Source organism: Candidatus Borreliella tachyglossi (assembly GCF_003076595.1).
GTDB classification, from domain to species: domain Bacteria; phylum Spirochaetota; class Spirochaetia; order Borreliales; family Borreliaceae; genus Borrelia; species Borrelia tachyglossi.
Window position 1 is genome coordinate 748,425 of the sequence record NZ_CP025785.1, and the last position, 115,343, is coordinate 863,767.

The 115,343-nt window shown below is 30.8% G+C and carries 111 protein-coding genes, 7 tRNA genes, 1 other RNA gene and 2 pseudogenes (2 of these 121 cut by a window edge); 77 read left to right on the top strand and 44 right to left on the bottom strand.

Features of this window, described 5'->3' with window-relative positions:
* The 4 genes in view from mvaD to CR532_RS03600 are tightly spaced (at most 23 nt apart) and all read left to right on the top strand, a layout consistent with a single transcriptional unit that may run on beyond the window.
* Window positions 1-372: the 3' end of a diphosphomevalonate decarboxylase gene (mvaD, locus tag CR532_RS03585; RefSeq protein WP_108729436.1), read on the top strand. It extends 567 nt beyond the left edge of the window; the window shows 372 of its 939 coding nt (coding positions 568-939); the start codon falls outside the window, past its left edge; the stop codon is at window positions 370-372.
* A complete protein-coding gene (locus CR532_RS03590) occupies window positions 363-1,301 on the top strand; it encodes a phosphomevalonate kinase (protein ID WP_108729437.1) in 939 nt (312 codons plus the stop codon). The genes mvaD and CR532_RS03590 overlap by 10 nt, the downstream gene beginning before the upstream one ends.
* A 6-nt stretch (window positions 1,302-1,307) precedes the next feature.
* A complete protein-coding gene (gene mvk / locus CR532_RS03595; protein WP_108729438.1) occupies window positions 1,308-2,201 on the top strand; it encodes a mevalonate kinase in 894 nt (297 codons plus the stop codon).
* A gap of 23 nt (window positions 2,202-2,224) precedes the next feature.
* Window positions 2,225-2,884 (top strand): MBL fold metallo-hydrolase, encoded by a 660-nt coding sequence (locus CR532_RS03600; RefSeq protein WP_108729439.1) that lies wholly within the window; start codon window positions 2,225-2,227, stop codon window positions 2,882-2,884.
* 2 nt (window positions 2,885-2,886) lie between these two features.
* Here the strand turns inward: CR532_RS03600 and CR532_RS03605 are convergent.
* Together CR532_RS03605 and CR532_RS03610 are read right to left on the bottom strand one after the other, a co-directional pair.
* Window positions 2,887-2,960, bottom strand: a tRNA-Val gene (locus tag CR532_RS03605).
* 52 nt (window positions 2,961-3,012) lie between these two features.
* Entirely contained in the window at window positions 3,013-3,456 is a 444-nt protein-coding gene (locus tag CR532_RS03610; RefSeq protein ID WP_108729440.1) for a CAP domain-containing protein, read from the bottom strand.
* Between the two features lie 70 nt (window positions 3,457-3,526).
* Here CR532_RS03610 and CR532_RS03615 point away from each other — a divergent pair, with 70 nt between their 5' ends.
* The 17 genes from CR532_RS03615 (at window position 3,527) to rnc (ending at window position 15,317) form a co-directional block, all read left to right on the top strand.
* A complete protein-coding gene (locus tag CR532_RS03615; RefSeq protein WP_108729441.1) occupies window positions 3,527-4,108 on the top strand; it encodes a Dps family protein in 582 nt (193 codons plus the stop codon).
* A 115-nt stretch (window positions 4,109-4,223) separates the two neighbouring features.
* Entirely contained in the window at window positions 4,224-6,233 is a 2,010-nt protein-coding gene (fusA, locus tag CR532_RS03620) for an elongation factor G (RefSeq protein ID WP_199911308.1), read from the top strand.
* Window positions 6,234-6,320: 87 nt separating this feature from the next.
* Window positions 6,321-6,629 carry a YjgN family protein gene (locus tag CR532_RS03625; protein WP_108729443.1) on the top strand — a complete coding sequence of 103 codons (309 nt, stop codon included), beginning with the start codon at window positions 6,321-6,323 and terminating at the stop codon, window positions 6,627-6,629.
* 301 nt (window positions 6,630-6,930) lie between these two features.
* Window positions 6,931-8,139: a host adaptation transcriptional regulator BadR gene (badR, locus tag CR532_RS03630; RefSeq protein ID WP_108729444.1), complete on the top strand. Its 1,209-nt coding sequence runs from the start codon at window positions 6,931-6,933 to the stop codon at window positions 8,137-8,139.
* Window positions 8,140-8,199: 60 nt separating this feature from the next.
* Window positions 8,200-9,552: a signal recognition particle protein gene (gene ffh, locus CR532_RS03635; protein ID WP_108729445.1), complete on the top strand. Its 1,353-nt coding sequence runs from the start codon at window positions 8,200-8,202 to the stop codon at window positions 9,550-9,552.
* Complete coding sequence (gene rpsP / locus CR532_RS03640) at window positions 9,549-9,800, top strand: 30S ribosomal protein S16 (protein WP_108729446.1); 252 nt, start codon at window positions 9,549-9,551, stop codon at window positions 9,798-9,800. Before ffh ends, rpsP begins: the two co-directional genes overlap by 4 nt.
* Before the next feature lie 9 nt (window positions 9,801-9,809).
* Window positions 9,810-10,058 carry a KH domain-containing protein gene (locus CR532_RS03645; protein WP_108729447.1) on the top strand — a complete coding sequence of 83 codons (249 nt, stop codon included), beginning with the start codon at window positions 9,810-9,812 and terminating at the stop codon, window positions 10,056-10,058.
* A 3-nt stretch (window positions 10,059-10,061) separates the two neighbouring features.
* Window positions 10,062-10,562, top strand: coding sequence for a ribosome maturation factor RimM (gene rimM, locus CR532_RS03650; protein ID WP_108729448.1), 501 nt, complete (start codon window positions 10,062-10,064; stop codon window positions 10,560-10,562).
* Entirely contained in the window at window positions 10,559-11,278 is a 720-nt protein-coding gene (gene trmD, locus CR532_RS03655; protein WP_108729449.1) for a tRNA (guanosine(37)-N1)-methyltransferase TrmD, read from the top strand. Before rimM ends, trmD begins: the two co-directional genes overlap by 4 nt.
* Window positions 11,256-11,618, top strand: a complete 363-nt coding sequence (rplS, locus tag CR532_RS03660) for a 50S ribosomal protein L19 (RefSeq protein ID WP_108729450.1) — start codon at window positions 11,256-11,258, stop codon at window positions 11,616-11,618. Before trmD ends, rplS begins: the two co-directional genes overlap by 23 nt.
* A complete protein-coding gene (locus CR532_RS03665; protein WP_108729451.1) occupies window positions 11,596-12,423 on the top strand; it encodes a hypothetical protein in 828 nt (275 codons plus the stop codon). Before rplS ends, CR532_RS03665 begins: the two co-directional genes overlap by 23 nt.
* Complete coding sequence (locus CR532_RS03670; RefSeq protein WP_108729452.1) at window positions 12,420-12,680, top strand: EscU/YscU/HrcU family type III secretion system export apparatus switch protein; 261 nt, start codon at window positions 12,420-12,422, stop codon at window positions 12,678-12,680. Before CR532_RS03665 ends, CR532_RS03670 begins: the two co-directional genes overlap by 4 nt.
* A 343-nt stretch (window positions 12,681-13,023) precedes the next feature.
* Window positions 13,024-13,581: a hypothetical protein gene (locus CR532_RS03675; RefSeq protein ID WP_234416422.1), complete on the top strand. Its 558-nt coding sequence runs from the start codon at window positions 13,024-13,026 to the stop codon at window positions 13,579-13,581.
* 2 nt (window positions 13,582-13,583) lie between these two features.
* Window positions 13,584-14,081: a pantetheine-phosphate adenylyltransferase gene (coaD, locus tag CR532_RS03680; protein WP_108729454.1), complete on the top strand. Its 498-nt coding sequence runs from the start codon at window positions 13,584-13,586 to the stop codon at window positions 14,079-14,081.
* A 50-nt stretch (window positions 14,082-14,131) separates the two neighbouring features.
* On the top strand, window positions 14,132-14,314 hold the full coding sequence (gene rpmF / locus CR532_RS03685) for a 50S ribosomal protein L32 (RefSeq protein ID WP_108729455.1): 183 nt from the start codon (window positions 14,132-14,134) through the stop codon (window positions 14,312-14,314).
* 22 nt (window positions 14,315-14,336) lie between these two features.
* Window positions 14,337-14,579, top strand: a complete 243-nt coding sequence (gene acpP, locus CR532_RS03690; RefSeq protein WP_108729456.1) for an acyl carrier protein — start codon at window positions 14,337-14,339, stop codon at window positions 14,577-14,579.
* The gene (rnc, locus tag CR532_RS03695) at window positions 14,580-15,317 is read left to right on the top strand and encodes a ribonuclease III (protein ID WP_108729457.1); all 738 of its coding nucleotides are present in this window, start codon (window positions 14,580-14,582) and stop codon (window positions 15,315-15,317) included.
* Here the strand turns inward: rnc and CR532_RS03700 are convergent.
* On the bottom strand, window positions 15,289-16,521 hold the full coding sequence (locus CR532_RS03700; protein WP_108729458.1) for a CCA tRNA nucleotidyltransferase: 1,233 nt from the start codon (window positions 16,519-16,521) through the stop codon (window positions 15,289-15,291). The two genes, rnc and CR532_RS03700, sit on opposite strands and share 29 nt — an antisense overlap.
* Window positions 16,522-16,644: 123 nt before the next feature.
* On the opposite strand from CR532_RS03700, the gene CR532_RS03705 reads away from it, so the two are divergent.
* The 18 genes from CR532_RS03705 to CR532_RS03790 all read left to right on the top strand — a co-directional run bounded on the left by CR532_RS03705 (window position 16,645) and on the right by CR532_RS03790 (window position 35,429).
* Entirely contained in the window at window positions 16,645-18,411 is a 1,767-nt protein-coding gene (locus tag CR532_RS03705) for a DUF5312 family protein (RefSeq protein WP_108729459.1), read from the top strand.
* Between the two features lie 6 nt (window positions 18,412-18,417).
* Complete coding sequence (locus CR532_RS03710) at window positions 18,418-18,741, top strand: hypothetical protein (protein ID WP_108729460.1); 324 nt, start codon at window positions 18,418-18,420, stop codon at window positions 18,739-18,741.
* A 68-nt stretch (window positions 18,742-18,809) separates the two neighbouring features.
* Window positions 18,810-18,883: transfer RNA gene (locus tag CR532_RS03715), tRNA-Thr, on the top strand.
* Window positions 18,884-18,887: 4 nt separating this feature from the next.
* Window positions 18,888-18,969, top strand: a tRNA-Tyr gene (locus tag CR532_RS03720).
* 171 nt (window positions 18,970-19,140) lie between these two features.
* Complete coding sequence (mltG, locus tag CR532_RS03725) at window positions 19,141-20,175, top strand: endolytic transglycosylase MltG (protein WP_108729461.1); 1,035 nt, start codon at window positions 19,141-19,143, stop codon at window positions 20,173-20,175.
* A gap of 5 nt (window positions 20,176-20,180) precedes the next feature.
* Window positions 20,181-21,953 carry a DNA primase gene (gene dnaG, locus CR532_RS03730; RefSeq protein WP_108729462.1) on the top strand — a complete coding sequence of 591 codons (1,773 nt, stop codon included), beginning with the start codon at window positions 20,181-20,183 and terminating at the stop codon, window positions 21,951-21,953.
* On the top strand, window positions 21,946-23,865 hold the full coding sequence (gene rpoD, locus CR532_RS03735) for an RNA polymerase sigma factor RpoD (RefSeq protein ID WP_108729463.1): 1,920 nt from the start codon (window positions 21,946-21,948) through the stop codon (window positions 23,863-23,865). Before dnaG ends, rpoD begins: the two co-directional genes overlap by 8 nt.
* A 9-nt stretch (window positions 23,866-23,874) precedes the next feature.
* Window positions 23,875-24,633: a zinc ribbon domain-containing protein gene (locus CR532_RS03740; protein ID WP_108729464.1), complete on the top strand. Its 759-nt coding sequence runs from the start codon at window positions 23,875-23,877 to the stop codon at window positions 24,631-24,633.
* Between the two features lie 22 nt (window positions 24,634-24,655).
* Window positions 24,656-25,001: RNase P RNA component class A (gene rnpB / locus CR532_RS03745), an RNA gene on the top strand.
* Window positions 25,002-25,018: 17 nt separating this feature from the next.
* A complete protein-coding gene (locus tag CR532_RS03750; protein ID WP_108729465.1) occupies window positions 25,019-25,984 on the top strand; it encodes a tetratricopeptide repeat protein in 966 nt (321 codons plus the stop codon).
* A gap of 12 nt (window positions 25,985-25,996) precedes the next feature.
* A complete protein-coding gene (locus CR532_RS03755) occupies window positions 25,997-27,046 on the top strand; it encodes a rod shape-determining protein (protein WP_108729466.1) in 1,050 nt (349 codons plus the stop codon).
* 2 nt (window positions 27,047-27,048) lie between these two features.
* Window positions 27,049-27,894 (top strand): rod shape-determining protein MreC, encoded by an 846-nt coding sequence (gene mreC / locus CR532_RS03760; protein ID WP_108729467.1) that lies wholly within the window; start codon window positions 27,049-27,051, stop codon window positions 27,892-27,894.
* Complete coding sequence (locus CR532_RS03765; protein ID WP_108729468.1) at window positions 27,891-28,373, top strand: rod shape-determining protein MreD; 483 nt, start codon at window positions 27,891-27,893, stop codon at window positions 28,371-28,373. The genes mreC and CR532_RS03765 overlap by 4 nt, the downstream gene beginning before the upstream one ends.
* Window position 28,374: 1 nt before the next feature.
* Window positions 28,375-30,174 (top strand): penicillin-binding protein 2, encoded by a 1,800-nt coding sequence (gene mrdA, locus CR532_RS03770; protein ID WP_108729469.1) that lies wholly within the window; start codon window positions 28,375-28,377, stop codon window positions 30,172-30,174.
* Window positions 30,175-30,178: 4 nt separating this feature from the next.
* Window positions 30,179-31,498 carry a rod shape-determining protein RodA gene (rodA, locus tag CR532_RS03775; RefSeq protein WP_108729470.1) on the top strand — a complete coding sequence of 440 codons (1,320 nt, stop codon included), beginning with the start codon at window positions 30,179-30,181 and terminating at the stop codon, window positions 31,496-31,498.
* A gap of 134 nt (window positions 31,499-31,632) precedes the next feature.
* Window positions 31,633-33,381 (top strand): threonine--tRNA ligase, encoded by a 1,749-nt coding sequence (gene thrS / locus CR532_RS03780; RefSeq protein ID WP_108729471.1) that lies wholly within the window; start codon window positions 31,633-31,635, stop codon window positions 33,379-33,381.
* Between the two features lies 1 nt (window position 33,382).
* Window positions 33,383-34,006, top strand: a complete 624-nt coding sequence (pgsA, locus tag CR532_RS03785) for a CDP-diacylglycerol--glycerol-3-phosphate 3-phosphatidyltransferase (RefSeq protein ID WP_108729472.1) — start codon at window positions 33,383-33,385, stop codon at window positions 34,004-34,006.
* On the top strand, window positions 33,996-35,429 hold the full coding sequence (locus CR532_RS03790) for a hypothetical protein (RefSeq protein ID WP_108729473.1): 1,434 nt from the start codon (window positions 33,996-33,998) through the stop codon (window positions 35,427-35,429). The genes pgsA and CR532_RS03790 overlap by 11 nt, the downstream gene beginning before the upstream one ends.
* Here the strand turns inward: CR532_RS03790 and cyaB are convergent.
* Window positions 35,406-35,930, bottom strand: a complete 525-nt coding sequence (gene cyaB / locus CR532_RS03795) for a class IV adenylate cyclase (protein WP_108729474.1) — start codon at window positions 35,928-35,930, stop codon at window positions 35,406-35,408. The genes CR532_RS03790 and cyaB overlap by 24 nt on opposite strands.
* A gap of 88 nt (window positions 35,931-36,018) precedes the next feature.
* Between cyaB and CR532_RS03800 the strand changes: the two genes are divergently transcribed.
* The 4 genes from CR532_RS03800 to CR532_RS03815 are packed head-to-tail and all read left to right on the top strand — an operon-like array spanning window position 36,019 to window position 40,503.
* Entirely contained in the window at window positions 36,019-37,338 is a 1,320-nt protein-coding gene (locus CR532_RS03800) for a TrkH family potassium uptake protein (protein ID WP_108729475.1), read from the top strand.
* 8 nt (window positions 37,339-37,346) lie between these two features.
* Entirely contained in the window at window positions 37,347-38,129 is a 783-nt protein-coding gene (locus CR532_RS03805) for a potassium channel family protein (RefSeq protein ID WP_108729476.1), read from the top strand.
* Between the two features lie 12 nt (window positions 38,130-38,141).
* Window positions 38,142-39,113: a nucleotide-binding protein gene (locus CR532_RS03810; protein ID WP_108729477.1), complete on the top strand. Its 972-nt coding sequence runs from the start codon at window positions 38,142-38,144 to the stop codon at window positions 39,111-39,113.
* Between the two features lie 46 nt (window positions 39,114-39,159).
* Window positions 39,160-40,503: an ATP-dependent 6-phosphofructokinase gene (locus tag CR532_RS03815; protein WP_108729478.1), complete on the top strand. Its 1,344-nt coding sequence runs from the start codon at window positions 39,160-39,162 to the stop codon at window positions 40,501-40,503.
* An 18-nt stretch (window positions 40,504-40,521) separates the two neighbouring features.
* Here the strand turns inward: CR532_RS03815 and CR532_RS03820 are convergent, their stop codons facing one another.
* From CR532_RS03820 to CR532_RS03840, 5 genes are all read right to left on the bottom strand, one after another.
* The gene (locus CR532_RS03820) at window positions 40,522-41,853 is read right to left on the bottom strand and encodes a CoA-disulfide reductase (RefSeq protein ID WP_108729479.1); all 1,332 of its coding nucleotides are present in this window, start codon (window positions 41,851-41,853) and stop codon (window positions 40,522-40,524) included.
* Between the two features lie 14 nt (window positions 41,854-41,867).
* On the bottom strand, window positions 41,868-43,250 hold the full coding sequence (locus CR532_RS03825) for an L-cystine transporter (protein WP_108729480.1): 1,383 nt from the start codon (window positions 43,248-43,250) through the stop codon (window positions 41,868-41,870).
* 86 nt (window positions 43,251-43,336) lie between these two features.
* A complete protein-coding gene (locus tag CR532_RS03830) occupies window positions 43,337-44,914 on the bottom strand; it encodes a glucose-6-phosphate isomerase (RefSeq protein ID WP_108729481.1) in 1,578 nt (525 codons plus the stop codon).
* A 27-nt stretch (window positions 44,915-44,941) separates the two neighbouring features.
* Window positions 44,942-45,346, bottom strand: coding sequence for a ParB N-terminal domain-containing protein (locus tag CR532_RS03835; RefSeq protein ID WP_108729482.1), 405 nt, complete (start codon window positions 45,344-45,346; stop codon window positions 44,942-44,944).
* Between the two features lie 5 nt (window positions 45,347-45,351).
* Window positions 45,352-48,087, bottom strand: a complete 2,736-nt coding sequence (locus CR532_RS03840; RefSeq protein ID WP_108729483.1) for a penicillin-binding protein 1A — start codon at window positions 48,085-48,087, stop codon at window positions 45,352-45,354.
* 519 nt (window positions 48,088-48,606) lie between these two features.
* Between CR532_RS03840 and plzA the strand changes: the two genes are divergently transcribed.
* Both plzA and CR532_RS03850 read left to right on the top strand, forming a co-directional pair.
* Window positions 48,607-49,392: a c-di-GMP-binding receptor PlzA gene (gene plzA / locus CR532_RS03845; RefSeq protein WP_108729484.1), complete on the top strand. Its 786-nt coding sequence runs from the start codon at window positions 48,607-48,609 to the stop codon at window positions 49,390-49,392.
* 7 nt (window positions 49,393-49,399) lie between these two features.
* A complete protein-coding gene (locus tag CR532_RS03850) occupies window positions 49,400-50,488 on the top strand; it encodes a tetratricopeptide repeat protein (protein ID WP_234416423.1) in 1,089 nt (362 codons plus the stop codon).
* Here CR532_RS03850 and CR532_RS03855 read toward each other — a convergent pair.
* Window positions 50,487-50,786, bottom strand: a pseudogene (locus CR532_RS03855) (L-threonylcarbamoyladenylate synthase); the annotation flags it as partial. The gene CR532_RS03850 and the pseudogene CR532_RS03855 sit on opposite strands and share 2 nt — an antisense overlap.
* A gap of 129 nt (window positions 50,787-50,915) precedes the next feature.
* Between CR532_RS03855 and CR532_RS03860 the strand changes: the two are divergent.
* A complete protein-coding gene (locus tag CR532_RS03860) occupies window positions 50,916-51,698 on the top strand; it encodes a septal ring lytic transglycosylase RlpA family protein (protein ID WP_108729486.1) in 783 nt (260 codons plus the stop codon).
* Here CR532_RS03860 and CR532_RS03865 read toward each other — a convergent pair.
* The gene (locus CR532_RS03865) at window positions 51,688-53,760 is read right to left on the bottom strand and encodes an ATP-dependent DNA helicase (protein WP_234416424.1); all 2,073 of its coding nucleotides are present in this window, start codon (window positions 53,758-53,760) and stop codon (window positions 51,688-51,690) included. The two genes, CR532_RS03860 and CR532_RS03865, sit on opposite strands and share 11 nt — an antisense overlap.
* Window positions 53,738-54,571, bottom strand: a complete 834-nt coding sequence (locus CR532_RS03870; RefSeq protein WP_108729487.1) for a purine-nucleoside phosphorylase — start codon at window positions 54,569-54,571, stop codon at window positions 53,738-53,740. The genes CR532_RS03865 and CR532_RS03870 overlap by 23 nt, the downstream gene beginning before the upstream one ends.
* A 45-nt stretch (window positions 54,572-54,616) precedes the next feature.
* Between CR532_RS03870 and CR532_RS03875 the strand changes: the two genes are divergently transcribed.
* Together CR532_RS03875 and valS are read left to right on the top strand one after the other, a co-directional pair.
* Window positions 54,617-55,603, top strand: coding sequence for a tRNA dihydrouridine synthase (locus CR532_RS03875; RefSeq protein WP_108729488.1), 987 nt, complete (start codon window positions 54,617-54,619; stop codon window positions 55,601-55,603).
* Window positions 55,604-55,611: 8 nt separating this feature from the next.
* On the top strand, window positions 55,612-58,239 hold the full coding sequence (valS, locus tag CR532_RS03880) for a valine--tRNA ligase (RefSeq protein WP_108729489.1): 2,628 nt from the start codon (window positions 55,612-55,614) through the stop codon (window positions 58,237-58,239).
* Window positions 58,240-58,832: 593 nt separating this feature from the next.
* On the opposite strand, the gene mnmC2 is transcribed toward valS, so the two are convergent.
* Both mnmC2 and groES read right to left on the bottom strand, forming a co-directional pair.
* Entirely contained in the window at window positions 58,833-59,507 is a 675-nt protein-coding gene (mnmC2, locus tag CR532_RS03885) for a tRNA (5-methylaminomethyl-2-thiouridine)(34)-methyltransferase MnmC2 (protein ID WP_108729490.1), read from the bottom strand.
* Window positions 59,508-59,706: 199 nt separating this feature from the next.
* Window positions 59,707-59,979: a co-chaperone GroES gene (gene groES / locus CR532_RS03890; protein WP_108729491.1), complete on the bottom strand. Its 273-nt coding sequence runs from the start codon at window positions 59,977-59,979 to the stop codon at window positions 59,707-59,709.
* 141 nt (window positions 59,980-60,120) lie between these two features.
* Between groES and CR532_RS03895 the strand changes: the two genes are divergently transcribed.
* From CR532_RS03895 to CR532_RS03905, 3 genes are all read left to right on the top strand, one after another.
* Window positions 60,121-61,752 (top strand): ABC-F family ATP-binding cassette domain-containing protein, encoded by a 1,632-nt coding sequence (locus tag CR532_RS03895; RefSeq protein ID WP_108729492.1) that lies wholly within the window; start codon window positions 60,121-60,123, stop codon window positions 61,750-61,752.
* Between the two features lie 34 nt (window positions 61,753-61,786).
* Window positions 61,787-63,460 carry an outer membrane protein assembly factor BamB family protein gene (locus CR532_RS03900; RefSeq protein WP_375537732.1) on the top strand — a complete coding sequence of 558 codons (1,674 nt, stop codon included), beginning with the start codon at window positions 61,787-61,789 and terminating at the stop codon, window positions 63,458-63,460.
* Window positions 63,461-63,576: 116 nt separating this feature from the next.
* Complete coding sequence (locus CR532_RS03905; protein ID WP_108729494.1) at window positions 63,577-65,535, top strand: P83/100 family protein; 1,959 nt, start codon at window positions 63,577-63,579, stop codon at window positions 65,533-65,535.
* Between the two features lie 71 nt (window positions 65,536-65,606).
* Here CR532_RS03905 and CR532_RS03910 read toward each other — a convergent pair.
* Window positions 65,607-65,679 (bottom strand) — tRNA-Pro (locus CR532_RS03910).
* A 6-nt stretch (window positions 65,680-65,685) separates the two neighbouring features.
* Window positions 65,686-65,759, bottom strand: a tRNA-Arg gene (locus CR532_RS03915).
* Window positions 65,760-65,842: 83 nt separating this feature from the next.
* Here CR532_RS03915 and CR532_RS03920 point away from each other — a divergent pair.
* Window positions 65,843-66,478, top strand: a complete 636-nt coding sequence (locus tag CR532_RS03920) for an endonuclease III domain-containing protein (protein ID WP_199911309.1) — start codon at window positions 65,843-65,845, stop codon at window positions 66,476-66,478.
* 7 nt (window positions 66,479-66,485) lie between these two features.
* Here the strand turns inward: CR532_RS03920 and CR532_RS03925 are convergent, their stop codons facing one another.
* From CR532_RS03925 to CR532_RS03935, 3 genes are read right to left on the bottom strand one after another with little or no spacing between them, the layout of a single operon-like run.
* The gene (locus CR532_RS03925) at window positions 66,486-67,337 is read right to left on the bottom strand and encodes an ABC transporter permease subunit (RefSeq protein WP_108729496.1); all 852 of its coding nucleotides are present in this window, start codon (window positions 67,335-67,337) and stop codon (window positions 66,486-66,488) included.
* Window positions 67,337-68,317: an ABC transporter permease subunit gene (locus CR532_RS03930; RefSeq protein WP_199911328.1), complete on the bottom strand. Its 981-nt coding sequence runs from the start codon at window positions 68,315-68,317 to the stop codon at window positions 67,337-67,339. Before CR532_RS03930 ends, CR532_RS03925 begins: the two co-directional genes overlap by 1 nt.
* A gap of 3 nt (window positions 68,318-68,320) precedes the next feature.
* Window positions 68,321-68,761, bottom strand: coding sequence for a septum formation initiator family protein (locus CR532_RS03935; protein ID WP_108729498.1), 441 nt, complete (start codon window positions 68,759-68,761; stop codon window positions 68,321-68,323).
* Between the two features lie 100 nt (window positions 68,762-68,861).
* Here CR532_RS03935 and CR532_RS03940 point away from each other — a divergent pair, with 100 nt between their 5' ends.
* Together CR532_RS03940 and CR532_RS03945 are read left to right on the top strand one after the other, a co-directional pair.
* Window positions 68,862-70,427 carry a hypothetical protein gene (locus CR532_RS03940; protein ID WP_108729499.1) on the top strand — a complete coding sequence of 522 codons (1,566 nt, stop codon included), beginning with the start codon at window positions 68,862-68,864 and terminating at the stop codon, window positions 70,425-70,427.
* Window positions 70,428-70,548: 121 nt separating this feature from the next.
* Window positions 70,549-71,022 (top strand): hypothetical protein, encoded by a 474-nt coding sequence (locus CR532_RS03945; protein WP_108729500.1) that lies wholly within the window; start codon window positions 70,549-70,551, stop codon window positions 71,020-71,022.
* Here CR532_RS03945 and CR532_RS03950 read toward each other — a convergent pair.
* The 7 genes from CR532_RS03950 to CR532_RS03980 all read right to left on the bottom strand — a co-directional run bounded on the left by CR532_RS03950 (window position 70,937) and on the right by CR532_RS03980 (window position 78,237).
* Window positions 70,937-71,980, bottom strand: a complete 1,044-nt coding sequence (locus tag CR532_RS03950) for a DUF4340 domain-containing protein (protein WP_108729501.1) — start codon at window positions 71,978-71,980, stop codon at window positions 70,937-70,939. The two genes, CR532_RS03945 and CR532_RS03950, sit on opposite strands and share 86 nt — an antisense overlap.
* A gap of 13 nt (window positions 71,981-71,993) precedes the next feature.
* Window positions 71,994-73,493, bottom strand: a complete 1,500-nt coding sequence (locus CR532_RS03955; protein ID WP_108729502.1) for a GldG family protein — start codon at window positions 73,491-73,493, stop codon at window positions 71,994-71,996.
* A gap of 7 nt (window positions 73,494-73,500) precedes the next feature.
* Entirely contained in the window at window positions 73,501-74,235 is a 735-nt protein-coding gene (locus tag CR532_RS03960; RefSeq protein WP_108729503.1) for an ABC transporter permease, read from the bottom strand.
* Window positions 74,232-75,158, bottom strand: coding sequence for an ABC transporter ATP-binding protein (locus tag CR532_RS03965; RefSeq protein WP_108729504.1), 927 nt, complete (start codon window positions 75,156-75,158; stop codon window positions 74,232-74,234). The genes CR532_RS03960 and CR532_RS03965 overlap by 4 nt, the downstream gene beginning before the upstream one ends.
* 17 nt (window positions 75,159-75,175) lie before the next feature.
* A complete protein-coding gene (locus tag CR532_RS03970; RefSeq protein WP_108729505.1) occupies window positions 75,176-76,138 on the bottom strand; it encodes a ribonuclease Z in 963 nt (320 codons plus the stop codon).
* A gap of 316 nt (window positions 76,139-76,454) precedes the next feature.
* On the bottom strand, window positions 76,455-77,510 hold the full coding sequence (locus tag CR532_RS03975) for an NAD(P)/FAD-dependent oxidoreductase (RefSeq protein WP_108729506.1): 1,056 nt from the start codon (window positions 77,508-77,510) through the stop codon (window positions 76,455-76,457).
* Window positions 77,500-78,237, bottom strand: a complete 738-nt coding sequence (locus CR532_RS03980; protein ID WP_108729507.1) for an SDR family oxidoreductase — start codon at window positions 78,235-78,237, stop codon at window positions 77,500-77,502. The genes CR532_RS03975 and CR532_RS03980 overlap by 11 nt, the downstream gene beginning before the upstream one ends.
* A gap of 62 nt (window positions 78,238-78,299) precedes the next feature.
* On the opposite strand from CR532_RS03980, the gene CR532_RS03985 reads away from it, so the two are divergent.
* The 3 genes from CR532_RS03985 to CR532_RS03995 all read left to right on the top strand — a co-directional run bounded on the left by CR532_RS03985 (window position 78,300) and on the right by CR532_RS03995 (window position 79,737).
* On the top strand, window positions 78,300-78,887 hold the full coding sequence (locus CR532_RS03985) for an ATP-dependent Clp protease proteolytic subunit (RefSeq protein WP_108729508.1): 588 nt from the start codon (window positions 78,300-78,302) through the stop codon (window positions 78,885-78,887).
* The gene (locus tag CR532_RS03990) at window positions 78,862-79,593 is read left to right on the top strand and encodes a hypothetical protein (protein WP_234416425.1); all 732 of its coding nucleotides are present in this window, start codon (window positions 78,862-78,864) and stop codon (window positions 79,591-79,593) included. The genes CR532_RS03985 and CR532_RS03990 overlap by 26 nt, the downstream gene beginning before the upstream one ends.
* A gap of 60 nt (window positions 79,594-79,653) precedes the next feature.
* Window positions 79,654-79,737, top strand: a tRNA-Leu gene (locus CR532_RS03995).
* A gap of 1 nt (window position 79,738) precedes the next feature.
* On the opposite strand, the gene CR532_RS04000 is transcribed toward CR532_RS03995, so the two are convergent.
* On the bottom strand, window positions 79,739-80,614 hold the full coding sequence (locus CR532_RS04000; RefSeq protein WP_234416426.1) for a DUF368 domain-containing protein: 876 nt from the start codon (window positions 80,612-80,614) through the stop codon (window positions 79,739-79,741).
* 49 nt (window positions 80,615-80,663) lie between these two features.
* Window positions 80,664-80,993: a nucleoside triphosphate pyrophosphohydrolase family protein gene (locus tag CR532_RS04005; RefSeq protein WP_108729510.1), complete on the bottom strand. Its 330-nt coding sequence runs from the start codon at window positions 80,991-80,993 to the stop codon at window positions 80,664-80,666.
* Between the two features lie 112 nt (window positions 80,994-81,105).
* Between CR532_RS04005 and CR532_RS04010 the strand changes: the two genes are divergently transcribed.
* Window positions 81,106-81,993 carry a LysM peptidoglycan-binding domain-containing M23 family metallopeptidase gene (locus tag CR532_RS04010; RefSeq protein ID WP_108729511.1) on the top strand — a complete coding sequence of 296 codons (888 nt, stop codon included), beginning with the start codon at window positions 81,106-81,108 and terminating at the stop codon, window positions 81,991-81,993.
* Between the two features lie 270 nt (window positions 81,994-82,263).
* Here CR532_RS04010 and CR532_RS04015 read toward each other — a convergent pair whose 3' ends face one another.
* The 14 genes from CR532_RS04015 to CR532_RS04080 all read right to left on the bottom strand — a co-directional run bounded on the left by CR532_RS04015 (window position 82,264) and on the right by CR532_RS04080 (window position 95,087).
* Window positions 82,264-83,619, bottom strand: coding sequence for a sigma-54-dependent transcriptional regulator (locus tag CR532_RS04015; RefSeq protein WP_108729512.1), 1,356 nt, complete (start codon window positions 83,617-83,619; stop codon window positions 82,264-82,266).
* Window positions 83,612-84,772, bottom strand: coding sequence for a two-component system sensor histidine kinase NtrB (locus CR532_RS04020; RefSeq protein WP_108729513.1), 1,161 nt, complete (start codon window positions 84,770-84,772; stop codon window positions 83,612-83,614). Before CR532_RS04020 ends, CR532_RS04015 begins: the two co-directional genes overlap by 8 nt.
* Window positions 84,772-85,815: a DNA polymerase III delta subunit-related protein gene (locus CR532_RS04025; protein WP_108729514.1), complete on the bottom strand. Its 1,044-nt coding sequence runs from the start codon at window positions 85,813-85,815 to the stop codon at window positions 84,772-84,774. Before CR532_RS04025 ends, CR532_RS04020 begins: the two co-directional genes overlap by 1 nt.
* Window positions 85,816-85,828: 13 nt before the next feature.
* Window positions 85,829-86,317, bottom strand: a complete 489-nt coding sequence (locus CR532_RS04030; protein WP_108729515.1) for a CvpA family protein — start codon at window positions 86,315-86,317, stop codon at window positions 85,829-85,831.
* A complete protein-coding gene (gene murG, locus CR532_RS04035; RefSeq protein ID WP_108729516.1) occupies window positions 86,311-87,396 on the bottom strand; it encodes an undecaprenyldiphospho-muramoylpentapeptide beta-N-acetylglucosaminyltransferase in 1,086 nt (361 codons plus the stop codon). The genes CR532_RS04030 and murG overlap by 7 nt, the downstream gene beginning before the upstream one ends.
* Window positions 87,397-87,581: 185 nt before the next feature.
* Window positions 87,582-88,376, bottom strand: coding sequence for a pyridoxamine kinase (locus tag CR532_RS04040; RefSeq protein ID WP_108729517.1), 795 nt, complete (start codon window positions 88,374-88,376; stop codon window positions 87,582-87,584).
* A complete protein-coding gene (tsaD, locus tag CR532_RS04045) occupies window positions 88,373-89,389 on the bottom strand; it encodes a tRNA (adenosine(37)-N6)-threonylcarbamoyltransferase complex transferase subunit TsaD (protein ID WP_108729518.1) in 1,017 nt (338 codons plus the stop codon). Before tsaD ends, CR532_RS04040 begins: the two co-directional genes overlap by 4 nt.
* Window positions 89,355-90,281, bottom strand: coding sequence for a divergent polysaccharide deacetylase family protein (locus tag CR532_RS04050; protein WP_108729519.1), 927 nt, complete (start codon window positions 90,279-90,281; stop codon window positions 89,355-89,357). The genes tsaD and CR532_RS04050 overlap by 35 nt, the downstream gene beginning before the upstream one ends.
* A 47-nt stretch (window positions 90,282-90,328) precedes the next feature.
* Window positions 90,329-91,132 (bottom strand): sigma-70 family RNA polymerase sigma factor, encoded by an 804-nt coding sequence (locus CR532_RS04055; protein WP_108729520.1) that lies wholly within the window; start codon window positions 91,130-91,132, stop codon window positions 90,329-90,331.
* 98 nt (window positions 91,133-91,230) lie between these two features.
* Window positions 91,231-91,551, bottom strand: a complete 321-nt coding sequence (locus CR532_RS04060; protein ID WP_108729521.1) for a rod-binding protein — start codon at window positions 91,549-91,551, stop codon at window positions 91,231-91,233.
* Complete coding sequence (locus tag CR532_RS04065) at window positions 91,548-92,549, bottom strand: flagellar basal body P-ring protein FlgI (protein WP_108729522.1); 1,002 nt, start codon at window positions 92,547-92,549, stop codon at window positions 91,548-91,550. The genes CR532_RS04060 and CR532_RS04065 overlap by 4 nt, the downstream gene beginning before the upstream one ends.
* Before the next feature lie 235 nt (window positions 92,550-92,784).
* Complete coding sequence (locus CR532_RS04070) at window positions 92,785-93,294, bottom strand: hypothetical protein (protein ID WP_234416427.1); 510 nt, start codon at window positions 93,292-93,294, stop codon at window positions 92,785-92,787.
* Window positions 93,295-93,431: 137 nt separating this feature from the next.
* Entirely contained in the window at window positions 93,432-94,226 is a 795-nt protein-coding gene (flgG, locus tag CR532_RS04075) for a flagellar basal-body rod protein FlgG (RefSeq protein ID WP_108729524.1), read from the bottom strand.
* 12 nt (window positions 94,227-94,238) lie between these two features.
* On the bottom strand, window positions 94,239-95,087 hold the full coding sequence (locus tag CR532_RS04080) for a flagellar hook-basal body protein (protein WP_108729639.1): 849 nt from the start codon (window positions 95,085-95,087) through the stop codon (window positions 94,239-94,241).
* A gap of 211 nt (window positions 95,088-95,298) precedes the next feature.
* Between CR532_RS04080 and CR532_RS04085 the strand changes: the two genes are divergently transcribed.
* From CR532_RS04085 to CR532_RS04170, 18 genes and pseudogenes are all read left to right on the top strand, one after another.
* On the top strand, window positions 95,299-95,835 hold the full coding sequence (locus CR532_RS04085) for a DUF2147 domain-containing protein (protein ID WP_108729525.1): 537 nt from the start codon (window positions 95,299-95,301) through the stop codon (window positions 95,833-95,835).
* A gap of 46 nt (window positions 95,836-95,881) precedes the next feature.
* On the top strand, window positions 95,882-96,412 hold the full coding sequence (locus CR532_RS04090; RefSeq protein ID WP_108729526.1) for an adenine phosphoribosyltransferase: 531 nt from the start codon (window positions 95,882-95,884) through the stop codon (window positions 96,410-96,412).
* A gap of 93 nt (window positions 96,413-96,505) precedes the next feature.
* Window positions 96,506-96,814: a 50S ribosomal protein L21 gene (gene rplU, locus CR532_RS04095; protein WP_108729527.1), complete on the top strand. Its 309-nt coding sequence runs from the start codon at window positions 96,506-96,508 to the stop codon at window positions 96,812-96,814.
* Between the two features lie 3 nt (window positions 96,815-96,817).
* Window positions 96,818-97,150 carry a ribosomal-processing cysteine protease Prp gene (locus CR532_RS04100; RefSeq protein WP_108729640.1) on the top strand — a complete coding sequence of 111 codons (333 nt, stop codon included), beginning with the start codon at window positions 96,818-96,820 and terminating at the stop codon, window positions 97,148-97,150.
* The gene (gene rpmA / locus CR532_RS04105) at window positions 97,137-97,382 is read left to right on the top strand and encodes a 50S ribosomal protein L27 (protein WP_108729528.1); all 246 of its coding nucleotides are present in this window, start codon (window positions 97,137-97,139) and stop codon (window positions 97,380-97,382) included. Before CR532_RS04100 ends, rpmA begins: the two co-directional genes overlap by 14 nt.
* Before the next feature lie 21 nt (window positions 97,383-97,403).
* On the top strand, window positions 97,404-98,396 hold the full coding sequence (gene obgE, locus CR532_RS04110; protein ID WP_108729641.1) for a GTPase ObgE: 993 nt from the start codon (window positions 97,404-97,406) through the stop codon (window positions 98,394-98,396).
* 62 nt (window positions 98,397-98,458) lie between these two features.
* Window positions 98,459-99,034, top strand: a complete 576-nt coding sequence (nadD, locus tag CR532_RS04115) for a nicotinate (nicotinamide) nucleotide adenylyltransferase (protein WP_108729529.1) — start codon at window positions 98,459-98,461, stop codon at window positions 99,032-99,034.
* The gene (locus tag CR532_RS04120) at window positions 99,035-100,222 is read left to right on the top strand and encodes an LCP family protein (RefSeq protein ID WP_108729530.1); all 1,188 of its coding nucleotides are present in this window, start codon (window positions 99,035-99,037) and stop codon (window positions 100,220-100,222) included.
* Window positions 100,197-100,547 carry a ribosome silencing factor gene (rsfS, locus tag CR532_RS04125; RefSeq protein WP_199911310.1) on the top strand — a complete coding sequence of 117 codons (351 nt, stop codon included), beginning with the start codon at window positions 100,197-100,199 and terminating at the stop codon, window positions 100,545-100,547. Before CR532_RS04120 ends, rsfS begins: the two co-directional genes overlap by 26 nt.
* A 100-nt stretch (window positions 100,548-100,647) precedes the next feature.
* Window positions 100,648-100,938, top strand: a complete 291-nt coding sequence (spoVG, locus tag CR532_RS04130; protein WP_108729532.1) for a septation regulator SpoVG — start codon at window positions 100,648-100,650, stop codon at window positions 100,936-100,938.
* Window positions 100,939-101,002: 64 nt separating this feature from the next.
* Window positions 101,003-101,074 (top strand) — tRNA-Gln (locus tag CR532_RS04135).
* Between the two features lie 24 nt (window positions 101,075-101,098).
* Window positions 101,099-101,647 (top strand): 50S ribosomal protein L25/general stress protein Ctc, encoded by a 549-nt coding sequence (locus CR532_RS04140; RefSeq protein WP_108729533.1) that lies wholly within the window; start codon window positions 101,099-101,101, stop codon window positions 101,645-101,647.
* Between the two features lie 6 nt (window positions 101,648-101,653).
* The gene (pth, locus tag CR532_RS04145) at window positions 101,654-102,226 is read left to right on the top strand and encodes an aminoacyl-tRNA hydrolase (RefSeq protein WP_108729534.1); all 573 of its coding nucleotides are present in this window, start codon (window positions 101,654-101,656) and stop codon (window positions 102,224-102,226) included.
* Window positions 102,226-103,541: pseudogene (gene tilS / locus CR532_RS04150) on the top strand (tRNA lysidine(34) synthetase TilS). The gene pth and the pseudogene tilS overlap by 1 nt, the downstream one beginning before the upstream one ends.
* Window positions 103,538-105,445 (top strand): ATP-dependent zinc metalloprotease FtsH, encoded by a 1,908-nt coding sequence (gene ftsH / locus CR532_RS04155; protein ID WP_108729535.1) that lies wholly within the window; start codon window positions 103,538-103,540, stop codon window positions 105,443-105,445. The pseudogene tilS and the gene ftsH overlap by 4 nt, the downstream one beginning before the upstream one ends.
* 21 nt (window positions 105,446-105,466) lie before the next feature.
* Entirely contained in the window at window positions 105,467-106,948 is a 1,482-nt protein-coding gene (locus tag CR532_RS04160) for a hypothetical protein (protein WP_108729536.1), read from the top strand.
* A 16-nt stretch (window positions 106,949-106,964) separates the two neighbouring features.
* Complete coding sequence (locus tag CR532_RS04165; protein ID WP_234416428.1) at window positions 106,965-108,602, top strand: S1C family serine protease; 1,638 nt, start codon at window positions 106,965-106,967, stop codon at window positions 108,600-108,602.
* A 29-nt stretch (window positions 108,603-108,631) separates the two neighbouring features.
* A complete protein-coding gene (locus CR532_RS04170; RefSeq protein ID WP_108729538.1) occupies window positions 108,632-109,774 on the top strand; it encodes a thymidine kinase in 1,143 nt (380 codons plus the stop codon).
* Here CR532_RS04170 and CR532_RS04175 read toward each other — a convergent pair.
* Entirely contained in the window at window positions 109,749-110,366 is a 618-nt protein-coding gene (locus CR532_RS04175) for a DUF8513 domain-containing protein (RefSeq protein ID WP_108729539.1), read from the bottom strand. The two genes, CR532_RS04170 and CR532_RS04175, sit on opposite strands and share 26 nt — an antisense overlap.
* Window positions 110,367-110,397: 31 nt before the next feature.
* Window positions 110,398-111,015, bottom strand: coding sequence for a dTMP kinase (gene tmk / locus CR532_RS04180; protein WP_108729540.1), 618 nt, complete (start codon window positions 111,013-111,015; stop codon window positions 110,398-110,400).
* Window positions 111,016-111,089: 74 nt separating this feature from the next.
* On the opposite strand from tmk, the gene CR532_RS04185 reads away from it, so the two are divergent.
* Window positions 111,090-115,343: the 5' portion of a translocation/assembly module TamB domain-containing protein gene (locus tag CR532_RS04185; RefSeq protein WP_108729541.1), read on the top strand. Its footprint extends 141 nt past the window's final position; only the first 4,254 of its 4,395 coding nucleotides appear in the window; it begins with the start codon at window positions 111,090-111,092; its stop codon lies beyond the right edge, outside the window.

A 115,343-nucleotide genomic window follows, 5' to 3' on the forward strand; every position in this document is an offset into this window, starting at 1 on the left:
CAAAATGAATTTTATTGGAATGCTTGGATTAGTTCTAGTCGAAAAATATTTAAGGATGCTTTATATTGTTTTTTAAAAGGTGATTTTGAAAGGCTTGGTTTCAGTATTGTAAAAAGTTACCAGCACATGTTTGCCTTAATGCTATCATCTTCCATTATTTATTTTAAAAGTAGTACTATAGAATTGATAAAATATATTGCCGATCTTAGGAGTAGGGGTATTTCTGTTTTTGAAACGATGGATGCTGGACCTCAAGTGAAGATATTTTGTTTGAGAAAGGATTTAGAATTAATTTTAGATGGACTTAATAAAAGTTTTAAAGATGTTAATTTTATTGTTTCAGGAATTGGAAGTGGTTTAGAATGGATGTAATTAATTTTTCTGTGCCTGGTAATTTACTTTTAATGGGTGAATATTCTATTTTAGAGGAAGATGGCCTTGGGATATCGGTTGCAATCAAAGAGCGAGCTTATTTTACTTTCAAGCAAGGTTATACTTGGCGGTTTTTTAGTAAAAAAACTAAGATTGATAAGTTTACTTTAATAGAGGATCATGATGATTTTGTTTTTAGGATATTTAGATATTTAAAGAATAAGTATTTTGCTAACTTGGAAGATTTTCCTTGTGATGTTTATGTTGATACAAGTAATTTTTTTTCAAATAGTGGTGTGAAAAAAGGATTTGGTTCTAGTGCCGTTGTTGCTGTTGGAGTTGTCTGTGGGATTTTTTTGATTTCTAATCATACTACTTATGTTGCTAAAGACAAAATTTTTATATATTGCCTAGAAGCTTACAGATATGCCCAAGGAGGTATGGGTAGTGGGTATGATATTACTACAAGCATTTTTGGTGGTGTTATTCAGTTTAGAGGCGGAGATTTGCCTACATATAAACTTTTAGAAGCAGTAGATTTTAGTGATTTTTATTTAATGCAAGGTTCTGTATCAGTTAAGACCACTAGTTCTATTGTTAAATATAAAGAACATAGAGCTTCTTTAATAAGTTTTATAGAAGATATTAATAGTTCAATGAGAGATGTTATACTTAGTGCCAGCAATTCTTCTGTCTATTTTTTGTCTAGTTTGAGAGAAGCAAAAAGAGTGGGATTGGAAATTGGAAAGAGAATAGGAATTTCTGCTGATTTGCCATTAAATCTTTCTTATCTTGAGAGTGAATGTGCTTTAATTAAGGCTTTGGGGGCTGGAAATGAAACTTTTTTAGTTTATAGACCCAATTTGGAAGTTTTTAGACAATTTAATATCGATCCAATAAATTTAGATACGGATGGTATAATATTGTAAAAATTGATGTTCATAATCAAAAAACCTTCTAAAATATTATTCTTAGGTGAGCATAGTGCTGTGTATGGGTTTCCAGTTATTGGTGCAACAATACCTCTTTATATGCATCTGGTATATACTTTTGCTGGTTCTTGGAGATATTTAGGGAGCCCTTCTTTAAAGATAGATGCGATAATGCACTTTATTAATAAAAAATTTAATAAAGTTAGACCCATTGAGTTTTTAATATTTTCCCAGATTCCAGTTGGAGTAGGACTTGGTTCTTCTGCTAGCCTTAGTTTATGTTTTGCTGAATATATTGTAACTCATGATGAATATAAAGATTGCGATAAAATTTTATTGGCAAGGGAAATTGAAAATATTTTTCATGGAAAGTCTTCTGGAATGGATATTTTGCTAGTTGAGCTAAATGGAAATTATTATTTGGAAAATAATAATGGTGTTTTTGATTTTAAAAAAATACAGACTTGCGATTTTTATCTTTTGATTGGAGCAGTAAAAAGGGAAATTGAGACGAGTAGGATAATATCTGATTTAAATTACAGGATTGCTTCTGATAATAGTTTATTTGAGATTATTTCAAAACTTGGTTGTCTCGTTAAAGATGCATATTCTGCTTTTGATAAGCAAGATATTTCTTCTTTAGCAAATGATATGAGTATTGCAAATGGGTACTTAAGGTATTTGGGCTTATCTTCAGGCGCTCTTGATTATATAATAAAAAGAGGTATGGGGCTTAAGGCTCTCTCTGGCAAGTTGAGTGGTGCTGGCAAGGGTGGTGCTTTTATCTTGCTTTTTAAAGATAAAGACGAAGCCTGGTTAGCTTTAAGAGAATTAAGTAAAGATTTAGATAGGAATAACATTAGCTTAGTTTTAAAACTTATGATGTTTAAAGTGTAGTGGCATTAAAGGAAAATATTTGCATGAAGCTAAAGAATTTTATATTAGGTGATATAAGAACTAATTCTTATGTTATTTATAGCGAAGATCTCCTTATAAGAGATGCTATTATTATTGATATTGGACAACATCCTATTAAGTTAATTGATTTTTTAGAAAACGAAAATTTGCTTCCTAAGAAGTTATTTTTAACTCATACACATTTTGATCATATTGCAGGGTTGCCTTTGCTCTTAAAGAGGTATAAGGATATTAAGGTTTATGTTCACAAAGAGGAGTTTAAGGGATTTTTTTCATCTAAGCATAATCTTTCTTATTTAATAGGAGATGATGGTTTTTGTCTTAAAGAAGATATTGGTTTTGATTATGAGTTTGTTTGTGATGGCGATTTAGTTGAATTTTTAGATACTAAAATTGAGATTTTTTTTGTTCCAGGGCATTCGCCAGGAAGTATATCTTATAGAGTTGAAGATATGTTTTTTTCAGGAGATGTTCTTTTTAAAGGTTCTATTGGTAGAACAGATTTTTTTCATTCAGATTATGATGTTTTATGTAGTAGTTTGAAAAAGATTGACAGAGTCATCAAAAATGGTTATAAAATATATCCCGGTCATGGATTTCCTACTAACATAGAAAAAGAAAGAAATTTAAACTTAAGCTTTATTAAGGCTATAAGTCAATAACATGGGTCCAGAGGGAGTCGAACCCCCGACATCCTGCTTGTAAGGCAGGCGCTCTGACCAGCTGAGCTATGAACCCTTTCAACACTAAGGACTATTATATAAAATAAATTTTACTTATGTCAATTTGATCAGAATTTTTCTCCAAAAATGACTATGAATATGTTTTCCTTTTTTGGTGTTTGTAATATATAACCGCCCATTTTACTTGTGTCTTTATTTAGGAGAGCTTCTTTGTGAGATGGACTGTTAAGCCAAGCGCCCGTTACATCTCGAACTTCCATTCCGTATGCTAGAATTTCTCTTACCCTGCAAAAATATTTATCGTGTTTTTTAACTCTTTGTATCGGAGTTGTACCAAAGAGAGTATGAGTTAAGACTTTATTTTCGTTAAGACTTATTGCATATTCTTTTGCTACCATCTCAAGAGTTTTGTCTATTTCTAATTTTTCTAACCTTAGATTATCTCTTAATTGATGAATTGATGAGTAAAGAAATGTGAGGTCTTCATTTGCGCTTATGAGGATAGCTTGATTTATAAAAGTCACAATAATAAGAATAAATTTTTTTTGCATAAATTACCCTACCTGTAATAAAATGATAATATCACATCATACATCTAATTAGTTTAAATAGGGGGATAATATGACAAATCATTTAGACTATTTAAAAAAAGATGACCTAGATAAGGTGAACTTAAAGCTTCAAGAATTGCTGGCAGGATTTCATGTTTTTTATTCTAATTTAAGAGGCATTCACTGGAATATAAAGGATGTTAATTTTTTTGTGATTCATAAAAAAACGCAACGTCTTTATGAATATGTTGGGGAAGTTATTGATATTTTAGCTGAGCGATCTAGGGCGCTTGGGTATGATTCTGAGTTTAGGTATTCCGAATTTACTAAAAAATCTTTTATTGAGGAGATTAGTTTACAGACAACTTCAAGTTTTAACTCCTCGATTCAAAGTATTATTCGCAATCTCAGTGACATTCTTAAAAATATTTTTGAAACAAGATGCGTGGTTGATAGTGCATGTGATTATGGGACAGCTAATGTCTTAGATGATATCATTACCGCTTTTGAAAAATATTTATGGATGTATAAATCTTTGTTGTGTGAGTGTGAATGCCCATGTCACGATCAGGAATGTAGCAATACATCTGAGGATAAGGATTCATGTGATGATAAGGAATGTTGTAAAGATAAGCATGAATCTGTGGTATGATGTAAGGATAATTTGAAAAACTTATTTTATATGTGTTGATTAATAATGTAATTGTATTTGATTTAGAAAAAGCTATAGTGAAATCTATAGCTTTAATCTTATGCTTGAGGGCTTTATGGAAATTAGGAATATTGGAATTATGGCGCATATTGATGCTGGTAAGACTACTACTACAGAGAGAATTATATACTATACAGGCAAAACTCATAAGATAGGTGATGTTGATTCTGGAAATACAGTCACTGATTGGATGGCCCAAGAGCAAGATAGGGGCATTACAATTAGTTCGGCTGCTATTACTTGCTATTGGCGAGAACATCAGATCAATATTATCGATACCCCTGGACATGTTGATTTTACAGCTGAAGTTGAGAGGTCTCTGCGAGTTCTTGATGGAGGAGTTGTTATTTTTAGTGCTGTTGATGGAGTACAGTCACAAACTGAAACAGTTTGGAGGCAAGCATCAAAGTATGGCATTCCTAGGCTTGCTTATATTAACAAAATGGACAGGGTGGGAGCTAATTTTTTCAAGGTAGTTGAGGATATACAAAATAAATTTGGTATAGTTCCAATAATTTTGCAAATTCCAATTGGGAGCGAGAATAGTTTTGAAGGAATGATAGATATTATTCGTAATGAGGAATTGCATTTTGAGGTTAGGGATGGTAAACCTATTGTGATTAAGAGAAAAGTTAGCGAGGAATTTGTTCAGGATGTTAAAATTTTTAGGGAGAAGTTAATAGATTCCCTTAGCAATTTCAGTGAAAGAATTACGGAACTTTTTCTGGAAAATGCTGCGATTGATGATTCTCTTATCATAGGAGAAATTAGACAAAATACTATTAATGGCTTTATTATCCCTGTTTTAATGGGAACTAGTCTTAAAAATATTGGTATAGAGCCTTTAATAGACGCAGTTGTGGATTATCTTCCAGGTCCTTTTGATAAAAATTTTAATGCTTATTCTTTAAAGACAGATAAAAATGTGTTGATTAATCCTAGAAATGAGAAAAAGTTATCAGCACTTGTTTTTAAGGTGCAATATTTTAGTGCAATTGCTGCACATCTTTATTTTATTAGAGTTTATTCAGGGAAACTTAATTCATCCAAAAAGGTTATAAATATTGGTAATAATAAGCGTGAGAAATTGACAAGAATCTTTCGGGTTTTTTCTAATAAAAATGAACAGATCGATGAAGTGCAAGCAGGAGATATTGGAGCAGTGATTGGGCTTAAATATTCTATAACAGGGGATACTCTTGTTGAAGAGGGGAATGAAATTTTGCTTGAGTCTTTGGTATTCCCAGAACCGGTTGTCTTAATATCTGTTGAAGCAGAGAGAGCATCTGATGATGCTAGGCTTAGGGAAGTTTTTGAGATTATAGCTAAAGAAGATCCTACTTTTAGCTATAAGGAGAGTAAAGAGACGGGGCAGTTATTGGTGTCTGGGATGGGAGAGCTGCATCTTGATATTATTATTACAAGAATTAGAGATGAGTTTAAACTTAATGTTTATACAGGAAAGCCCCAGGTAAGTTATAGAGAGAGTTTAAGTTCTACAGTTAATGATATATTTGAGTTTATTAATGTTTTTGCAGGTAAAGAACTCAATTTAAAAATTGGTATGATTGTTACTCCTTTAGCGAGAGGTGAAGGGAATAAAGTTGAGTTTGAGTGCGATGTTGAGCCTTTGTTTAGAGCTGCAATATTAAGGGGGGTTACTTCTGCCTTCTCAAGTGGGATTATTGGATATCCTATTATTGACGTAGGAGTTAAGATTACTTCTTTAGGTTATGACAAAGGCAAAGTTAGTGAATTTGCCATCGAGTCAATAGGCGGACTTGCTTTCCATCGGGTTTTTAGGCAAGCAAATCCTATCAAGCTGGAGCCGGTAATGATTTTAGAGATTAGGACTCCCATTGAATACACTGGAGAAGTGATTTCTACATTAAATCTTATTGGTGGAATTGTTCATTCTATTAGTAATACTGAGGATTGCGAAATAATCAAGGCTGAGGCAGCTTTTGAAAAACTTTTCGGGTATACTTCTGTTTTAAGGAGTGCTACTAAGGGCAGGGGAATTTTTACTATGGAATTTTCTTACTTTAAAGAAAAGTGGGATTAGTTATTAATTTTTAATTAATGTTATATATTTCAACGTTAAGCAATTTATTAACTTTTGCTTTATGAATTAAATTAAGGAGGATTTTCTATGTCAAATAAATCGTATTTTGATGGAGATCTTTTTGAGTCAATTTGTATATACATTGGATCAGCCTGTATTGTTTTGTTTACTTTGGGAATTTGTTTCCCTTGGGCTTATTGTCTTTACTGTAAATATAGGATTTCTCATACTGTGATTGATGGGCATCGTTTGAAATTTGAAGGTAATGGGGTAAGCTTTCTAAGGAATTGGATTGTTTGGTGGTTTCTATGTTTTGTTACTTTTGGAGCTTATTCTTTGTGTTTGATGAATAAAGTTGAGCAATGGAAAATTAAGCATACACATTTTGCCGATTAATCTTAGTCGGTAAAATGTGTGCTTAAGCTTTTTATTGTGATTTTAGGTTTATTTAAAAAATATTTTAGATTTTCATTTTGTAATATCTGGGCTCAGTTTAATTCTTTTGATTAGTTAGTGTTAGGATTTACGTTTTAATAATTTGTTAGAGTATTTTAATATTGGTAAATTATGAGATATTTTTTGTTATTAAAAAAGATTTTTTTTGTCTTTTAAGTACCACTAGAATATTAGGGTCATTTTTTGATATTATGTCTTATTATTAATATTTTTTTATTTTAAAAATAAAGGAGGTAGTGCTATGCAAGGTGAGAATATGGTTTCAATAAGAGGTGGTAATAGAAAAAAAATACTCCTTAGCTTAAAGAATATGCAGTATTCAAGAACAGATTTAGCTCGCAAATTATTGTTAACAAATGCTGCTGTTACGATTCTTACCAATCAGATGATCAAGGAAAATATTTTAGTTGAAGTTGGATCAAAAGAATCAGATATTAAGAAACATGGACGAAAAGAAATACTTCTTGATATTAATAAAGATTTTGCATATTCAATGGGAGTAATTATTTCAAGTAATTATTTTCAAATAGGAATCGCAAATCTTAAATGCGAGGTTTTAATAAGTGAAACTTATTCTTTTGAACCTCCAGTTAGTGCTTATGACATTTTAGAAAAAATTAAAGATCATATGATAGAGATTATTTGGAAACATAATTTTTCAAGAGACAAATTTATTGGATTAGGATTTAGTATTACTGGAATAATTAAGGATAAGGAATCAGGTATTGTCAATGACAGTCATGGAGCATGGATTGAAAAAAATGTACCTGTCAAGGCCATACTTGAAGAATATTTTTCACTTACAGTATATCTTGAAAGTTACGTGAAAAACCTTTCTCTTGCCGAATTTATGGGAAAAAATGTAGATAATATTATGTTTTTTGACTATACAGATACTGCTGAACTCTCTATTTGGTCTGATGGTAATGTTTATGCGGGATTTAATAACAGATCTGGAATGGTTAGTCATATGATAATTGACTATGGGGGTGAAAAAAATTGTCCTACTTGTGGAAATAAGGGGTGTGTTAATATGTTGATATCTAACTTTGCGCTTCAACGTTTGGTATCAAAAGAGTTTATGAATGGGGAGATTCCGGAACTTTATGACAAGTATGAAGGTAAGCTTAAAAAGGTAACTATATATGATATTTTTTCTCTTCACGAGAAGTATGGCTTTATACAGAAAATAATGGCGGATACAGTGAAGTATTTAGCAATAGTTATTATTAATATTCAAAGGGTTCTTGATTTTAATTATTTAGTGCTTTATGGACAAAGCTTTAAACTTAAAAGTTTTTTTGATTTATTGAAAGAGGAGATAAAGCGATTAAATAAAGAAAGCATAGTATTAAAGCTTAGTTCTCTAGATACGGAAGTATCTGTTGTAGGACCCGCCTCTAGTGTTATTTTTAATAAATTCTATTTAACTGGAGGAGATATTGATTAATATTTTCTTTTTTTGTATTGTATATTTTGTAGGATTTTTTGCAAATGAAGGTGATTTGTAGTGTTTGATAATTTAAGTGCAGGTTTTAGAGACTTTATAAGATATGTCTCTGGAAAGTCTGTAATAAATGAAAAAAATATTGCAGAAGCCATTGATACTGTTAGGAATGCCTTAATTGAGGCTGATGTTAACTTAAGGGTTGTAAGACGTTTTATAAATTCTATTGTCGAAGAGGCAAAGGGAATTAAAGTTTTAAGGAATGTTGATCCTAGGTCTCAGTTTATTAAGATTGTCAATGATAAGCTTGTTAATTTTCTAGGGAATAAGCATTCTGAACTTGTTTTAAGTCCTGTTAATAAGCAGTCGTATATACTTATGGTTGGTCTTCAAGGTTCGGGAAAAACTACAACATGTGCAAAACTTGCACTTCGACTTAAATTGGCGAATAGAAAAGTTCTTCTTGTTGCTGCAGATACTTTTAGAGTGGCCGCAGTTGAGCAATTGGGGATTTTAGGCGAGCAAATTGGTATTCCTGTGTTTTTTATTGAGGGTGAGGAAGATCCTGCTAAGGTTGTGAAGGAAGCTGTTAGGTATGCTAGAGCAGAGCTTTTTGATACTGTGATAGTGGATACTAGGGGACGTCTTGAGGTTGAAGATTTATTACTCAAAGAGGTAAGGAAACTTAAAGATATTTTGAGCCCTATGGAAACAATACTGGTTGCAGACGCGATGACGGGTCAGATTGCTGTAAATATTGCAAAGGAATTTAATGATCATGTTGGAATTACGGGGGTCATTTTTACCAAGTTTGATTCTGATGCTAGAGGTGGGGCAATTCTTTCGCTTAAGACTATTTGCGGAGCTCCTATTAAATTTGTGGGAGTTGGCGAGAAACTTGAGGATCTTGATATTTTTTATCCAGAAAGAGTTGCTTCGCGAATTCTTGGTATGGGTGATGTTGTTAGTCTTGTTGAGAAGGCTCAGTCTGTTATAGGCAAGCAAGAAGCTTTAAAACTTGAAGAAAAAATTAAAAAGGCTGGCTTTAATTTTGAAGATTATTTAAATCAATTTAAGTACATGCGAGGTATGGGGGGAGTATCTGGTTTAGTGGGGATGCTTCCGGGTGTTTCATTGGAAATATTGGGAGGACGCAATATCGATGAGAAGGAGCTTAAAAGAGAGGAAGCAATTATTCTTTCTATGACTTTAAAGGAGAGATTAAATCCTGTTGTTTTAAGTAGTCCTTCAAGGAAGAAAAGAATAGCTTTAGGGAGTGGGACAACGATTTTTGAGGTAAATAAACTTATGAAAAAATTTAGTCAGACGACTTTAATGATGAGAAAGATGAAAAATAAAAGCTTTCAGAATAAGATGGCATCTCTTTTGGAAGGTAAAGGAGGAATAGTAAATTGAGTGTTAGGATAAGATTGAAAAGGATGGGTGCAAAGAAAAGACCTTATTATCGGATTGTGGTTATGGATTCTGCTTCGCCTAGAGATGGACGAGCTATTGAAGAGCTTGGATATTATCATCCTGTTGAAAAACAAAATCAAATCAAAATAAATGAAGAAAAGGTCAAGGATTGGATAAGTAAAGGTGCTATTCCGAGTGATACGGTGAAAAGACTTTTAAATAAAAATAGTGTTAGAGTTGATAGTTAGGAGGACTTAATGAAGGAATACGGCAATGAAATTGAGCTTATAGAGTTTGTAGTAAAATCTCTTGTGGATAAACGAGATGAGGTTAAATTAAATGTAGTTGAGGGTGAGAAGTCAACCATTTTGGAATTAAGAGTTTCCACAAATGATGTTGGAAAGATAATTGGGAGGAGGGGACGCATTGCAAGGGCTATTAGAACACTGCTTAGTGCTTGTGCTGCAAAAACAAATAGGAGAGTTCAGTTAGAAATTTTGGACTAATTTATGTTTGTAAAAGGCATAATATTGTCATCTTATGGAATTCATGGATATGCTAAGATTAAGAGCATATCCAATGGTTTTGATAGTTTTTTTGCTTTAAAGGGAAGTAAATTAATTTTAAAAAAGAAACGTTATTCTTCGATTGAGGTGAGGGTTGAGGATATCTCTTTAATCAATAATTCATTGTTATTAAAGTTTGAAGAATTCAGTGCTCCTGAGTGTATTAAGAGATTAATTGGTTTTGAATTGTGGATAGATGATGAGTTTGCATCTAAATTGGAAGAAGGTGAATATTACTTTGGAGAACTTATTGGCTATAGGCTTGTTAATAACGAGAAAGAATTGGGAGTTGTTGTCTCTTTTTTAGAATGTGGGGAGTCAGTTATTCTTGAAATTAAGGCTGGAAACAAGTTATTTTTTGTTCCCTTTTTGGATGTTTATCTTGGAGAGATTGATAGAAGACTTAAAACTATTGAACTTAGGATATTAGAACTTTTAAAATGAAAATTACAATACTCTCTTTATTTCCTTCAATAATTGTTCCATTTTTTGAAAATTCAATAATGAAAAAAGTTGTGGATAGGGGCATTATAAGTTATGAGATTGTTTCTATTCGTGATTTTTCTGACGATAAACACAAGAGGTGTGATGATATTCCTTATGGGGGGGGTGCAGGGATGGTTTTGAAAGCCCAACCCTTGTTCGATGCTCTTGATTATGTAAATTCAAAAGAAAAAACTACAATATTCTTAAGTCCATCTGGATTGAGGTATACTCAGAGACTAGCTTATGACTTGTCAAAGGAAGAAGAACTTGTTATAATCTGTGGAAGATATGAGGGGCTTGATCAGCGTGTAATTGATTTATATGTTGACTTTGAAATTTCTATTGGAGACTATGTACTTTCTTCAGGTGAGGTTGCTGCTCTTGTTTTGATAGATAGCGTATATAGGTTATTGGATGGTGTAATAAATCCAAAGTCTTTGCTTGAAGAGTCATTTAATGTTGAGAGTGGCTTGCTTGAATATCCTCATTATACTCGGCCTTATGAATTTAGGGGATTGGAAGTCCCTAGGGTGCTTATCTCGGGGCATCATGAGGAGATAAAGAGATGGAGGGTTATTCAATCTATTGAGAAAACAAAGAGAAATAGATATGATTTGTACCTTAAATATTTAGAAATGATAGGAGAAGATAATGGATCTAATAAGGCAAATTGAGGCTAGCGGTAAAAGATTGGAGGCTTTAAATTTTAGGGTAGGAGATACTGTACGTGTTAGTTATAGGATAATTGAAGGTAGCAATGAGAGAACACAAAATTTCGAAGGTCTTGTTATCTCTGTGCAAAACAAAGGTATTGGACAGAGTTTTTTAGTTAGAAAGATTTCCTCAGGGATTGGAGTTGAGAAAATTTTTCCAATGCATTCTCCTATTGTAGAAAATGTTCAGGTTTTAAAGCGAGGAAAGGTGAGGAGAGCTAAGCTTTACTATATGAGAGATCGAATTGGTAAGGCTGCTATGAAGGTAAAGGAGCGCCTTGATACTAAGAAACTTAAGTAATATTTCAATACCTAAGATTAATTTAAATAAAAGTTTGCCTTTGAGTGGAAAAATGGAAATTATTAAGTCTATTGGTGTTAATAAATGGCTTGTTTCTTTTTTAGGTAATTATTTTGAAGTAAAGAGTAGTTTACCTTTAAGAGTTGGGGTTAGGTATTTGGCTAAGATGGTTAATAATTCAGGTAAGTTTTCGATTCAGGTTAATTATACAGCTCTATTTGAAGATTTAGATTTACTTGAAAGTAGCAATAAATTTATAGTTAAACAAAATGGTAATTTTGATCAAAGTATTAGCGGGATATTTAAAGGTGTGTTTGATAGCGTAGAGGATGAATTTATTTTAAAATTTCTTTTGACTTTGCAGGGTCAAGATATAAAAGCTCAAGATTTTATAAAAATTTATGATTATTTTAGTAATAAGATAGAGCAAAAAGAGCAGAGTAATAAGTTGCCGATTTTTATTGAAAACGATAATAATTTTATTATTTCTATCCCATTTAGGTTCATGGAAGGATCAGGTTTATTGTTCTTATTTTCTTGTAAAGATTTGAAGATGCTTTATAGATGGAGTTTCGTTTATTTTTTTAGTAAACAAGAAAAAATTATTTGCGAGTTTGATAAAGCTAGCTCCGATTCTAAAGTAAGAATATATTCAGATTTTAGTCTGGATGATGTTCTTGGAGAACTAAGCAGTGTTCTTTGTTCTTATAGAATAACTGATATAAAAGTATTAGATTCAATCAAAGAGTTTGAAGATTTTGATTGCGAGTTAATAGTAGTTAAGAGTATTAATTTTAAGGTATGAGAAGAGAAAAATTAGCTTTATTAATTAAGTATGATATTAAATTTCCAGCTCCTTTTGTTCTAGCTAAGGCTCGAGGAGAGAAGGCTTTGCTGATAAAGGAGCTTGCTGAACGAGAGAATATTCCTATTGTGGAGGATAGATATTTGTCTGAGAGTTTATTTTCAATTAATGAGGGGGATTTTATTGATTTTAAGTATTTTAAAGTGATTGCACACATTTTGTCTGTTGTATATAAATTTAAGAATAATAAATTATGAATAGGAGATAAATTGGAAATCTAGGCGAGACTTTTGCTTTTAAACATTTGTTTGACAATGCTTATGAAATAGTAGATGGAAATTATTATGGTTCATCTGGGAAGCTTTGATATTGTTACTAAAAAGAATGATATCTTGAATTTTATAGATAAAATTTTAGAATGTTTATTCATTTGAGAACTTAGAATGCTCAATCAATAGAAGAAAATGATCAATATGGTAAAAACAACGTTAGAGTATATCATGTTTAATGGTTTAAGTCATATGGAGTATTCTCTTGATCTTATTTTTAATTTTAAGAGAAAAATTACATATTTGCTTGACATACTTGAAGGAGATCGCATTGAAATTTAATCAAGGCCAAGCTGGTGCCAATAATTTTTCAAAGGGAAATAAGGCTTCTTATTGGAAGAGAAAAAAAGTAAGTCCCGATATAAAAAACCAACCCGATACTAACAAACAAAATATTGTCCCTGTTGGCCTTAGGCATAATAAATCTGTAGGCATGAATTCTAGCAGGCAGGGGAATTATAAGGTGAATAGGCCAAAGGGTTACAGAAAAGAGTACAGGTCGCGAATAATTTTTAAAGAGCTGTGTCCTGTTTGTGAAAAGCTGATTAAAGAGGTTGCTTCTTGTATGTCTATGAAGTTTAGTAATGAAGATAAACCTATACATTTTGATTGTGCTATTAATAAACTAAAATCTGAAAATGAAATTTTAAAGAATGAGGATTTGATATACAGGGGTATTGGCAAATTTTTTGTTGTTGATAAATCTAGTAGAGGAAATAATTTGACTTTCAAGATCGTAAGAGAGATTGATTTTGAAAATTTAGAAGGGCGACCTAGCTGGCGTAAAAAAATCCTTAAAGATATGAATAAGGGATTTAAATTTGATTGACTATGAGAATAGCAGTTTTTCCTGGATCATTTGATCCTATTACTTGGGGGCATATTGAGGTAGTAGAGAGAGCCTCATTGATTTTTGATAAGGTTATTGTTCTTGTTGCTAAGAATAGTGTTAAGAGTTATTTACTTAGTGATATTGAAAGGTATGAACTTACTTGTGAAGTTATTGCGTCTTTAGGGTTTTCAAAGGTATTTGTAGATAAGTATGATGGACTCATTGTAAATTATGCTTTGGCGAATGATATTGGTTTTATCGTTAGAGGGATTAGGGTTTTTCATGATTTTGAATTTGAGTTTGAAAGGTATATCATTAACAAGGAGCTTAGTTCTGCCATAGATACGGTATTTTTACCGAGTAGTGCTAGATGTTTGTTTGTAAGGTCAGATTTTGTTAAGGAATTGATAAAGAATAAAAATTTTGACCTCTGTAAGTTTATTCCTGAGTTAGTTCAAAAGAAGTTAAAAGCTAAGTTTATTGACAAAGGGTCTTAATAATATATATATTATTAAGATAAATTTATTTATTTTAAGGAGACAAGTAAATGGCTGTTCCAAAATTTAAACCTTCAAAGTCTAGAAGCAGGACAAGGCGTAGTATCAATATGAGAAAAAAAATACCGCAACTTCAAGAATGTTTAAGCTGTGGTAATCTTGGGGTAAGGCACAGGATATGTCTAAAGTGTGGGTATTATAGAAATAATCAGTATTTGGAATTAGAATTGTAGTTTTAACGAGGAATATGTGTTTATGGAACAAAGTGAAATTTTTAAAAAGGTTAGGTCTATTATATCTGAACAGCTTGATAAAAAGGAAGATGAAATTACAATGGAATCTAGGTTTGTTGAGGATCTTGGTGCTGACAGTCTTGATATTTATGAACTTTTATATTTATTGGAAGAAGCATTTGATGATAAAATTCCAGAAAATGAGGCTAGTGAATTTGAAACAGTAGGTGATGTTGTTACATTCATTGATAAGAGAAAGAATTAGATGGTAGGGAATTCTGTTACAGTGAAGGTTGATGGAGATCGAAAAAGGCAATTAGATGAGTTTTTAATGAATTTGCATATCGATTTTGATGACACTGATTTGCTGAATACAGCTTTAAGTCATTCATCATATGCGAATGAACTGGAACAAAAATCTACCAATAATGAGAGATTGGAATTCTTAGGGGATTCTGTTCTTAATCTTATTATTACAGACTATTTATATAAGTTTTATCCTGACAAGAGCGAGGGGGAGCTTAGTAAAGCTAGGTCTTATATTGTTAGTGAAGATTCTCTTTCTAGTATTGCGAGAGAACTTGAGCTTGGTAGCTATCTTTTGCTTGGTAGGGGGGAAGAGAGTAATGATGGACGCAATAAGAAAGGCATCTTAGCGGATGCTATTGAGGCTTTTGTTGGTGCGATTTATCTTGATGGTGGATTTTTAAAAGCTTCGGCTTTTGTGGTAGAACTTTTTGATGTTCACATAAGGTTGATGTTTAATCGTGGCGACTTTAAGGACTATAAGAGTCTTCTTCAGGAATATGTTCAGAAGAAATATAAGATTTCACCAAGTTATAAATTAGCTAAAGAATCAGGTCCGGATCATAATAAGGTTTTTTGTGTAGAACTTTATGTAAATGAGAAATTTGTCTCAAATGGCAGAGGTAAGTCTAAGAAAGAAGCCGAAATGAGAGCAGCTGAGATGGCACTTAAGAATATTGAGAATATTGATCTTTAATATTTTTTACGCTTTGTATGAGAATTGATTTTTTGTTTAATTTGGGATTATTTAATACCTTTTTTAGTAAATCATTTAAGATTTGTCCGATATTTTTGGTTTCTGTTACTGTAAGATTTTTGATGTCATTTCCATTTATTTCTAATTCTTTCAAAGATAATGGATTGTTTAGTAGCTTTTTACTTTTTATCTTATTTATTATGAATTTAAATTTATGATCTTTGCCTTTAAGGGATCTATATATATCAAATATTTCCTTGTAATTTTCTTTGGTGGCTTTGCTAAGTAGGATCCTAGCATCGCTTAAATTTTTAATTTTTAGAGTGTTGATTTCATCAATGATGGATCGGTAAAATAATATTAATTTTATGTCTTTGTTTGAAAACCTGAGTAATTTCAATTTTTCGTTTAAAGATGATATGTCTTTTTTTATTGTGAGCATAACTATTGCCTTTAAATGAAATTTTTTTCTTTCGAGAAGAATAATTCTATTTTTTATCTTTTTATTTATTTCTATATTAAAAAAGTATTTGAAGAAATTTATTTTTTGTAGATAATAGATCCCTTTTATTGGGTTTTTTCCTTCTAAAAGTTTAATAAATTCATTGTTTATTCTCTCTTTAGATAAAGCCAAAATATTTTCTTTTTTGTATTTCATAGAAATTAAGGTTTTCTTGTCAATTATAAAGTCAAGAGTAGATGCAAATCTTGCTGCTCTTAAGATTCTAAGAGCATCTTCCTCTAACCTTTTGTTCGGATCACCTATACATTTTATTAGCCTTTTATTAAGGTCTCTTATTCCGTAATAGTAGTCTAGTATTTTGCAGTTGAGTATGTCCATTGCAATAGAATTTATTGTAAAATCTCTTCTTTGCAGATCTTCATTTAAGGTTTTTGTAAATTCTATTTTCTTAGGAGACCTTTTGTTTTCATAATCTTGGTCTATTCTATAAGTAGTGATTTCAAAAATTTTCTTATTAAAAATTATGCTTATTGTTCCATGTTTTATACCCGTTTGTATGTTATTTGGAAATAATCGTATTATTTCTTCTGGAGTTGCATTTGTTGTAAAGTCAAAATCATAAGGCGTTTTCTTAAGTAGTAAGTCTCTTAAGGCACCTCCGACTAGGAAAAACTCATAGTTATTACTATTGAAGATTTTACCAATTTTCATTATATCTTGACTATTAGTTCCTAAATTCATATAGAAATATATTATAGTTGAAATATTATTTTTTAAAAGAACTAGTTTATAATTTTAGGTTGTTCTTAAATTTTTAAGGAATGTTTATTATATTTTGATTTGATAATTTATAAATGAGGTTTTATGAACAAGAATGATATTAGTATCTATGCTTCTATTGATAGGCTTCCAAAAGATTCAAGGGATAGATTGATAAGAGAAATTAAAAAAAATTTAAGTTTAAATTCTTCAGGACTGTTTACAAATAATTCTAATCGTCTAGATTCAGATTCTGCAGCTCAGGTTGAGGATTATCTCTCAGAACATTTCATGGGGGAATCATTCTTGGTAAGGGTATGGATATGTATTTTAAATTTTTTTCAAAGAGAAAGGCGCAAAGAAGATATTTATAAGATCTACATTCTAAAAAGATTGGAAAATAGCGTTAATTATGTTTACAAAAATCCCGTAATAGATTTTAGGAAGGGATATCTACATATGGGTTTTGTAGAGATGTTTTTTGCCCTTTATCGTCATTCAGTGAAGCTTAAAGAATTTTTTAGGATGTTAGAGAACGGAAATGTTGTTGAGCAAACAATGCTTGAAGTTATTCAGAGCAAGATACCCAATTTTAAGCATAAAATGGAAGATTTTTTAGAATCTGGAGAATATGAGAAATTCTTAAAAAAAGAAAAAAGTCAGAATGATTTAGAAGAAGCTATTAAAGCAAAAATTAGTAATTATATTAATTCAATTTCTTTACAAACTTATAAAATGGTAGAAGATATATTTGAATTTTTTTATGTTCTAAATAGTTTTGCATTTTTTCCTTACAAGTCTTTTTTTTCCTTTTTCAATATAGAGTTTTTAGATGACATTGAAAATTTGGATGCTGTCAATCTTGATAATGCAATTAGTGCTAGTTTTGAGAGTGTTGACAAGTATTTCAGTGGTTTATTTGATCTTTTGCATACATTACGAAGTATTGAAGTAAATGAAGACATCCTAAGAATTATTATTAAAAATTATTTTTTCATAATGGAATCAGATGAAGATGGAATTTTGAGTGAGGAGAGTCTTTTAAAGGTTGATTCTGCATTTAAAAGTATTGTAAGCATTATGTCAAAAATTATTAGCTTGGCAAAAACTTTGCCTTATTTGGATGTTTTTAAAATTTATTATAAAAATCCAGTATTGAAACCTAAGAAGTATATTCCTTACCTAGATATAAGAAGCTTTTATGAAAATATTTTGTTTTTAAATGTTAATGGTCAAATTGTGAAGAAGCACAGTTCGACTTTAAAAGCTCTTATGAATAGGGAAATTAAAAGTTTAATTAAAAATTATAGTGTTATTTTAGATGTAAATAATTTAATATTTAAAGGAATTGATCTTGAATATTCTAATTTTAAAAAGCTTTACTTTCTTAATGAATTCTTTAAAACTATTTATGATATAACAATGATGGAGGTATTAAAGATCGTAAACAATGTAGTTCTTGTAAATAATGTTGACTTAAGGAATTCATTTATTAGTCTTGAGAAAAATATTAATACTTTAAGAAAGGAAATTTATGATGTTTGTTTTGAGCTTCATTATAGAAATGAGGAATATGAAAAATATAAAAGAGATGATAAAGATGATGATTCTTATAGGGAGAAAATTTTGGAGAGATGTTTAAACGAAATTAATACTATTGAAAGTCTAGTGATTAATTTCACAGATTATTTTATTGATCTTAAGAAAAAATATGTTGCTCTTTTGGAAAATAATAATGCCCTTATACAAAGTGCTTTAAATATCTCTTATAAATTATCTGCAGTAGATAATGAAAAAATTAGTTTAGCCTTTGTTATTGGAAATGTGCTATCTATAGTGAGTCAAGCGCTTTTTATAGTTGAGAATTTATAGATTATTGTGAAAACTTTGAAAACAGATAATCTAAAGTTATTATCAATTTTTATTAGAGGTTTAGTAGTTATATTATTTCTCAATTCTTTGCTTAGCCTATTTATGTTTTTGGCTGGTGCTTATAATATTTTCATGTATCCTTTTCAAAAGTTTTCTCTTGAATTCGCAATTGTATTGAGTTCTGTTTCCTTTGCGCTTGAGGCTACTAGATTAATATTTTTTTATCTGCTTATAAGGAAAAAAAATAGAAGTTACGGAATTTTGATTTTTAGTTTTCTCGTTTGTTTTTGTGCTTTTTTTATAAAAAGTGTTCTTTCTGTTGGTATGTAAGTGATTTATTTTTGAAGACCACTATTGACTAATAAATTTTATTTTTATAGACTAACTATTAGTGTTATGCCGACTTAGCTCAGCTGGCCAGAGCAGCGGTCTTGTAAACCGCAGGTCGTCGGTTCGAATCCGACAGTCGGCTTTTTGGGGCGGTACCGAAGTGGTTAACCGGGGCAGACTGTAAATCTGTTGGCATTGCCTACGTGGGTTCGAATCCCACCCTCCCCAATTTAACTGCGATCGATCTCGAGGGTTTGACTTATTGAGTGGGCTTTAAGTATATTTACTTTGTAAGGTATATTTTGAAGTTCATTCTAGTAGAACTTTTAATTAATATTTATAATTTGCCTGAAATCATGGAAGGGTGATTCTCTTTTAAAAAAGAGATTTTAAATTCTTATGGTAATGAAAAATTTTTTTATTTCCTTTTTTACGTTGCTTATTGTTATTTTGGTCTTTGTATGTTTTTTATATTTCTTAAATTCTTCTCCGTTTAAATCTGAGTTGGTATATGAATTTGAGGTTCAAAAAGGTTGGGGGGTGAAGAAAATTGCTGGGGAGCTTAAAAGACAAGGATTAATTAGGTCTGAGAAATTATTAATAGCTATTTCCTATCTTTTTGGTAGTGATAAAAACTTTAAAGAAGGAAAGTATTTAATTAGTAGCAATTGTTCAACTTTTGATGTATATAAAGAGATTTTGAAGGGAAGTCCTGTGCTGGACATTGGGATTACAATACCTGAGGGATATACCAGTAGAAGGATAGCTTTAAAGCTCAATAAATTTGGTATTATTGAGGATATTCAGAATTTTGTTGATTTGATAAATGATATCAGATTTATTAGCGAGTTTGGACTTAGTTATGAATCTCTTGAAGGGTTTTTATTTCCGGATACTTATAAATTTTATAGGGGTATGGATATGAAAGAAATAATTCGAGTTTTTGTTGGCAATTTTTTTAGCAAACTTGTTTCTATTGGAATAGATTATAGGTCTTATTCTAGTGAAGAGCTTTATAACAGAGTAATCATTGCTTCTATTGTTGAGCGTGAGTATAGGGTTAAGACTGAGGCAGCAGTCATGGCATCTGTTTTTTATAATAGAATTAGCTCTAATATGCCACTGCAGTCTTGTGCTACAATTGAATATATTATCACTGAAGAGCTTAAAAAACCTCACCCTAAAAGGATTTATTTTGCAGATTTAGAAATCAAATCTGATTATAATACTTATGTGAATAAAGGTTATCCACCAAGTCCGATCTCTAATGCTGGGAGTGTATCTCTGCGGGCAGCCTTTTTCCCAGATAGTACAAATTATTTATTTTTTGTTGTAAAAGACCCTAAGGCTGGAACTCATAAATTTTCTTCACATTATAGGGATCATCTTTTAGCTACAAATAGCTATATTCATAATTTTGTTACTAAGGATTAAAGGGTATGGAGTTTGCTAAAGTTATAGATTTAATTAAGGATAGAGTAGATATCGTAGAATTTATAGGTGAACGTGTTAAATTGGTTAAATCGGGATCATCTTATAAGGGGCTTTGCCCTTTTCATGCTGAAAGGACACCTTCTTTTTCTGTATCCCCTGATCAAAGGTTTTTTTATTGTTTTGGATGTAAGAAGGGTGGGGATGTCATAAGGTTTTTAATGGATATTGAAAAACTTAATTATAGTGATGCTGTTAAGTCTTTATGCAGTAGGATAGGAATACCATATGACAGCACCAAGAAAGACAGAGGAACTGAAAATGGAAGACAGAGTAAGGAAATAATTTCAAAAATATATGAATTAAACTCTAAGCTGGTTAGGTTCTTTTTGTTTTTATTTCGCAATAATCAAGAAGTTTTGAATTATATTTCTAAAGAGAGAAGAATATCTGAGGAAGTTATTAATCTATTTAATATTGGTTATTTGCAATTTGATGCTAAGGATGGGGCTAATTTTTATGATTTTTTGATTTCAAGGGGATATTCTACTGATATATTAAGCAAAAGTGGGTTGTTTTCAGCGAGAAACCAAAAGTTTTCAATTTTATCTGGCAGATTGATTTTTCCAATCAGAGATTTTAAAGGTAATGTGGTAGGATTTGGAGGTCGAAATTTAGTAGGAGGTAAGGGGTCTAAATATATTAATTTAAGCGAAACAGAAGCTTTTAAAAAAAAAGAATTACTTTATGGGTTCTATGAAGGCTTTTCTGCAATTAAGGGAAGTAGATCTGTAATATTAACAGAAGGCTATATGGATGTTCTCTCTTTTTTTACAGCTGGTGTAAAAATTGCGGTTTCTACACTTGGCACGGCCTTTTCAAAGGAGCATCTTGCTTTGATTAGAAGATATGCGGATAAAATAGTAATGTGTTTTGATGGTGATTCTGCGGGACTTTTAGCAACCTTTAAGGCTTATCAAGTTTGTTTGCCATTTGATATGCATATAAGTGTAATTAATATGAAGGATGGAGTAGATCCTGCGGATGTTTTGAAGAATGAGGGAGGGCATTATTTAAAAGAGATGCTTAAGGATACTTGCGAGGCATTTGATTATCTTTTGGATAAATATTCTGTTAAATATGATTTAAGTAAAATAGCAGATCTAAATGAAATGGTTGGTTTGTTTATAAAGTTAATAAGTTTATCAAATACTAATACGCAAAGAGATATGCTTTTGGCAAAGCTTGAGAGTAGGGTTGGTATTAAATTAGAAACTTTAAGAGAAGACTACTATAATATGCGAGAAAGGAATGCAATTGATAGTTTGAAGAGGAAATCATATTCTTATAATACAAATACCTATGAGAGATATTTGGTGATTGGCTTATTGAAAGACTTTAATTATTTTAATATAATAAGGCGTAATATTAGTGATAGTGACTTACACGATATTGATGTAAGAAAAGTTTTTATGTGCTTTGAAGACTTGTTTGATACTAATGAAGCCTTTTCATTACTTAATTTAAAAGAGTTTTTAAGAGATAAATATGGCGTTAGTGAAGGGTTTTTTCAAGATATGTTAAGCGTAGAGTTTGAAGTAGATAAGGAGATGGTTATACAGATTTTAGTTGCAATTAAAAAAAGGAGTTTAGAGGATCGTATTTTGGTTTTTAGGGAAATGAGCAGAAATAATTCTTTAATAGATGCTAAGACTCAAATAAGAGAATTGATGTTTTTGAATATGCAAATAAAAGACTTGAGGATATATTTAGATGAATAGTGTAGAGAATAAAGATTTGCAATATTTTCGAAAGAAGAATTCAAAATTAATAAGAGCTATCTTAAGTTATGTAGATGGCAGGAAAGTGATTACATTTGGAGATTTGTCTACTTTGCTCTCAGGAGATATGCTGGAACCTGAAAATATTGATTGTATTTATGGAATTCTTGAAGATGAGGGGATAAGCTTGATTAATAAAAAGATGGTAGTAGAAGACTGTGATGGTGATTTTGATATTCATGATGAATTAGGCGAGACAAATAGAGTTGATAGCCAGGGTATGATTTTAAATCATAATGTTTCAGGTGACGATGAAATTGACGATGATGATAAATTGGATGAATTTGAGGATGAGGCTGAGGCTTTAGAAAAGGAAGATTTTAATTCCGGGTATGTTAAGAGTGGGTTACTAAAAGATAATAATTCTGAAGATCCAATAAGACTTTATTTAAAAGAAATAGGAAAGGAATTTTTGCTGACTGGAAATCAGGAGGTTGAACTTGCAAAACAAATGGATTCTGGTGAGAGTATCATTGAGAACATTCTTAAGAATGAAGGGCTTGTTATAGAGAATTATTATAATTTGGTTAATGCTATTTATTCGAGAGTAGAAAGGGAAGAGTTTTTTAAGAAGGAGAAAGATAGGGAAAAGGATAATAATGCGGATTACTATAACAAAAAAAAAAGAATCACTTCTTTTTACAAGGTTTCACTAAAGCCATTTCAGGAACGTTTGATAGGTTATATTGAAAATAAGCATAGATTATATGAGCTTGGGGAAGATATTTTTGAAGAAAGTATCACTAATGAGAGGCTTGCTATAAAAGAAATGCTTAAGTCTGTTCCTTTGTATCAGGAAGAGTTACGAATTTTCTCAGATGATTATATTGACTCTGCTAGCAAGATAAAAGATTTAAAGAGGCAACAAAAATCCATATTGGATAGATTGAAGATAGATAAAATAAGGAATCTTAGAATTCTTGGGAGAGATTTAGCTATTCCTGAAAAACGGGAGAAAATAGAAAAATCTTTAAATATGCGTGAAGACTTAGTTAAGGAACAGATTACAGAGGCACAGCTTGCTCAAAAGGAACTTGAGAGAATTGAGATGTATTATGAATATCCAATGGATAAGATAATAAGCATGTCTGAGGAAATTCTTAAGGGTAAGCAGATGATGCAACATGCAAAAGATCAGCTTATTAAGGCTAATTTAAGGCTTGTGGTAAGCATTGCTAAGAAGTATGCTAACAGGGGTTTGCATTTCTTTGATCTTGTGCAAGAGGGCAATATTGGTTTAATTAAGGCAGTCGAAAAATTTGAGTACAAGAGAGGATTTAAGTTTTCTACTTATGCTACATGGTGGATTCGTCAGGCAATAACAAGATCAATCTCAGACCAGGCACGTACAATCCGTGTCCCTGTTCATATGATTGAGCAAATAAATAGGTTAAATAGAGAAACAAGGTATTTAGTTCAAGTGTTGGGTAAAGATCCAACAGATGAGGAGCTCTCAACTAGACTTGGGTGGGATCTTAAAAAGGTAAAGACTGTAAAAAATGTTTCAAGAGAGCCTGTGTCACTTGAAACTCCAATTGGGGAAGAAGAGGATTCTGTGCTTAGTGATTTCATTGAGGATAAGGCAATCAAAAATCCAGCAAATCACACATCTTTTGTTGTTTTGCAGGATCAAATAAGATCAATTCTTGGTACTCTTCCAGAGAGAGAGCAAGAAGTTGTCAAGATGAGGTTTGGTCTTGAGGATGGATATTCTTTAACACTTGAAGAAGTTGGACTTCATTTTAATGTTACAAGAGAAAGAATTAGGCAGATTGAATCTAAGGCTTTAAGGCGACTTAAGAACCCTAAGAAGACTCAAAAGCTTAAAGATTATTTGGAAGATTTAAATTAAGGAGGATTCATGAAAAGTAATATTGAGATATTGAAAAACCTTGAAGGCATATATAAAGTTAAGTTCAAGCTTGAGGAAAGACAAAAGGTTATACCCAAATATTTGCAAGTCAAGAAAACTCAAATTGATGAACTTATTGAGGCTTTTGCTGAATTACAGCTCAAATTTAAAGACTATCAAAAAGATGACGCGTCTTTAAAATTAGATATTCAAGACATTAATGCGAGAAAGAGTAAAGCAGAAGAAAAAATTGATAGCATTAAAACTCAAAGGGAATATGAGGCCCTTGAGAAAGAATTACAGACTATCATTGATGATGAGGTGATTATTAGAAAGAAAATGACGCATGTTACTGGACTTAAGACAAAGGTAGATAAAGAAATAACAGAGGTTAGAAATAAGCTTGAGGGTGAACAAGATATTTATGCTACCGAGAGTACTGATCTTGAAGTTGAGCTTTTAGAGATTGAACAAAAGCTTTCTGATATAAAGAGCGAGGAACAAAAATATGCTTCTCGAATGGACGAAGATTTTTTGTTTAAATTTCAAAGAATTATTAGAAATAAATCAAATGGGGTAGTTCCTTTGGTTGAAAATGTTTGTAAGGGTTGTCATATGATACTTCCTGTTGAATTCGCAAACAAGGTAAGGCGTGAGCCAGATGATATTAAGTTCTGCCCTTATTGTAGTAGAATACTTTATTATCAGGAGAGATTTGAAGTTGGTTTGGGAATGATTCCTGGAAGTTTGGCAGATCTTATTGAATAATATTTTATTTTGTATTTTTTTGAGTTGATACCCAGTCATCGCTTAAACTACTTGAGTATTTTAAGAGGAAAGTCCGAGCTCCAATAAGAGCATGATGCTAGGTAATGCCTAGGAGTTTTAAACTTAAGAGAGTGTCACAGAAAATTACCGCCTTTTAGGGTAAGGGTGAAAAGGTGAGGTAAGAGCTCACCGCTTATTTAGTGATAAGTAAGGCCAAGACAAACCTCATTGGGAGCAAAATCAAGTATGCAAGTTTCCTTAGCTCTTGAGGATACGCTTGTGGGTGGATTGCATGATTTTTTCAGTGATGAAAAAGCAAGATAGATGATGACGTAATACAGAACTCGGCTTATGGGTGTTAACTTAAATTTTATAGAGAGTCTTTATGGGAATAAAGTATGTCAGATATGTTTTTTATTTGTTTATGGTTTTGGTACTTTGTTTCTTTATTTTTTATGTTCTATCTTATTTTAAAGCCTTTTCTAATTCTTATTTAAGAGCAGGACCTACTGAGGTAAATTTGCTTGTTCTTTGGGAGAATAAAGAATATAAGGAAATAATAGATTATGCTGAAAATGATCTTAAGGGGAACAAATTTGATTTTAATCTAAATTTACTTCTTGGGTATTCATATTTTTATTATTCCTTAATGTTAAATGATACTTACTTAAAAAGTCAATTTTTAGATAGTGCGATAGAAAGGTTAAGATTTTTAATGTCCATAAATGATGATATTCCTATGGGTTCGCTTTATTATATATTAGGGAAGGCTTATTCTCATAAGGGTGAATACTATAGTGAACTTTCTGTCAAATATTTAAATAAAGCCTTATCCTCAAGTAGTTTTGACTTTATGAGCATGAAAGAGGATATTTTTGAATATTTAGGATATTCTTATCAACTTTTAAGAGACTATAGGGCTAGTTTAAAGTTTTTTGAAAAAGCTTACAGGGAAAATAGGTCTGATCTTGTTCTTTGGAGTTTGGCATATGTTAATTATAAGATGGGAAATATTGATAAGAGTATTGAGTATATAAATCACTTTATGAAAGAAGAGAATAAATCATTTAGGAATGAAAAAAGTGATGATAATTTAATGCAAAAGGTATATTTACTGTATGGAGATATCTTTTTAGAGAAGGGTGCTTATGAAGATGCTTTTAGCTATTACAATAAAGCCTTAAAAATTAATAGTTCAAATCCTAATGTTTATGTTAAAATAGGAGATATATATAGAAAAAGAGACAAAGATTACCCTAAAGCTCGAAAATATTGGAGGGAGGCATTAAGCATTAATCCTTATTTAGAAGAAGCAAGGGAGAGACTTAAGATTGGCTTGGAAGATTTTTAAGGGAGGCTTGATTTGAATTTATTTAAATCGTTTTTGATAGATATTGGCATTGATCTTGGCACATGCAATACTCTAGTTTATATTAAAGATTATGGTGTGGTGATGAGCGAGCCTTCAGTTGTTGCTGTTGATGTTACTAAGAATAATAGAGTAGTTGCTGTTGGGCGTAATGCAAAGAAGATGCTTTGGAAAACTCCAGAGAACATTAAGGCTGTAAGACCACTCCGTGACGGTGTTATTGCTGACATTGAGAATACAGAGAAAATGATTAAATATTTCATAAGTCAGATTTTTTCTAGAAAAAAATTATTCTTTAAACCAAGAATGGTAATAGGAGTCCCGACTTGCATTACGGAAGTTGAGAGGAGAGCTGTTAAAGAGAGTGCTATGAATGCTGGTGCGCGTGAGGTTAAGGTTATTGAGGAATCTCTTGCAGCTGCTATTGGATCTGACATTCCCATTTTTGAGCCAACAGGCCATATGGTATGTGATATTGGAGGGGGCACTACTGAGATATCTGTTATTTCTCTTGGTGGCATGGTGGTAAGTAGAGCTATTCGGACGGGTGGGGATGAGTTTGATGAGAGTATCATAAAGTATATGCGGAATGCTCATAACATCATTATTGGACAGCAAACGGCAGAAAAATTAAAAATCAAGATAGGCAATGTTTATCCAGATATTCATAATTTGAAGGTAGAGACAATAGATATTAAGGGGACAGATGCTGTTACGGGTCTTCCTAGAAAGCAAATTATTGATTCTATGGAAGTAAGGGAGTCTTTGCAAGAACCTATTAGTACTGTTGTTGATGAAGTTAAGAGAACTCTTGGGGCAACTCCTCCAGAGCTTGCGACAGATATTGTTGAGCGAGGGATCATATTAACAGGAGGTGGAGCACTTCTTAAGGGGCTTAATAGATTGTTATCAAAAGAGACAGGAGTGCCGGTTTATGTTGCAGATAATCCTCTTTTATCTGTGGCTGTTGGAGCGGGTTTGTTTTATGATTATGCCAATAGGATAGATATTAGTAAGAGTATATATAGCTTTATTAATGAATAGATATGAAGTTTCTTGTTGATTTCAAGAATTTTATTAAAGTATTAGCTGTATTAATATTTGCCAGTATCCTTATGATTTATGATTCAAGCGATGCTAAGAAAGGCAAGAAAGATGATTTTTTTGTTTTTAGTTTGAATTCATATGTTCAAGATAGCATGCATGGATTTCTTAATTTTGTTTCTAGTATTTTTAAAGCAATAAATGAATATAAGGATCATGGTGAAATAATAGAAGCATATAAGAAGAGAATACAGCAACTTGAGATAGTTACTCAAAATGTGCAAGTGCTAAGACAGGAAAATTCTAGACTTAAGGAACAGCTTGGGTTTTATTTATCAGACTATAATGGCTTTATTGCAGCTGAAATAATTTATTTAAATTATTCAAACATTTCATCTTTAATGGCAATTAATAAGGGCTATAATGATGGTGTTCAAAAAGATATGATCGCTGTTGCTTATCAGGATGGATTTAGTGGCCTTGTTGGAAAAATTGTTAGAGTTTATGCAGATACTTCGAGAATTTTACCTTTAACTAGTTATGAGAATTTTGTTTCTGCAAGAATTCAAAATAGCAAATTCATTGGTCTTGTTGAGGGTAAGGGATATGGGAAGGCTCTTGAGATGAATTATGTTAATAGGTTGGCTGAAAATGATTTAAGGGTGGGTGAACCTGTTGTTACTTCTGGGTTTAGCGATTATCCAAGTGGAATTTATATAGGTACAATTACTCATTTCAATGTTCTTGAATATAATTCACTTTTAAATATTAAAATAGAACCTGTAATAGTGCTGGATAAGTTAGAATATGTTTTTTTGATTAAAGATAACAAGAGGATAAAAGAGTGATATCTTTTGTATTATACTATATTAGTAGTGTAATTTTGGGACAAATTTTTCAGTATTATTTCGCTGTTAATTTTTCTTTTTCGGTAGACATATTTTTAATTCTTTTAATTTTTAATTCTCTAAACTGCGTTTTCAATGTAGGTTTGATCTCAAGCATTTTACATGGGTTTATTATGGACTATTTTACTGGATTGCCACTTGGATTTTTTGTTTTTAGTTATGTTTTGATATTTTATGTATTTGGAAAAATTAAGTTTATCTTGCCTAAGAGGATGCTTAGTATGACAATGTTTTTTATTTTATCAAAATTTATAATTTGGTTTGTAGCGATGTCTTTTGCGGATTTTGTTGATCTTAAAGGATTTAATTATACGATATTTAATCTTAATCTTATTGTAAATATAATATTTATAAATTTTTTATATCCAATTTTAAGTTATTTTACGAGAAATCTTTATGCTTTTAGAGAGGAATATTAGAATGAAAGTTATTTTTAAGGAACGCTATAGATTTGGGTTACTTCTTTTAAGCTTTGTGTTTTTTATTTATCTTTTTACCTTATTTAAGATGCAGATTGGGAAGCACTTATTTTACGATAGAGAAGCAACAGTTCTTTTATCTAGAGTGGAGAAAATGAATGCTTCAAGAGGTGAAATTTTGGACTCAAACTTTAATGTTATTGCAAATAATCTTACAGCATTTGTTTTAAAAATTAGTTTAGAACAATATTATGGAATGTCTCTTGAGGATAGAGATGAAATGTTAGATTTTCTGTCCATTACTCTAGGTATTGGAAGGGCGTTTATTCTCTCTAAAATTGAGGCTCCTAGAGGGTATTTAAGAGATGTTGAAATAGTTGAACTTAGTCCAGAAATGTTATTTAGAATATCTGAGAGAAGAAATTATTATCCTGCACTTTTATGGACATATTCTTTTAAAAGAAATTATTCAGTGGATGATTCTTATTCTCATCCTATTGGGTATGTTGGCAAGATTAATCAACGAGAACTTCGTTCTTTTTATAATGTTAAAGGATATGATAATAATTCTACAATAGGCAAACTGGGCGTTGAACAAATTTATGATAGCTATATTAGAGGCAAGGAAGGTTTAATAAAATATAAGGTAGATTCTCGAGAGAGGAAAATTGACAGTGGCTCTATTATAGAGGATATGACCCCTGGCAATAATATTGTTTTAAATATTAACCAGGATATTCAAATGCTTGCCAAGAATACTTTAGGTGAGAGATATGGATCTGTAGTGATACTAAAGCCTTCAACAGGGGGTGTTCTGGCGCTTCATAATTATCCTTATTATTCAATGAATGATATTTACAATAAGCATTCTAAAAAAGATTATTCTTTCCTTAACAGAGCAATACAGTCGGTTTATCCTCCTGCGTCTGTTTTTAAATTGATTATGACTACTGCAATATTGGAAGAAAAAGTCCTCGATAAAGATAGAAAAATACATTGCCCAGGATATTTTAAGGTAGGTAATAGAGTTTTTCATTGTTGGAATCGTTCTGGTCATGGTTATGTCAATTTGGAAGAGGCTGTTGCACATTCGTGTAATGTTTATTTTTATACATTGGGGCTTAAATACCTTGGCGTTGAAAAAATACTTAAGTATGCAAGAGAGTATGGTCTTGGGGAGAAAACTGGCATTGATTTGCCAAATGAGGTATCCGGTCTTCTTCCGAGTCCAGAATGGAAGGAAAAGACTTTTAAGCAACCTTGGGTAGGTGGTGATACTGTAAATTTTTCAATAGGTCAAGGATTTTTAAGTGCGACTCCTATTCAGATTGCTAATATGGTAGCTATGATTGCAAATGAGGGGGTTGTTTACAAACCAAGAGTTGTGAATAGAATTTTGAATGGGAATACTAATGAAATTATTCTTGAAAATTCTCCTGAAATTCTAAGAAAAACAGATATTATTAGCAAGAATACTTTTAAGCTTGTAAAGAAGTATATGCGAAGTGTTATAACTTATGGCACGGCAAGAAATTCAGTCCTTACAAAAGCTGTAGAGGTTGGAGGAAAGACAGGTACGGGTCAAACTGGTATTACGGGACTTGAAAATAGTTCTTTTGTTGGTCTTGCTCCTTATGATGGTCCATCTGATGAACAAGTTGTTATTTTTAGTTTGGTTGAAGGACAAAGTAATGCAGATATGTGGCCTGCCAAATCTGTAGATTTGATGATGCAAGGTATCTTTGCTAAGCAAAGTTATAAGGATATCCTTAGAGAATATAGACCATGGTACATTAGATAAGTAGATGGCCGTTTTTAGAAAAAATTATGATTGCTTGACATTATTTAGTTTGGCGATGATATCTTGTGTTGGAGTTTTGCTTATATATTCTAGTGATTATACTTCTAGTGGTTCTTTAATAAAAGTTGAATATATTAAGCAAAGCATATGGATACTTGTTGGATTTTTTTTAATTTTTATAATAGGAAGATACAATCTTAAGATTCTTTATGGGATAACTTATCCTTTATATTTTTTATTGGTAGCTTCTTTGATTTTTACTGCCCTTTTTGGCGTTACTGTTAATGGAGCGAGATCTTGGATTGGCATTTGGAAATTAGGGGGGCAGCCTTCAGAATTTGGCAAAATTATTAGTATTTTGGCTCTTGCTAGGTTTTACAGTAGTCGGAGAGATTCTAACGATCTTTTTGTTTTTATTTTTGCTTTTATTTTAATTTCTCCTGTTATTTTGCTTGTATTTTTGCAGCCTGACTTTGGTACCGCTGTAGTTTACTTGATTGTATTTATATTTATTTCTTTTTTTGCTGGTATAGATTTATACTATATATTGTATTTTACTTTAACAGGCTTTTTTTCATTTTTTTTTGTAGTACTACCAGTTTGGTATGAATATAAGTCGGATATGGGCAATATATTATATTTAATTTTTTCAAATAATTTTTATTTTCAAATAGCTTTATTGGTATTAATTTTGGTATTTTTATCTTCCACTGTAGGTTTTTTCGTTTCAAAATACAATTTAAGTATTAGACTTGCTTATTTTTATATATTTTTTGTAAGTTCAATTTTACTAAGTTCGGCTTTTTTATCTAAATTGCTTTTAAAAGTAATGAAACCTTATCAAGTTAAAAGATTTTTAGTGTTTTTAGATCCAAATATCGATCTTAAAGGAGCTGGCTGGAATTTAAATCAAGTCAAAATTGCAATTGGCTCTGGTGGTGTTTTTGGCAAAGGCTTTTTAAAGGGTCCTTATACTCATGCAAATTATGTACCATCTCAGAGTACAGATTTTATTTTTTCAATCCTTGCCGAAGAATTTGGCTTTATAGGAGTTAGTACAGTTTTGATATTATTTTTCTTTATTTTCTTCAGGATCTTAATAATAATGAATAAAAGCAAAGATAGATATTTGTCCTTGATTTTATCTGGTATATTGGGTCTTTTATTTTTTCATACTTCTTTTAATATTGGGATGTCTTTGGGACTCTTGCCAATTACAGGAATACCTTTACCTTTCCTCTCTTACGGTGGGTCGTCTACTATTACTTTCTTTGTAGCTATGGCTCTTTATTTTAATATTGAGTCTATAGTAACCATGGATTAGGCAACTTTATTTATTAGTTCTTGTTATTTTATCTAATTTTTTTGTATATTTTAGTCAGGTATTTTATTGTTTATTTGTGAGCATTGTTAAAGTTTAAATGTATCTTGTGTATGTAAAGCTTAAAAGGTGTTATTATGAGTGAAGAGTTAGACAAAGATGGTATCCTTTATAGGAAGAGACATTCAGTTGCTCATGTTATGGCAGAAGCTGTACTTGAGTTATTTCCCAATACTAAGATTGCGATAGGTCCTCCAATTAAAGATGGGTTTTATTATGATTTTGACTTCGAAAAACATATTACGGAGGATGATCTTTTATCAATAGAGAAAAAGATGAAAGAGATTTTAAAGACTGGGAGTTCTTTTATAAGGGAAATGGTAACTAAAGAGCATGCCTTAACTCTTTTCAAAAATGAGCCTTACAAAATAGATTTAATTAAAGATCTTATTGAAGGTGAAATTTCAATATATAAAAGCCATAATTTTGTTGACCTTTGTAAGGGGCCGCATATTGATAATATGCGTAAAATTGATCCGAAGGCATTTAAGCTGACTAGTATTGCTGGTGCTTACTGGCGTGGCGATGAGAAGAATAAAATGCTTACCCGTATTTATGGAACTTTGTGGAACAATGAAAAAGAATTAAAGGAATATCTTAACTTACGAGAAGAGATAAAAAAGAGAGATCACAGAAAACTTGGGCGAGAGCTTGATTTGTTTTCTGTACATGAAGAGATAGGGCCTGGGCTCATATTTTTTCACCCTAATGGTGCTAGGATAAGAGCTTTGATAGAAGATTTTTGGAGAGAGGAACATTTTAAGAATGGCTATGATATTCTCTTCACACCTCATATTGGTAAATCTTGGCTTTGGGAAACCTCTGGGCACTTAGATTTTTATAAAGAAAGTATGTTTGAGAAAATAGGGATGGATAGGAGTAACTATTATATTAAGCCTATGAATTGTCCGTTTCATATTGCGATTTATAATTCTGGAAAGCATTCTTATAGAGATTTACCGTTTAGGTGGGCTGAACTTGGTACTGTGTATCGTTATGAGAAGATAGGTGTTCTTCATGGAACTATGCGTGTTAGAGGATTTACTCAGGATGATGCTCATATTATATGTACTTATGAGCAAGTTAAGGCTGAGATTGAAGAGGTTTTAAGATTTGCACTTTATATGTGGGATAAATTTGGATTTACTAATTTGAAAGCATATCTTTCTACAAAACCAGAAAAGTCTGTAGGGGATGATGATGATTGGGAGATGTCTGTACGAGTTTTAGAGGAAGCTTTAAGCGATCTTAATATTTCTTATGATATTGATGAGGGAGGCGGAGCTTTTTATGGGCCTAAGATTGATCTTAAAATAATTGATTCTCTGCATCGAGAGTGGCAAATGAGTACAATTCAGTTTGATTTTAATCTTCCTGAAAGATTTAAAATGACTTATACAGCAGAAGATGGTAAGGAAAAGCGACCTTTTATGATTCATCGAGCTCTTCTTGGATCTATTGAAAGATTTTTTGGAATTTTGGTAGAACATTATGGTGGGGCATTTCCTGTGTGGCTAGCACCTCTTCAAGTTGTAATTATTCCTGTAAATAATATTGTAGAAAAATATACATTAGAGATATTGTCTAGATTTAAGGATGAGGGTATTAGGATAAAACTTGATAGTGACTCTAATACAAGGATGAATGCAAAAATTAGGGAGTATCAAGTCAAAAAAATACCTTATATGTTTATAATCGGAGAGAAAGAGATGGTAGAGGGAAAAATTTCTATTAGAACTAGAACAAATGAACAGATTAATGGACTTGAATTAAAAGAGGCTCTTGAATTTGTGAAATTAAAGTTAAATAATAAGGAGATTTTATAAATTGAATATCAAGAATATTATTAGTCCTAATAGAATAACTTTTTTTAGGATTATACTGTCTTTTATTATATTGTTTATATTATTTCTTGAAGATTTTTGGAATCCTTATTTATTTTTAAGTTTGATTTGGTTTTTAATTATTTTTAATGAATTGACAGATATTCTTGATGGATATATTGCTAGGAAATATGGTTTGATTAGTAGTATAGGAAAGGTTTTAGATCCTTATGCAGATGTGTTGCAGCATTTAACGTATTTTGTTTTTTTCTTTGCTAAAGGTATTACTCCGTATTATTTTTTTGTGATATTTGTATACCGTGAAATTTCTATTGGATTTCTTAGAAATTTAATTATGCAGTTTAATGTAGTTCAGCCGGCTAAGTTTTCAGGCAAATTAAAATCATTATTTTACGCTATTGCAACATTTGCTAGTCTTTTTCTGTATACCCTAGACAAATTAAAAGTTACGCTGTTGCTTGATAGGTTTATGAGTTCAATTTTAAATCTAAATTTTACTTTTTCTTTTGTTGTTGGCATGATATATGCTATATCTGCCTCTCTAACCATTATATCTTTTATTGATTATATTGTGATATTTTTGGATCTTAAAAAATATGAGAAATAATATATTGATATTTTTCTTGTTAGTAACTTTTTATTCTTATGCTCAGGTGAATCAAGTATTAACGGAAATTAGTCCTTTAAGTATCTCAAGTAAAAGTGGGAAGGGGAGTATTTATTTAAGGGTTAGTAAGTCTTCTAACTATATCTTAACTTTTGATAGTTTAATGGACTCGGATTTTGTTTATATGATTTATGATATTGTGGATAAGAGGTACATAACAGATAAGGTAAAAAAAAGAGATGCCAAAATTAAATTGGATAAAGAACGCCTCTATGCGGTAATCTATATTACCTCTGAGGATGCCAGCATTAATGTATCTATTACTGATTTAGATTTATCAATTATAAGTGACAATATTCTAAAGGCGAAAGCATCTAATATAAAAAAAGAAGATAAGATTTTTTTATTAAAGGATTTGCCAAGCTTACGGCTAGACTTTAAACTTAAAAAGTATATCTTAAGAATCCACAAGCGCAATATCTATCTTGCTTATCAGATGGAAGGTAGTGATAATATTAAGGTTTCTGCATTTATTGAGAATATTGGTTGGTTTGATATTAACTCTGCTGTTAATGAAAATGTTACTGATGTTGTGTACTTTGATTTTGCAATTAATTCTAAAGGAGAATTATATGTTGCATTTGCTACTAAGAGTACTAATAACTTTTTTAGCGAACTTCTAGTTAAGAAATTTAATAGTCGAAAGTGGATTGATATTAGTCCTAAGCTTAGAGACAATATTGGGGGTTTAGTAAATATTAGCATTGATAAAAGAGATAATTTGTATTTAGCCTATTTAAGAGAAGCTGGGAGTGAATATAAGATAAATTTTATTATAAATAAAGGATACGGCAATGCTTGGAGTAGTGCTATAGGTTCTTATATATCTAAAGGTAATGCTAATATTGATGCTTCCAATATTGGCATTATTTCCGACCCTTTTTTGGGAATTTTCTATAATTATAAAATAGACAATTATGTTAAGTCTGAGTTTGTTATTGATAAGGGTAAAATTTGGTCAAATACAAATACACAGTCTGCAAATATGGCAAATTCTGTAAAAATTCTTGCTAGTTCTAAATCTAACCAGGTTATTTTAAGCTATATAACAAAGGATAGACCTGTCATAAGTATATCTACCTTGAAATGTGATGAATGGCGAAATATAAGTCCAAATATTAGCATTAATGGTATAAATAGTGATATTGTAAGTTATAGGGGTACCTTGTTCTTAACCTTTGAAGATGGCAATGATATTAGACTTATTTATTTTGATAATAATGATTGGTATTTCTTAAATGGATCTGAAATTTTTGGAGAGTCTGTTTGTAAGCCTCAGTTTGGGAATTATCAAAACGAGGGATTTGTATTATCATATTTTAGATTGGACTTAAAAGTTTTATTTCTTAGACTTGTTAGCTGATATTAATTCGTAGTAAGATTTTTTTTCAATATTGTTGTTTAGTTGAAATTCTTTCATTATTTCGTAGATTTCTGTTTTAGCCAGATTTAATTCACTCTGATCATAAATTATTTTTTCTACTTCTAAGAAAAAGCCAAGATTATCAATTTCATTGATTTCTATATTTAGGGTATCTTTTTTATAAATTAGACTTTTTTTAAGTTTTTTGTATAGTATTTTGAAATTGATTTCCTCTAGGAACAATATAAAATTATTTATGTCGTCTACTCTAAATTCAATTTCCTTATTGACTTCTATATCACCATCTAAAGATTTGACCTTAAATGTTACAATCTCTCCTGAGGTATTAAACTTTCTTATTCTAATTGTTTTTTTTGTGTCGCAGTAGTAGGTATCATTTTTAACTTCTTCTTTAATAAATCGGAACTTTTTATTGGCTAATTTTAGAATTCTCCTAAGTTCATTTTTTGGAATGAACGCCTTAGATTCAATTTCTAGCATGTATTAAAAATAGTAAAATTATGGTAATATTTCAATATTCTATAATGAAACTTTTTTAAACAGTATCTAATGTATCTTTTTATATGTTATGTTGAAATTTGAGTTTAGTGATAGGTTTTTTCTTTTTAGTTATTTTATCTTGATTATGTTTTTGGGATCTCTTTTGTTGTCATTACCTATTGCTTGGAATGGTGAGGAAAAATTAGAGTACATAGATGCTCTCTTTACATCCGTATCTGCTGTTAGCATTACGGGTCTTGTTACTGTTAAAATGGAGAATTTTTCTACCTTTGGATTTATAGTTATAATGATGTTGATACAATTTGGAGGACTTGGGTTTATAACTATGACCACTTTTTATTTGCTTATTCCTAAGCGCAAGTTGAAGTTGGCAGATGCTAGAATAATAAAGCAATACTCTCTTTCAAATATTGAGTACAATCCCATTAAGATTTTAAAAAGTATACTTTTGGTAACTTTTTTAATTGAACTAATTGGACTAATATTAATATTAGTATGTTTTAAACTTAGGGGTGTTAGTATTTCATTTCTTGAGGCCTTGTTTACGGCAATTTCAGCATTTTGTAATGCAGGATTTTCTATGCATTCTGAAAGTATTTATGCTTGGCGTGATGTCCCTGAGGCTATAGTTGTCATTGCTATTTTGATTATTTGTGGAGGGCTTGGGTTTATGGTATATCGTGATGTTACTAATACTATTAAATATCGAAAAAAACTTTCTCTTCATGCTAAAATTGTTTTTTTACTTAGTTTTTTTTTGGTTGTTTTTGGGGCAATTATATTCTTTTTCTCAGAAATTCATAAACTTAAGGAGGGTTATTCTTGCGGAACTCTTATATTGAATTCAATATTTTATTCAATAAGTACAAGAACGGCTGGTTTTAATTATCTTGAAAATTCTACAATTACAGGTAGAACCCAGATGCTTTCCTTACCATTTATGTTCATTGGTGGTGCACCTGGATCAACAGCTGGAGGAATCAAGATTACTACCTTTTTTTTAATTGTGCTTGCGGCAATAAAAGCTCAGGATGGTAATGGTTATATTATTGGTTCATATAAAGTTTCGATTGATAGCATAAGATTTGCTCTTTTGTTTTTTGTAAGAGCTGTTTTTATTCTATGTTTTTCATTTTTTATGATTCTTGCTACTGAGGGCGGAGGTAATTGGAGAGTGATTGATTTAGGATATGAGGTTTTTTCTGCTTTTGGGACTGTTGGGTTTTCAGTTGGTGTTACCCAGGATTTGTCATTTTTGGGTAAAATAATTATAATTTTTACTATGTTTGCAGGTCGGATAGGTCTTTTTTCTATGACGATTTTTGTTTCTCGGAGATCTCGTTTTGAAGAATTTACAAGACCAAGACAAGATATTCTGGTAGGTTAGGCAGGGGTGTGAAGACATTTGTTATTATTGGCCTTAGCAACTTAGGAATTCATCTTCTTGAAGATTTGAGTAAACTTGATTGTCAAATTATTATTGTTGACACGTCAAAGGAGTTAGTTGAAGGATATGATGTTATTGCTACAGAAAGTTTTATTCTTGATCAATTTACTAAAAATGCTTTAAAAAAAATAATTCCTGTAGATACTGATGCTGTTATTATTGATTTTGATGATGACCTTGGAAAGAGTGCTCTTGTTACTCATTATTGTAATCTTTTAGGTGTAAGGGAGATATATGTTAAAACTGAAGATAGGGATGATGCTGAGATATTAAAGACTCTTGGAGCTACAAAAATTATATTCCCAAGTAAGGATGCTGCAAGAAGATTGACTCCGCTATTAGTTTCGCCTAATCTTTCAACATACAATATAATTGGCTATGATATTATTGTTGCTGAGACTGTTATTCCTAAGGAATATGTTGGCAAAACCCTTCTTGAAGCTGATCTGAGAAGAGAGAAGGGTATTACTGTTATTGCAGTTAGAAATTTAAGTAATTCTAGGTATGAATTTGTAGATGGGGATTATTTTTTTTTAAAAGATGATAAAATTGTGATTTGTGGTAAACCTGACAGCATTGAGAATTTTACAAATAATAAGGATTTAATCAAGGATTTAATTGCGGCTTCTAAAGCAGAAGAGACTTCTTACAAGTCGGAATCTAAAAGATTGGGATTCTTAAGGTTTTTTGATTTCATGAAAAAGTTTAATAAGGATAAGAAAAACGATTAATAGGATTTTAAGATGACTAAGATTATTCCTGTTGCAAGTGGGAAAGGAGGTGTTGGAAAGACATCTTTTGTTGCTAATATTGGCTATAAACTTTCGAGTTTAGGAAAGACTGTAATACTTATTGATCTTGATCTTGGTGGTTCTAACCTACATACATGCTTAGGAGTTAAGAATACCGGTACTGGAATAGGTTCTTTTATCAATAAGCGTGAAAAGGACTTCTCGAATTTAATTGTTGAAACTCCTTATGATAGGCTTTATCTAATACCAGGAGATGCTCTTTATGCGGGAACGGCCAATCTCCCTTTTCCTATCAAAAAGAAGATAATAGACTCGATTCAAAGAGATCTTGTTGCAGATTTTATTTTCATAGATTTAGGTTCAGGCACATCTTACAACACAGTAGATTTTTATTTGGCAGCTTATAGTGGTATAATTGTAACTGTTCCAGAAACCCCTTCAATACTTAATGCTTATTCGTTTTTAAAGAATGCACTTTATCGACTTTTATATTTAGGATTTCCTGCTAAGAGCCCTGAGCGTGAATATATTAGTAATTTTTTTAAAGATAAAATAGAGGGTACAAATGTTAAATTTAAAGATTTAGTTACAGGAATTGAGCTTATATCTTTAAGTTCGTCGCTTAAGATAAAAAAGATGATGAATAATTTTTATCCCAGAGTTGTACTTAATAGAATAGAAGCTAGTGAAGAAATAGCTATGTGTGAGAATTTAATGAATGTTGTTAAGAATAATATTAATATACCAATAGAATTTATTGGTTTTGTTCCATTTGCAAAAAGTTTTAGGAAGTCTGTTAACAATAGAATTCCTTTTGTTGATTTTGATAAAAATTCAAAACTCAATAAGTACTTTGAGTTTATTTCGGGTAATTTAATTAAATCTCCTGTTGAAGGTTCTCCGTATATTTACGATGATATATACGATATGATTAAAGATCAAAGTAAATTTATTAGGAAGTAATTGAATTATAATGATACCTAGGAAGTAATAGAGGAGGCATAATTTAATGTATAGGCTTAGGGATAAGGATTTGGATTTTAGAATAGAAAGTTTAGGAGAGTGCAAACAAGATAATCCTTTAATTGATTTTTATGCTAGCGAGAGTCATATTCACTTTGCTGATAAGACTAATAAGATTAGATTTAGTATTTATAAGAATGAAGAGGGTTGTGATAAATATGAGGATATTCTTTTAGAGAAAGCTGGGCCTAGGGATAAAATTTATTTTATCCCTAGGCATGTTAAGGCAGCTATTACTACTTGTGGAGGCCTTTGTCCTGGTTTTAATGATGTTATTCGCGCAATTGTTAGGACATTATGGAAAATATATGGAGTTCGTAATATTTATGGAGTTAAATTTGGATATCAAGGACTCTTGCCAGATTCTAGCTCACCTTTTGTTGAACTTAATCCTGATGTAGTGGATGATATTAACCAGTTTGGAGGTACAATACTTGGCTCATCAAGAGGTGGAATTAAACCTGTTGAAATAGTTGATACTTTAGAGAGAATGAATATTAACATGCTCTTTAATATTGGTGGAGATGGAACACAGAAGGGATCTATTTTAATTGCTGAGGAAATAGATAGGAGAAATTTAAAGATTGCTGTTGTCGGAATCCCAAAGACGGTTGATAATGATTTTATGTTTGTGCAAAAATCTTTTGGATTTGAAACAGCTGTAGAGCAAGCAGTTGCTGCTGTTGCTGGTGCACACTTTGAGGCTAATAGTGCTTATAATGGGATTGGACTTGTTAAGGTTATGGGTAGAGATTCTGGATTTATTGCTGCTTATACTGCCTTGTCTTCTAATGATGTTAATTTTTGCTTAATACCAGAATTGGACTTTGATATTGAGGGTTCTAATGGCCTTCTTGCGCATCTTGAGAAGAGACTTTTAGCAAAAGAGAGTTTGGATGAAATTCCTCATGCAGTAATATTAATAGCAGAGGGAGCAGGACAAAAATATTTTGATCATGATAGTCGTAGAAAAGATGATTCTGGTAATTTGCTTTATGAGGATATTGGACTTTATATTAAAGATAAGATTAAGGAGTATTTTAAGGCTAAAAATATTCCAATTACTCTTAAGTACATTGATCCTAGTTATATTATTAGAAGTTCTCCAGCTAATGCTAGTGATTCTCTTTATTGCGCTCGTCTTGGTTCAAATGCTGTTCATGCTGCTATGGCGGGTAAGACTAAGTTGTTGATTAGTTTGTGGAGTACAAAATTTGTACATATTCCAATACAGATGGCAGTAATTGACAGAAATAAAGTGAATATAAATGGTTCTTTCTGGAGAGATGTTCTTGCAAGTACTGGTCAGCCATTTAGTATGAAGAATTAAATACAGCTCCTCTTTTATTTATTTTGCTGCGTTGCCTGCAACATTTAGTGCATCCCAAGCTTTTGAGAAGGGTGGAGAATATGCAAAATCCATCATTCCAAGTTCATTTGTTGTAAGATTTGAATAAATTGCAAGAGATAATGCATGTAATCTTATTGCAGCTCCATTTTTACCAATTATTTGTGCTCCGATAATTTCTTTTGTTTCTTCATTATAGATTATCTTAATATATAAATCTTCTTGATTTGGATAATAGCTTGTGTGATTTTTATCTTTAATGAATACTGTTCTGCATTTTATTCCAAGTCTTAAGGCGGCTTCTTCTGTAAGACCAGTTCTTGCTGCTTCAAGAGATAAAACCTTAATAGATGCAGACCCAAGCGTTCCTTTAAAAGAGACGCGTTGATCTGTTAAATTTTCACCAATTATTTTCCCTAGCTTGTTAGCCGTTGTTGCAAGAGGAATATAATCATCCTGCTTGCTTACCATATTATATATTGTAGCACAATCCCCTGCAGAAAAAATATTTTTTACACTAGTTTCGCCATATTCGTTGACAATGATTGCACCGTTTTTTAAAGTTTCAAGTTGACCTTCTAAGAATTCAGTGGCAGGACGTATTCCAGTAGAAAGAATTATAAGATCTGCCTTATATTCAGATTTGTTTGTAATGACTCCTTCAACTCTTTCTGTCCCTATTAAGCTTTTTACAAACTCATCTGTGTGAACTAAAACATTGTTTTTGCTTAGTTCTTCTTCCATGATATTAGTAATTTCTTTATCAAACGATTCAGTTAATATTCGCTTATCTAGTTGGATAATTCTTACGTTTTTTCCTCGATTTTTAGCGGCTTCTACCATTTCAATTCCGATATATCCAGCCCCAATGATTACTATTTCATTTATTTCTTTTTTTTCAAACTGTTCTCTTATTTCTTTCCCGTCTTGCATGGTTCTTAAAGTATAAAAATTATTTAATTTAATATTGCTAATTGGAGGAATAATAGGATTCCCGCCTGTTGCAATCATGAGCTTATCGTAAGTATCATTAAATATTGTACCTGTTTTTAGATTTTTGATTGTAAGAGTGTTATTTTTTATATCTACTGCCAAGACTTCATGTTCAGTGTATACTGATATTCCATTGTTTTCAAATTCAACAGGTGTTCTAGCTATCATGTTTTTTGGTTCATCAAAGAAGCCGCCAATGAAATAAGGTAATCCACAAGCGCCAAAGGATGTAGTAGTAGTTTTTTCATAAATAGTGATATTTAACTCTTTATTGATTCTTTTTGCTTTTGCAGCAGCGCTAGTGCCTGCGGCAGTTCCACCAATAATTATTATCTTCATGTAAATTCCTTATTTTATACTTCATTTTTACTGTTATAAATATTGATATCTAATTGATTAAGTTTTTTGGCTGTAATTACGCCTGCTACCATTGAATCACTTACATTAGCAGATGTTCTTCCCATGTCAATTAAAGGTTCAATAGATATTAAAAGTCCAACGAGTTCGACGGGTAAGTTCATTGATGAGAGAACCATTAAAGATGCCATAGTTGCACCACCACCAGCGCCAGCTACGCCGAATGAGGTTATTATTATTATCCCTAGAAGTTGAAGTATGAATGAAGGATCCATTGGATTTATTCCTTGAGTGGGAGCGATCATTATAGCGAGCATAGCCGGATGGAGCGCTGCACAACCATTTTGACCGATTGATGCGCCAAATGAGCTTGAAAGATTCGCAATACCCTCACTAACCCCTAACTGTTCAGTTTGTATTTCTACATTAACAGGTATTGTTGCTGAGCTAGAGCGAGATATAAATGCAAATGTTAGCACTGGGAATGCTTTTTTGATGAAAATAATTGGATTTAGTCTGTTAAATGCAATTAATGTCATGTGCATTAAAATAGTAATACCAATAGCGAAGTAAGAAGCAAGTACAAATTTTCCAAGTTTTATGATGCTTGAAGCATCACTTGTTGCCAAGATTTTTGTAATCATAGTTAATATTGCATAGGGCGTTAACTTTAAGATTAAAATTAGTACTCCTGAAATTAAATCTTGCCCTGTTGATACTATTTGTTTGAAAAATTCTATTGATTCTGGCTTTTTTCTAGCAACCCTAAGAGCGGCAATGCCTATTAGGGCAGAAAATATTACTACTCCAATTGTTGAGCTTGGTCGCATTCCTGCCATGTCTTCAAATATATTCTCAGGGATAAGTTCTGAAAGTTTTTGTGCAATTGAAGTTTGATTGAGACGTTCAAGACTTTGACTTAATTTTGTGCCATGTGCAATTTCATCTGTACTAGATTGAAGTCCTTCTGCTGTTAGGTTGAATAGAAGAGATGTGTAAATCCCAATTATTGCGGCAATACCCGCTGTAAATACAAGTACTAATATTACAGTTGAGCTCATTTTCCAAACATCTTTACTGTTTGTTAATTTTACTATTGCAGATATTATTGAGACAGTTATGAGTGGTATTACAATCATTTTAAGAAGTCTAATGTAGCCAGTGCCTAAAATATTAGTCCACTTAATAGTTTCTTTTACTATTGTTGGCTCTGAGGCATAAAAATATTTAAGAGATATACCAAAGGCTATTCCTAAACCTAGTGCTATAAATACTCTTTTTGTAAATGAGATATGGTTTTTGTGCAGAAAGAATAGCATTCCTATTAGAGAAAGCATGATTGTGATATTTAATAATATGTAGATTACTGTCATATCCATTTTTACCTCTTATTTTAAACTTAAATAATTAGATTTAAACATATGCTTTTGTCATATTCTTTAAATCTTTCTAAATTTATTTTTTGTCATTGAAGCAATATATCATAAGATTTTATTATTCCACTCTTTAAGTCAGATTTATTTAATATTTGAGTTGAGATTACTTTCCCAAGTTGAACACCTTCTTGGTCGAATGAGTTTATGTTAAGTAAAAACCCTTCAAACATTACCTTGTTTTCATAGTGAGATAGTATTGCACCTAATGCATAAGGTGTAAGTTCTTTTGAATATATTAAAGATGAAGGTCTCTCACCGTTAAAGTTTTTGTTTTTATTTGCGTCTTCTTTACCTTCAGAGAATGCAATTATTTGGGCTATTAGATTTGCTTTTAACTTATCATTGTTTGATGTTCCCTCTACAATTATGTCTTTCTTGAGTTGAGATTCACTAAATCCTATTAAATCCATTGGTACTTTCTCTGTTCCTTGGTGAAGCATTTGAAAGAATGAATGTTGAACATCTGTTCCAATTCCGCCCCAAATTATTCTTACTGTTTTGTAATCGATTGTCTCGCCAAATCGGTTTACACTTTTTCCATTACTTTCCATTTCAAGTTGTTGTAAGTGAAGATAAAAGTTTTCCATTGCTTTTGAATATGCAATAATGCAATTACTAGAATATCCCAGTATATTGCCTTCGTATATACTAATTAGTGCTGCTAGAAGAGGAGCATTCTCTCTTACATTTTTGTTTAATGCTCTTTTATCAACTTCATGAGCTCCTTTTAATATTTCTTTTGTAACATGCTCTGTAAAGCAAAGAGTAATGAGTGCAAGCCCAACAGCTGATGTAGGTGAGAATCGTCCACCGATTGAATCGTGCATAAAAAAGTATTCAAGATATCCCTTTTCAAGTTCTAGCATACTCCCCTTTGAGGTAATTATTATAATTTGTTTTTGATATTCTTTAATGCTGCTCTCTTTTAATTTTTGAATTAAAAATTGCATATTAGAGGCGGTCTCAAGAGTGGTTCCACTCTTTGATACAATGATAAATAAAGTTTCCTGAAGGTCTATTTCACTTAAAACTTCTTCTGCTTCATCTGGATCAACATTGGCAATAAAATAAGCTTTCATTAGATGTAGGTTTTTCTGCCTAGCATAATTTTTGATGGAAGTATATAATGCTTTTGGACCAAGACTTGAACCGCCAATTCCAATTTGTACCACATTTTTGAATGGTTTCCCGTTTGTGTTCTTAATTGATCCGTTTTGAACTTGTTTTGCGAAATCAAAAATTCGTTCAAGTTCTCTTGCAAAAAATTCTCGCATATTTTCATTATTCTCTGTTACGTCTATTCCAAGTTGACCTCTTGTCAAGTGGTGTAGAACTTTTCTATTTTCACTGATGTTAATATTATTTCCATCAATCAGTTCTCTATATTTTTCAGTTAAGCTTGCCTCATCGCTTAAATTTTGAAATATTCTTAGGTGATCTTCATTAATTTGTTTTGTAGCATAATTATAGTGTACATGACTACCTTCTATTATAATGTCGTATTCCTTTATTCTATATTCATTTAAAGTCTTCCTTAGTATTTCAGGATTAGTTTTTTTTAACTCTTCGAAACTTTTAAGTTTATTGAGATTTGTATAATTGAGCATAAATTTCCTCCAGTAATTCTTATATAATTAAAATTTATTGTATTTTCTTATTTTAAAGAATTTTTTTATTTTATATATAATAAATTTAAGGAACCTTATTATTATGTTTTTTTCGGAGTGAATTTTGAGTTGTTCTTCGCCTGAGTTTGCTTCACTTCTTGTAAATGATTTTCTAACATTATTCTCATCAAGTTCAATTTCAAGTAGAGTTTTTTTATTTTCTATGGGAATTACCTTGACTTCAACTTCTTTATAGCCAAGTTCTTTCAAAACTTGGTATCTTCTAAATCCTGCTACTAAATTTTTGTTTTTGTCTATTATTATGGGATAAATTAGGCCATGTTTTTTTATACTTTCTTTAAGAGAGTCTGTGTCTCCTAAGTGGTGTCTGATTCTTTTTTTTATTTTTATTTGCTCTAGATCTATTAACATTGTTATTAATCCAATTGAATATTTTCTCCATTTACATCTTGATGTTCATTGTCATCTGCGGGAGAGTTTTCTTTATTCTCTTTATTGCCTTGAGGCTCGTTTTCTTCAATTGCTGTATTATTTTCTTCTCTTATATTCTCTGTATGGGTTTCCTCATCTATTTTGTCTACGTTAGCATTATCATTTATTGTTATATCTGGGGCATTATTAATAGGCTCTACTTTATTATAATCGTTTTCTACATTATTATTGTTATTTTCATTGAAGTTATTTTCAGATTCTATTTTATTTTCTGTTTCCAATTTGTCAAAATCATACTTTAGATACTCAAATGTATCTGTTTCAAGATTTAGTACATCATTGTTGTTAATATTATCAATTCCATACACATTAAATTCCATTTTGTTTAAAAATTCAGATTTATTTTCATAATATTTTGACTTTTCAAATGGTTGAGTTCCTGAGATGAATATCTCGTTTATTATTTTTTCGTTTGGTATTCCTTCTGGTAATAGCCCTGTTTCTGCTTGTACCGCTACATTAATTATTCCTGTAGGTCTTATAAAAACTTTTTTAGGCAGATTCTTATGATATTCTGCCATAAATCTGCCCCAGCTAGGACCAGCAAGACCCGTACCTGTCCCAGCGGTTCCTAATGAGTATCCTTTTTTATCAAAACCAACCCAAAGAGCTGTTGTTATGTAGGGTGAGTATCCAATAGCCCAGCCGTCGGCCCAGTTTTGAGTAGTTCCTGATTTACCAGCAATATCTGATTTGAATTCTTTAAGGTTTGTATATCTTTGATTTGCTAAAGTTCCATATTGAATTGTTGATTTCATCATGTCTGTCATAATATATGCAGTCTGAGGAGATATTATCTGTGCGTTAGCTCCCTTGTTTTTTATTACTGCTAGGGCAGTAGTTTCTACATTTGCTACTATTTTGCCATTTCTATCTTCAATATACCTTATTCCATATGGTTCTACTTCCCTACCATTGTTTCCCAAAATCGCGAATGCTCTTGCCATTTGCATTGGGGATGTTGATATGACTCCAAGTGCAAGAGGATATACCCTGGGGAATGTCTTATGTATTTCATTTTGATCTTTTATTCCTAATAATTTAGCAGAGTAGTTAATCGCATCATCAAATCCCAATGTATCCAGTACCCTAAGAGATGGGATGTTTAAAGATAAAGCCAGTACCTTACGTGTTAATACATTTCCTCGCCATTTACCCCCATAGTTTTCAGGAGCATAAACTTCTCCTGTTTGATTAAAAAAAGCTACTGGAGAGTCTGAGAACATTGTTGCAGCTGTAATTTTTTTAAGGTCAATAGCAGCTGAAAAATATAATGATTTAAATGCACTTCCAGGTTGTATTTTAGCTTGAGTTGCTCTATTAAATTCATTTCCCTTCCTATATCCGCTTCCGCCAACCATTGCTTTTATTGCCCCTGTTGTAGTGTCTATTGCAATAAATGCACCTTCTGGTTGTACAATTGAATTTGGATTTGTTTTGTTCTTTATTGTATATTCTTTTGTTGCCTTGTCTATTGTATTAATGCCTAGTATTGCCGCAAAGCTTGCAATTAAATCGATATTATCTTCATAAAACTTTCTTGTTCTCAGTTTTTTGTATTGTCTACCGTTGATTCTAGTGCTTGATATGCTGAATAAATCAGAAATTGTGTCAATTACGGGAACGATTTCTGAATTAATTACGAATGTCTCAGATGATTTAGTAGAGTTATACATTCTGCGAGCTTGTAAGATCATGTCGTGTGTAACCTTATCAGCATGCTTTTGTGCATCAAGGTCAAGCGTTGTGTATATTGAATATCCATCTTTATATATGTTCGCCCCAGCTGGAAGATGTCTAACTATTCTCTGTCTTATGTACTCTGAAAAATAAGGAGCATTATCTTCTTTCTCAGAAATGGCAGATGTATCTGCCATGCGAGTCCAATCGTAATTTTCCCAATACTCGCTGAACTCTATCTCAGCTAATTCAGGACTTATGATCTTATTAGCTACGACTTGATTTAATACTGTCTTTTGTATTTTTTTAGAAAATTCTGGATTATAAAATGGTGAATAGAGTTTTGCGTTTGGTAATTGTATAATCATTAAAACGGCTTCCGCGGTATTAATATCTTTAACGCTTTTATTGAAAAAGAATTTAGATGCTGCTACTACTCCGTAATTTCCATTTCCAAAGTAGACTTTATTTAAATACTTCTCAAGTATTTCATATTTTGATAGTTTCTTTTCAAGCTGTATAGCCCACCAAATTTCATTGAGTTTTCTTACAATAGATCTTCTTGCTTGATTAGTATAAAGGAGTTTTGCTAGCTGCTGTGTTAAGGTACTTCCCCCTGAAAAATATCTTCCAAGAGCAATATTAAGAGCAGCTCTAAGGATTCCCATGAGTGAGAAACCTCTATGTGAGTAAAAGCCAGTGTCTTCGCGTATTAAAAGCGTGCTTATTAAATTGTTAGGCATTTCTGTTAAAGAAAGTAGTTCTCTATTTTCATCAGATATAAACTGTGTTATTACCCTGCCGTGAATGTCAAAAAGTTTTGAAGGTATTGCAGGGTTTAACTCCCCAAAATTTTTGTCTCCTTGGATGTTGATAGTCTCAACTAGCGCAATTGAGAGTAAGATAATAGAAAAGCTGATAGCAAAATACGCCAAATAAATGAGTATATTGCCTTTTTTATTAAAGTTAAAACTCTTCAAATTATAGCTCCGTACCCTATTATACTATAAGTATAATAGTAATTAATATTTTTCCTTGAGTTGTTATAATATAAAAATGCTGTTATAATTTCTATGCATATATGATATATGGATTTTATAATGAAAATTAACAAGAAGATAAGATATGGGTTTTTAAAGTATTAATTTATTATTTGCTATTTTTATTGGGATTAATAATAAGTCTATTTCTATGGATATTCCTTTGTACTGGTTAGTGATCATTTGCATTTAGCTAGGAGTTTAATAGGAATTTCTATCGGGTTAGTATTTTATTTGATATTATTGATTTTATGTTTTGCATTGATTTCGAAGTCTAGATTTGATTCTTATATCTATTTAAGTAAGCTGTAGATGATTGGTTGCATCTAGTATTTGGGGTAGAATTATTTTGAAGGTTATTAATGACTTAAAAGTTTTTAATTTTATCGATATAAGATACCTGAATGTCAGTTTTAAATTATTCTATGTTTTTATCGTTTATCAGAAAAGGGGAGGTTTATGCTTTTGTCTAGAAAAATAAAAGATTATGAGACTAAATATAGATGTAAAGAAATTAAAATGAGTACTGAGATAAACAGTTTCCTTAATATTAAAAATACTGTTGAGATGAAAGTTGGTACTTATGTAGTATTTGGAATAATTTATTCTATTTCCATGAATACTATTAAGATTATTTTTCAGGAAGACACAATTTTGCCAATTTTAGCGCAAAATAGAAACTTAGGGAATATTCAAATTAGAAGATTGGATGATTTGACACATAATTCTTTTATTATACCGTCTTTAGCTGTTAGATTAGCAAATACATCTACTTATTCTGGCCAAGACAAGGAGTATAATTTGCTAACGCTGGATTTTTTATCGCCTGTTCCAGAAGAGTTTGCTATGAAGATTGGCAAACTTCTTGATTTAAAGCTTGGGCAGAATCAAAGAATTCATGAGCGTATTATTGTTGATAAGGATTCACTTAGAAAGCTTAAGCTCAGTTCTGATAAAGCTTTTATTGAATTTAACGGAATTAAGCATAAGTGTTTAATTAAAGACTTATCCTATGGTGGTGCACTTTTAATTTCTTATTTTGATTATGAGGAAATGGATGAAAGTGACATTGACTTAACTCTAAATTTTAATATTGCAGGTAATGAAGTTTCTATTCTGGGCAAGACAAGAAATTTAAGTGTTATTCAGACTCCCAATGGTAAGGTTTTAGCTTTAGGTATTGCATTTTATGAGGAAAAAATTCCTCTTGATTATACTATGCTAATTCATGATTATTTTAATTAGAGGATTTATGCTTAAGAATATTGTCTATATTTCTCTTCCAGAGAATTTTACAAGGCGGATTAAAGATTTCGTGTTCGATCCTACAATACTTTTGCCTGTTGAGGTCAATAATGTTTTAAATTTTTCTCAAATTGAACTTAATTTTGAGGCTATTATGTCTGCTATTCTCAAAATTTCTGCTTATGAGAGGGATAATGTTAATTTTCCTTATTATAAAAAGCTTCTCTTAGCTTTAAATCCTAATATTTTTGCTGAACTTATTAATGCTGGATTGATTAAGGTTGATGAAGGAGATTATAGCTTGGCTCTTGAGATTTTTTTGGCATTAAAAGGTATTGATGATAAAAATGAGATTCTTCTTCTTAATTTGGCATTGTTGTATGAGCGGATGGCTGAAAACTTCCTGAAGGCTGAGCAAGGTACGGATGCTCTTCATAGTGATCAAAATGCTTTAAAAATTTATGAGAAACTTTTGGGATTTAAAAGTCCAAATGAAAATGTGTTTGCAAATGCTGGATTTTTTTTTGTTAGACAGTACAAATTAGATAAAGCTCAACAGTTGCTTAAACATTATTTAAAAATTTCTGACAACTCAAGGTTAAAGGGTAAAGTAAGTGAGATTTTAAATGCTATAGGGAATCATGAGAGTTTGGACTTAGGTCTTGAGAGGATATATGATCTTATTATTTTGTCAAGAGAGGATGAAGCTATTTCTGAACTAATTAGACTTTTAAAGTATAATGAGGGATTGTGGAATGCTTGGTTTTTGCTTGGGTGGGGATATAGAAGGAAGGGGTTTTATTCTGAAGCGAAGGACGCTTTTCTTAAGGTATTATTTCTTGACTCTAAGAATGTTGATGCTATGAACGAGCTTTCAATCTGCTTTATGGAACTTTTGGAGCTTGATGATAGTCTTAAGTATTTACTTAGAGCTTTAAAGCTTGAACCTGATAATGTCAAGATTATTTCAAATCTTGGAATTCTTTATTTAAAGATGGAGCACAAGAAAGAGGCTTTAAAATATTTCAAAATAGTGCTTGAATATGACCCTAAGGATTCCCTTGCGCTTAAATATTTGGAACTTTTAGATAAATAATTTTAGTTTGTGCTTTGTAGGTTATAGGACCCGGAGTAAATTTTTGCAGTAGGATTAACGCACTACTGGGGATATACTCTACAAGTTCTCTTATTCTTTCTATAGAATCGACATGCACTATTAAAGGATTTGTAATAGGTCTTTTCTTTACTAAAAAAAGCATCCTTACCGCAGAATCACTGTATGCATCAGCTCCAATGCCATATACTGTTTCTGTAGGGAATATCACTAGCTCTCCCTCTCTTATAAACTGTGCGGCTTTTTCTATCTCTGAGGATTCTATTATTACTGTCTTCATTTGTTATTCATTTATTTTCACAATTCTTATTATTAATTAAAGCAACAAATTTGTAAATAAATAATTTAGAGAAATATAGAGGTTTTGCTTTCTGTTGAAAATCTTGGGTTTTATATTATAATATGAAATATGGTAAGTTTGATTAATCTTATGAGTGGTAGCTCTAGATTTATTTTTTTGTTCTTAATTTTTATTGTTGCTAAGCTGGATAGTGCTACTGTAGGGCTTGCCTCATGGTATGGGGAGGCTTTTCATGGTAAGGCTACTGCTAATGGTGAAAAATTTGATATGACAGCACTTACTGCTGCTCACAAGGAACTTCCATTTAATACTGTTGTAAGAGTGACTAATTTACTAAATAATAGAACAGTTGTTGTAAGGATTAATGATAGAGGTCCTTTTAGAAAAGATAGGGTAATTGATTTATCAAAATCTGCTGCTGAAAAGCTGGACTTTCTAGGCATAGGCGTTGCGCCTGTAAAAATTGAAATATTGGAAAAATCGGATGAAAGGAAAGTTGTAGCGCACGAACCCAAAAAGGCTTCAAATACAGTAAATTCATCTAAAGTTGATTCTTTATTGGAAAGTTCAAAACTAGACAAAGATGCTACTTTAGATAAGGGTGGCTCTGATGTTGCGGAATCGGCCTTACATGATCTTATTAAAGAGCCTGATTTCTATATACAAGTTGGTTCTTATAAAATGAGAGATTATGCTGAGAGAGCTTATAGAGCATTACAGAAGGTTGGACTGAGTGTTTTAGTACATGCGCATGGATCTTTTTTTACAGTTTTCGTTCCGACTCATGCTGATGATGTACATCAAAATGTTGAGCTTATTAAATCTACAGGATATAAGGATATTTTGGTAAGAAAGACTAAGATCCCAGGGGATAATCTTGCTATAGATTAGTATTTTGTTCTTGTTTTTTAAAGAATATATCTATTATTTGTTTTATATTTTCAAAATTTGAATAATGAGTTTCGATGTCAGGTAAGGATTCGAGGAAAAGCTTACCATAGGTTTTCTCAAAAATTCTTTTGTCAAAACATACTATAATTCCATAATCTTTTGAATCCCTAATCAATCTTCCAAATCCTTGTTTAAATTTTATTATTGCTTGTGGTAATGTTTCTTTTGTAAAAAAGTTTTCTCCCACTCTTATAGCTAATTCGTTTTTTGCTATTAAAATCGGATCTGAGGGGGTTTGAAATGGAAGTTTTGGCATTATTACCATTGTTAGTTTGTCTCCTTTAATGTCAATTCCTTCCCAGAAATTTTTTATGCCTATGAGTACGCTTTTTTTTTGTGAATATTTGAAAGAATTTATGAGCTCATGTTTTGGCAAATCTCCTTGGACAAAAATATTTATATCATTCCTTAGTAAAAAATCTTTAATATTTTTACCTATGTATTCTAAGCTTTTAAGTGAGGTTAAAAGAATTAAAGTCCCTCCTTTATTTAGCATTACAAGTTCTTTAATGTATATTGCTGATTGGCTTAGGAATTCTTCTTCGTTATTGGGATTTTCAATGTCTGATATAATCGTGAGTATTGATCTTTCCTTGTAGGGAAAAGAATATGGTAACTTTTCCGTTTTTATCTCTTTGTCGCTTAAGTTCAGGCCAGTCTGGTTGAAAAAATATGAAAATGATTGGTTTGTAAGAAGAGTAGCTGAAGTAAAAATTACTCTTCTTAGTCTTTTATGCATAATTGAATTTAGTCCAGGGGCTAAATTGATCTCTGACGTTTTGAATATAGGAATATTCTTTTTATTTTCTATCCAGAAACAGAGATTGATATAGCTATTCTCAGAGATGAAATTTTTAATTAATAGTTCTTTTAATTCTATATTCCTAATTAGCCTATTTAGCTCGATTTGTGCTACTTGATTTTCAAGGTCTTGTATTACTGACGTTATGGCTGTTCGATAATTTTCTAGATTATAAATAATATCTTGTAAATGTGTTTTAATTCGCATATAAAAATCGAGTTTATGTGTAGCATTGGTGATTCTATAAATAGATGGGAAATCTTTTGTTGTTCGTATAATATATTCAATGTTCTCAAAACTTGATATTGTTGCAATTTCAAAATTTTTCTTGTATGCACCGCCTATATTTTGCCTTTTGATTAGTTTGTCTATTTTTATAAAGAGTTGCTTTATTCCAATTCTTGAGAAATTTTTGTTAAACAGGGTTCTTGCAGCTTCTTCTAAATAGTGAGCTTCATCAATTATAACGTTTTTAATATTAGGTAAGATTAAGTTAAGCTCTTCCTCTGTATCAATTTTTTCAGAGTCATTTTCATGAGTTTCTTTTTCTGTTAATATTTCATTTCTTATGTAGAGATCATTTAATAGTAAATGATGATTTGTTATGATAATATCACATTCTGATGCTTTTCTTCTTGCCTTTTTAAAAAAACATTTATTCTCATCAGGACAGGTGATGCCTGAGCATGTTTCAATGCTAGCTGATACTTCTTCCCAGATTTTGTCATCGATAAAATTAAGTTCGTCTTTATCACCAGTTTTTGTGGTTTTTGCCCAGTAAATTAATGATTCTAAATTTTTTTTATTGAATGTGTATGTTAAGAGACTTCTTTCAAATTCTTCAAGCCGGCGAAGGCATAGGTAATTTCTCATTCCTTTAATTATTCCAAACTTTATTTTGCAAGGAATAATATTCTCTAAAGATTTAATATCTTTTTTAATTAGTTGTTCTTGAAGGTTAATAGAGGCTGTTGAAATGATTACTTTTTCTTGTGTTTTTTGAATAAAATCAATAGCAGAAATTAAATAGGCAAGACTTTTTCCCGTACCTGTTGGGGCTTCAATAACTAAGAAATTCTCATCGTTAAAGGCTCTGCTTACTTTGTCTATCATTCTTAACTGATTATTTCTTGTAACAAAGCCTTTAACGTTTAGTTCAGCTTTTTTAAGTATATATTCAATTAAGTTCAATTCTATCAATTATTCCTTTTAATAATTTTGCTAAATCCTTCGATGATTTTTCTGCATTTATTTGAATTTCCTCTAAAGTTATGGAGTTTTCTTGTATGCCTGACGCCATGTTTGTTACATATGAAATGGCTACTGTATCCATCTCCAGATAAGATGCCATAATTATTTCAGGCACTGTTGACATCCCAACTAAATCTGCACCTATGGTTTTAAAAAACTTTATCTCAGCTGCTGACTCAAAGGATGGACCAGCAACGGCAATATAAACACCTTCTTTCATCTGTTTTCCAAAAATATCCTTATAAACATTTCTTGTAAATTCTATTAGACTTGAATTATTATAAATTGAATTTAGTTCTGGAAATCTTGGTCCCAACTTATTATCGTGCTCGCCAATTAATGGATTTATTCCCATAAGGTTTATATGGTCGTTTATTAAAATGAGATCAGTTGTGGCAAATTGGCTGTTAATTCCCCCAGAGGCATTTGTAATAATTAAATCCTTGATTCCAATTTTTTTTGCAAGCAGTATAGGCATTATTATTTCTTTAGGATGATAACCTTCATAATAATGAAACCTTCCAGAAAACAGAGCAATATCTTTGTTAACTTTAAGTATCCCCTTGTGACTTTCTTCTGTTGATATTGGGAATCTTTCTATTTGGGTGTAAGGTATTTCAACTCCATTATCACATATTGCATCTACATTACTAAACCTAGTGCCAAGTATAACTGCTACTTTGGGTTTAAACTTTGATATGTTGTCTTGAATTGAATTATATGCTTTGTCAACTCTTTGATTAATTTCTTTAAAATTCATTTTATGCTCCTTTAGTATGATGTTGTATAATTATATAATCATTTTATGAATTTTTTAAGCGATATTCGTCTTCCAATTATGATTTTGGCTCCAATGGAAGATGTAACTGATACTGTTTTTAGGAATTTAATTCATTTAATAGGAAATGGGAAGCATGAGCCTGACATTTATTTTACTGAATTTATTTCTGCAGTAGGACTTTTGAATGGATCTAAGCAATCAATGCAGCATATTTTGACAAGGAATGATGAGCTTAGTCGTCCCTTAATTGCTCAAATTTGGGGCAAGAAGCCAGATGAGTTTGTCAAAGCAATAGAAGTTTTAAGTGATTTAGGGTTTTGGGGTATTGATCTTAATATGGGATGTCCTAAGAAGAAGATAGTTAAGAAAGGAGTTTGTTCTGCTTTAATTGAGAATAAATCCTTGGCCCGTGAGATAGTCATGGCAAGTAAAGAGACATGCTTAAGATTTGGATTGCCTATTAGCGTTAAAACAAGACATGGATTTTTTTGCTCTGAAGTTGAGGATTGGTTGGGGTTTCTATTGGGATTAGGTATTGATATGTTGACAGTGCATCCGAGGCTTGCTATCAATCAAAGTGAAGGGCTTATAGATATGAATGTGTTTGATAAGGTTGTTAAACTGAGAGACAAAATCAATCCTTCTACATTAATTATTGGAAATGGAGATATTTTAACTTTAGATCATGCGGATCAAATTATAAGGGATTATTCTATTGATGGAGTCATGTTTGGGCGTGGAATTTTTAAGAATTTAAACTTATTTAAAAAAGGTTCGCCCAACTTTTTGAGTAATAATTTAAATTTTAGATTAGATATATTAAAATTTCATATAAAAGACTTTCATACTACTTGGAGCTTTACTAAGGATTTTAATAAACTTAAAAAATACTTCAAGATTTATTTTAATGAAAATGAAAGACATAGTGAATATTTTCGTAATATTATGAATTCAAGCAGTTATGATGAACTTTTTACAAATCTAGATCGAATGGATAGTATAGGAGATTAACTTAGGCGATGAGTAGTGAGCTTTCAAAAAATTATGATCCTAAGAGTTTTGAAGATAAAATTTATAGGAAATGGTTAAATAATGGTGTATTTCGTTCGGGTAATAGCTTTGAATTGAAGAAATTTAGTATGATAGCACCTCCACCCAATGTTACAGGTATTCTTCATATGGGGCATGCTCTTAATTTTACTCTGCAAGATATTCTTGTTCGCTACAAGAGAATGAAGGGAAATGATACTCTTTGGCTTTTTGGAACAGATCATGCTGGAATTGCAACTCAAACGGTTTTTGAAAGGCAGCTTAAAGAGATTGGTAAAAGTAAGGATGATTTTAGTCGTGAAGAATTTATTGGTGAAATTTTTAAGTTAACAGATAGACATAGAGAAATTATTGTCAATCAAATAGAAAGGCTCGGAGCTTCCTATGACCATTCTAGAGAAAGATTTACCCTTGATGGTGAGCTTTGTCAAGCCGTTAATAAGGTTTTTATTGACTTATATAATAAGGGCTTAATTTATAAGGGAGAATATCTTGTAAACCTTGATCCTGGATCTGGAAGTGTTGTTAGTGATGAGGAAGTTGAACATAAGGAAGTTATTGGAAAAATTTATTTTATTAAATATTTGTTAGATGATAATAATTTTATTGAAGTGGCAACTACTAGACCTGAAACGATGTTTGGAGATGTGGCTGTTGCTGTTAACCCTAATGATAATCGATATAAATCTTTAATTGGCAGAGAGGTTAGTGTTCCTATTGCAAATAGAAAAGTTAAGATAATAGCGGATAGTTATGTTGATATGGAATTTGGTAGTGGTGCTTTAAAAATAACACCTGCGCATGATCTCAATGACTTCGAAATTTCAAAAAGGCATGACATCCTCAAAATAAATATTTTGACTAGAGATGCAAAACTTAATGAAAATGTTCCGATTGAATATCAGGGTTTAAGTGTCAGTGCTGCAAGAATCAAGATAGAAAAAGATTTAAAAGATCAAGGGTTTTTAATAGACATTAAGAGGCATAAACATCAGGTTGGACATTGCCATAGATCGGGAGAGGTTGTTGAGCCTTATTTATCAAACCAGTGGTTTGTAAAGATGAAACCTTTGGCTGAGAATGCTTTAAAGGCTTTAGAAGAGAGTAAAATTAGGTTTTATCCTAAAAAGTGGGAGAATACATATAAGCATTGGTTGTCAAATATTAGAGATTGGTGCATATCTAGGCAGTTAGTTTGGGGACACAGAATTCCTGCATGGTATGATATTAAGACAGGAGAGGTTGTTGTTAGTGAGCTCGATCCGTCTTTAAGTGAGGAGTATAGGGGTAGGAATTTTACCAGAGATCCGGATGTTCTTGATACTTGGTTTTCTTCTTGGTTATGGCCATTCTCTTCTCTTGGGTGGCCAGAAGGTACCCTTGACTTTAAAAATTATTACCCTACAAATACTTTAATTACTGCTTATGACATAATATTTTTTTGGGTAGCAAGGATGGTAATGGCAGGTCTTGAGTTTACAGGACAAGTACCTTTTAAGAATATATACATAACGCCTCTTTTAAGAGATAAACAAGGTAGAAAAATGTCAAAATCTTTAGGTAATGGAATAGATCCTCTTGAAATTATTAATGAGTATGGAAGTGATGCTTTGCGTTTTACTCTTTCTTTTTTATCTGTACAAGGTCAGGATTTAAATATTGATACTAAAGATTTTATGTTTGGCGCTAAGTTTATGAACAAAGTATTTAATGCATCTAAATTTATTTTATCAAACTTAAAGGGTAGAGTGATATTAGACAGATTAATTTTAGACGATATCGATAAATGGTTGCTTACAAGTTTAAACTCAACTATTGCTTCTCTAGATTGGGCTTTTAAAAATTATAAGTACAATGAGGCTACAAGGGCAGTGTATGAATTCTTTTGGAATGATTTTTGTGATTGGTATATTGAAATTAGTAAGATTAATTTAAATAGTAACGATACTAATCTTCAAAGTATGACTATTTCTAAGTTGATATTTTTCTTGAAAGAATCTTTACTCATTATGCATCCCTTTGCACCCTTTATTACCGAAGAGATTTATGCTAAACTTCCGTGTTCAGAAGGCATATTAGCTTTAGCAAAGTATCCTGAGGGTATGACTCAGAGATATTTTAAGAAAGAGTTTGAAAGTTTTAATTTATTTAAAGATTTTATTATATCTATTAGAACTCTTAGGAGTGAATTTAATATAGTTCCTAATATTAAGATTAATGTTGGCTTGAAGTTTGATAATACGTTTAAATGTGACAGATATTTTAAGGAGCATGAGAAGATTGCAAAGAAGCTTATTAATTTTGATTGCATATTTTACAATGAAAGTTATGAAAATATGATAGGTGTGCCTGGCGTTGGTTTTGAAAGTTTTGCAGACATTAAGAGTTTGATAGATACTGACAAAGAGCTATTAAGGCTTGCTAAGCAACTAGAAAAATATGAGAGACTTAAAGGTACAACTTTGGTGAAACTTAAAAATCAGAACTTTTTATCAAATGCACCTAGTGAGATTGTTGACTTCGAGAAATCAAAATTATCAGAATTTGATTCTTTTATTTCAAAAATTAATAATTATCTTGATAATTTAAGAAAATAATGGAAGTGTCCTCAAGTGAAAATATTCATATCTCTGAATATTATTTTCATTACTTTATTTCAGTCATTTAATAGAGATAAGAATATATTCATTAAAGTTTTCTTCACTCTAATTTTTGCAGTGGGATGCTTCATTGAATATGCGTTTTATATTGTGCATGCTATTCCTTAGAAGTGGAGTATCTTAGAGATTTAAGTGATATTTCATTGAAATATATTTGTATGTCTGCGTAAAGATTGTTGACAAGATTTTTTTGGGATTTAAATTTTAATATGTTCTTTTAATAATCATTCAAGCCATAATCTAAAGTGTTGTATTACGGCTCTTCTGCAAATTGTAGACACTTGTTTTGCTTTGGTATAACAGTATTTGACTCTTACTGGTATAGATGCAAAAGGATCAGCTTTGTTAGTTTTGATTAATTTAAATTTAGGATTTTATTTTTCTAGCTCAATTAAATAGGGGCTAAGCACTTTTTATACACTTAAGCATTCGGATATCTATTTTATTTAGCAGTTTAACATTATTTTTAATCTTCATTTTCTCCCTCCTTATTAATTCTTATCTCAAATTTTATTTAAGTAATTGATTGACTATTCCTTGTGAGCTTTTATCATGTGTCTTTTGTTGTTGAATCCTTTTGCTCTAGAATAATGAAAATTTGCAAGTTTTAATCCGTCTTTTACAATTCTGGCTGAAGAGAATGTTGAAAGTTTTGTTCCAATTTTGCTCTTTTTTGAAATGAGCATAAATATTTCATGACTCCACATTCTGGGATTTTTACTCGGACTAAATCCGTCTAGAAACCAGTAATCTATATATTGAGGAATCTCTTTAAGTTTTTCCTTAGCATCTCCAACTAAGATTTTTAGATTAACATTATCTGTTATTTTTAACTTTATATTCTTTTTTGGGGTATTTGGGTAGTTTTTAAGTAATATTTTAAAATAACACATCTCTTTGCTAAACGATTTCGATATTTGTTTGATTTTCTCTTTTCCTAATGGAAATTTTTCAATGGAGTAATAATTAATCCTTGTTTTGATGTTATTTTCTTTTAGATGTTTTAAAAGTGCTATAAGATTAAGTCCAGTACCGAACCCCAATTCGGCAATTGTTGCACTTTGTAGACACTCAAGTTCTGTGTCTAAGTTACAACCTTTAATGAATACATAAACACTTTCTTCAAGTCCGTATTTTGGATCATAATAGATATCTCCGAATTTACTTGAATATATAGTTTTACCCTTAAATATTAACTTACGCATTTGTTAGTTTATGCATAAAATACTTGCAGCCTAAAAGCAGCTATCGCTTCTAAAATCGATAGCAATACCACCTCGCAGCAACCTTAGACTGGATTTGTTTGATTAAAATAATATAGGTATAAACTCATAAAGCTTTTATTTTAAATAAGCTTTAAAGGTTTTTGTCTTAAAGAAACTAAGACCTACGCTTAGTTTCTTTTTATTCTTCTATGACTGCTATGATCTCTTTTGCTTTCAAGATTAAGTGTTCCTTATCCTCAATTTTTACAGCAGCACCAGCATATTTTTCATAAAGCACGGTATCCCCAACCTTAACAGTAATTTCTTCTTTGTTAGAGCCAATGGCTATAACTGTTCCAATGTTTGTTTTTTCTTTTGCATTCTCAGGTATAAATAACCCCGAGATTGTTTTACTCTCAGCTTCTTTTATTTTTATTAAGACTCTATCAGCTAAAGGTTTAATATTTTTCATTTTCAAACATCTCCTTAATTTGATAATATAAATATACGCAAAAATGAAGTATTAAGTCAATATATTTGGATAATACTTGAAACTTCGTCTAATTTTAAAGATAATTCTTTTAATAAGATATCAAGTTTAGGTGGAGATAGTTTGATAGCAGTAAGTAATTTAGAGGTTGCATTTGGAGAGAGAGTTTTATTCAAAGATGTTAATGTTAAGTTTTCTTCTGGGAATTGTTATGGAATAATTGGGGCTAATGGTGCTGGCAAGAGCACATTTTTGAAAGTTTTAGGCGGAACAATTGAGTCTAGCAAAGGCGAGGTGTCAATTCCTAAAAATCAAAGGATGGCTGTCCTTGAGCAAAATCAATTTGCTTATGATAATTTTAGGGTCATTGATACTGTGATCATGGGACATAAGAAGCTTTATGCTGTCCAGAAGGAAAAAGATGAAATTTATGAGAAGCCTGATTTTAGTGATGAGGATGGAATTAGAGCTGGAGAACTTGAGGCTGAATTTGCTGACCTTGGAGGTTATGAGGCCGAGTCTGAGGCTGCGGTACTACTTAAGGGCTTAGGCATAGAGGAGGCTATGCACGGTAGTTTGATGAGAGATGTTGAGGGGGCATTGAAGGTGAGAGTACTCTTGGCACAGGCTCTTTTTGGGGATCCTGATATTTTGCTTCTTGATGAGCCTACTAATAACCTTGATATTCAATCAATTAAATGGTTAGAGGAATTTTTGATCAATTTTGAAAATACGGTTATTGTTGTATCACATGATAGACACTTTTTAAATCAAGTATGTACTCATATTGTTGATATTGATTATGGGAAAATTCAAGTTTATCTTGGCAATTATGATTTTTGGTATGAAACCAGTCAAATTCTTAATAGGCAGTTAAAAGATGCCAAGAAAAGATCTGAAGAAAAAATTGCCGAACTTAAGACTTTTATTCAAAGATTTTCAAGTAATGCATCAAAATCTAGACAAGCAACTTCAAGAAAGAAATTAATTGATAAGATTAAAATTGAAGACTTAAAGCCTTCTTCAAGAAAATTCCCTTATGTTAACTTTAAGAGTGAAAGAGAGCTTGGAAAAAATGTTATTACAATTAAGAATTTAGTTAAAGAATTTGAAGGACAATATATTCTAAACAAGTTTAACATTGTAATAGAACCGAGCCAAAGGGTTGTGTTTTTAGGTAGTCCAATCTCAGCAAGTGCTCTTTTTGACATAATTACCAATGAAGATAGAGATTATAAAGGACATTATGAATGGGGTGCTACAGTTAATTTTGCTTATTTTAATAAAGATAATGAGAAATATTTTAGTTCAGATTTAAGTCTGGTAGATTGGTTAAGACAGTATTCAAAAGAGCAGGACGAGACGTATATTAGAGGATTTTTAGGGAGAATGCTTTTTAGTCAAGATGAGGCTTTAAAAAAGGTTAATGTTCTATCAGGGGGTGAAAAGGTAAGGTGCATGCTTTCAAAGATAATGCTTAGTGGGGCTAATGTGTTATTATTGGATCAGCCAACTAATCATTTAGACCTTGAAGCGATTACATCTCTTAATACTGGATTGCAAGATTTTAAAGGTGTTGTATTGTTTACATCCCATGATCATCAGTTTATTGATACCATTGCTGATAGGATTATTGAATTTACTCCAAATGGAATAATTGATCGTTACATGACTTTTTCAGAGTATATTGATGACTCTAAAGTTAAAGACTTACGAGATAAGCTTTATGAAGGACATGCTAGCTTGAAACTTTAATTAAGTTTTTAATCACTGCAGGATATTTATAGTTTTGAAGATAAGTTTTTATATTTTTATGTTTCTAAGCATTTGTTTTCCTCTTTCAGCAAATGTTAATCTTTATTTTCAGAGAGCTTTGACAGGGAAAGTGATAGGAAATCCTATCCTTGATGAAAGGCGTAATACTATTACTGTGTTGACAAAAGATAAGTGGCTGACAACTTATACTATGTCTTTAGAGAAAAAGTATTCTTACAGATTAAATAGGATTCCTTATCCCTATCTTTTAAAGGATTTTGATAATGGATATTATGTTATTACAGGTCGTAATGAAGTCCACAAAATTAGAAGGGGAAAACTTATTTGGAAGTATAAACTGAATTCTTCTCCTATTAAAGCACCCTCAATAGGCAATGGTTATATTTTAATCCCTCAGCTTGATGGGAGGGTTATTGCTTTAAATCTTGGAACTGGTCAAAAAGTTTTTGAGATAGATATGGGAGAAAAGGCTACGACTTCTTCTGTTGTTCTTGAAAATGGTAATTTTTATATTGCAAGTGAAAATAATACAATATTTGCTTTTAATTCTCTAGGAGAGGAAATGTGGAGTGATGGCCTTATATCTACTCCTAATGTATTGATGATCAATACTAATGATGAGATAATTGTTGGGCATCAATCTGGTCATGTTGTTGCTTATCGTAGTGATGTTGGCAAGGTTTCAGGATCTGTTAAATTAGACTATCCTGTTAATTTTTTATTTGAAAAATTTAATGGCGAATATATTGTAGTATCTGATGTTGGAGTTTTTTCAAATTTAAGTAGAGATCTTGAAATTAGATTTTCTGAAAACTTGAGCTTCGATGTTAAAGAAGCTGTCCTTTATAATAATAAAAATCTTTTCATTGCCATAAAACCAAATGGAATTTTATCTCTTGATGAGTATTTCAGACCGATTGATAGATATGATAATATGGAAGGGATATCAGGACTTAGTGCTAATATTGGAATAATTACTACAGGTGGTCTTAATTGGATACTAACGACTTATTATTATAAATATGAAGATGAACTTGATGTTAAAACTTGGAATCATACATTAGGTAATAGATATCATCAAAATAGAATAGACTTTAGAGAAAAATCTTTATTATATCATGAAGAAATTTATTTATCTCTTGATGAGACGTTAAATTCTGTATACAGTAGGGAAGCATATGAGAAATTTTTAAATATACTAGAGTCTTTGGTAATCAGATATGGCACTTTACCTAAGAAGTATTTAGATCTATATAAAAAAGCTCTAATTAATTGGCTTTTGCCAAGAGATGGAATTGATAGAATAGCTCAAAGAGGGGAGCTTTATAAATATTTCATGTATGTTGATGATGAATCTGCAGTTAAAAGCTTTATAAACATGGCAATTAAGGAAAAGAATATCAGTAATATAATTAGATTAGTTAAAAGTATTGCGCAATTTGAAGACTATCATGGGCAAGATGACCTTGTGTATAACTATATGCAATATGTGATATTAAATTATCAGGGGAATTTAGACATAGCTTATGCCGTTCTTCTAAACTTGCGCAAGATAATTTTGAGCTCTACAAAGGATAATCTTAAAATTTATAAGGGTAAGTATTTAACTTTATTGAAGTTTATCAGACGCCAAAATTTTTCTGAGAAAATTAATCAATATATTAACGAAATTATTGCAACTCTTTAACACATTCTATGTTAAGATTTATTAAATATAGTTTGTGTTGCATTGGACTTGAGATTTAAATTTATGCTGATTTAGTTCATAATAGAATTATAATTAAGCATAGGAGAATTTTTGTTATGAAAAGAATATGGATAATTGGTGTTTCGTTGTTTGTTCTCTTAAATATTTTTACTCTTCATGCTAGAGAACTTGACAAGAAGAGATTAAAAGATTTTGTTGATATGGATCTTGAATTTGTTAATTATAGGGGTCCTTATGAGGCTACAAATACATATAGGGAAATAGTAGGAATTGGTGAATTTTTGGCTAGAAATTTAACTGATAACAAGTCAAATTATTATAACAAATATTATGTTAATAGATACATTGATGATAAGGATGTGAAGAGTAGTACGGATGTTTTCCTTATTGGAGAGAGATCTGCTCTTGATAGTATTTTAAACCTTAGAAGAATACTTACAGGATATTTTATGGAGGCTTTTAAGTACGATAGGGATAGTGCGGAATTACTTGCTAAAGCTATTACGATATACAATGCTGTTTACCGAGGTGATTTGAATTATTATAGTAGTGCTTATATTCAGGCTGCAGTTGAGGATACAAGTAAAGAGAATGTGGGACTCTCTAGGGTTTATAGTCAATGGACTGGGAAGACTCATATTTTCATTCCTCTTAAAAGAGATATTTTATCAGGGGATATTGAATCGGATATTGATCTTGACAGAATAGTTACAGATAAGGTGATAGAATCTCTTTTAAATGAAAATGCAGGCGGTACAGACTTTGCAAGGGACCTTACAGATATTCAGGATGAAGGCCATGGTATGGATCAGGGTAGGATCGATTTTGAGTCTGATACTTTGGAGAGCATTGATGATGGATTACGGGATACTATTGATAACTTAAGAGAGCAACTTGAGAAAGCTACTGATGAGGAGAAGGCAGATATTCAGAAGCAAATTGAAGATAAGCGAGCTGAGAAAGAGGTGCAGGAGAAGAAGGCTAGGGAGCTTGAGGAGTCTCAGAAGAAATTAGATGATGCTCAAGATAAATTAGACATTCAAAGAGATGTGGTTAAAGATAAAATGCAAGAAAATTTTGATAAAGGCAATAGAGATAAGAATTTACCAGAACCCGGTGAGATAAGTTCTCCGAAAGTAGATAAAAAATTGGAGTTAACTGAAGCAGTTGAAGATTTAGAAGAGCAACTTGAGAAAGCTACTGATGAGGAGAAGGCAGATATTCAGAAGCAAATTGAAGATAAGCGAGCTGAGAAAGAGGTGCAGGAGAAGAAGGCTAGGGAGCTTGAGGAGTCTCAGAAGAAATTAGATGATGCTCAAGATAAATTAGACATTCAAAGAGATGTGGTTAAAGATAAAATGCAAGAAAATTTTGATAAAGGCAATAGAGATAAGAATTTACCAGAACCCGGTGAGATAAGTTCTCCGAAAGTAGATAAAAAATTGGAGTTAACTGAAGCAATTGAAGATGATGATAAGTCACCAAGTAGTACTGATGTTGCTCAAGGTTCTGACAGGCAGTCGTTAGATTCTAAAGAGCAAGGGCAGGTGGGTGATGTAGGTAAATCTGCTAAGGATGAAAAACGTAAATCTGTGTTTTTAGAAGTACTTAATCCGAGCACAAATTTAGGTGTACTTCAATTTATTGATTCAGATGGAAATAAGTTGGAAGAGGCTTCTCAATATGGTATTAGACGGTACGGAATTTATGAAAGGTCTGATGATTTAGTAGCTATCAAGCTTTGTTCGGGTATTGCAAAGCTTCAGGTGCTTAATAAGTTAGAAAACTTAAAAGTTGAATCAGAGTCAGAATTTGAGTTAAGCAGGGATTCTTCTCTTTTTGTTGATGAGAAAATGATTTTGGTAGTAGTTAAGGATAATAACGCTTGGAAATTAGCAAAGTTTTCTTCAAAGAACTTAAGTGATTTTATTCTATCAGAGAATGAAGTCTTGCCATTTACAAGTTTCACTGTTAAGGACGGATATGTTTATTTACAAGATACATCTAAAAGGGTCATTACTTTAGATCTTGATACTTTAAAGAAGGTATCTTGAATTATTTATTTTTGTTAAATATATGTGGAGATGTAGAAAGGCAGAGCTTCGCTCTGCCTTTCTTACTAAAATCGGGACGGTGGGATTCGAACTCACGATCCCCTGCTCCCAAAGCAGGTGCCTTAGCCACTAGGCCACGTCCCGATATAACGCGCCAATTAGGACTCGAACCTAAAACCTACAGATTAGAAGTCTGTTGCTCTATCCAATTGAGCTATTGGCGCCTTTAAACCTAAAACTGAGTATATCATGTTGAAAAAACCTTGTCAATAAAAACATTTGTTACTTTATTTTATTAATATTTTGCATGTTTTATAATTCTTTTATGATTAATCTTGACTTAATTGTAGATGAAGCTATATCTAGATACCCAAATGTTAAGCCTTTCCTAAATTTTGGAAATAATTATGAACTTTTAATAATGGTAATTTTGAGTGCAAGGACAACTGATAACATGGTTAATAAAATTGCACCTGAGCTTTTTAAAAGGTATAAAGATTTCAAGAAGTTAGCAGATGCTGATTTAGTAGAGGTTGAGAGATTAATTTATAAGTTGGGATTTCATGCAAACAAATCTAGAAACATTGTCAATTGTTCGCAAATGATTTTAAAGAATTTTAAAGGTATTATTCCAGATAATATCGAAGATCTTATATCTCTTCCAGGGGTAGGTAGAAAAACAGCTAATGTTATTCTTGGCATTGTTTATGATAAGCCTGCGATAATTGTAGATACTCATTTTAGTAGGGTTGTGCTTAGGCATGAAATTACACACGAGAGAACACCTTTTAAAATTGAGTTAGATTTAAAAAGTAGAATATCCCCTGAGAAGCAATATAGGTTTTCTATGGCTATTAATAAACATGGAAGAGATATTTGCACCTCGCGTAGTAAAAATTGTAATAATTGTTTTTTAGAAAGATTTGCACCAAGACTTCTTTGATTCAAGTTTATGATGAAATAAAATAGTTCATGTACTTTTTCAGTTTAAAGCTTATTGATGCTAGTATAATGTTAATTATGAGTAATATAATTAAGGGATTTTTCCATATCCAAAAGTATTCTTCTCCCATTTCCATATATCTTAAAAGCTCTGCAAGGCTTGGATAAAATTTTTTATCTTCTTGTTGCAAGTAGTTTATTACTTCAAATTGAGTTAAGCTTTTTGAGATTTGTAGGGGGATTATTGATGATATTGATGAAAAGACTTCTGGGAATATGTGTCGTATTATTATTCTAGATTTAGTTGCTCCCATAGCTCTACTTGCTTTAACGTAATCAAAATTTTTAATAATTATAGTGTTATTTCTTGTTATAAATGAAAATCGGATCCATCCGTGTATTAGGGCTGAAGGGATTGCGACTTCTAGTATATTAAAATTTTCTTTTTGTGCAAAATAGTAAAAAATTAACATTAGGATATAAGTGAATGGCAATGTTTGTATCGCTTCTATTACTTTAGAGATTAGCAAACAAGTTTTAAGTTTTAAGCTTCCGATAATTATTCCTATAAAAATTCCAATTGTTACAGAAATTGCTGCATAGCTAAATGCAAGTAAAATAGAATTTCTAGTTGCAAGTATAAGTCTTGCCATTATATCTCTGCCCATTTTATCCGTTCCTAGAGGATTCTGAGCTGTAGGTGGTTGAGGTAATTTGTTTATTGTTTGAGAGTATATTTTATTTGGATCTTTTTTGTATATTGCGAAGTTTGAGTTTTCGTTAATCATTGTGGGAAGTATTATTAAGAATATAATAAATATTGCTAGTAATGTGATATAGGAGTTGTTCAATTTTTCCATTATTCTAATATGTCCTTATACGGATTAATATTATATATTACAATGTCAGTTATTAAATTTGGTATAAGCATAATAAAAACACCAATAGTTAGCAAATCTCTGTAGAGAACATAATCATTATTTCTTATAGCATTGACTGTTAACGTGCCTATTCCATCAATTCCAAACATTGTCTCAATTAAAGATGCTCCAAAGAAGGCTGTTGCAAGAGTAGGTCTAAGGTGGGTAATTAGTGGGGATAGAGAGGGGATTAAGGCATGGTATAATATTATATGGGATTTTTTTATCCCTTTTGATTTTGCAGTTGTTATGTAAGGCTCAGATAAATTTTTATCAAGGGATTGTTTAAGCATTGTAGCATTAAATATGAAAAATGAGAAAAACCATGCAAATCCACCTATTATTAAATTTTTTGGATTTATGCTTAGATAGTAAAGTAAAGAAATTATTAGAATTACAGTAAGATTTCTTGGTAGTGAATGCAAAAATAACAATATGTGTTCTAAGGCGTTATTTAAAAATTTATTTTTTACAAGTAAAGTCCAAATGACAATAAACAAAATAGCTATTATATAAGACAACATAACACCTGGTATTGATATTTTTAAGGTATTCTTTATTTTACTAAAAATAACGGTCATTGTTGACTTTCCTTCTGTTAGTGGGGAGTAGTAAGGTGTTCCCCATATCAATCCTTTATATTTTGTTTTATATACTATGTATGAACTGCCTGCGATGTGTTTAGCGAAGTAATCTTTGCTTAGAGGTACATTTGGGTCAAAATCGTGTACTAATTTGTAGCTTTCAATGCTTTTAAGTATTCCAATATATTCTAGATATTTTCTGAATACATTTTTTTGAATAAATGGGATATTTGAATTGTTGTCAGAGAATGTATTTAACAATAATATACATAAAAATATGGATATAATAGCATTAATGAACATAAAGAATATGTTTTTTAAAATAAAGGTAGCTATAATTTACCTTCTCTGATAAGTATTTTTGATTTGGTCTAAATAACCTAATACGAAATAAACAATAAGAGATATTACTGTGGATATTAAGTAAAAATTTTTATCTATGCTTTTATTTTTTGATGCGTTTTGTATCTTTAAAATACTTCCTTGATAGTAATTTTCAATCTTATTAAGATTTTTTATTACTATGGATCCTTTGGGATAATATCCTATCTTACTTGCTTCTCTTAAGATTTCAGGTTTAGATACCTGTAAGTTAATATACTTTGTTTGTAGGGTTTTTTGGATTTCTTTTAATTTTTGGATATGATTTTTCATTAAAATTAAATTGCTATTCAATTCTTTGTAGCTCACAACTCCTCTTTCTCCGAATATTGGTGTGATTATGAAGTAACTTATTAGTCCTGCATAAATGGACAACATAATTTTTTTCATCAAAAACATATTATATTGTAATTATATTCTTAATATACTATATTTACAAATATATTAGTACAGGTTATGCATAAATGGGATTAAGGAGCTCTGGAGAGTAAGTTTTAGTATGGCGGATTATAAAAATGCTTTTTTTATCAAGGAAGGACCTAAAGAAGTTGATTTTGATATGGATCGTATATTTTTGCAACGTTCAGTTGGTGGCAGAATTATTTCTTTACGTTCTGAGGAGATCAAAGAACTTTTAGATGAAAAATTATTAAAATTTGATGATGCCTTAAAGAAAAGACATGGTGAGTTAGTGGATTATTTAAGAGAGGTTGATACTCGCATTTCAAGAGTTGAAGAGGAAATACTTAATCGCAATTTGAAATCTAGAGCCTTTGATAATCCTAATTTGAAGGTACTTGAAGATTTTATAACTTCTCAGAATGAACTTGATATTAAAGTTCATGAGGCTAATGAAGTAACTCCAAGGAAAGAAAATAATTTGCCAAATATTGCAATTGATCAGGAAGAACTAGATGCTTTACTTGAAGGACTCAATGAAATTTCAAAAGATAACAAAGAAAGTTCTAATGGTAGTAATAATTTGGATGAAGATATTTCTCTTGAAGAGTTTGCTGGGAGTGATCTCAATACAGCAGATATTGATGCCAGTTATGAAGTAACTCCAAGGAGAGAAAATAATATTTCTAATGTTGATAATACTTTAGCTAGCAAAGAGGATGTAGAAGTATTAGATGTTGATTTTGAGTCATTGACGAATGAGGATATATTAGCAAAGTCTTCTTTGGTTGCTTTAGAAGATGTCGCTGAAAATGATAGTGAAGTTTTCAATTTAATTGAAAACTTCGATGGTGATGAAGGGTTGGTAGATGTTATTGGTGATGAGAAGATAGTTAATAGGATTTCAGATAATATTTCCCTTGATGGATCTGGTACAAAGGAAGTTATACGGGAAGAAAATGTTGAATTTTCTAAGGAGAATAACCTAGAGGTCCTTGATAACTCATTAGAGATAAATGAAGTTTCAGGGTTTGGTGAAAATTTGGAAACTTCAAATAATGAAGAGCGTGAAGGGAGAAGTGAGGAATTAAACAGTGTGAGTGAAGTGTCTGATCATGAAATTGATAATTTCGATATAAATGTAGATTATGATTCACTTTTAAGCAAAGAAAATGATGGAGATGCTAGTAGTGTTTTGAGTCAAGAACAGGGAGATGGTGGTATTTCTTCTGGTTTTAAAAAGCTTGACGATTTTGAAGACGTGTTAAAGACGGATTTGAATTGTGCAGATTTGCAAGATTGTATTCAAGAATTTGAAGAGGGGAATCTTTATGATAATGGATTAAGGAATTTAGAGGAAAAGTTAGAGCAGGGTGAAAGATTGGGATCATATTCTTCAGTTTCAAGAGAAGAAACTGAAGATATTAGAGATGATAATGATTTTCATGATCTTAGTTTTGCTGATATTGATACGATAGTAAATAAATTTGATGATAATGAATATTTAAGTAGAATTGAGTTGAGTGATGAAGAGCGGATTGTATTGGTTAGATTTATTGGTAAACTGGAAAGTGAGCTTGCAACTAGTCCTAAGGGCAATAATTTTAAAGTTAAGCGAGAATATGAGATTTTGCGAAAAATTAAGCGTTTATTAGTAAGAGAGTAGGATTATTTGGTTAATAAGATACTATTTTTTATTTTTTATTACATCAATTTTATTTTTATTTTTAACTTTTTTTTATTTTGTTAGCAAATTTTTAAGTCAGATTGGTTTTGATCTTGATGATTTGATAGATGATATAAAGATACATAATGTAAGATTTTTTAGAGATTTAGATTTGGAAAATTATTTTGATAAAACTTTCGGTGAAGATGATTTAGTTAGTTCTTATTATTTATTTTCAGCAGTTAATGGGGTTTTGGTTTATAAGTCAAAAGATGATATGATTTATAGATCCTCAGATAAATTAGAACCAGTTCTTTTGCAGAATAGCATATTTGTAAAAAAATTTAAGGTTAATTTTGGATTAAGCAATGATTTTATTAGTTTAGTTGTATATTATAATATCCTGCCAAAAAGCAGGATATTATATATTTTAAATTCTTATCTTTTCTTAATATCTCTTTTCTATGTATACTTTTCTCTTTTTGTCTTATATTGCATATATAGAGATACTAATGATCGTGATCATGGGGGTGGGGGTGGTCGTGATGATGATCGTGGTCATGATCATGTGCGTTGTGTAGAGAGCCTTCATTAGGATAGCTATCTTTTATATTTTTCTCTAAATTGAATACATCGAAGAAAGCCCATTTAGTAGTGATATGGTAATATATATCATTATCTTTTTTCATTAAGATGTTACTATCTTTTTCATTTTTGTTAAGATAAATATCAATATTATTTACGCTTTTGTTGTTCCATGTGAGCTCTATATTGTATTGGAGCCTATAGTCATTGATTTTAAGTGTATCTATTTCAAATCCGTCTGTCGAGAATTCTTGGATTGTTTGCAAGAGTCTTTCCTTGTGTAATACTTCTTGATTGAAAAAATAAAGACCATCCTTAGTAGATATATTATAGTCATTTTGTATTGCATCTTCTTCATCTTTATTTGGCTTTTTGAGTACTTTTAAGATTAAGCTTTCTAGCTTTGTGTTTTCTTCTCTGTTACTGAAAAGTTTAGTATTGGCAAAGGTATTGTAAGAATTGCCTTTGTATGATAAAAAGATGTTATTTGTTAAATATACATTATCATTATTACTTTTGATATAAGCTAATCGAGTATCACCTTCTCCTGGATTTCCAATAAATATTTCTGTAAGTAGGTTATTTTTGTCATCGAATAGTTTAAAATCTGGATTTTCTTTTATGCCAAGTTCTTTATGTATCTTTGGATCTCTACTTACAAGTTTGTTTTTTTGCAACTTCTCTAAAGCTTGAATCATAGAGCTTACTCTTCGCTCATCAATTGGAAGATTGATGTTATTGTAGGTAAGTTCCCATCCTTTTCCTGATTTTGTGATTGTTCCTTCAAGTTCTGTTTCAATTTTTGCGATTTTGTTGAAGTCAATTGCAAAAAAAGGTTCTTGTAGAAGCTTTGCAACTTGATTTTCATTTGAGAATAATATTCCTAAGAAAAATGTAGATGTTAATATTATAATCATTATTATTTTTATGTTTTCTTTTTTTCCCAACAATAGTTCTTTATTATTCATAAACTCTCCCTTATTAGTTAATTCTTCTTTTTTTTGTAAATCTTATAAGCCCAAATATTATTATTGCTATTGGCAATATGATTAAATTGATGATTATTAATGAAAATTTTGCATTTAGCATTTCTTGTGAAGAGTTTGCAAATTTTAACTTAGATCGTACTTCTCTTGATTTAATATTGAAGAATGCTTCTTTTTGCATCAAGTAATCTGACATTCGTCCAGCAAGTTCAAAGTTTGAAGGCGAACCATTATACATGTAATCACTGAATATCATGTTCGAGCCTAGTAAAATGATTTTTGAATTTTCAGATTTTTTGTCTTTGTATAGACTTTTGATTTTTCCTTCAACGAAATACCCAAGAATTTTTTGCTTAGCATCTTTATCGAAGGTTTTTGGGACATCAAAAGAATGCATAGCTATGCTTGAGATATTTTCATCGCTAACTTGCCAAGATTCTTTAGAGCTTACAAATAAGGGCAAATATTTTATGTCACTTTCTTTATTATCTACAAGTTCTAGTGAATTGCTCCAAGGAATAATTGCGTCATAAAAATTTTTAAGTAGGGGATTTTCTGGATCTATGATATTACTTTTGTCGATTAATATCCATGGGTAGTAAACTTGAAAGTATCCCCCTAAGAAAAGATTAGGAGCTCTTTTATCAAGGATAATATTTTCATTATATTTAATTCCGTAGCTTTCAATTAAATTGAAAAATTCAGATTTAATTGGATTTGTTGTATAAGGACTTTGAGGGTTATAGTCAATTTTGCTCGTAGCAAATAATACTTTTCCGTTATTTATAATGAATTCGTCAATTTTTTTGATCGATTCCCCACTTAGTTCTTTAGCACCGATTATAAATAATCCATTTATATCTTCTAGTAATTCCTTGTCAAGGTTGATTTCTTTAACCTCGGTTTTGAAACCTTTCTTCATTATTTCTATGAAACCTTTATGAGCCTCTTTTAGTGATGCATCCCCAAATACAAGTCCTAGAACTTTTTTTGTATTATTTACTAGCTTGTCTAGACTGCTTGCAAGTTCATATTCTAAGTTTCCAATCTCAGTCACTACAGGGAGCACCTCGCGTTTTCCTTCATAAATTATTTCAATTCCTGAATATATTTTAAGTATGGAGAGTTGATTGATATCCCTTAAATCAATTTGTTGAGATGGAATTCCGATTTGTTCTAGAGGAGTGGTTGATCTATCAGCATCTATTTCTCTGTAAATTACTTTCCCTTTTGAGGCATCAGAGAAGGTTGTGAGGAAGTTTTTTATTTGTTCTGGGAATGCAAAATAGTTTCCAAGACTTGCAGAGTTGTAGTAGGTAATGTATATCTTTTCATTTGCATTGACAAATAAATCTTTTGTAACTTTAGAAATTGTAAAAGCTTTATTTTTAGTAAAATCTATTTTGTAAATGAAAATAGATATGTTGCAAAGAACCAGAAATATTATTGCAAGGTTTAAAGTTAAATTTAAAATATCGTTATGTTTATTTTTCATAAAGTAATTATCTCCATTTGTTTAATCTTATGCTATATGAACTTAACATTAAAAATGTAACTGAAAATGTAATAAAGTAAATAAGATCTGACAAATTTAATATCCCCATATTAAAGTAGCTGAAGTGATTATTGATTGAGATAAAGTTAAGGATCTCACCAACTATATTTTCTTTTCCAAATATCATTATTAGCTTTCCTGAAAATATTATGAGTATTAGAATGAATACAGTTATTATATAAGATACTATTTGACTCTTAGTAAGAGAAGATATGAATACACCCATGCTAAGCACGGAGCAAGAATAAAGGATTATCCCTAAATATTGAAGGAAGACTATCCCAAGGTCAAATTCACCCATAAAAATTGTTGTTATTGTAAGTGGCAGTGTGAGTGAGAAGAGTATTAATGTAAATATTTTAAGTGTAATAAATTTTCCAATTACTACTTCTTGAGGATTTATCGGTAGTGCATAGATTAATTCAATGCTTCCTGTTTTATGTTCCTCTGAGAATACACCCATACTAAGAGCTGGTAGAACAAACATTAAAATAATTGGCATTGATGAGAAGTAGGACATTAGTGAGGCATTATCTTTAATAAAAAATCCTGATAAGAAAATAAAAGAAAAATTTACAAATATTAGGAAAAATAACATTACAACATATGCGGTCGGTGTGCCAAATAAAACTTTTAATTCTTTTTTTGATAAAATTAATGATTGTCTTAAGTCTATTTTCATTGTTTTCTCTCCTTTGTTAGTTTGCTAAATATTTTTTCTAAGCTTTCATGTTTTGGAATCATTGCTTTAAGTATTATGCCTTTACTTACAATGTAATTAAAGAGTTCTTTTTCAGTTTTATCAGGAGCAAGTTTTAATGAAATATTTATTTCTCCTTCATACTCCTCTGTATTGATTAAGGTAAATATATCATTGTTACTAAAGTAGTCTTTTTTCATACCAGGATCTTTGTAAATAGTTAGATCTATCTCAGTTTCTTTAAGCCTGTTTCTAGATATATTTTCCTTAGTATCATCGGCAATAATTTCACCGTCATTAATAATAATGATTCTTTTACAAATTGACTCAACTTCACTTAAAATATGAGAAGAAAACAGTATTGTACTAGTTTTCTCAAGTTCTTTTAAAAATTCTTTAAACTCAATAATTTGATTGGGGTCAAGGCCATTTGTGGGTTCATCAAGTATTACGAGTTTGGGATTATTTATTAAAGCTCCAGCTATTCCTACTCTTTGCCTAAATCCTTTTGACAACTCTGATATTAGTTTATTTTTAACACTTTCAAGTTTAAAAATAGCTATTGCCTTGTTTATTTCTTTTTTGGGAGTCTGTACACCTTTAATCTCTGAGATGAAATTTAAATATTCCTTAACAGATAGTTCAGGATAAAGAGCTAGTTTCTCAGGTATGTATCCCACGTCTTGCAGTATTTCTTTTGAATTTTCTGTTATATCTTTTCCAAAGATTTCTACATTACCCTTGTTAGGATAGTGAAAAGATGTTAGAATTTTGATTAATGTCGATTTTCCTGCACCATTTGGGCCCAGTATACCAAGTACCTCTCCTTCGTTAACATTAAAGCTAACATTAAAGAGAGCTGTAAATGAACCATATTTTTTAGTGACATTTTTTACGTTTATCATATATGTCTCCTTAGATATTAATATTTTATAATAAATTTATCTTTATCCGCTTCAAGTCTCATGCCATCTTTTGTTAAAAATATTTCACCGTTTGGATATTCCTGTTGTGCTTCATTTAGGAGCTCACATAAATCTTTGTTTAGTGTATATCTTTCACTAAAATGAATCAAACCTGTTTGGCTAACTTTTGCCCTTTTTACAATTGTTGCTGCTGATTTTGCTGTCAAGTGTAGTTTCTTTTCAGCTTCTTTTTTTAAGTCGTTTTTAAATGTACTCTCAATTATTACTAGATTAAAGTTTTTAATGTATGTGATTAGATCTTCAAAGTAAGCCGTGTCTGTAATGTATGCAAATTTTAAACCCTTTTGAGGCTCATCTAGTATTTCAGAGGGCAATATTCGCCTTTCATTGAGTATTACTTCGCATCCGTTTTGTAATTTTTTTCTAATAGGACCTTTTGGGATATTGAGACTTTCTGCTTTTTGGCTGTCAAATTTTCCAGGCTTATCTTTTTCTATAAATAGATATCCGACACAATCTACTGAATGTTTTAGTCTTCTGTATTCGATTCTTTTTTTGTTATCTTCATATAGAATTTCGTTTGTTTTATTGAGTAGTATTTCTTTATATATTATTTCATAGTTTTTATGTACTCGCAAAAGTTCGATGTTTGTTTCTAAATATCTTTTAATCCCGATAGGGCCAATGACTATTAGGGGATCTTTTCTTGTCTCACCGCTTTGCGCCATCAGCATTATTATTCCAAGTAGACCTGTGATATGGTCTGCATGTAAATGTGTGATACAAATTATTTTGATTTTTTGCCATGATATTTTTTGTTTTCTCAGAGACATTTGAGTAGCCTCACCGCAATCAAAGAGAAAACTTTCTCCATGGTGCTCTATTAGAACAGAAGTTAAGTATCTATTGTGAAGCGGCCTTGTTCCCCCTGTGCCAAGAATATTAATATTGAAATTCAAAAATACTCTCCCAATGCTTTTTTGTTTTCAATGTATAAAAATAAGTCTTAAGTTTTATTTTAAAAATGGTCGTATAATCTATGTAGGTGTCTTGAGTCTCCTTTAAATTTTTGATTTTAATAGCAAATTCTCCTTGATATTTCAGTGCAAGTATTTATTTTAAGGGTCAGAAGGTAAACACTGTTTTGATTTCTAGATTTTAGTTTATTTTGCATTCAAACATTATATTATTTTTTTGTGAATTTAGAAATATTGTGAATTAAAAATAAACACCAAGCATATAAATACTTAGAGGTTCCGATTGTCTTTGTCTATCTTAAGGATTATATAAATTTGCATATCTTGTAATATCATAATAAGTAGGAAGATTAGACTTTCTTTCAATGTAATCGAGGATATTTTGAGATAAATAGGGCGCCATTGATATGCCTCTTGTTCCAAATCCATTTAATATAAATATATTTTTATATTTTGGATGTTCACCAAGAAAGGGCTCTCGGTCAAGGGTAGAGGGTCTTATGTGTGCTTTATGTTGTACAACTTTGTAATTTAGGTTTGTAATTTTTTTAAGCTTGTCTAGAAGTTCTGATTTTGCCCATTCATTTGTGCTTGTGTCTAGGCTTGTCCATTCATAAGTTCCGCCAAGATAAAATAGGTTGTCTTTTAAAGGGATTAATGATATATGTCTATTATAAACTTCTTTAAGATTTAATTCTGGAATTTCTACTATGAGCATTTCTCCTTTTGCTGGTTTGAATGGAAGGTATGAGAAAAATCCCGTAATTGATTCTTTATAGCCTCGTGCAAATATTAATTTTTTGAATTTAAATTCATTGATATTAAAGAATTGATCATTTATCTTGATTTTATCTTTATTGATTTCTGCTTTGATATATGTATCATTCTTTATAAAGTATTTTTTAAGATTTTTAATATACAGGTTTGTATTAATGACTGCCCCCTTTATTAGCATACCTCCATTATTGTCATTAGAGGAATCGTGAATTTTTCCGTTCTTTATTTCCAAGATGAAATTTTTCATGTTCCCATCGTTTTTGATTTTTAAAGCCAGTACTTCTTTTTGTTTTTTTGTAGTGAATGGTCTAAGAATGAGATTCTCTTTCAGAAAGCTACAGTTAATATTTTTCTCAATATCTTTGTAATATTGAATTGCGAATTTGAAAATTTCAGGATCTCTCCAAGCGATGTTCATTCTTCTTCCCATAATAGGGTTAATAAGTCCGCCTGCTACAGTTGTTGCCTTTGTGTCATCATTATCAAAGAGAATTACGCTTTTTTTTCGTTTAAGTATCTCATAAGTTAAAGTGCTTCCAGCAATGCCACCACCAATAACTGCAAATTCATATTCCATTCAATATTCCTTTCTTTAAGCTTTGTCCGCCATCAATAAAAATGACTTCGCCTGTGATAAATTTTAATCTAATTAGAAAATTTATTGTTTTTAATATATCGGATGGCTTTCCAAATTTGAGCAATAAGTTCCTTTTTTTAAGGTTATTATTAAGTTTGATTCCGGAACTTTTTATTATACCTGGTGCGATGCCATTTACTTGAGTATCTGGGGCTCCTTCGTATGCTAAGGCTTTTGTAATCTCAAAGAGTAACTTTTTAGATAAATTATATTCAAAATAATTTTTATTATAATAGGATATGCTTGAATCTAGGATATTTATGATGCTTGAGTTTTTAAGTTTTTGTTTTAAAAATTGTTTTCCAAGTTCAAGTGCTGATAAGCTATTTATTTGTAAATTATTGCGAAATCGTTCGTCATTAAAATTTTCTAGAGTACTTTTTTCAAAAATTGACGCATTGTTTATTAATACATTTATCTGATTATTTATGCTTAAATCCAATGCCTTGCTGAATAGTTTGTTATTATTATTTCTTAAAAAATCATGTTTGATCGATTTTATATGGTTGCCCAGATTTTCTAGCTTTGTTGTTTCATTTTCATTGGAACAGTATGTAAAAATTATGTTAAATCTTGTGCTTAAAGATTTAACCAATATTTTTCCTATTTTGCTTGTTCCAGCCGTGATTAATATGGTTGTTGAATAAGTTTTTACTATTTTTGACATTGGAAAACCTTTTGTTTTTAATTATAATAGATATCATTATATTTTTTTGAAAAGGTAAGTTTATGAACGTGAAAGATGTGGCTCTGCAAGCAGAGAATCAAGCATTAGAGTTTGCATTAAAGAGTAGAGCAATAGTTATTACAGGCGAGATTAATAAGAATACTTCTAGGTTATTTCAGGAAAAGATATTGTTTTTAGAGGCATCAGATTACAAGAAGCCTATATTTGTTTATATTGACTCAGAGGGTGGAGACATCGATGCTGGGTTTGCTATTTTTAACATGATAAGGTTTGTTAAGCCTAAAGTGTTTACAATTGGAGTTGGGCTTGTAGCTAGTGCTGGTGCTTTAATCTTTTTGGCTGCAGATTGTAAGAATAGATTTTCATTGCCTCATGCAAGGTATCTGTTGCATCAACCTTTAAGCGGTTTTAAAGGAGTTGCTACAGATATTGAGATTTACACAAATGAACTTAATAAACTCAAAAGAGAGCTTAATGAAATTATTTCAAAAGAAACGGGACAAGAACTTTCTAAAATAGAAAAGGATACTGATAGGGATTTTTGGTTAAGTAGTGAAGCTGCAATGAAATATGGTCTTGTCTTTAAGATTGTTGAGACTAGATTTGAATTTGAAAAATTTCTTTCTTAGTATTCTTATTCTGGGCTGTAGGCTACCTAAAACGGATTTTAGCATTTTGGAGTTTAGTGTTGTAAGCCCTTCTCAGCATATTACTTCTTTAAACTCATTATTAGATGCTAGCTATAATTTTTTTTTGTCAGATTTTGATTTAGTGATTATTAAGAACTTAAATAATAAGGAGGAGTTAGATTTAATTAATAACAAGGTTTCATTTGGAAGTTTTAAAAATGCATATTTTATTAGTCAAAACAAAAGATATTCTATTAGCATCCTTGCCAAAGAAATGGTTAGGGTTCAAATTTTAAGTTACATTGAAGGACTTTATGAGCAGAGATTAGGTGTAGTTGTTGATTTTGCGTTTAAAGGTCATAATTACGGAATTGTTATTTTTAATTTTAGTGAGGAAATATCTGCTGATTTGGATATTTCCATAGTTGAGGATCAGATAGCATATTTAAATTATAAATATGAAAATTTGCTTTTTATCTTAAATAAGCTAGAGCTTGTTTTATTAGATGTAGTTATTAGGAGTGGGTTTTTTAGCTTAGTGCATGATTCAATGAGTCAAATGCATATAATTAATAATATTAATTATAGAGTTTATTCTAATTTTCAAGCTCAAATATCTCTTTATACTTTAATATATGTTCTTTTAAGCTATTTATATGATAGTTCTTCTATAGATAATTTTCCAAAGAGCATTATTATTAAATGAATTTTTCAAATATTTAGTTCTTGACATCATTATTTTATATATTATATGATTACTAACAATGCCGAAGTGGTGGAAGTGGTAGACACACAGGACTTAAAATCCTGAGGAGGAAACTCCGTACCGGTTCAAGTCCGGTCTTCGGTATTCAAAACTCCTTTAGAGGCATTTTTATAAGCTCAATCATTCTGCTTATCCAGATTCCTGTGATGAATAGAATGATTGAGAGTATAAAGAATGCTGGAGTAGGTTTTAAATTAAGAGTTGTTATGATAAATAGCATCTGTAATGTTGAGCCTAATATTAGACCTGTAGATAAATAAAGAAATTTGAGAAGATGTTTGTCTATGGATTTCTTAATAATCAGTATTGCAACCCCTGTACCTATTATTGTAGATATTCCAAATATTGTGCATAGCATTATATGAGGTTGTGAGACAATATTGATAATTTCTTTATAAGTTCCAAGGCTTAAGAGTATTAGTGAGCCTGAGATTCCTGGTAGAATCATTGCAGATCCACTTATGATTCCTGAGTTAGCAATTAATAGATAATATTCAATTGATTTTTTGTCCTTGTACTTTGAGATATCCAATGATATGTTATAAGTTCTAATCATTAAGATAGTAAGTATAGTTAAAAACCCTATTAAGAATAAGAAATATTTTATAGCTTTATTATTTTTATCAGTGTTTTCTTGTATGTATATTTCCTTTTTTAAGGTAAATATGCTTCCTATAATTAATCCTAAAAAAAATATACTCAAATATGCTTCTTTCATTGCTCCATCTAAAATGTAGTTTTTAAGCACTTTTGCAAGTAGTATTATTGAGGTTAATATTCCAAGTGATAGTATTGCAAGAAAAGTTGTGTTTTCTTTTAAGTTTTTAAATTTTATTAAATTTGCAGATGAATATATTATTTTATAGTAGATTCCTAGTGTTAAAGCTAATGTTCCACCTGAGACACCCGGAAGTATGTTCGCAAAACCAATTAATAAACCCTTTATATAAATGCTAATCATAATGTTTTAAGATGCGTGTAGTTAATGAACGTAATATTGTATCAGATCTCTATCTCTCATCACCATTGCCATGAATGGTACCGTTCTCATGCCTTTTTTGTAATTTTTCTAGATTAGTAATGGCAACGTCTTCAAGCGTTATTCCAAGATTATTGCTTAAATTTGAAATATACCATAACACATCGCCAAGCTCTTTCTTAATTGACAATAGATATTCATCGTCAAGTATGTAATCCTTGTCGCGGCCTAATTTTTTTATTTTTTCAATAACTTCACCTGTTTCTCCAGCAAGACCTAGTGTTGTTAGAATTAACTCTTCCTTTTTGTTTTTATATTTAGCAGTTTTTTTAGCCTTTAGTTGGTATTCGTTTAACTCCATAACTGAAGTTATTGTAATACAGTTTACTACTATTTACAAGTTTGTCTATTATTTCTTTTTTTTTAAATTTTTATTATATTTAGCTCAATACATATTAATTGGAGTTCTATTTGTGAGTAAGTTAACTCTGTTATTAAAAATTATCTTTTGCTTTCTACAGTTTAACTATATTTACTCTTATCCTGAGATAAAAAATTTCTCCAATAAAGATCCTATTTTTTCTGACCTTAGGGCAAAAATTTCTAAATATAATAAAAAAGAAAATGTTCCTTTATTTATTTATTCATATAAAGTTAAAGAAAATGATACTTTTTTTAAGATTGCAAATAAGGTAAACGGCTGGCAAGCTAGTATTTCTACGATTAATTTATTAGATTCGCCTTTCGTAAAGGCAGGACAAGAAATATTGATTCCTAGTAAAAGAGGTCTTTTTGTTCTTGATAATAAGGAACATAGATTTAATAATTTACTTTTAGCTACAAGAGATTTAGCAAAATCTGAAAAGATAAAAGTTAGAAGAGATAATAAGATCTATGAGTTTTATTTTTTTGATTCTGTTAAACAGCCGGATTTAAGTTTTTTCTCAAGTACAGAAATGCTTTTCTTTCTAAACTCCGATTTTATTTTTCCCTTAAAAAGATTTATTGTTAGCTCTGATTTTGGATTAAGAGCAGACCCTTTTACTGGTAGAGAAAGTTTTCATACAGGAATAGACCTTGCAGCACCAATGGATTCTTTAGTTTTTTGTACATCTTATGGCGTTGTAATTGTAGTTGACTATAATGATATTTATGGAAACTTTGTTGTGGTTGAACATAAAAACAATATTAAGTCTCTTTATGGGCATCTTAATTCTTATATTGTAAGCAAAGGAGATGTTTTACGAACAGGAGATATTATTGGCAGGGTAGGTCAAACTGGCCGTTCAACAGGACCTCATCTGCATTTTGAAATATTGAAGAAAGATACTCCTACTAATCCTATTAAGATTCTGAAGTAGATAATTAATTATTTTAGTAATATATAGGAGGTATCCTTACTATATTATAATCATTCTTATTTGGTAACTTAATTAGATCATACATAAAGAGATAAATTTTTGCCACATTTTGATTAAACTTTTTACTTAATATTGTATCTAATTAATATAATTACTTTTATATATATTTTTTTTAGGATCAAAAATATACAGTATAAAAAAATTGATATATCTTTTTATACTGAGTATTAATTAATAATAAGATTTTGTATTCCAAGTTAAAGGGTTGGTTTAGTTCATATTGTACTCTGTTATTTTATTGTGCAGAGTTTTTCTGCCTATTTTTAATATTTCAGCACATTTGCTCTTGTTGTGGTTAGAATGCAGGAGTGTTTGCTTAATAATTTCTCTTTCAGCTTCTTTTAGGCTTATTCCTATCGGGAGTGTTATTTTTACAATTTGGTTTTTATTATTTTTAATTTTGAGTGGCAAGTCATCTTTTACAATTTGTTTTCCCTTAGATAATATAAGAGCACTTTCAAGTACATTTTTGAGTTCTCTAATATTGCCTGGCCAATCATAGGCATAAAGAGCTTTTAGTGCATCATTAGATAGGCTTTTTTCTTCTCTATTATTTTCACTTGCAACACCTTTAATGAGTATGCCTGTTAGATGCTGTATGTCATCCTTTCTCTCTCTTAAGGGTGGAATATTAATGTTTATTATATTTAGTCTATAAAATAAGTCTTCCCTGAACCTTCCTTTTTGAATTTCTTCTTCAATATTTTTGTTTGTGGCTGTTAATAGTCTAATATCAACCTGCATAGTGGTCTCTCCTCCCACGCGCTCGAATGTCTTATTTTGAAGAACTCTTAGCAGTTTTGCTTGAACCTCAGGTGATATTTCTACTATTTCGTCCAAGAATATTGTTCCCTTATTTGCAAGTTCAAATCTACCTTTCTTTTGAGATATGGCACCTGTAAACGCGCCTTTTTCATGACCAAAAAGTTCACTTTCAAGTATGCTTTCAGACAATGCAGCACAGTTTACTTTAATAAATGGCTTATCGTTTCTATTTGATAAGTCAAATATAGCATCTGCGATTATTTCTTTGCCAACCCCGCTCTCTCCAGTTATTAGGACAGATGCTTTTGATTTTGCAATTTTTTTTACAAGTTCCAAAATCTTTTGCATGATAAGAGATTTGCCAAGAACATCTTCATAATAGCTTAAATCTTTTCTGATTATAATATTTGATGTGGATGTGTTTCCATGTATTTTTTCACTTTGCCTGTTTAAGGCTCTCTTTATTATTAGTAAAAGTCTTTCAAGATCGACTGGTTTTGTTAGAAAATCATAAGCACCTTCTCGCATAGCATCAACTGCCGAATCAACGGTACCATGAGCTGTGAGAATAATGAAAGGTATACTTGAATTTTTATCTTTTACGATTTTTAATAATTGTTCGCCTGATATTTGAGGCATTCTTAGATCAGAGATTATGATATCAATCTTTTCATTCTCAATTGTTTCAAGAGCTTCTTCTCCATCACTAGCAGTAAATACAAAATATCCCTCCTCCTCAAGATAAGTTGCGATTCCTTCTCGTATGTTTTTTTCATCATCTGCTACAAGTACCTTACTCATTTTCTAAACATCCTTCAATTAGCATTTTGCCTATGTTTAATTGTGGGAGTGTAATTGTAAAAGTTGTTCCTTGTGTATTTTTACTTTCCACAAAAATTTCACCTCCGTGTTCTTTTATTATTTTATAAGAAATAGTAAGACCTATGCCACTTCCTTTCTCTTTTGTACTGAATTGAGGTTTAAATATTTCGTCCTTTGTTTCATTCTTGATTCCATCCCCGTTATCTTTTATGTTAAGGTATATTTTATCTTCATTCTCATAGGTAGAAATGTCTATTTTTTTGATTTTTTTATTTGATTCAAGTAGTGCTTCTTCTGCGTTTTTTACTATGTTTATTATTACTTGTCTGAGTAGTTTTTCATCGATTAATACAGGACTTACTTTTTTAAGATTGAGTAGCAGTTTAATAGCTTTATTCTCTAATTCTGGATTCAATAAATTGTATACACTTTTTATAATGGCAGTGATGTCTTTCTTTTTTGGGATTATTTTTATTGGTCTTACTGTTAATAAAAAATCGGTTACAGTTTTATCCATTCTATTTATTTCTTCTTTTATTATTTTAAAATAATTATCTGCTTTAGTGCTTTTGATGCCCTGTCTATCTATTTCTTTTTTTAGTAACTGTAAGTTTATGTCAATTGCACCTAGCGGGTTTTTAATCTCATGTGCAATATTTCTTGCATGCCTTGTAAAAGCAGCTAAAGCCTCAGCTCTTCTGAAAAGTTCCTCTTTGCGTTTTTTATCTTGAATATCTTCGATTAAAATAATATTTCCTTCAAGTTTTTTTTCTCGAACGTAAGGCATAAATGATATTTTGATGTATATATTTGTTGAAATTTGAACCTCAGATCCTATTATTTTGTCTTCATTTTGTGCAAGTTCTTCTATTAAATTTGTTAGGGTTGGAATTTGAATATCGTTAAGGGTTTCTAGTTTGGAGTCCGGACTTAGAGCCAGAATTTGAAATAGCATTTTGTTTAAATAAATTATGTGGTTAAGCTTATCAAGTACCAGAATCCCTTCATTGATGGATGCGAAAATTCCATCGTATATTTCTATTTTTTTATAGATATCTTGAATAAATTTAAGTTTCTGCTCATTTGATAGTTTATTTAATTTAGTTAAGGCTTTTTTTAAAAAATTACTCATTAATCCTCGTAATTTAGCATTAGGTTTTCTATTATTAGTTTTTTGTTTTGATTATAGGGGCTATATTTTGAAATATGCTTTATATATTCCAACCTCTTTAAGTAAGTGTTAATCTCTAAATTTTGGTTTAAAAATTCGTATCTAAGTTGACTTGCAAGTTCTCCTAAGAATAATTTGAATGCGTTTTCATCTTTTATAAAATTAAATGTGTCAAGATTAAACACGCCTTGCTTCTCTTTGATTATATTTAGCATTCGCTTTACTTCTTCTTTGAGTCTCTGGTGTTCTTTGCTATATAATGAGTTGAAATATTCTTCAGTTGTGAATTCATCATTTTGCTTAAAGATTGTTTTAAATTTTTTAATCTCAAAATCTCTATCTTCTTTTATAAATTTGTAGACTCTTAGTCTTGAGAGTATTGTTTTTGGAATTTTATTTTTATTCCTTGTTGTTAAAATAAAGTAAATGTTTAAGGGAGGCTCTTCTAGTATTTTCAGTAATGCATTGTAAACATTGAATGATAAATTTTCAATTTCATTGATATAGATTACCTTTCTTTTATTCTTCTCTGAGAATGCCCAAGATTGAATTTTTCGAATGTCATTAATGGTAATATTGAAGCTTATGTCTTTAATTATCTCTTCGATTCTTTTTGCAAGCTCTGATTTGGTGGGCTCGTTAAATTCGTTTTTATAGTAAATATCATTAATAAAATTAATATTCTTTTCTATTTTTTTTAAATTCTTGTCATTGCTGAAATTGTACTTAGTGAAAATAATATTTTTTACATATTCTAGATATTGATTTATAACGTTAACCGAAGCTACATTAAGATATGCCTTAGCTTCGGTTATGTTAAGACTTGAGAGAATTAGTAGATTTGGATTTGTTAAAGTTTTTGTGTTTAGAATTTTCTTTGCAAGTTCAACTGCACTTATCTTTTTATAAGAGAATCTCTCGCCCCAAAAAAGTATTGCATTTGGCAGGTTTCCTTTTTCGTATTCATTGATTATTTCTTGAGCTATTTTGGGCAATATTTCCATAAGGTTGTTTCTCCTACTGTATTGGTGATATTTTGAAAAAGTAGTTTATTCCGGGATTGAGATATTCAAGAAATTTACTCCCTTCTAAAAAATATGCAGGGTTAAAAATTTGTTGTGAATGAATTATGTAAACTACAATTGCAATTATTCCAAAGGCTTCAAATAAACCAAGTATTAGTCCAAGTATTCTATTAAAGAATACTAATTGGAGATGACTTATTATTGATTCGACTAAAGATTGTAATATTAAAAATCCTATGTGTATTATTAAAAAAAATACTAGCAGTGCTTGAATATAGGATAAGTCAAGAATGGGTGATATAAATGCTTGAAAAGCATTGGTCTTGTTGTAGAGTAAGAATATTAAAGTAAAGACCTCAACAAATCCACTAATTTCTTTGATAAAACCTCTTAAAAATCCCCTAAGTCCCATTGATATAAAAATTATTATTATTAATATATCGGCTATACCAGCTATTTTAAGAGGATCATGAGCTAACATTGTATTTCCTCAAATTCTTTAAGCAGTAGTTTGGCTATTAGATTTGATGAGTCTTTATTATGAAATTTTGTTATATTATGTCTTAATATATCGGATTTTCCTTTATTGTTTAAGAGTTCCTGTATGATGTTTGTTATTTCGCTCTCTATTAAATTCTCTTCGTCTATTTTTAAACATGCATTTTGATCTTCTAATAGTTTTGAGTTTCTAACCTGGTCGCCTCTTGAGCCTTTTGCAAATGGGATCAGTATAACACATGCACCGGCATTAGCAAATTCTTTAATAGCACCAGCACCAGCTCTGCTTATTATTATGTTTGAAAATTTGGTTATGCTTGCCATTTCTTCTGCATTAAAAAATTGACATCTTAAATAATTAGCCTCTCTTTTTTTATTTGAGTTTTTGCCACATTGATGAATAAAATAAACATCAATTTTATTTTTGATATTAGTGACTAGGTTATTTAATGCCTCCGAGCCAAGAGAGCCACCAAGTATACTAATAATAGGCTTTTCTGTATTTTCAGTTAACCTTTTTATGATATTTGGATTTGGATTTAAAAACTCTGTTCTTATTGGTGAACCCGTGTATAAGACATTTTTATTTTTAAAGTATTTTATACTCTCTTGAAAACTGATGTGTATTTTGTTTGCAAATTTAGAGTTGATTTTTGTTGCAAGGCCAGGATCAAGATCCAGTTCATGAGTTATTCGCCTTACTTTCAGTAGACTTGCTGCAATAATTGGTGGGCTTGATACAAAACTTCCAGTTGCATATATAATCTGGGGTTTGTATTTTTTTATTATGAAAAAACTTTTGATTATTCCAAGCATGACTTTAAAAAAATCAGTGAGGTTTTGTAGCGAAAAATATCTTCTAAGCTTTCCTGATGGGATTTCAATAAATTGGATGTGTCCATACTCTTTTATGATTTTGTACTCTATTGATCCTTTTTGACCTAACCAGAAAAATTCGATATTTGAGTCAAGTTCTCTTAATTTTGTAATTATTGCTATTCCTGGAAAGACATGGCCACCGGTTCCGCCTCCTGTAAAAAATATTATTTTCTTACTTTTCATATTCCTCTTTTATTCGCTGGTTAAATTTGTATATATCATGGGTTATTCTTATATATTAATGTAATAATACATTTTAATGCAAATATTGAGTTTAGTACATATAAAGAATAGCTCTTGTAAACTTTATTTAGCTTATAAGATTTGCAAGAGTGTATCTCAGAGTGAACTTAAATTACTGTAATAGTTTAGAAAGTATTTCTTAAAAACTGTTCAATTTGTATGCCTTCTTTTTTAGAAATATTGTTCTTGATAGAATATTTAATTATTGAATGAATTACCTTAGTTGCTTTTTCTAAAGCATGCTCTATTTCCAATTCCTCTAGGTACCCTATTAGTAGACTAGCAAATAAATCGCCTGTACCACTGAAGGTTTGACTTAGCTTTTCTAAAAAAAACTCTGAATATTCTTTTGTTTTTGGATTGTAAACAACGGTTCCAATAAGATTTTCCTTCTCTACGCTTGTAACTACAGTTATGCCGTTTATTTCAAGGCTTAATATGGCTTTTATTATGTCGTCCTTATTTTTTATCTCTTCAGTTTTGGTTAGCATCCTAAGTTCTGTTATGTTGGGTGTTATTATGTCTGCGTGTTTTATTAAGCTTTTAAATCCACTCACGATTTTTTGGTCAAAAATAGGATAGAGGAGGCCATCGTCTCCAAATACAGGATCAATTATTATTTTTTCAAAATTTAACAGCTTAAACATATTTTCTATGATTTTTTGCTGATTATTGCTACCAAGAAATCCACTATAGAATATATCAAAGTTTTCATTTTGATTTTTCCAAGACAAAATAAACTTTTCTAGTTCATTTGTTAAATCTATTATTTCAAATTCTTTGTAAGCTGTTGTTGCTGAGAGAACTGCAGTTACAAATGGGCAAACTTGCATATTAAATGATGATATAATGGGTATACACATTGTCAGTGATGTGCGCCCCATAGTTGAAATATCATGCATAGCTAATACTTTTTTCATAATTTTACTTGCCTTTGATATTTATAGTTTTCTATCCTTGAATGTGCATCGGTTTCAAGTGAGCTTGATCCGTATTTTAAGTACATATGATACCCAATTCCTGCAATCATTGCACCATTATCTGTACAAAGGTCTATTGGGGGATAGTAAGCTACTACTTCCAGATTTTTGATTTTCTCTCTTAAGTAAAGGTTACTAGCAACGCCTCCAGATATTATTAGGTTTTTTATGTTAGTAGTCTTGATTGCTCTTTTAATCGGGTTGATTAAATTTTCAAAAGCCACTCTTTGGAAACTCGCTGCAATATTATTTTTTGTTATATATTCACCGTTGGCTTTAAATCTTTTAAGTTGATGTATACATGCTGTTTTGAGACCTGAGTATGAGAAGTCATACCAATTTTCTCGTTTTTCACAAGTTGAAGTTGGAAAATTAAATGCATGTTCATTGCCGCTTTTGGCTAATTTTTCTATGTTTGGACCTCCTGGAAATCCCATGTCATAGTATTTTGCTACCTTGTCAAACGCTTCTCCGCAAGAATCATCAAGAGTACGACCGAGTATTTGAACATCATCGAAGTTGTTTTGTTTTGCAAGTATTGTATGACCACCACTTAAGATTAGAGATAGAAATGGATATTCTATTTCCTCAGCCATTAAAGGAGAATAAAGATGACCTAAAATATGGTCAATGCAAATTAAGGGCTTCTTAAGGGCAATTGACAAGCCCTTGGCAAAGTTTACACCAACGATTAAAGAGCCAATAAGCCCTGGTTTAGAGGTTACTGCTATTAAATCAATTGATGATGTATCTATTTGAGCAGTTGTTATAGCCTTTTGGCAGACAGACATAATGAATTCTGTATGTAGCCTTGAGGCGATCTCTGGCACTACACCATAGTATTTTTTATGTTCGTCTTGGCTGAGCTTAATATTGCTTAAAATTTTAACACCATCTTCTACGATGCCCGCACAGCAATCATCGCATGAGGTTTCTATCCCAAGCACTTTCATTATTGTCCTCTTTCTCATAAAGGTTTAGTAAATTTTTAAATTCAAATTCTTGCTTTAGGTTTTCTGATTCTTGTTTGAGTATTTTAAGAGTATTTTTTGACCAAATATGGCCTATTACTTTGACAACTCCCTTCATTCTAGCTATTTGTTTTGCTCTCTCTAGCTCTTTAATTATTGCTTTTTCGTTATTCTCATTATCAAGAAATATGTCTCTTTGCTCTACCCTGATTCCCAGATTTTTTCCTGCCTTTCCGGACATGCTTTCCTTGGTGGTTAAGCTGTCGAAGAAGTACCTGTTATCTTCTTTAAGTTTGATTAAAATAATTTTCATTATATCTTCGTTGGAGGTAATGAGGCTTCCCATATGGTTATTCATTATTTTTGTATTAGGATATTCTTTGAATGCCTTTCCAATTTTTGTTCGTATTGCAAGTTCGTTATCATTAATGTTTATGTGAAATTTTTCTATTGAATTCTTATGCTTTGACTGCATTGGAAAATGAAGCATTATAATTTTGTCTTGACTGATTAATTTTTGATAAGATTGCAGTGATTTGGGTAGAAAAGGGATAATTGCGAAGTTAATATTTAAATCAATTTTCATAAATTCTTCTAGCATAAAATTGTCATACCCAACATCATCGATTATGAGATAAAATTCAGGTTTTAAGGAGTTATTATTAAGGGGGTTTTTATTTTTCATTAAATTTTCTTTTCTAATTCTTTCTAATTTTTCCTTAAAACTTACATTGAGTTTTTTTGCATTTTGTCTTATGTATACGAGACTAGAAAAGAGCAAAATTAATGCCATAAAGGCTGTAATAAGAATTACTAATATTGTGATTTTTATTTTATTCTTTACTAAAAAAATAGAAATATTCTCAATATTCATACTTACCAGTTTACTAGTAAAGCAAAACCTAGCATCAATGTCAATGTTTATTGATAAAGTTCTTCTCTAAGCTTTTTGAGTACCCTCTTTTCAATTTGTCTTACAGTTTCTGAAGATATTCCAAGCTCATTTGAAATGTCTTTTAAAGTGCTTTTTTTATCGCTATTGTCTAGGTTATATCTTTTTCTTATGATGTATCTTTCTTTATCGTTTAACTTTGTCTCTAATATATGATTGAGGTGTTTTAGGGTAGAATTTTGCTCAAGGGTACTTTCAGGATTGAAAGAATTATCTTCATAAAGGTTTAAGAGAGTGGAATTCTCAGACCCTTCAATTTCCTTGTCAAGAGAGTATTCTTTTTCAAGATAAGGAATGATTTTTATATATTGGGAAGGAGTTAGGTTGAATTTATCCATTATATCTTCTTTTTTTGGTGATTTTTCTTCCTCCATCAGGTACTTGTTTATTTGTAGTATTAAATTCTCTTTTCTGTACGGCACTTTTACAAGCCTTGTTTTGGTGTTGAGCGCTCTTTGAAGAGACTGCTTAATCCAAAATGAAGCATAGGTTGAAAATTTGGTATTCTTGCTTGGATCGTATTTTTCAGCGGCTCTGATTAGACCCAAATTTCCTTCTTGTATTAAATCTTCAACTTTCAAACCTTTTCCAGCATATCTTTTAATGATTTTTAATACAAGACGTAAATTAGCGTTTATCATTTTATTTTTGGCTTTCATGTCGCCACGTTTAATCTGCTCTGCAAGTTCAATCTCTTCTTCATGGGTTATTAATCTGTGTTCTCGTACAGATTTTAAATATAGGTTTAAATCTTCATTACTAAATATATTCACAATGGTCTCCCTGTCTTTAAATTTATATCAATACCCCCTAAAGCCAGGCAAAAAGTGTGCCAACGAAAGAAATAACTAACTGTTTTATTAAACGTGAATTATTTCTTAAGATTATTAATCTCTGATAATTGATCACAGATTAAATTAGTAAGCCCAAAACTTTTGGATTTTGCTATTTGTTTTGCGCTTTCTAAATAAAGCATGTCTTCAAAAATTTCTTCTGTTTGACCACCATTTAACAAATTATTCTCTTTATTTAGGGAATTTTTCATGCTTTTAAGCATTTGATTGACAAATATTGCCTCAAATTCTAATGCGGCTTTATAGAGTTCATTATTGTCTTTATGTTTATTTGTTTGATCTATTCTGTATTCTAGATTTTTTGTACCCAATGCTTGTAGGTTAATCTTGTTTATCATTTTTGTTCCTCCAAAATTAGTTCTCCATTTAATTTATTAATTTTTTTAGATGCTTTAATTATTTGTATTAATTCTTCATTGCTGAATGTGTTTGAATTTTTTGATATAAATTCATTTAATTTCATCTTTTGTATTTCGACTGTTACTTTTTCATTATTTTTATTGCTTAGTGATTTTTTTATGTCTCTTTCAATTGAAAGAATAAGAGGACCTATCTCTGCATTACTGCTTGCCATAATAATTTTGTGCTGTTCGTTTATTAGAACCTTCGGAGAGGTTTCTATTTCTATTTTTTCAATCTCGCTTAGCAGTTCAATATTTTTGGCTTCTATTTCTATTATGTTCCCTGACTTTATATTATTTTTTATGTCTTTGCTTGTTAGCTTTTTACTTATTGAATCTGCTAAGGTGTAATCTTCCTTTTTTAGGATAATATTGTAATTAGAGTAATAATTATTTTCATGTATTGTTGCGCCGTTTAGTATGTATCCTGTACCTTTCGATTTTTCTTGGATTATTATTGAGCCTGATGCGGTTGCTATTACTTTTTCTGTCTCATCTTTCAATTCTGTTTTTAAAAGTATACCATTTGTTAAGTCTTTTGAATCTAGTATAGATGCTATATAAACATTTTTGCTTGTGCCTTTAACCATATTGCCATTTATTTTGAGCTCTACACTTACTAAGGCGATGTTTTTGCTCTCTATATTGGTTAAGTCTATTTCATTTATTCCTATTCTGGTTAAAGCTTTATTTAGAATTTCTTTGCCTCTCAAAGAGTCGCCTTTTCCAGTAAGGCCGGCTACTATTCCAATTCCTGTTAATACAACTGTATTGGCAGGCTGTATTTCTGCAAGATCTTTTAATTTTATTTTTTCGTTTGATTTGTTGGAAGTATTGTTCTCATCAGAGAAGCTTTTGAGAGGTTGATTTTCTTGTGCGAATGAACTAAAAATTATTTTTAAACTTAATACAATGAATACTATCAATTTTATCATGCCATTGTTCCTCTTGTATAAGAAATATAGTCTACCCTTATCGTAATATTATTGCAATTTTTTCTAGTTTATTAATTGCAGTTTTGATTTTATGTATATTAGTTTATTGAACCTCTTTTTAGATAAATTTTTACATTTAGTTATGCCTTTGCAAAGTTTACTTGCCCCAATTGATGAATGCTTGTGTGATATTAGGATGAAGACAATTCTTCTTTTAGATTGTAAGTAAATTATATTATTTTTGTTTTTGTATTCTGTCTAGCCTTATCTTGTCATGTTTCATTATGTCGTATAGCACTATGTAGTTGCTTTTGTTTAGTTCATTTAGGCTTAAAATTTCATTGGTTCTAGTTGTGCTTATTTTGTATTTAAAGTAAACATTATATTCGTTTAAGCTTACACCTACCTTTAAATTTTCTTTTGCAAATATGATAGGCTCTATTATGTCAATATACACATTTACTTTGTTATGTTTCTTATAGTCTTCAAATTTTTTTGCATAATAAACTAGGGTTTTTTGCGTGGGTATGTTTTTGTATGCTGTGCTTTTTATTACTTTAAATTTTAGCTGGTTAGAGAACTTGTTTTCTATATTAATTTCTGATTCATCAAAACTAAATCTTAGTATATAAGCATTCTTGCTTGCTAGATCTTTTGTAATGTAGTTAATCATTTCAAATATTATTGGTTTTTGCTTGAAATTTGAACTTATATAAATTTGTGATAAGTTATTATCATTACACATTTTTGAATATCCCTTTGAAAAGAAATATACTTTGATAGGAGAAATTTTAAAGCAGGTATCATAAGGAATAGAAATGATTTGTGATAAATTCATTATAAATAGGTAGATAAATATAAATTTATTTATGTGTATTCTCACTACCTCTTTAAGTTATTAGCAATCCCTAGCATATTATCTGAGGTCTGAATTGCCTTTGAGTTTATCTCATAAGCTCTCTGTGCAACGATCATTGCTACCATTTCTTCTGCAATTGATATATTTGACATTTCAAGAATGCCTTGTCTTAATCTACCCATCCCATCGCTTCCTGGGGTTCCTGATATTTCTTCTCCAGAACCGATTGTTTCTTTAAATGCATTGCTTCCAATTGCAATAAGACCTGCTGGATTTACGAATCTTACAATCTCTATTTGTCCAAGTTCAACCGGATCAGTATCACCATTAACTTTTACAGATATTATTCCTTCTTGAGATATTGTAATAGAGTCTTTTATATATTCCTCAGGAAAGGATATCTCAGGCAATAATTTGTATCCTTGACTTGTTACAAGATCTCCATTGGCGTCAATTTTAAATGAACCGTCTCTGGTATATCCGTAAGTTCCGTCTGGTAGGAGCATTTTGTAGAATCCGTCACCTTCAATTGCGACATCGGTATTCAAATTGGTGACTTTCAGTTTTCCTTGTTCAAAAATCCTATGTGTTGCTGATACTTTTGTTCCATGACCAACCTGATTTCCAAGAGGTCGTACCGTATCCTCAGTTGCAGGAGTTCCCGCTCTTCTTTGGGTCTGATATACTAGGTCTTCAAACTCAGCTCTTATTTTTTTAAAACCCGTGGTGTCTATATTTGAAAGATTATTAGCAATTGTGTCTACATTATATTGTTGTGCCTTCATGCCGCTAGCTGCGGTCCAGAGTGCTCTCATCATAAACTAACTCCTTTAAAATTTACCAATTTCGTTAATTAATTTACCAAGGAGCGCATCCTCGGTTTGTATTGTTTTTTGATTTGCCTCATAAGCTCGATTAACTTCAATCATTAATACCATTTCGTTAATGGCGTTTACATTTGAACCCTCCAAAGCACCAGTTTTAATCTTGGGCCGTAAATCCATTGTAACATCTTTAGCTTCCCCAGATACTTCAGTTCTGTTCCAAAGTGAGCTACCCTGTTTTCTTAAAAATCTTGGTTTTTCAAAATTTACAATCCTTAAAGTATCAAGAAGTTCATAATTTTCCCAAGAGTTTTCATGTTCACTTACAAGCCTTTTGGGGTTTCCTTCAAATGTTGCATTATGAAATATTTTCCCCCCGTCTATTATTTTAAAGTTATTGTCTTTCAAATATACATATCCTTTCTCTCCAATAACAGGATATCCATCTTTTGTAACAAGTATGCCTTCTCTTCCAAGTGTAAAAGAACCGTTTCTTGTATATCTTTCACCTTCTGGTGTTTGCACAACAAAAAACCCTACATCAGTTAATGCTAGGTCAAGAGGATTGCCTGTTATCTTTATTGGACCTTGTGCAAAGGAAGTATATATTTCATTCTCTTCAACCCCCACACCAAGCTTGCCAACGACGGGCGCTATCTCAAGGTAACCTTTAGGAAACTTGTAAAGACCATCGTCATTAAGTCGCCTAATGAGCAACTCAGGAAAGGCCCTCTGAATGGATAAATCTTTTTTGAATCCCGTAAGGTCAATATTTGCTAAGTTGTTAGCAATAACATCTAACCTATGTCTTTGTGTCATCATACCACTAGCAGCAGTATAAATCCCTCTTACCATACCTAAATCCTTTACATGATTATTTTTATTTATATCATCAATGTTAGCACCAAAACAGTTATATATCAATCTTGATCTTTTTATTGATTCACATATTCTAATTGTATAAAGTTGAAGTATCAACTATTGTTATTTAAATTTAGGCTATTTCTTTTGAAAAAGTGTAAAACAAGTGTATAATTTTTGGCATAAATTTATTTTAGGAGTTTTTATGGACAGAAGGGCATGGATGGTTATATTTTGGCTTTGTTGTGCATCTTTTGCATACTCAGAATTTAAAATAACTGAGCATACAAAAGATGGTAGTGAAGTTTTAGGATATTGGGTTGGGTATAATGATGATACAAATGTTAAAAATTCTGTAATTTATGTTTATAAATACAATGGTAAAGCTTATGGTAGAATATTGAATATAATAGAAGATGGGAATATTCATGATGTTAAGAACCCTTCGGGTTCTAAAGTTGTAGGTTTTGAGCACTTGACAACCGAAGGGCTTGATTTTATGTGGGGACTTAAGTATTTTGCAAATAATGATAAGTGGGATAAGGGTAACATCATTGATCCTAAAAATGGTAAGATTTATAGTTCTGAGATGAGTGTAGATCCAGAAACTGGGAATCTTATTACTAAGGGTAAGGTGTGGATTTTTGGTAGAAGTAAGGTTTGGACAAGAGCTAATCAGGATGAAATACCAAAATTAGATGTGAAGAATATAGTGCCAGCTCCGCCTGTTGCAGAGGAATAATAAATGTGTAATTTTTATTATATATATTTATATATAGGGAATTTAAATGAAAGATAAGACCGAATATTACGATAAATTTATTTTGAAAGTACCTGACTTTCCAAAACAGGGTATACTTTTTTATGATATTACTAACGTTTTGTTGAAACCAGAAGTGTATGAGTCTTTAATTGAAGATGTACATTCTTTTTACTCATTAAGAAGGGTTGATTGTATTGCCGCCATTGAATCGAGAGGGTACCTTATTGGTGCACCGTTAGCTTTAAAAATGCGACTGCCTCTTTTATTGATTCGAAAAGAAGGCAAGCTTCCAAGGCAGGTTTTGCGAGAAGAGTATGAACTTGAATATGGAGTTGGTAGTATTGAGGTGCATAAAGATGATGTTAAGCAGCACTCAAATATTTTATTAGTTGATGATGTTTTGGCTACTGGAGGCACTGTAAAGGCAGCCGCTGTGTTGCTTGAGAAGGCAGGTGGGATAGTATCTGATATATTTTGTTTCATTGAGCTTTTAGGGATTAATGGTAGAGATGTTTTGGAGAAGTATAGTTTTAATACTCTTGTTAAATATCCTTAATTGGTCATTAAATAGGGGTAATCCATATTATCTAATTGACTTTAAATTTTATTAACTTTATAATACTTAGCTGAATGTTAAGGGGTGGTTTTGATGTATGCATTGTTAGAAATAAAGGGTAAACAGTATAAAGCTATTATGGGAGAAATTTTAAAGATAGATAAGATTGATTCTAGTGAAGGTGAGAAATTAGAATTTAGTAATGTAATGCTTGTAAATAAGGGTGGGAATGTAAAGATAGGTAAACCTTATGTTTTGGAATCTTGTGTGAAATGTACTTATATGGAAAACAAGAAGGACAAAAAGGTTATCTCTTATAGATATAGGAGAAGAAAGTCTAGTGAGCGAAAAATTGGACATCGCCAGCCTTATTCTTATGTTTTGGTTGACGATATAGTTTAATTGGTGATCAATGTTTTAATAAAGACTCGTAAAAATATAATTGTTTATATTTTAGCTAATGGACATGCTAAGGGAAGTGCTTGTGTTAATGTGGTTTGTTCTTCCTTTTCTTTTATTTTAAGGACTTTTTTGAGCGTTCTTGATTGTGAGGAGGAAGTTTTTATTGTAGATAATTCTTTAAGGGGTTATTTGGAATTTAAGGCTTATTTTGAGGATTTGAGTAAGGAGAGTCTTTTATATCATAGTATATTCTTGATAAGGGGTATATCAGATTTGTGTTTTGAATATCCTTGTGATATTAAATTAATCTTGGAGGAAATGGATGGCAACAAGTAAAAGTGGTGGTAGTTCGAAGAATGGAAGAGATTCTATATCTAAGAGGCTTGGCGTTAAGCGAAGTGGTGGGCAATTTGTGAAAGCCGGAGAGATTATTGTAAGGCAGAGAGGTACAAAGTTTCATAAGGGAAAAAATTCTGGACTCGGTAGGGATTATACAATATATGCATTAAAAGATGGCATAGTGGAATTTAAAACTTCTAGGAGTCGGAAATATATAAATATTGTATAGTATTTGCTAGTTGAGGCTAATTTGCATACATTTAAAGACTCTTTAACTGTAACTGTGTCTTCAGGTGATGGCGGTTCAGGTTGTGTTTCTTTTTTGCGTGAAAAATTTAAGGCAAAGGGAGGACCTGATGGGGGCGATGGAGGAAGAGGTGGGAATGTAATTTTTAGGGTCAAGGAAAATCTTAGATCTTTGTCTCTTTATAAGAATGGTCAAAGACTTATTGCTCAGAATGGCAAGTCTGGAATGGGTTTGAGGAAGAGTGGAGCTACTGGAGAAGATTTAATTATTTTTGTTCCTCCGAATACTCGTATTTATGATTCTTCTACCGGCTCTGTTTTGTTGGAGCTTAGCGATTTTGATGATGAATTTATTGCTTTAAAGGGTGGAAGAGGTGGACTTGGAAATGCAAACTTTAAAAGTTCTACAAAGCAAGCTCCAAGATTTGCTCAACCCGGAGAAGCTGGAGCTACCTTAAAGCTACATCTTGAATTATTTTTAATAGCTGATATTGGGTTTGTTGGACTTCCTAATGCGGGCAAATCTTCTCTTATTTCTAGAGTTACTGCTTCAAAGTCAAAAGTTGCAGATTATCCTTTCACTACTAAAATACCTCATCTTGGTGTTCTTAGGCGTTCTCATCATGATTTGATAATTGCTGATATTCCTGGAATAATTGAGGGTGCAAGTCGAGGCGCGGGGCTTGGTTTTGAATTTTTGAGACATATTTCAAAGACCAAAGTTTTGGCTTTCTTAATTGATGTATCTAGGGATGACTTTTTGAATACCTATGATATCATTATTGATGAACTTAGGGCATATAATGAGGAACTCTTAAATAAGAGACGAATAATTGTTGCTAATAAACTTGATTTAGAAGGTGCAAATGAGAATTTTAAGCAATTGAAAAATTTTCTATATGGTGAAAAAGTTTTAGGAATTTCTATTTATGAGAATAGAGGAATAGATGAGCTTATTAGGGAATTTTTTATTTTAGCTAAAATTTGTGAAAATTAATTTTAAATTGGCAATTAACATTTTTTCAAGATTTAATATATATCGTTCATTACAGGAGGCTTATGAAAATAGCAGTATTGGGTGGTACTTATAACCCTGTACATATTGGGCATATGTTTTTGGCAAAGGAAGTAGAATATTTCCTGGATGTTGAGAGGGTAATATTTGTGCCTACTCATAAGCCTGTTCACAAGCTTATTGAAGGAAATGTTAGCGTTAAAGATAGAATAGAAATGCTTAAATTGGCAATACAGTGCGAGGATCGTATGTTGATAGATGAATGTGACGTAGCAAATGGTGGGATAACTTATACTATTGATACTATTGTTTGCATGAAGAGTAGATATGTTGATGATGATATTTACTTGGTCATTGGTGATGATCTTTTTGAAAATTTTGCTTCATGGAAAAATCCAGAGGTTATTGCTGAATCTGTCAATCTTGTAGTGGTTCACAGGTTTTATGAAGAAAGAATAATTAGCCCTTTTAAACATATTTATATTGATAATAAAATTTTTCCCATTTCCTCTTCAGAGATTAGAAGTAGAATTGAGAATGGATTACCTGTTGATTACTTGCTTCCCTTCAGTGTTTTAAGATATATTCAAGATAATAACTTATATATTCAAGGTAAATAGTTGAAGAAAGAGTTGGTTTTTTTAGTTTTAATCATTTTAATAGTGATCGGTGTTGTAATATTTTTTGTTGATAGTTCCAAGAAAGAACAAGTATATTTTGAGCTGAATACTAAGAGCAATATTAGCTTTTTGTTTTTGATAGAAGATGATATTGGAAATCTTGTAAGTATGCAAGAAATTTTTATTAATATAAAAACGGGGAATATTGGATTTTTAGATATTCCTATTTATACGGGTTATGAAGATTTAAAGGGAAATGTGTCTTGGTTTGAAGATTTATATGCAAATAATAATTTTAATGGATTTTTATCTAAAATATCTAGACAATTAAATCACGAGCCCGATTATTATATCCGTTTCAAAAAGAATAATTTTGTAAAATTTATTGATTATCTGGGTGGGGTTAGGCTTCTTGTTAAAGATCCTGTTAAGGTATATAGTATAGAAAATCCTATTTTAATACCTTCTGGAAATTCTATTTTTGATGGCGATAAGGCTTATGATTATTTGAATTATTTCAGAGATATTAGGTATTTTAATGAAAGGTTTGAATTTTTTAAGGAGTTTTTTAGAAAAACTTTAGCACAATTTTCTAGTTTTGATGAGGGGTATGAATATTTTTTCAAAATGTATTCTATGCTAGATACTAGTCTTTCTGAGACGGTATTTAGATATATTTTTACTAATTATAAAATAAATAATGAGAATATTATTTTTATCAACATTAAAGGACAAGAGGAGATATTTAAAGATAATGAGAATAGCTTAATAAAGGTTATTTTTCCTTATTATGGTGGAGCAGTGCTTAAGGAAACAATAGAAAACTTAAATAGAGATTTAGTAAGTGAAAAAAGCAGGGATGAAGAGATAGTAAAGGTTGTTATTTTAAATGGAACTAAAACTTCTGGACTTGCAAGAAATGCATCTGCTATTTTTGATTCCTTAAAATTTAAGGTTGTAAAGTTTGCAAATGCAGATAGGGATAATTATTTGCATACTTTGGTAATAAATAATTCAGATAACTTGGAGATGGCTATGAAAGCTGGAGATGTTATTAGAGTGAGAGATATTAAACCAATTTCTGAAGTATCTATAGATACTTCAGGGCTTTATGGGTCTGATGTCAGTCCTGATGTAATAATCATTTTGGGGGATGATTTTGATGGAAGATATGTTAAACATAGATGATATTAAGGAATTATGCAAGGTAATATCTGATTTTGATGGAATTAGGGTTTTAGGTATTAATGTTAGATCTGTTTGCAATTGGGCAGATTTTTTTATTATTGTATCGTGTTCGTCATTTAAGCATATGGAAGCTTTACATTCTGAGAGATTGGTGAAATTTTTTAATGAGAAAGATTTTAATTATTGTGTTCAAGGCCAGGGTTTTATGTACGATTGGACAATTATTTCATGTGAAAATTTAGTTATACATTTAATGAGTCAGAAGGCCAGAGAGTACTATGAACTTGAAAAACTATGGGATAGAGGAGAGATCATTTATCCTTAGGGGTTATTTAATTAAAAAAAATAAAAATGTCGCAAGAATTATTTACAAAAAATTAAAAATATTCTAGATTTAAAGCATGTATTTTTAGGGAGGCTTAGAGGTGAATATTACAGATATAAGAATTAGGAGAGTTGATAATAAAAATCTCGGTTCTAAGTTATTGGCATATGTTACAGTTACTTTTGATGATTGTTTAGTTCTGCATAATATTAGAGTTATTAAGGGGCAGAAAGGTGTTTTTATTGTCATGCCTAATAGAAGAACTAAGGTAGGAGAATATAAGGATATTGTGCATCCTATTAATCAAAGTTTTAGAGAGATTCTGCAGACTTCTATTTTTCAAGAATATATTAAGGAAAATCCTTCAAATGTTGAGCTTGAATTAAGCTAATGGGTGTTATTGACAAATTGTAGTGTATTCTATATGCTTTTAAGTTGTATATAATTTAAGTATTTGGGACGTCGACAAGTGGTAAGTCAACTGGTTTTGGTCCAGTCATTCGAGGGTTCGAATCCTTCCGTCCCAGTATTTTTAGGTTAGGAGTTTCATTGTGGAGAGTAGTAAGATTTTAAGCTATGAGGAGCGGTTGAGTTTTGGTTCTTCATGTGCTCGCAGAATAAGATCTAGGTCTGAGATACCAGCTGTTATTTATGGAAAGGGGAGTGGAGTTTTTCATATAAAAATTAAGGACAGTGAGTTTAATAAGAAGTTTGCAAAATTTACAGATAACACTGTTTTAATTTTAAGTGATGGACAAGCTGAGAGATGCGTATTTATTAAGGATGTTAGTGAAAGTCTTACTAAGGGATTTATTTATCATGTTGATTTTTATGAGGTTGATAGAGATCAGGATATTGAGAGAGATATTGCAATTAGATTTATTGGAGCTTCTATTGGTGTTAAGGAAGGTGGAGTTTTGAGTGTGATTAGAACCAAAATTAGAGTTAGGTCTTTGCCTTTAGAATTGCCAGAATTTATTGAGGTAGATTTGACACCTATTAAGAAGGGTGATCAAGTAACTTTGGGGGATATTGTGCTTCCTGATAATGTCCAGCTTTCTGAAGAGGATGAGAGTTTAGTTGTTTTGCTTGTAAGATAAATAATTATGAATTTGTTAATAATTGGCCTAGGTAATCCTGGGTCTAATTTTTTTCATACTAGACATAATGTCGGTTTTGCCCTTGTAGATAAATTAGCCTTAAAGCAAGGTCTCTCTTTCAAGAAGACAAAAAATTATGAATATTCTGATTTTAATCTTAATAATAGAAAAATAGTTTTGATTAAACCTTTAACTTATATTAACTTGAGTGGAAACATTTTTCCTTCTGTTTTTTCTAAATTTTATATGCAAATAACTAATATGTTGGTTGTGCTTGATAATGTTGATTTGCCTTTAGGAAAGTGCAAGCTTAGGAAGGTAGGTGGATCTTCTACGCATAATGGACTTAGATCTATTTCTGAGAGTCTTGGGAGCACGAACTATAGTAGGCTTTATATTGGTGTTGGCAATAATAATAGTAATGAATATAGGCTTAGAGATTTTGTGCTTTCAAAATTTAGCGATAATGAGCTAAAGCGTATTGAGAATATGTTTGATTTTTTAAGTGAAGAGATGATGGATATTAATGAGGTGAATTTTGAACATAAGGTTGCAAGTATTAATTCTAGTAGTTTCTGATGTTTTGGAATAATATAAAATTAAGAATAGAAGATTTTTATGAGAAAAATTCTCTAACTAAAGGGAAGGTGATTGTTGCGTTCTCTGGGGGTGCAGATTCTACTACTTTGTTACTGAGCTTAAAAGAGTATTTGAATAATAATATTGTTGCACTTTACTTTGCGCATTGTATAAGGCCAGAGGTTGAGCAAAATTTGGAAATAGAGCACATAGAGAAGTTTTGTAATTTTTATAATATTTCTTTTCAAATAAAAAAGTGCAACGTTGATATAAAGAATGAGTCTAGAAAACTTGATGTGTCAGTTGAGGAGTTGGCTAGGAAATATCGCTACGAGGGTTTGTTTCAATCTCTTAGAGAGAATGATGCTAGTTATATTGCACTTGCCCATAATAAAAATGATCAATTTGAGACTATAATTATGAGATTTTTTCAAGGCTCATTCTTAGATGGACTTTCTGGCATTCCAGCCATTAATGGAAATATTACTAGACCTTTACTTGAAGTATCGAGAGAAGAGATTGAAGAATTTCTTTCTTTAAATAATATTATCTATTCTGTTGATAGTACCAACTATCAAGATTTGTATTTAAGAAATAAGATTAGAAATAATCTAATGCCTGTTATTGGTAAGATTTTTAAAGGATATGAAAGAGGTCTTAACAGAATATCTGAATTTTCAAGTGAATTTGTAGCTTATTTTGAAAAGCAAGAGTTACTGCCCTTTACTAAGGGTAATTATTATTATTCTTTTGATGCTGTCACTTTTTTTCAGTTACCAAAATATTTAAGTTTTAGAAGTATTTTCAAGATTCTAAATTTAGAAGGGATTACGTCAAATTTATCATATGGAGCTCTTGGAGAGATTTTTAAAGTAGATTTGGATAAAAAAAAGAGTAGAATTTTACTTAGAACTAATGATTTTTTTTTGGAAAAGCGCAAAGATAGAATTAATCTTATTTTGAAGCGTGTTGAGGAGTTGTATGAGCCATTTGATTTTACCTTAAAACTTAATGAATGCCATAGTTTATCTTTAGGTAAGATTTTGTTAAAATACTTAGAGTGTGAGGATAATTCTATATTAAAATTGCGATGTTGTTCTTATGAGTTTAAACATAGGTTTTTTAAAAATAAATTGCAATCAAAGAAGTTCTTTTATAAGTTTATAAGATATAATCCGCTTTATTTAATGTTGTTAGTGTTAAATAATAAAATAATTGGGATTATTGATTTAAATACTTTAAACTTAATTTGGAGTGATAAGAGCATTCTTAGAAAAATTAATATATCTTTGATGGAGGATTTTTAAGGGAATGAATATTAACAATAATAATTTGAATAATAATGGTAAATCGAATAACAAAAAGAAAAATAAGAATTGGATTTTAGGTGTTGTTGTGGTCTTCTTAGTTATAGCATTATTAATGTCTTATTTCCTGAGGGGTGGAGAAAGTTATAAGACTGTCCCTTATAGCGCATTTCAGACTTATTTAGATAGTGACTTGATTGAATCAGTTGTAATCATTGACAAGAGTCAAATTCAATTTATTGTAAAGAATCCAAATTTGGGCAAATCCTATTTCTCTACTAGTATTCCTTATCTTGATATTAATCTGCTTGCTGAACTTAGAGGCAAGAAAGTTGAGGTAAGTTCTGGGAAGAGTCAAGCGTCTTTAATTAGTGTTCTTTTGCAAACTTTGCCATGGATATTATTTTTTGTTTTCTTTTTCTTTATATTTCGTCAAACTCAAGGTGGTGGTGGGAAGGTTTTTTCGTTTGGAAAAAGCAATGCGCAAAAGTATGAGGCAGGGAAGAATAAGGTTACTTTTAAAGATGTGGCTGGTCAAGAAGAAGCCAAGCAGGAATTGAATGAAGTGGTAGAATTTCTGAAAAATCCTAAAAAGTTTGAAAAGATAGGTGCAAGAATACCTAAGGGAGTCCTTTTAGTTGGTTCTCCTGGAACGGGCAAGACTTTACTTGCTAAGGCTGTCGCAGGGGAGGCTGGCGTAAATTTTTTTCATATGTCAGGTTCTGATTTTGTTGAGATGTTTGTAGGAGTTGGGGCAAGCCGTGTTAGGGATTTGTTTGACAATTCGAGAAAAAATTCTCCTTGTATTATTTTTATTGATGAGCTTGATGCTGTTGGGAGGAGTCGTGGAGCTGGGCTTGGTGGTGGACATGATGAGAGGGAGCAAACGCTTAATCAGTTATTAGTTGAAATGGATGGTTTTGGGACATATACTAATGTAATTGTGATGGCAGCAACAAATAGGCCTGACGTTCTTGATTCTGCTTTACTTAGACCCGGACGATTTGACAGGCAGATAACGGTTACTCTTCCTGATATTAAAGAGAGAGAAGCGATACTAAATATTCATGCTCAGAAAACTAAGCTTTCCAAGAATATTAACTTACAGGTGATAGCAAGAGCTACTCCTGGTGCTAGCGGTGCTGATCTTGCAAATTTAATTAATGAGGGTGCTTTGATTGCTGCTAGAAATAATCAATCTGAAATTTTAATGAAGGATTTAGAAGAAGCTCGAGATAAAATATTAATGGGTGTTGCCAAAAAATCTATGACTATTACTGATAGGCAGAAACTTGAAACAGCTTATCATGAAGCAGGGCATGCATTGCTTCATTATTATCTTGAACATGCGGATCCTTTGCATAAGGTTACTATTATTCCTAGAGGTAGAGCACTTGGTGTTGCTTTTTCTCTTCCCAAAGAGGATAGACTTTCAATAAATAAGTATCAACTTCTTGATAAGATCAAGATATGTTATGGTGGGTATGCTAGTGAGCAGATTAATTTAGGCTTTACTACAGCTGGTGTTCAGAATGACTTAATGCAAGCAACTAATTTGGCGAAAAAAATGGTTACGGAATGGGGTATGGGGGAAGATGTGGGTCCAATATTTTTGGTAGATGATGATGCACCAATTTTTCTGCCTAAAGAATTTTCTAAGTCAAAAGCATATTCTGAAAATACTGCTGATAGAGTAGACAGAGAAGTTAAAAGGATTCTTGAAGGGTGCTTGAAAGAAGCTTCAGATATTTTGATGAAGCATAAGGATCAGTTAGTTAAACTTGCAGAAGCCTTGGTTTTAAGAGAAACTTTGACAGACGTGGAAGTGAGAGAGCTTTTAGGTTTTAAAATAATTGAAGATGAGTATGAAGAAAAATCAGAAGAGTCTAAGCTTGATTTAGTGAGTGAATAAATAAAACTTTGAAGGGGGTTTATGTTTATCTTAAGGATTTTTCTTCTCCTTTTGTGTGTAGCAAGCTTAAGCGCTAATTTAAATACGGAAGGGGATATAAACATATCAAAGATTCTTTTCAATGAAGCTATAAATTTTGCAGGCACTCAAAGAGGGCTCAATATGCTTTATGGTTCGCTTGATTTTAATCTAAGGAATTCAGATTCTCTTTATGAGCTTTCATTGAGGAGTGATATTTCATTATTAGATAGGATTTATTTATTAAAATCGGCAATAGATATTAATAATTTTACAGTTGTCAAGCTTAAGGATTTATATCATCAGTATTTTTCATTGATTTTAAGGCAAAATGAAGATGTAAATAAGAATAGAGAAATTCTTGTTTTTTATGATAAGTTGGATAATGATCTACAAAATAATAGGGATTTGATTTACATGAGACTTGAGGCTTCAAGTAGACTTGGAGATTTTAATGGGAATTTTAGTAGGATTTTAACAAATTCTTTTGCTATGTATAGCGATGATTTTAAATTTTTTAAATGGTTTTTAAAGGAAGATAAATTTTTTCCGAGCCTTTTTAGCAAGCTTAAATTAAAGGAAGATTCTTTCTTTGATAGTGATAATGTTGATTATATTTTTAAAAACACGGAATTAAATGATCCTAACTCTGTTGCTTTGTTCACTTTTTTAAAAAATAAGAGTAAGAAATTAAATGGTATTCAGAGTGCTTATTTGTTGAGGTATAAGCTGTTAACACCTGACGAAGCGTATATGTTTTTTAAGGAAGATCCTCCAAAAACAATAGGTGAATATAAAATGTTTTATGATCTCATTCTGGATCCTGAGATAAGGCAAGAGTTTATAACCAATTATCAAAATTTATCTGGCACTTATTTTATAGATAATAAAAATAGTGTTGCAGCATTTGAGGATGGTATTTTAATAAGTTTTTTTTCAAACATAGTAGATTATTCTGTAGATTCAAGCTTGGGTGAGGAGTATTTTAATAAAGTTTACTTCAAAGATAAAGCTCCTGTTTATTATGAGAATAGCTTGCTTAGTTATAAGGTTATTTATTCTGCTTATCCTTATGTAAGCATGATTGAGGTTGATTATTCAGATAAAAAAGAGATATATACTTTTGCTTTAAGCTCCTTTAAATATGAAATTTTTAATAATTTTAGCTATAATTTGGATTATGTAGGCATTAATGAATTTTTGATGTCTAATATTACAGAGATTTTTCTACCCAGTATTTTAAGTTTGAATCCTAAAAGACTTTCTGCGTTAAGCATCAAAGATAGTTTAATAGAGAGAAAAACTTGTAATCATTCTGATGTTGTTGAGGTTAGAAATTATTCTGTTGGAGATTTAGTTTCAATTTATAGAAAAGTCAATGGCTCTAAAAAATTTAACTATGTTGAAATTTATGATAAAGGAGCTTTAAAAGCTAGAAGAGTCATCTTGGATGATAGTTTTGACATCTATCATAGTATTGAGTAGCTTTTAAAAATTATTGATGCATAAAAAATTTTTCCTTATTTTAATATTAATTTTTTCATGCAAAACAATAAAAGAGATAGATGACAAACAGATTTATTATATTCCATCTAAAGCCATAGATAAACAAATTGGGGACAGGAATTTTGAAATTGCCCTTTCAAGTTATTATAATTTGAAAAATAATGGTTTTGAAATTGATCAAGATATTCTAGACTTAAGAGAAAAAGCTCTATCTGGGATTGAAGATGAGTATCGCAGTTTTTATGAAAAAAAACATTATGATATGGCACTATCTAAGCTTGAGACTTTAAATTTATTTGGAATCATGCTTAATGAAAGCAGAGAGGAATTGATTTTAAAGCACCTTGAAAGTTTAAAGAATGAAGATCAAATGCTTGCAGGTTTTTTTGCAAATTATTATTCATTTGATGGCATTTTTGAGTCTTTTAATAGATTTATTATTAATGAAAAACCTCCTTCAAAAAATGTATTGCTTGATACATCTGTTTTGACAGTTTGGGTAGATATGGGTACTAAACCGCTAAACGGACATAGGGTGCCAAATATTTCTTTGGGATCTGCTTTTGTTATTGACAAACTTAAGGGCTATGCTTTGACTAATTATCATGTAATTAGCTCTCAAGTTGATAAGGATTACAATGGGGTTTCAAATCTTTATGTTAGACTTCCAAGAGGTAAGGGTGAAAAACTCCCTGCAAAAGTAATCTCTTATTCAAAGGAGATGGATCTTGCCCTAATTGAGATTACTTTCAAAGTAGAGAATCAGTTTGATTTAAATTATTTTTCAAATGTTAATATTGGAGATAGGATTTATGCTATGGGTTCTCCTATGGGACTTGAGAAAACTATTACTTCAGGAATAATATCTGGTAAGAATAGAAATTTGTTGTCTGTTGGTGACTCCTATCAAATTGATGCTGCTATTAATCAGGGGAATTCCGGTGGACCTGTGGTAAATGAAAATGGGGAATTTGTTGGAATTACATTTGCTGGAATTCTGCATTCTCAGGGTCTTAACTTTGTTATACCTTCAAAGTGGGTTTTGAAAGTCTTGCCATTTATGTATGGGGGTGGGCTTTTAAGGAATAAGTGGCTGGGGGTTATCTTTTCTGAAAGTTTAAAAAATTTAGAAATATCATATGTAGCTCCTAAATCCCCTGCAGATATTGGAGGACTGAGGAGTGGCGATTCTATTCTTGACGTTAATTCTTTAAAGTTTGAAAGCTTAAGGGATCTTCAATATTATATTTTACAAAGAAAATCTATGGTAAAAATTAAGTATAGAAGAGATAATGAGGAGTATGAAAGTTATCTTTATCCGCAAGACAGACCAGAAGATATTGTTGAAAATATTATGGAGAGTGATTCTTTTAAGAATTTGATGGGAGCCTTTTTGGGGTTAAATTTGAATTTGGTTTATGGAAGAGAGTATAGAGTTGTTAAGGTGTTTCCTAACCGTCTTGGAAGTGAACTTAATTTTAAAGTGAATGATGAAATTTTTATTTACGATTTTCAATATATTAAAGATAAGAGAGTTTTTATTTTATTGCTTTATGCTAAAAAGTTGTTTTCGGGATATTTAGGTGCTCCTTTACAACTTATTATTCCATTTGAATCTCTTGCATTTGTATAAAAATCTTTTAAGTTATTTCGGGGTTATTTATGAGTTTTTATTTAAATTTTGCTAATGGGAAGACGGACTCCAAGCTAGATAATATTCTCTCTATTAGTCATTTCGACTTTAAAGATAATTTAAATTTAATGCTTATAATTGGCCCTATGGGTAGTGGGAAGACAGAATATGCCGCCAAGATTTATAAGGATTCACTTATTATTAAGAATAAATCTTACGAGGTGCTAGATTCTATTACTAAGGGACTTAGAAATAGAGCTAATGTGTTTTTTATTCGAAATGTTCTTGATAAGAGGAGGTTTAAGGATTATCCTGAGGATGTTATTCCTTATAGGGGAGGTGGGAGTGATAGAATTGATGGAGTTGGTTTTGCAGGCAGTTCTTTTGACGTTGAAAAATTAATAGATGATAATCCTGAATATGGAACTTTTATTATTGATGAGACTTGTTTTTATGATGAACGTTTGGTTTTTATTTTAGATAAAATTTCATTAGATACAAATGTTTTATTTATATTTCCTACCTTGCTTTATAATTTCAGAAAAGAGATTTTTAATAATACTGCAAGACTTTTAATAGAGTATTCAGATAAAATTTGCCGTCTTGGTGCTTATTGTGAAAATGTTAATTGTATGGATGAGTCTTTTTTAACATATCGATATTATCTTTATAGAGGAAAAGAAATAGCTGCACCTTATTTTGACCCTCTCTTGATTGTTGGTGGTGATGAAACTGTTGAGTCTGCTATTTATCCGAATTATGCTACAAGGTGTGCTAGGCATCATTATCTTGTGGGTAGGGAATATTTTTTTACTGTCCTTAAGCCTTTTGCGTTATTGTATTCCCAAGGCGATAAAGAATTGCTTGAGAGAGAAATTGTGCATTTAAGCAACGATGTTAGGTGTTCAAGTTTTGAAAAGTCTCTTTTAATTGAGTCTAGAGGCAGATATGAGATTGAAGTTTTAGAGAATGTGATGGGGTTGCCTTTTTTGGCAGAAAGAGCTTTAATCACACTTTCATCAGAATACAATATTTTAAGTAAAAGTGATTTTAAGGAACTTGTTAATAAGCTTGTTCTTAGCAAAGATTACATTCGAAAAATATTGGTTTCAAAAGAAAATAAAGGAGGCTTTTTGAAAACAGGCATTAATAATAGTTTGGGTTATTATTAAAGAAATCCTTTGTTTTCTTAATGCGCATTAATTCTTTGTCAATTATATTGTAGTAATCAAGTTCTTTAATTTCAATTTTGTAATATTCGTCTTCCCAGTTTGTTATTCCATCGCTTTGCATTGTAATGAATTGATATTTCTTCAATTTCTCGTGGTATTTTAAAGCTTCTGTATAGTAAGTAATAGCTAGTTTATAGAGATTTGTAGCTTTATTTAGATTTTCAAGAATTCCATTCTTTTTTGGAGATTTATAAAAATATACATATCTTGTATCAAATAAGTCACCTAAATATAGATATTGCTTGACAAGAAGCAGATTTACATGCATTTTAAAAAGAAGCTTATATTTATCCCACTCTTCTCTTGTTTCTACTTTTGCTAAAGAGTAGTCTGGATTTCCAAAAGGGTATTTTAATGCATTTTGTAGGAAAAATATATTTCTTTTATGATTTGCAGGTTTTCTTTTCATCTGCTCATTGAAAATTACATACCATTGTTCAGCATAAAAAAATTTTGATGATGCATTTGTATTAATTATGATTAAAATTAAGAATGCAATTACATTTAGAGTAAACAATTTTCTGTGAAGCATAACTATATCACTTTCCTTTGATTTAATTATATTAGAATTTAATTAAATTAAAAATTTTCATTGAGCTTATTTCTAGGTCTTCTTCATTTGAATTTTCGAGATAAATTATATCAATTAAGTGTTCAAAATTTTTAAGTACTTCTATGTATCTGGAATTAATTTTTTTCAGTTTGGCTAAATCTAATTCAAAAAGGTCAGGTTGTATTCTTGTTTGAATGCGATTGTATGCAACATTAGGATCTATTTTTATGAAAAAAAGTTTCTCAGGAAGCGGTAAATTCTTGTTTAGTTGATATCCTAAGTCTCCTTGATATACTATAGATGAGAATAAATATCTGTCAGTTATTACTTTTATTTTACCTTTGTTTAAGTTTAATGTTTTCATTATTCCGCTTTTTGTGTTGTAAAGATGCTCATATCTGTCTGCTACATATAGATGCGCTAGTGAAACATCTCTTAGGGGATTTTTAAAATTAATTAATTGATTTCTGATAAGTTCGCCAATAACTCCCTGAGAGGGTTCTTTTGTGAAATAGTACTTTAGTTGATTTTGGTTATTGCAAAGTTCTTGAAGTCTTTGAATTATGCTTGTTTTCCCGCTTCCATCGATTCCTTCTATGCAGTAGAAATTTTTTAGAATCTTATTCACAAAAACTTGTCTCCTTGGATATTTTTTGAGCAATTAGATGCTTAGGAATTATTATATAATATACACATAGATATATGAATTTAGTTTTTGTAAGAAGTAAGATTGCTTTATCTTTTGTTTGCTCAGTTTTAGCTTTCCTAGCAATTCTTGTAGTTCTTATTTTGTTTATCCAAACTCAGGTTTATTCTGCAAGATTTTTAATTATAAGTTATCTTGAATCGAAATCTGGATTTAAAATAAAATATGATAGAATTGCTCCTTATTTCTTTTCTTCAATAAAGATAGATAATCTAGAATTAAGTTTAAATGATCGAGATAAAATATTAATGAGTACTGTTAAAATCAATTTGGATTTATTAAAATTGATTTTAGGAGACAAAAATATTATTATAAATGTTTTTGTGGAAGGCAGTAATCTGAATTTTGATTTAGATGACTTTAATCTTCTGAAATCTCAAAACCCTAAAAGTTCTAATGAGTTAAAAGTAAATGATTCTATTACAAATAGTTATGCAATACTTGGTGAGCTTTCTAATTATCTTGATAAGCTTAATATTAATATGGAAGACATTAATATTAATCTTAAATTAAGTGATGAGCAATTTTTGAGATTTCAAGTTAAGAGTTTTGCATTAAAAACTATTGATGATGATTTTTTATTTAGCTCTGTTGTTGATTTTAGTTTTTTTCCAGACTTAAAAACAGATATTAGTATTGAAAATTCTTTGAGTTCAACATTTTATTTTGAAGGCAAGTTTAAGAAGGATCTTGAAGATGGATATGTTAATTTCAGTTTTTTGGAGTTGAACACAACTTACTTTACTTTGCTTGAGCAAGGTTTTCAAATAAATTATTTTAAGGGAAATTTTGAAGTTTTTAATCTTAGAAGAGAAAATTTGGATTTTAATTTAAGTTATGATGTTAATAAAAATTTTTTAAGATTGGATGCTTTGTTCTTTGATGTAAATCCTTTAAATTGGATGAGTCTTCATGAGAATTTTAATAATTATAAGGATTACCTTGATATAAGTTTAAATGGTCAATTGGCATTTTCTTATGATTTTAAAGTTGATGATTTAAGATATGCATTCTTATTAAGCTCATCTTCAAATGACAATACAATAGACAAAGAGGTTCAGGGAATAAGGGTACAACTTAAAGGTAATGAAAGAATTGTAGATATACAACATGCTTTTTTAAAACTTAAGAGAGGTTTTATTGACTATAAAGGTTATTATTCCCTGGATGATTTAATTCCCATAGGAAGACTTGATTTTAGGTCTGCAAAGATTCTAAATTTCAAGGATATTAATGGACATCTAGATTTTAGTAAGAAAAAGGAGGTTTTTTGGGTAAAGTCCGATAATTTTAGAATTGGGAAGCTTAAAGTTCAAGATTTAAAGCTGCAAACGCGGTTTTTGCAAGATAGCGTCTATGTTGATTATTTGCTAAATTTTGCGAACAATGATTCTAAAATTTTATTAAAGGGTAATTTTGATAAGGAAAATTTTAGACTTAATTTGAGAATTAAAGAGTTTCCACTGCTTTTCTTAGGTGATGTTCTCCCAGAATCTGCTGTTACTAAGTTTATTCCTGAGCATTTATTGTCAGGAAAGTATTTGAATGTGACTTCGGATTTTTATTTAAATACTGCAGATTATGCTAAGGGTAAGTTAAATAATCTTGATTTTTCTATCTCTTCAAAATTAGATGAGTTTAATTTAATGCTTAACGCTAGTGGCAATAAGAATATTTATAAGGTAACACACTTTAATTATAGAAGTGGCGATTATAATATAGAATCTAGTTTTTTAATACAATTATTTGATGATAGATTTAAGATTAACACTAATTTTAATTATTTGGATAGAAAGTATCCCTTGTATTTTGAGCTTAATTTTAAAGATAAATATGTTAGTCTTGAGTTTTCTCCTAAGGCAAGAGCCAGTTTAAATTATGCTAGCTCAGTTATAGTTTATTTTTTAAGTGTTAATGATTTTAGGTTTTATAATAGATATTCTGATGTTTTGTTAAATATTAATTCCTATGGGAATTATGATAGAAATAATAATGAGTTAAGTGTTACAATCAATCAATTTAGATTGGATAAGATCTCTGAGAATTCTGCTTATAATTTTAATTTTAGCTTTGAGGGCTCATACAAAGATAAAGAAGTTAGTCTTTCAAATATTAGATTTATAAATAGACTTTCGAATTTACAAGGGCAGGGATATTTTAATTTAAAGGATAAGCTTAGTGGTGATTTAAACTTGTTTTCGAGTCTAAATTCAGAACGTTATTTTTTTGGTGTTAATTCCAATGAGGATGGACATTATTTTCTGGGAAGATTTCAGGGGTTAGATTTTGATAATTTTAAACTTTTATCAATTTTGAATGGGAAGGTTAATGGTAATTTTATACTCAATTTTAAAGATAATGATCTATTTAATTATTCTCTTAGTGCTTATCTTGAAACAGATGGACTTTCTTTAGTAGGTGTCCCTACGAAGTTGTCTCTGAATTTGGGATTGGTTGATAATAATCTTAATATATATAATATAAAGGCAAATCAGGGCAAAAGGCAAATTATTGCAGGTAGTTTTAGGTATGATATTAAGAATTCTATTGGGGTTTCTAATTTAAATATTAATAGTGACCTTTTCTCTTCAAGGGTTAATGCAAGTTTTCAGAAATTTGAAAATAAATTTGAGGAAGAGATTGGCATCTTGAAGAGTGAAACTGATGGAGAGATTGCTTTCAGAGATATAAAATATAAAGATAAGAATCTTTCTAATCTTACGATTGAATTTAACGATAATCTTGAAAGGATGATTATAGCATCAGTTGAATATGATCTTCTTAGTGTTTTATATGAATATGATGATGGCAATTTTCATATGGAATTAAATGATTATGTGCCTCTTAGTTTTGATGCATCAGGTAAAATTTTTAGAAATAAAATTACTGGTAATATTCAGAATATTAAATTTGATTCCAAGCTAATTACAGAAGATATATTGAAATCAAATATGCTTTTTAATATTGATGAACATTTTATTGTTTATGATGTTAATTTGGTTGGCGAGTTGGGCATTGATGGTGATTTGTACAATCCCAATCTTAATGGGAAGCTTAATATGCTAAATGGATCAATTAGTACTGAATATTTAAGATCTTCTAAACAGTATGGGAAGAGTCGGGTTTTAGAATTATTGAATGTGCCAATTTTGGTTCAGGATAATAAAGTGATTTTTGGAAATAAATTTAATCTAGACTATTATTCGGATGCTAATGTCTCTGCTCGTATGAATCTAAACTTTTTAAGTGATACTGTTGTTGATTATTATAAAGTAGATATTGATATTTCTGGTGGTACTGGGGTGCCTGTTAAATTTGATAAGGTAGTTATAAATTTTGTTGGGAATGTTTCCGGTAATTTTTTTATTGAGGGGAATTCCGAAGAGATAATGTTTAAAGGAAACCTAAATACTTCAAATTCTTCAGTTTACTTGCTTGAAAATTCGATAGTAGATTTCTTAATTAATCCTTTTAAAAAATCAAAAAGGTTTAAAGTGGGGGATGCTAATTCTAAGAATTTTGATATTGTTACAGATCTTGAAATAAATTTTGACAGTAATGTTGCTTTTCATTGGCCGGATAATAAGATCTCATTCTTAAATGCTACTATTGCAAGGGGGAATAGGCTAATAATTAAATCAGATACCAAAACAGATGATTTTATCCTTAAGGGAGATGTCAATATTGGAAGCGGTTCTTTTAATTATAATAATAAGAAATTTATGTTCAAGGGTGGTTCATATATATCTTTTAATGAAAATAAGAGTAAATTTGATCCGTGGGTAAAGATTGAGGCAACAAATACTATTAAAGATGGTAATGACAAGTTATTTGTGACGATGAGTATGGATAGCCCTTTGAGTTTATGGAATCTTAGGTTTATCTCTTATCCTCCGCGAACAGAACAAGAGATAAAATATCTTTTGTCAAGCTCAATAATTGGAGGCGATCGTGGATTACAATCAGCAGGAACAAATACGGCTGAAATGGCACTAGGACTTGCTAGTAATATTCTTGTTGATTTGGTAGTACAGCCTATTGAAGATTATATGCGTTCTGTATTAAAATTAGACCTGCTAAGTATAAAGACGGATATATTAAGGAATGCTATTGTTATCTTAGGCAGTCCTACTTTTGCTAGTGTGCTTGATAATACAACTGTTGAGGTGGGTAAGTATATTGTCGATGGTGTTTTTGCTAAGGCAGGATTTGGATTTTTAAAAGAACAAGTAACACCATTATCTCAAAAT

Excerpts from the sequence above, each read along its gene's own strand:
- CR532_RS04015 (WP_108729512.1), bottom strand. The coding sequence starts at position 83,619 with ATGAGTAAGGTACTTGTAGCAGATGATGAAAAAAACATACGAGAAGGA.
- rpmA (WP_108729528.1), top strand. The coding sequence starts at position 97,137 with ATGGCAACAAGTAAAAGTGGTGGTAGTTCGAAGAATGGAAGAGATTCT.
- mvk (WP_108729438.1), top strand. The coding sequence starts at position 1,308 with ATGTTCATAATCAAAAAACCTTCTAAAATATTATTCTTAGGTGAGCAT.
- CR532_RS04175 (WP_108729539.1), bottom strand. The coding sequence starts at position 110,366 with ATGCTTCACAGAAAATTGTTTACTCTAAATGTAATTGCATTCTTAATT.
- CR532_RS03790 (WP_108729473.1), top strand. The coding sequence starts at position 33,996 with ATGAGAAATAATATATTGATATTTTTCTTGTTAGTAACTTTTTATTCT.
- acpP (WP_108729456.1), top strand. The coding sequence starts at position 14,337 with ATGGAACAAAGTGAAATTTTTAAAAAGGTTAGGTCTATTATATCTGAA.
- valS (WP_108729489.1), top strand. The coding sequence starts at position 55,612 with ATGAGTAGTGAGCTTTCAAAAAATTATGATCCTAAGAGTTTTGAAGAT.
- CR532_RS04020 (WP_108729513.1), bottom strand. The coding sequence starts at position 84,772 with ATGAGTAATTTTTTAAAAAAAGCCTTAACTAAATTAAATAAACTATCA.
- CR532_RS04025 (WP_108729514.1), bottom strand. The coding sequence starts at position 85,815 with ATGGAAATATTGCCCAAAATAGCTCAAGAAATAATCAATGAATACGAA.
- CR532_RS03835 (WP_108729482.1), bottom strand. The coding sequence starts at position 45,346 with ATGTTAATAGATCTAGAGCAAATAAAAATAAAAAAAAGAATCAGACAC.
- CR532_RS03830 (WP_108729481.1), bottom strand. The coding sequence starts at position 44,914 with ATGCTCAATTATACAAATCTCAATAAACTTAAAAGTTTCGAAGAGTTA.
- ftsH (WP_108729535.1), top strand. The coding sequence starts at position 103,538 with ATGAATATTAACAATAATAATTTGAATAATAATGGTAAATCGAATAAC.
- CR532_RS04060 (WP_108729521.1), bottom strand. The coding sequence starts at position 91,551 with ATGATAAACAAGATTAACCTACAAGCATTGGGTACAAAAAATCTAGAA.
- CR532_RS03940 (WP_108729499.1), top strand. The coding sequence starts at position 68,862 with ATGGCGGATTATAAAAATGCTTTTTTTATCAAGGAAGGACCTAAAGAA.
- CR532_RS03850 (WP_234416423.1), top strand. The coding sequence starts at position 49,400 with ATGCTTAAGAATATTGTCTATATTTCTCTTCCAGAGAATTTTACAAGG.
- CR532_RS04070 (WP_234416427.1), bottom strand. The coding sequence starts at position 93,294 with ATGTGTAATGATAATAACTTATCACAAATTTATATAAGTTCAAATTTC.
- CR532_RS03610 (WP_108729440.1), bottom strand. The coding sequence starts at position 3,456 with ATGCAAAAAAAATTTATTCTTATTATTGTGACTTTTATAAATCAAGCT.
- CR532_RS04080 (WP_108729639.1), bottom strand. The coding sequence starts at position 95,087 with ATGGTAAGAGGGATTTATACTGCTGCTAGTGGTATGATGACACAAAGA.
- CR532_RS03935 (WP_108729498.1), bottom strand. The coding sequence starts at position 68,761 with ATGTTTTTGATGAAAAAAATTATGTTGTCCATTTATGCAGGACTAATA.
- CR532_RS03705 (WP_108729459.1), top strand. The coding sequence starts at position 16,645 with ATGAACAAGAATGATATTAGTATCTATGCTTCTATTGATAGGCTTCCA.
- cyaB (WP_108729474.1), bottom strand. The coding sequence starts at position 35,930 with ATGCTAGAAATTGAATCTAAGGCGTTCATTCCAAAAAATGAACTTAGG.
- mrdA (WP_108729469.1), top strand. The coding sequence starts at position 28,375 with ATGAAAGTTATTTTTAAGGAACGCTATAGATTTGGGTTACTTCTTTTA.
- CR532_RS03950 (WP_108729501.1), bottom strand. The coding sequence starts at position 71,980 with ATGAATAATAAAGAACTATTGTTGGGAAAAAAAGAAAACATAAAAATA.
- CR532_RS03810 (WP_108729477.1), top strand. The coding sequence starts at position 38,142 with ATGACTAAGATTATTCCTGTTGCAAGTGGGAAAGGAGGTGTTGGAAAG.
- rplU (WP_108729527.1), top strand. The coding sequence starts at position 96,506 with ATGTATGCATTGTTAGAAATAAAGGGTAAACAGTATAAAGCTATTATG.
- CR532_RS03905 (WP_108729494.1), top strand. The coding sequence starts at position 63,577 with ATGAAAAGAATATGGATAATTGGTGTTTCGTTGTTTGTTCTCTTAAAT.
- CR532_RS03920 (WP_199911309.1), top strand. The coding sequence starts at position 65,843 with ATGTTTTATAATTCTTTTATGATTAATCTTGACTTAATTGTAGATGAA.
- CR532_RS03800 (WP_108729475.1), top strand. The coding sequence starts at position 36,019 with ATGTTGAAATTTGAGTTTAGTGATAGGTTTTTTCTTTTTAGTTATTTT.
- CR532_RS03955 (WP_108729502.1), bottom strand. The coding sequence starts at position 73,493 with ATGAAAAATAAACATAACGATATTTTAAATTTAACTTTAAACCTTGCA.
- mltG (WP_108729461.1), top strand. The coding sequence starts at position 19,141 with ATGGTAATGAAAAATTTTTTTATTTCCTTTTTTACGTTGCTTATTGTT.
- CR532_RS04050 (WP_108729519.1), bottom strand. The coding sequence starts at position 90,281 with ATGAATATTGAGAATATTTCTATTTTTTTAGTAAAGAATAAAATAAAA.
- CR532_RS04030 (WP_108729515.1), bottom strand. The coding sequence starts at position 86,317 with ATGTTAGCTCATGATCCTCTTAAAATAGCTGGTATAGCCGATATATTA.
- CR532_RS04165 (WP_234416428.1), top strand. The coding sequence starts at position 106,965 with ATGCATAAAAAATTTTTCCTTATTTTAATATTAATTTTTTCATGCAAA.
- rnc (WP_108729457.1), top strand. The coding sequence starts at position 14,580 with ATGGTAGGGAATTCTGTTACAGTGAAGGTTGATGGAGATCGAAAAAGG.
- CR532_RS03985 (WP_108729508.1), top strand. The coding sequence starts at position 78,300 with ATGAACGTGAAAGATGTGGCTCTGCAAGCAGAGAATCAAGCATTAGAG.
- rimM (WP_108729448.1), top strand. The coding sequence starts at position 10,062 with ATGTTTGTAAAAGGCATAATATTGTCATCTTATGGAATTCATGGATAT.
- CR532_RS03965 (WP_108729504.1), bottom strand. The coding sequence starts at position 75,158 with ATGATAAACGTAAAAAATGTCACTAAAAAATATGGTTCATTTACAGCT.
- coaD (WP_108729454.1), top strand. The coding sequence starts at position 13,584 with ATGAGAATAGCAGTTTTTCCTGGATCATTTGATCCTATTACTTGGGGG.
- groES (WP_108729491.1), bottom strand. The coding sequence starts at position 59,979 with ATGAAAAATATTAAACCTTTAGCTGATAGAGTCTTAATAAAAATAAAA.
- CR532_RS03740 (WP_108729464.1), top strand. The coding sequence starts at position 23,875 with ATGAAAAGTAATATTGAGATATTGAAAAACCTTGAAGGCATATATAAA.
- CR532_RS03600 (WP_108729439.1), top strand. The coding sequence starts at position 2,225 with ATGAAGCTAAAGAATTTTATATTAGGTGATATAAGAACTAATTCTTAT.
- rpoD (WP_108729463.1), top strand. The coding sequence starts at position 21,946 with ATGAATAGTGTAGAGAATAAAGATTTGCAATATTTTCGAAAGAAGAAT.
- mreC (WP_108729467.1), top strand. The coding sequence starts at position 27,049 with ATGAAGTTTCTTGTTGATTTCAAGAATTTTATTAAAGTATTAGCTGTA.
- rpmF (WP_108729455.1), top strand. The coding sequence starts at position 14,132 with ATGGCTGTTCCAAAATTTAAACCTTCAAAGTCTAGAAGCAGGACAAGG.
- CR532_RS03825 (WP_108729480.1), bottom strand. The coding sequence starts at position 43,250 with ATGGATATGACAGTAATCTACATATTATTAAATATCACAATCATGCTT.
- CR532_RS03625 (WP_108729443.1), top strand. The coding sequence starts at position 6,321 with ATGTCAAATAAATCGTATTTTGATGGAGATCTTTTTGAGTCAATTTGT.
- dnaG (WP_108729462.1), top strand. The coding sequence starts at position 20,181 with ATGGAGTTTGCTAAAGTTATAGATTTAATTAAGGATAGAGTAGATATC.
- CR532_RS03975 (WP_108729506.1), bottom strand. The coding sequence starts at position 77,510 with ATGGAATATGAATTTGCAGTTATTGGTGGTGGCATTGCTGGAAGCACT.
- mnmC2 (WP_108729490.1), bottom strand. The coding sequence starts at position 59,507 with ATGCGTAAGTTAATATTTAAGGGTAAAACTATATATTCAAGTAAATTC.
- nadD (WP_108729529.1), top strand. The coding sequence starts at position 98,459 with ATGAAAATAGCAGTATTGGGTGGTACTTATAACCCTGTACATATTGGG.
- CR532_RS03615 (WP_108729441.1), top strand. The coding sequence starts at position 3,527 with ATGACAAATCATTTAGACTATTTAAAAAAAGATGACCTAGATAAGGTG.
- CR532_RS04065 (WP_108729522.1), bottom strand. The coding sequence starts at position 92,549 with ATGATAAAATTGATAGTATTCATTGTATTAAGTTTAAAAATAATTTTT.
- murG (WP_108729516.1), bottom strand. The coding sequence starts at position 87,396 with ATGAAAAGTAAGAAAATAATATTTTTTACAGGAGGCGGAACCGGTGGC.
- badR (WP_108729444.1), top strand. The coding sequence starts at position 6,931 with ATGCAAGGTGAGAATATGGTTTCAATAAGAGGTGGTAATAGAAAAAAA.
- CR532_RS03700 (WP_108729458.1), bottom strand. The coding sequence starts at position 16,521 with ATGAATTTAGGAACTAATAGTCAAGATATAATGAAAATTGGTAAAATC.
- plzA (WP_108729484.1), top strand. The coding sequence starts at position 48,607 with ATGCTTTTGTCTAGAAAAATAAAAGATTATGAGACTAAATATAGATGT.
- CR532_RS03590 (WP_108729437.1), top strand. The coding sequence starts at position 363 with ATGGATGTAATTAATTTTTCTGTGCCTGGTAATTTACTTTTAATGGGT.
- trmD (WP_108729449.1), top strand. The coding sequence starts at position 10,559 with ATGAAAATTACAATACTCTCTTTATTTCCTTCAATAATTGTTCCATTT.
- CR532_RS03870 (WP_108729487.1), bottom strand. The coding sequence starts at position 54,571 with ATGAATTTTAAAGAAATTAATCAAAGAGTTGACAAAGCATATAATTCA.
- CR532_RS03960 (WP_108729503.1), bottom strand. The coding sequence starts at position 74,235 with ATGAAAATAGACTTAAGACAATCATTAATTTTATCAAAAAAAGAATTA.
- CR532_RS04090 (WP_108729526.1), top strand. The coding sequence starts at position 95,882 with ATGAAAGATAAGACCGAATATTACGATAAATTTATTTTGAAAGTACCT.
- rodA (WP_108729470.1), top strand. The coding sequence starts at position 30,179 with ATGGCCGTTTTTAGAAAAAATTATGATTGCTTGACATTATTTAGTTTG.
- CR532_RS03860 (WP_108729486.1), top strand. The coding sequence starts at position 50,916 with ATGGTAAGTTTGATTAATCTTATGAGTGGTAGCTCTAGATTTATTTTT.
- CR532_RS04085 (WP_108729525.1), top strand. The coding sequence starts at position 95,299 with ATGGACAGAAGGGCATGGATGGTTATATTTTGGCTTTGTTGTGCATCT.
- rsfS (WP_199911310.1), top strand. The coding sequence starts at position 100,197 with ATGGAAGATATGTTAAACATAGATGATATTAAGGAATTATGCAAGGTA.
- CR532_RS03875 (WP_108729488.1), top strand. The coding sequence starts at position 54,617 with ATGAATTTTTTAAGCGATATTCGTCTTCCAATTATGATTTTGGCTCCA.
- CR532_RS03925 (WP_108729496.1), bottom strand. The coding sequence starts at position 67,337 with ATGGAAAAATTGAACAACTCCTATATCACATTACTAGCAATATTTATT.
- CR532_RS04000 (WP_234416426.1), bottom strand. The coding sequence starts at position 80,614 with ATGATTAGCATTTATATAAAGGGTTTATTAATTGGTTTTGCGAACATA.
- CR532_RS03980 (WP_108729507.1), bottom strand. The coding sequence starts at position 78,237 with ATGTCAAAAATAGTAAAAACTTATTCAACAACCATATTAATCACGGCT.
- CR532_RS03815 (WP_108729478.1), top strand. The coding sequence starts at position 39,160 with ATGTATAGGCTTAGGGATAAGGATTTGGATTTTAGAATAGAAAGTTTA.
- fusA (WP_199911308.1), top strand. The coding sequence starts at position 4,224 with ATGGAAATTAGGAATATTGGAATTATGGCGCATATTGATGCTGGTAAG.
- CR532_RS03645 (WP_108729447.1), top strand. The coding sequence starts at position 9,810 with ATGAAGGAATACGGCAATGAAATTGAGCTTATAGAGTTTGTAGTAAAA.
- flgG (WP_108729524.1), bottom strand. The coding sequence starts at position 94,226 with ATGATGAGAGCACTCTGGACCGCAGCTAGCGGCATGAAGGCACAACAA.
- CR532_RS04040 (WP_108729517.1), bottom strand. The coding sequence starts at position 88,376 with ATGAAAAAAGTATTAGCTATGCATGATATTTCAACTATGGGGCGCACA.
- tsaD (WP_108729518.1), bottom strand. The coding sequence starts at position 89,389 with ATGAAAGTGCTTGGGATAGAAACCTCATGCGATGATTGCTGTGCGGGC.
- rplS (WP_108729450.1), top strand. The coding sequence starts at position 11,256 with ATGGATCTAATAAGGCAAATTGAGGCTAGCGGTAAAAGATTGGAGGCT.
- CR532_RS03750 (WP_108729465.1), top strand. The coding sequence starts at position 25,019 with ATGGGAATAAAGTATGTCAGATATGTTTTTTATTTGTTTATGGTTTTG.
- CR532_RS04005 (WP_108729510.1), bottom strand. The coding sequence starts at position 80,993 with ATGGAGTTAAACGAATACCAACTAAAGGCTAAAAAAACTGCTAAATAT.
- CR532_RS04170 (WP_108729538.1), top strand. The coding sequence starts at position 108,632 with ATGAGTTTTTATTTAAATTTTGCTAATGGGAAGACGGACTCCAAGCTA.
- CR532_RS03820 (WP_108729479.1), bottom strand. The coding sequence starts at position 41,853 with ATGAAGATAATAATTATTGGTGGAACTGCCGCAGGCACTAGCGCTGCT.
- pth (WP_108729534.1), top strand. The coding sequence starts at position 101,654 with ATGAATTTGTTAATAATTGGCCTAGGTAATCCTGGGTCTAATTTTTTT.
- CR532_RS04160 (WP_108729536.1), top strand. The coding sequence starts at position 105,467 with ATGTTTATCTTAAGGATTTTTCTTCTCCTTTTGTGTGTAGCAAGCTTA.
- thrS (WP_108729471.1), top strand. The coding sequence starts at position 31,633 with ATGAGTGAAGAGTTAGACAAAGATGGTATCCTTTATAGGAAGAGACAT.
- CR532_RS03670 (WP_108729452.1), top strand. The coding sequence starts at position 12,420 with ATGAGAAGAGAAAAATTAGCTTTATTAATTAAGTATGATATTAAATTT.